Origin of the sequence: Streptomyces sp. NPDC058086 (assembly GCF_042885015.1) — a bacterium.
In the GTDB taxonomy this organism is placed as follows: domain Bacteria; phylum Actinomycetota; class Actinomycetes; order Streptomycetales; family Streptomycetaceae; genus Streptomyces.
In genome coordinates this window covers 1-84,360 of the sequence record NZ_JBHVST010000050.1, presented here as the reverse complement: position 1 = coordinate 84,360, position 84,360 = coordinate 1, and the positions used below count along the sequence as shown (strand labels likewise).

Below are 84,360 nucleotides of genomic sequence, written 5' to 3'. Positions count from 1 at the left end.
TGTCGGTCCTGCCTCACAGCCCGCCGAGCGTCGTCCTCCGGGTGGGGGCCGGAGTTCACCTTCCCGCCCGCGCGCACCCCCCGCCCAGGTGCCTATGACCGGTGACCGGCGTCAGTCCGTGCCGGACTCCATCGCGGCGCGGTCCAGCATCGTCTCCTCGTCCGTGGCCTCGCCCCGCGAGGCGATCACCTCGGCGCCGCCCTCGTCCATGGCGCCGATCAGACCGGTCGAGGCCGCCTGCGCGGCGCCGATCGGCGTCGGGTGGTCGCCGCCGACCAGGCCCAGGCCCGCGTACTGCTCGAGACGGGCACGGGAGTCGGCGATGTCCAGGTTCCGCATCGTGAGCTGGCCGATGCGGTCCACCGGACCGAACGCCGAGTCCTCGGTCCGCTCCATGGAGAGCTTGTCCGGGTGGTAGCTGAGTGCCGGGCCCCGGGTGTCGAGGACCGAGTAGTCCTCGCCGCGCCGCAGCCGCATGGTCACCTCGCCGGTGATCGCCGCGCCGACCCAGCGCTGCAGCGACTCGCGCACCATCAGCGCCTGCGGGTCCAGCCAGCGGCCCTCGTAGAGCAGCCGGCCCAGGCGCCGACCCTCGTTGTGGTACGCGGCCACGGTGTCCTCGTTGTGGATCGCGTTGACCAGACGCTCGTAGGCGATGTGCAGCAGCGCCATGCCGGGCGCCTCGTAGATGCCGCGGCTCTTGGCCTCGATGATCCGGTTCTCGATCTGGTCGGACATGCCGAGGCCGTGCCGGCCGCCGATCGCGTTGGCCTCCATGACGAGGTCGACCGGGGAACCGAACTCCTTGCCGTTGATGGTGACCGGACGGCCCTGGTCGAAGCCGACCGTCACGTCCTCCGTGGCGATCTCCACCGACGGGTCCCAGAACCGCACGCCCATGATCGGGTCGACCGTCTCGATACCGGTGTCGAGGTGCTCCAGGGTCTTGGCCTCGTGCGTGGCGCCCCAGATGTTGGCGTCCGTGGAGTACGCCTTCTCCGTCGAGTCCCGGTACGGCAGCCCGTGCGCGAGCAGCCACTCCGACATCTCCTTGCGGCCGCCGAGCTCCGTGACGAAGTCCGCGTCCAGCCAGGGCTTGTAGATCCGCAGGTGCGGGTTGGCGAGCAGCCCGTACCGGTAGAACCGCTCGATGTCGTTGCCCTTGAACGTGGAGCCGTCGCCCCAGATCTGCACCCCGTCCTCCAGCATGGCCCGCACCAGCAGCGTGCCTGTCACGGCACGCCCCAGCGGCGTGGTGTTGAAGTACGGACGCCCGCCCGACCTGATGTGGAACGCGCCGCAGGCGAGCGCGGCCAGCCCTTCCTCGACCAGCGCGGCACGGCAGTCGACGAGCCTGGTGATCTCGGCGCCGTACGCGGTGGCACGGCCGGGTACGGACGCGATGTCGGGCTCGTCGTACTGACCGATGTCGGCGGTGTACGTGCACGGGACGGCGCCCTTGTCACGCATCCAGGCGACGGCGACCGAAGTGTCGAGCCCGCCGGAGAAGGCAATGCCGACGCGCTCGCCGGTGGGGAGGGAAGTGAGGACCTTGGACATGGCAAGATTATGCAATATAGCGCATGACCATGCAAGGCGCACTGGGTCATCGAGAAGTGACCGAGACCACAAAGAAAACGATGTCGTTTCGATAGCGCCGGAGCTACGCTGATGGCACCGAGGTGAACGAAACCGTTTCGTTCACAGGGAGTGCGGTGGCGGACACCTGCCCACGCCGGCAGTCGCCCCCACCCTCACGAAGGGCACCCGTCATGACCTCCGTACTCGTCGTCCACAGCCAGTCCCTGCACCGTCTCGGTCTACACATGCTCCTGGCGGCCGAGCCCGACCTGACCGTCGTCGGCGAGGCGACGACTGGCGCCGAGGCGGTCCGCATGAGCGCCGCGCTGGGGCCCGACGTCGTCGTGATGGGCAACCACGTAGCCGATCCGAACGGCGTCGAGGCCATCCGCCGCATCACCCGGCCCCTCACCACGCTTCCGGCGCCCGAGCCCGTCCGAGCCGGCGGGCACCCCCCGCGCGTACTGGTCCTGACCCCCAGCAGCCACGAGGGGTACGCCTACGTGGCACTGCGCGCCGGAGCCGGTGGATTCCTCCCCCAGGACGCCACCCCCGACGAACTGACCGCGGCCGTCCGTATCGTGGCCGCCGGAGACGCCGTCACCACTCCCAGCGTCACCCGCGCGCTCATCGACGCCGTCCGCCAGGAGCGCCCGGCCCGCACCACCGAGCAGGAAACAGGGCTCGACATGCTCACCGAGCGGGAACGCGACGTCCTCACCGCCGTCGCCTCCGGCTGGTCCAACGCCGAGATCGCCGCGCGGCTGTCCATCGCGCCGACCACCGTCAAGTCACACGTCAGCCACATCCTCGCCAAGATCGGTGCCCGCGCCCGTGTGCAGGCGGTGGCCTTCGCCTATGAGTCGGGCCTCGTGCGACCGGCCGCCTGACGCCGGCGTGCGCCGCAGGTCCGCCGACTACGCGAGCAGATCCGCGTCGCGGGGCCACTCCACGTAAGCCACGCCTCCCCCTCGCGCGCCGCGCCCCCGGCCATGGCCGCCGCGACCCCAAAACCCCTGTCAGACGCGCTCCGTGGTGGTGCCACGTAGAACGAGGCGTGGGGCCAGTACGACCTCGCGGGACTCGGTGCGGCCCTCGTCCAGGCGCTCGACGGCGGCGACCACCGCATGCCGAGCCTGTTCACGGGCGTTCTGGCTGACCGTGGTCAGATTGAAACAGCTCAGGCGCGAGAGGGCGTCGTCGTCGTAGCCGACCACGGACACCTCGCCCGGGACGGCGACACCCGCACGGGACAGAGCCGCCAGGACGCCGATGGCGGACTGGTCGTTGAACGCGACGATGGCGGTGGGGAGTGCGGCGCCGTCGAGCAGTTGGCGGGCCGCACGTTCGCCGGCCGCCTCGGTGTTGTCGCCGCGCAGGACCCCGATGTGCGCGTCCAGGCCATGACGGCGCATGGCGCCACGGTAGCCGCGGCGACGGTCGGTGGCGATGACACCCTTGCCGCCGTCGACGTACGTGATCGCACGGTGGCCGAGTTCCACCAGGTGATCGACCACCTGGCCGACCCCGTCGTCGTCGGCCGAGCGGACGACATCGAGTTCGGCGTCCGAGATCCGGCGACCGACGGCGATGACGGGAGCCTTACGGTCCAGCGCGGCGAGTGCGTCGCCGGAGGCGGCCGGGCCGAGCAGGATCAGAGCCTCGCTGCGGAAGGCCAGCAGCGTCTCGACGGCGGTGTGTTCGTCGCGGGTGCGGGTCTGGGTGCTGAGGACGAGGTCGTAGCCGACCTCCTCGGCGGCCGTGTGGAGGTGCTCGACCAGTTCCGCGTGGAAGGGGCTGTGGATGTCGACCATGACGCCGAGCAGCCGGGTGCGTCTGCTGGCCAGCAGACTGGCGGTGCGATCCACCTGGTAACCGAGTTCGGCGGCGGCTTTCAGGACGCGCTGCCGGGTGCGCTCACTGGGGCCGGGTACACCACGCAGCACCAGGGAGACGGACGCGGTGGACACGCCCACGCGGGCGGCCACGTCCTCCAGCCGGGGGCGTTTGCCCGCGCCGTCCCTGCGACTCGCGGAAGCGACATCGTCCACTTGCGCCTCCCGGCAGATCTCCTCGGGCAACAGCCTTGACACGTCCACGAAACGAGTCGATAGTACCAGAACTTAAAGCGCTTTAAATTGTCCTGATGTACCGACGAAGTCAGCTCGGACCGCTACGGTTCCCGGCATTCCGAGACCGGCCACGTCGCCGTCCTGCAGACCGAGTTCCCCCGAGCCACCGCACCGTCTCGACCCCGAGACGGTCATCGCACCCAAGGGCCACCGACTCCACCGGGTCGAGGGCCTGCGTCCGGCTGCCAACAGCTTCCGGGCACCCCACCCGCTGCCGAGACCCGCTGCACCCGATTCAGCCAGGTCTCTCTTCCGCACCGAGCCCCGACCGAGGCCACCGCGAGCTCCCCGGCCCCATCCAGCAGCCGCGGATCCACAGCCCACTGCCCATCACCCCCTCTCACTTGCACAGCGAGGTGCACGAACCATGAGCCAGACATCCCTTCCCCGTCCCCGCAGAATCGCCCCCGTCGTGGCGGTGGCCGCGGCCGCCGCTCTCACCCTCGCCGGCTGTTCCAGCAGCTCCGGCGGGAAGAAGTCCGAGGAGAGCGGGGCGGCGGTGTCGGCCGGCAAGGCCTACACCCCCCGTATGACGATCGCCATGGTCACCCACGCACCCTCCGGCGACACCTTCTGGGACACCATCCGCAAGGGCGCCGAGGCCGCGGCCGCCAAGGACAACGTCAAGCTCATCTACTCCAACGACGAGACCGCCGCCGACCAGGCCAACCTCGTGCAGAACGCGATCGACCAGAAGGTCGACGGCATCGCGGTCACCCTCGCCAAGCCCGACGCCATGAAGGCCGTGGTCGCCAAGGCCGAGGCGGCCGGCATCCCGGTCGTCGGCTTCAACGCCGGTCTGTCCGAATGGAAGAAGCAGGGCCTGCTGTCGTTCTTCGGTCAGGACGAGTCCGTCTCCGGCCAGGCGCTCGGCACCAAGCTCAACGGCACCGGCGCCAAGCACGCCCTGTGCGTCGTGCAGGCCCAGGGTGACGTCAACCTGGAACAGCGCTGCGCCGGTGTGAAGAAGACCTTCAGCGGCAAGACGGAGACCCTGTATGTCAACGGCACCGACATGCCGTCCGTGAAGTCGACGATCACCGCCAAGCTCACGCAGGACAAGACCATCGACGAGGTCGTCACGCTCGGTGCCCCGTTCGCGCTGACGGCCGCGCAGGCTACCTCCGAGGCCGGCAGCAAGGCGAAGGTCGCGACCTTCGACCTCAACAAGGACCTCATCTCCGCCATCGAGAAGGGCAGCATCCAGTTCGCGGTCGACCAGCAGCCCTACCTCCAGGGCTACCTGGCCGTCGACTCGCTGTGGCTCTACAAGACGAACGGCAACTACAGCGGCGGCGGCGAGCAGCCGATCCTGACCGGCCCGGCCTTCGTCGACAAGTCCAACGTCGACACCGTCGCCACCTTCGCCGCGAAGGGCACCCGGTGAAGACCATGACCCAGCAGGCCGAGCCGGCGGTGACCACACCGCCGGCCCCCGGCCCCAAGGAGACCGGCGGCCGGACCGCCCAGCGCCCGCCGGCGCTACGACTGCTCGCCCGCCCCGAGGTCGGCGTACTCCTCGGCGCCGCCGCCGTACTCGTGTTCTCCCTGAGCGGGTCGCCCCGGGCGTCCTCGCCCGCACCGCCAACAACGAGATCCCGTTCGGGCACGTAAAGGCCCCACGCGCAGGGCGGACATGACGCGGCGGCATCCCGGTGCACAAGGCAGTCCGCCAACCTCCACCCACCTCCGGGCCCCTGCCGCTGGACCGACGACGTCCCGCCCCAACGCTCCACCGTCTCCCTGTGACCGGAAGGCACACTCCCGTGAAGATCGCCCTCGACCCCTACATGATCCGCAACATTCCGCTCCTCGAACTGCCCGCCGTGGTCGCCGAGTTGGGCTACGAATGGATCGAACTCTCCCCCCGGGAGGACTTCATCCCCTTCTTCCGGCACCCGCGCGTCGACGACGCGACCGTACGGAAGTTCCGCAAGGCGCTGGACTCGGCGGGCGTCGGCATCTCCTCCGTCCTGCCCCTGTTCCGCTGGTCGGGACCGGACGAGGATGCCCGGCAGGCCGCCGTCCGCTACTGGAAGCGCGCCATCCGGATCACCGCCGACCTCGGCGTGGACAGCATGATCTCCGAGCTCAACGGCCGGCCCGAGGATCCGGACCGCAGCGAGGCCCAGTTCTGGAAGTCGATGGACGACCTGCTGCCGCTCCTGGAGCAGGAGGGCATCCGCCTCACCCTGGAGCCGCACCCCGACGACTTCATCGAGAACGGCCGCGACGCGATCAACCTGATCCGCGGCATCAACCACCCGAACGTCAGCTTCCTGTACTGCGCCCCGCACACCTTCCACATCGGCAACGACGCCCCCGGCATCATCAAGTACGCCGGCGACCTGCTCACCCACGTCCACCTCGCCGACGCCCTGGACCACACCGCGTCCTCCGGCAACCGCTACATCCTCAACCCGCCCGGCACGTCGGCCCGGATCCACCAGCACCTCGACATCGGACAGGGCGAGGTCGACTTCGACGAACTCTTCCGCGAACTGCGCGCGAACGGCTTCGACGGCACCCTCACGGCCTGCGTCTTCGCCTGGGAAGAACGCGCCAAGGAATCCTCCGTCTTCATGCGGAAGAAGATCGACGAATACCTGACCACCTGGTCCTGACGGACCACGGCCGCCCCGGCACGGACGTCCCCGGCGCGGGCTGACATTCCTTCCTTGTGAACCTTCCTTGAGAGAGGCACCCCCATGACCACGTCCGCCAAACCCCTCTCCGTCGCGGTGATCGGTGCCGGCATGGCAGGCCGCAGCCACGCCGCCGGCTACCGCAACGTCAACACGGTCTTCGGTGCCGGTCTGCCGCCGGTCCGGCTGGCCGCGATCGCCGATGCCAACGTCGAACTCGGCGAGGACGCCGCCCGCCGCTACGGCTTCGAGAAGGCACTCCCGAGCTGGGAGGCCGTCGCCGAGGACCCGACGATCGACGCCGTCAGCATCGTCGTCGGCAACGCGCTGCACCGGCCGATCGCCGAGGCACTGGTCGCCGCGGGCAAGCACGTGCTGTGCGAGAAGCCGCTTGCGGGGTCGTTGGAAGATGCCCGCGCCATGGCCGAGTTGGAGCGCTCCGCCGATGTGGTGACCGCCGTCGGGTACACCTTCCGCCGCTCCCCCGCCATCGCCGCGATCCGCGAGCATGTCCGGCGTGGCGAGCTGGGTGACCCGACCCTCTTCAGCGGCCGCTACTGGTGCGACTACGCGACCGACCCGAACGGGCCTCTGAGCTGGCGGTTCAAGGGCGGCCTCGGTTCCGGTGCGCTCGGGGACATCGGCTCGCACGTCATCGACGCCGCCGAGTACGTCGCGGGGCCCATCGCCTCGGTCTCCGGTGCCTGGCTGTCGACGCAGATCCCCAAGCGGCCGCTGCCGCTGGGCGCGGTCGTGGGGCACAACGCGGCTCCCGTCTCCGACGAGTTCGGTGAGGTCGAGAACGAGGACACCGCGTCCTTCACCGCCCGCTTCGAGTCCGGTCTCGTCGGCACCTTCTCGGTGACACGCACCGGCTTCGGCCTGCCCAACGGGCTCGCCTTCGACATCCTGGGCGTCGGTGGCCGGGCCGCGTTCGACCAGCACCGGCCCGCCGAGTACCTCTTCGACGACGCCCAGCCCGAGGCTCGTACCCGAGGCGCGCGCCAGATCATCGCCGGCCCGCAGCTGCCGTACTTCGCGGGCGGGGTCCCGATGGAGGCGCCGGGTGTGGGTGCCAGCAACGCCGACAACTTCACCTACCAGGCCCGGGCCTTCCTCGACCAGGTCGCGGGCGTCGCCGAGCCGCTGCCGGCCTGCGCCACGTTCGCCGACGCGCTGCGGACCATGGAGATCATCCGGGCTGTCGTCGAATCCTCCCTGGGCGGTGGCGCCGCCGTCACGGTTCCGCCCGCCGCCTGACCCCCCACACGCATCCAAGGAGCACGTACATGGCCCTCAAGCTCGGCGCCTACACCGCCTGTCTGCACGACCGGTCCCTCACCGAGGCCCTCGACATCCTCAAGGAGAACGGCCTGACCTCCGTGGAGGTCAACACCGGCGGCTTCATTCCGTCCCCGCACTGCCCGGTCGACCTGCTGCTGTCCTCGGCCACCGCGCGCGAGGAGTACCTGGCGGCCTTCGCCGACCGCGGGATGGAGCTGACCGGCCTCAACTGCAACGGCAACCCGCTCAACCCGCTCCCCGGCGTCGGTCCGAAGCACGCCGACGACCTGCGCCGCACCATCCGCCTCGCCGGCCTGCTCGACGTGAAGCACGTGGTGACCATGTCCGGCACACCGGGCTCCGACCCCGACGCCAAGTACCCGTCCTGGGTCGTCAACCCCTGGGACGGCGTCTACATGGACGTCCTGGACTACCAGTGGGGCGTGGCCGTCGAGTTCTGGAAGGAGATCGACGCGCTGGCCCGGGAGAACGACGTCCGGGTCGCCATCGAGATGCACCCGCACAATCTGGTGTTCTCCCCGGTCACCCTGAAGCGGCTCGTCGACGAGACCGGCGCGAGGAACATGGGCGCGGAGATGGACCCCTCGCACCTGATGTGGCAGGGCATGGACGTCGTCGCCTGCATCAAGTGGCTGGGCCCGCTGGTGTTCCACGCCGCGGCCAAGGACGCGACGCTCTGCCCCGGCGCCGACATCCGTGGCATGCTGGACACCTCGTTCACCCGCGTGCCCGCCCACGCGCCGGGCAAGGTGCCCACCGGCTACGGTTTCTGGTGCAACGCCTGGCCCAAGAACCCGGCGTGGAAGTTCGTCGCCGTCGGCGTCGGACACGACGTCGCCTACTGGACCGAGTTCCTGCGCGCCCTCGCCGAGATCGACCCGGACATGGCCGTGAACATCGAACACGAGGACGCCGCCTACTCCCAGACCGAGGGACTGGCTCTGGCCGCCAAGAACCTGCACAGCGCCGCGACCACGCTGTAACTCCGCCCCGCCGCATGGCCCCGTGCCCACCGAATGGGCTCGGGGCCATCGACTGCCGCGGCTCACCCGGTCAGCTGCGAGCCAGGCTCACCAGGAACTCAGTCTCCAGGTCGTGCCGCCGGTCACAGATCCTGGGGACCGCGATGAGGACGGCGAGGGCCCGGCACCAGCCCAGGACACGATCGGGAGACAGCCCAGGAACCAGTACCGACAGCTCTTCGATCCTCCGCTCCAGCTCCGCCCGCTCCACGACTCCCTCCAACACCCAGTCCACCGTGTCGAAGTCGGGATCGCCCCATGCGGGACGTGGGTCGATCGCCACCATGCCCGCGCCGGGACCGGACAGCACGTTGGCCGGATGAAGATCGCCATGCACAAGTCCTACGGGACCACTGGTGGCCAGTTCCAGAGCCGCCGTTCGGGCTCGACCGAGCACGGCCGAGTCGAACAGTCCGTTCCCCCCGGCCCCGGCCAACCTGCGGCTGGTCAAGTCGAAGAGGAATCCGATCCGTTGTGACAACGGCCGCAACACCGAACGCTGCGCCGGTGCGGGTGAAGGGGTCCGCAGATCCCGAAGCAGCTTGGCGACCTCGGGCAGCCGCCATGCGAGCTCCCTCACCGGCATTCCCGGCTCCACGCTCTCCAGCAGCAAGGCTCCCTCACCAATGTCCTGCGCCAACAGGGTCACAACCGACGGTGTCCCCGCCCAGGCCCGCAGAGCTTCCGCTTCCTCGGTGGCGATCACGGGGTCCGGCGTGAGCTTCAGCCACGCAGGGCTGCCTTCCTCGCGCCGCAGGCACCGGAAGACCCGCGATGTGCCTCCCCCACCCGCCCCCACAAGCTCCAGATCCCAGCGAGCGACGAACCGACCGACCACGACCGGCAAGTCATCACACCAGCCAAGCACCTCGGGCCCGAACCGAACGACGAGCCGATCGCGGACCTCCGGTCCGACAAGGGTCAAATCCCTCAACACATCCCCCGCAAGCGATCGATCCCCTCCCTCGAATCGAGAATAGGCTCCGGTCGGTCAGCGATGAGACACGGGGGCGGCGGCCGAGCGTGATGTCACCGTCCGCCGAGCGTCACCTTGGCGGCCTTCGTCCACCCCAGGTCGACCAACTGCACGTTTCCGCCCGTGCAACGGCCACGGGTCGACCTTTCGTACGTGGAGCCGTATCGGTAAGTGCCGTTGCCCTGCGCGTTCGCCGCGGGCTGCGTGAAGTAGGCGACCGACCGGGGCACCTTGTCGCAGTGGACGGCGGTGCCGAAGTACTCGCTGAAGTTGGACGGGACGCCGAGCAGGGTCTGGTTGCGCGGCACCCGGAGACTTCCGATGGCGGTGTCGACGCCTGTCTTCATGTTCCGGATCCACGCGCCCCACCACTGCCCACCCGCGTCCGCGTCCAGGCGCCACACCCGGAGCCGGTAGTCGGTCTGCCGGTCGATGGCATAGGCGAGCCGGCAGCTGATCCCCGTTCCCTCGCCGCCGAACGGCCCGCAGCTCCCCCTACTGGCGTTGGCGTTCCAGAGCGAGAAGATCGCCGTCTCACCGGTCGTGTGATTGAAGCGCGTCCCGTCGGTCTGCAGGCCCATGTACCCGCCGTTGCCCGGTGTGGCCGTGAAGTCCCACATCATGGCCCAGTACGAGTGGTTCGCCTTCTGTGTGATCTGCACCCGCTGGTCGATGTTCCAGAACCCGTTGGCGCCGTGGAAGTTCCATATCGCGTACTCGTTGGCGTCCTGGTGTTGCGCCGCCAGTGCCGGCGCCGTGCTCAGCATGAGCACCGCGCAGACGGCCGCGACGAATCCCAGAACCCCGCGCGCCCGAGAGCGCCGACCCCGTGGACGTGCCGTTCCGCTGTCGATCGTCCCCACCCCCCTGTTCACGCCGACCGCCCCCGCGTCGGCTGTCCGGACCCGGTGGTGGTCGTGCACCACCACGCTAGGCGAACGGGCATAGGAGGCAAAAGGGGCGTGAGGGGAAGTAATGGCACGCTGCCCGAGTGCTCCGTCACGCCCCCTCTACGACGTCCACGCGCCGCACCCGCGAGTACTCGTCCGCGTCCTTCCAGCGCGGTCGCGTCGGTCCTACTCCTGGTAGGGAAGTACTTCGCGTACGTTTCCGGAGTGGTCCCGGGCGACCAGGACGGCCGTGACAGGGCCGCGCTCCGGCAGGTCGGTGAGGTCGGGTCCGGCGATGAGGAACGTCCCTCCGGCGCACCTCCCCCAGCTCAAGCAGGCCCTGCGCGAGCACCCCACCGTCGCGGCCGCCCGTCTGCTGGGGGAACTCGGCCCGTCCGGCACGGATGCCGAGACCGCCCACCTGCTCGCCACCGTGGACCCCACGGCGCGGCACGGCGTCCACGCGGAGGCCGCCGTTTCCAGGGCCCTGATCACCGGGGATGCCGAACCGGCCGTCGAGGCCCTGCGCGACCTGCTGCACACGCAGTCCCCGCCCGGCATCCTCCCGGCCGTCGGACGGCTCGGCCCGCTCGGTGCGCCACTCGCCCCGGAGGTCGCCGCGGTGCTGCACGACCCACGGGAATACGGCCGTTCGCAGGCCGCCGACGCCTACTGGCGCATCACCGGCAACCCGCGGCCCGTGCTCCCCCTCCTTCTCGCATGGGCCGCGCCCACCACCACCTACGCCTCGAACGACAGCGCCTGGTACGGCCGCCGTGCTGCGCCACCTCCCCACGTCGCGTCACTTGGAAGGACGACGACGAGCTGCGCCGAATCGCCCGCACCCTCCTCGACGAGCCGATGCGATCCTGAAGCGACTCACCGACATCGCCCGTCGGCTTTCACGCCCGTGCCGGTTTGCGGGCCAGTTCGTAGGCGAAGCCGACTGTCTCGGTGAGGCGGTCGTCGGCCGTGTGCCTGCTGAGTTCGGCGGTGAGGTCGGCGTCGAACGCGGCGGCGTGGTCCGCGAGCACCGGCGGCGGCAGGAACGATGTCGACCGGATGTGCCCGGCGAGTTCACGGATCGTCCAGTGGTGTTCGACCGAGAACTCGTGGCGTCCGGCGGGCTCGAACCCGGCACGGGACAACACGTCGTGGTCAGGGTCCCGCTGCCTCGCCTGGTCCCAGCCGGGCGGAACGCGTCCGGCCGCGCCGAGGGCGTTCTGCCATTTTCGCAGCACGCCGGCAAGCGCCCGCTGCCAGTCCTGGGAGCCCGCCCAGGGGGAGGTCGACCAGCACAGTGCAAGGCAGCCACCGGGCCTGAGCCAGGTGTGGGCGCGCCCGGCGGTCGGAGCGCGGCGGAGCCGGTGGAAGGCATTGCCGATGACGATCAACTCGAAGCTGTCCGGCCCGGCGGGCAGCTCCTCGGCGCCGACGGTGACCGTACGAATGTGGGCCGCGCCGACGGCGATCGTCTTGACGCGGACCACTTCGGTCATGCCGGGTTCGGCGTCCACACACCACACGTCCGTGAACGAGTCGCGCAGCGGGAAGGCGAGTTGGCCGGTGCCGCATGCCAGGTCGAGCAGGCGCCCGCGCCCCGAGGGGGCTGTCCTGCGCACGAGATCTGCGATCATCACGTCGGGGTAGGGAAGCCGGAACCGGTCGTAGTATCCGGCCGTACCGCGGTACAGATCAGGTTCGAACCTCACCTCACCGTCCATGCGACCACCATCGCACGGGGCAGCCCGCTCCGGAGTGGGAAGCGGGCACGGCCCGGGTTTTCGGAACCGGTGGTGGCCCGGCCGCAGTGTGTCAGGTGGTGGCCACGAGGAGATCCTCTCCGCTCGACGGGCGAAGGCCGTCGGTCCGATCGGCGAAGTAGCGTTCGGCCAGGGCGGTTCCCGACACGTGGTGGACGTCCTTGAAGCCGGCGTCACGGGCCAGCGCCAGCATCTCCTGCGGGGCGTAGAAGCTGATGAACGGCGTTCCGGCCGCTTGCGCCTGTGGTTTGGTCGCCTCGAGTGCGGGGCGGTCGGCGTCATCGACGAGTTCGGCCGGCAGCATGAACGTCATGGCGAGCGTCGAGCCGCGGGCGAGACCGGCGAGCCGACGCAGGGTCGCCGCGGTGGCGTCTTTGGTGAGGTACATGGTGACGCCGGTGCAGGCGACGACCGTCGGCCGGCCGGGATCGAAGCCTGCGTCGGACAGCTGCTCCCACCAGTCCGCACCCGCCTCGAAGTCGACCGGCACCAGTCGCAGCCGGTCGGGGATCCCGTAGCCGAGCTCGATCAGGCGTCGGCGCTTCCAGGCCTGGGTGCCCGGCTGGTCGATCTCGAACACCCTCAGTCGGGCGGCGATCTCGGGCCTGCGCTGGGCGAAGGTGTCGAGTCCGGCGCCCAGCACGACGTACTGGGCGACGCCGTGGCCGACCTGCTCGGCCACCAGGTCCTCGATGAAACGGGCTCGGGCCACAATGGCCCCCCGGAACCCGCTGGTGCCCCGCGGGTCCATGTCCAGGCGGCGCTCCCATCCCTCGTCAGGTGCCGCCAGTCGCAGTCCGATCTCGTCCTCGATCACGTGGGGCGGCGAGTCGACCCGCACGTGCATCGCCCGCCAGAGGGCGACGCGCACCGCGGTGCTGTCCGGCACCTCGCTCTGCTCGTCTGCCACGATGGCTCTCTCCTTGCGGTCAGTCTCTTGGTCAACGCCCCTTCAACGATCCGACATGACCATCGACACGCCGGGGCGTCAGTAGCCGAAGCTCGTCGTGTAGGCGCACTCGGTGTAGAGGTAGCCGGACCTCAGCTTGGCCGTGTCCGAGGCCGGGGACTTCCCGGTTCCGCCCCGGGCCTTGTGCACGAAGTACGTGGTACCGGCGGGCAGTTGGATCGTCCGTTGCGGGTAGTTCTTCCCGCTGTCGTTGCACGGTGTGAAGCCCCGCACCAGCGTGCTGGCGAGGGAGTAGGAAGTGCAGCTCCCGCAAGCCTTGAGAGGGAAGCTTCCCGTCACCGGCCCCGTGTACATCACGGTGATGTCGTCGGGGCTGTCGTTCTTGACGGTGACGGTGATACTGCCGCCGGATGCCGTCGTGGGCAGTCTCTTGCCCGCGGCAGGCACCGTCTGGGCGATTTCCGCCGCGATGGCGATCTTCTGGGCGCGGGCCCGGTTCGTGTGGTGCGGATTGTTCTTGACGAACTCGTTCATCGTGGTGACGGCCTCGTCGAAGCGCCCGTCCTTGTACTCGTCCACTCCGCAGGCGTACGTGCCCGAATCCGCGGTCTTGTCGGCCCGGTCGGCGTCCTTGCCGAGGTCCGCGGCCACGCCCGCCTCTTCTCCGGGCAGCGCGCGGACCTGGGTACCCAGGCTGTTGAGGTGCTGGACGGCCGTGCAGGGATCGCCGCCACCCACCTGTTTCACGGCCTTGTCGACCGCCGTTTTGACCGCCGGCTCCACCTTCGCGGCCGACGCGGACCGCGGGAACGTGGTCAGGAGATCGCTGAAATGCGTGGTCCAGCCCGCCTCGCCACCGCTCAGCGACTTCGACGCGCACTCGTAGAGCGAGGTCGCCAGCCGATCGTCGGGCCAGGTGGACAGTGCTCCGAGTTCCCGCTTGCCCATGGTCCTCGGTACGGTGCGCAGGTACTTCAAGGGCGCTATGGCGTCGCAGTAGTTCTTCTGGTCGTAGGGCGCGCCGACTGTGGCGTAGTACGTCTTGAGCCGGTCGGGGACCCGGGCGGCCGCGCGCGAGCCTGGATGGTCGCTGCGCAGGCCCCGATAGACCGCCAGTGACCGGCGGTAGTCGGCCTCCGCCGTTGCGAACGGCTGCTTGCCGGCAGTCTGGACAAGCTTGTCCGCCCGCTCCAGCCGGTCCATGAGCATCGCCTCGGTGGCGTCGTCACGCGCGCCGTCGTACAGGGCGACGCCTCCGGTCGGCACGGCCAGGAGTACGACCCCGAGCGCGATCGCGAGCCAGGCGCGCGGCGGCCACACCAGACGGGTCCGCAGACCCACGACCGCACCATGGACGGCGGCGAGACCGAGGAAGACCAGATAGGCGACGACGGCTCCGCCGGGGACGCCGTCCGGGTCCGCGGGGAGGGCCACCAGGAGCAGAATCGCGGTCGCGACCCAGCACAGCGCCATGAGTCCCCACCGGCGCACCAGCGCATAGCCGAGGCCCAGTCCGCACAGGTTCAGCAGCGCCACCGCGGCCGCTCGCAGCCCGTCGGCCGGAGCGGGCGGCGGTGCGGTCGGCATCGGCGGTACGACGAATCCGGCGCGCGGGCCGTTGTTGTCCCAGGACATGACGGCTCCCCCAGTCAATCACGCCCGAAGTTCTATGACTTGTCAGCGTACGTTCAATCGTTCGATCGCGACAGAGGGTGCGCCGCGGCAGCGAACAGGTGGGCGATCACCTGTCCGATCATTACTAACATTTGATTGATCAGCCCAGACTGATAAACCTACTGTTAGTACTTGTGAAGGCGGACATAGAAGCAGGCATCGATCACGCCCACGGCCCGGGCGACACCGTCCGGCTCGCCTCCGAGCTTCGCCTCGCCGTGGGCCGCATGACCCGGCGACTGCGCCAGGCCCACGCCGTGGGGGACGTGTCCCTCTCCGGCGTTTCGGTACTCGCGCGGCTCGCCGCCGACGGCCCCAGCTCCCCGGGATCCCTCGCCGACCTGGAACGCGTACGGCCTCAGGCGATGGCCAGCACGCTCGCCGTTCTCGAACAGCGCGGGCTCGTCGGTCGTGGCCCCGACGCGGCGGACGGGCGACGGATCATCGTGGCGATCACCGCGGAGGGACGGGCCATGCTGGCGGAGCGGCGCTCCGAGTCCGTACACCGGCTCTCGGCCGTCCTCGACGAGTTCACCCCGGAGGAGCGCGGGACACTCGCGTCGGCCCTGCCCCTCCTCGACCGACTGGCGGAACGGCTGTGACCGCGCCCACCTCGCGCTGGACGCGTCGGAAGGACACCCCCGCGGGCCCCGGCTACAAGTGGGTCGCTCTGTCCAACACGACGCTCGGTGTACTGATCGCCACGATGGACGCCTCCATCGTGATCATCTCGCTGCCCGCGATCTTCCGCGGGATCGGGCTCGACCCGCTCGCGCCCGGCAACATCGGCTATCTGCTCTGGATGATCCTGGGCTATCTGCTCGTGTCGGCCGTACTCGTCGTCGTCCTCGGCCGACTCGGCGACATGTACGGCCGGGTCAAGATCTACAACCTCGGTTTCCTCATCTTCGCCTGTGCCTCCGTCGCACTGTCCCTCGACCCCTTCCGGGCCGGCGCCGGCGCGATGTGGCTGATCCTCTGGCGCATCGTTCAGGCATTCGGCGGCTCCATGCTCACCGCCAACTCGGCCGCGATCCTCACCGACGCCTTCCCCACCCGGCAGCGCGGCATGGCTCTCGGCATCAACCAGATCACCGCGCTCGCCGGTCAGTTCCTCGGCCTCCTCGCCGGCGGCCTGCTCGCCGCCGTCGACTGGCGCGCGGTGTTCTGGGTGAGTGTGCCGATCAGCATCACCGGCACCGTCTGGTCGTACCTGAGCCTGCGCGAAACCGCGGCGGGGCGCCCCGGCCGCATCGACTGGCTGGGCAACATCACCTTCGCCGCGGGCGCCGGAATCCTGCTGGCCGGCATCACCTACGGCATCCAGCCCTACGGCTCCCACGCCACCGGCTGGGCAAATCCGTGGGTGCTCAGCGGCCTGATCGGCGGCGGCGTCCTGCTGCTGCTCTTCTGCTACGTCGAGTCGCGCGTCACCGACCCCATGTTCACCCTGGCCCTGTTCAAGATACGGGCGTTCGCGGCGGGCAACCTGGCGGCACTGCTGACCGCGATCGCCCGCGGCGGACTGCAGTTCATGCTCATCATCTGGCTGCAGGGCATCTGGCTGCCCCTGCACGGCTACGCGTACGAGGACACCCCGTTGTGGGCGGGCATCTTCATGCTGCCGCTGACGCTCGGCTTCCTGATCGCGGGGCCCCTGTCGGGTTACCTGTCGGACCGGTTCGGCGCCCGCATGTTCTCGACGGCCGGCCTGGTCGTCGTCGCGGTTTCCTTCCTCGGGCTGCTCGCCCTGCCCGTCGACTTCGACTACGGGCTCTTCGCGGCGCTGCTCCTGCTCAACGGGCTGGGCCAGGGCATGTTCTCCGCGCCGAACACGTCCTCGATCATGGGCAGCGTGCCGCCCGAGTACCGGGGCGTCGCCTCGGGCATGCGCTCCACGTTCCAGAACTCGGGCACCGCCCTGTCCATCGGTGTGTTCTTCTCCCTGATGGTCTCCGGACTGGCCTCATCCCTGCCCGCGGCGCTCAGCAGCGGACTCCAGGCGCACGGCGTACCGGTCGGCTCCGCCGAGCATGCCGCGTCGCTGCCCCCGGTGAGCACGCTGTTCGCCACGTTCCTCGGCAACAACCCCATCGAGCACCTGCTCGGATCCGGCGGATCCCTCACCCACCTCACCGCGGCCCAACACGCCACCCTGACCGGTCACACCTTCTTCCCGCAACTGGTCTCCGGCCCGTTCCACCACGGACTGGCCATCGTCTTCAGCGTCGCCGCGGGCATGGCGCTGGTGTCCGCCCTCGCCTCTGCCCTACGCGGCGGGCCCCGTCCCTCTCAGGACAACCCCCCGCAGAGCCGACCGCCCGCTGCCGCCAGCCCGCCTCAGGCCGCACAGCGCCGGAACAACGCACCCTCGTAACGCTCTCAACCGGCGATCTCAACGCTGAGTCGGGAGCCCAGTTCCTCGAAACCCAGCACGACGGCAACACACCGGGAGGCGGCAGGCCGCCGCTCGACGCCGGCGACGGGCAGCGGGGCGCACAGCTCGCGGATCGCCTCCGCTCCCTCGACCGAACCCGCCCGATCACCCTGGGCGGCGGCTCGACCTTCACCGCGGACGATCCGTTCCCGCGACGATCCACCAGGACACGAAGTTCGTGAACGACCACACGTGGGCTGTGGGGAACTGGGTCCGGGCCGCCTGGGACCATCTCGGAGAGTCCGGGATCGGCAAGACTCCGATGACCCCCGAGGGGCGACAGCCCGGTGGAGATGCTGGTGGAGCGTCCGACGCTGCCGGGGACCGAGCAAGTGGCCGTCCGGTGGGGCCACTTCGACGAGCCGACGAGCTGTACCTGGGACGTCGAGCCCGGCCGCCCGATGACGGTTCATGTCCACGCGCCGGGCGACAGTATGCGGCCGCTGCTCAACGATGCCGGGGTCCCGGGCGGCGCCGCGACTCCCGAGCGTGCCATGGCCACGTTCACCGTGCCTTACGCCCCCGGCGAGTCGACGACGGTCGCCGGCCGCGACGGCGAGGAGATCGGCCGAACGACGCTCGTGACGGCGGGCGCTCCGGCCGCCTGCGGCTCGTTTCGGACGTCGCGGTTCTCACCACGAGCCGCGACGACCTCGCGCACGTGCTCCTCGAAGTGACCGACAGCCACGGCCGTCTCGTCCCTGACGCGACGCTCGAGGTGACGTTCCGGGCCGACGACGCCGGTGAGCTCGCCACCGTTGCCGCATACCGGAGGGGGCAGCGCCACCAACGCCGGGCTCACCGCCGCTCGTTCGGAGGACTCTCCCTGCGTGGTGTCGCCGCTCTGTCTCCGAATCCCCGCGAAATTGTCCGTGATCGGTAACGGACGCATCCTCCGGCGGCCCATCACCGTCCTCACCGGTGCACGAGATCCACAAGGACGACGAGGAGTGGGGCGGACATGTCGCGGCATGGGGGACGGGGTTGGCACGGGCGGGTTCTCGCGGCGGCGATCGGGGTGACGGCGGCGGCTGCCGCCACCTCGATGTGGACCGCGCAGGCCAATCCCGTCGAGGGGCAGCACACACCCGCCGGCAGCTCGGCACACTCCGGCGCGTCGAACGCGGGGTCCAAGGCTCCCGGCGGGAAGCCGGTGTCGGTGGACATCGCCCATGCCTCGGACCGCGGGGCCCGCGGTGTCAACATCACCATCGACGACGGACCGGACCCCACGTGGACGCCGCAGGTCCTCCAAGTCCTGCGGGACAACGGCGTCAAGGCCACCTTCTGCATGGTGGGCACCCAGGCCCAGGCCCATCCGGACCTGGTCAAGGCGGTGGTCGCCGCCGGGCACCGGCTGTGCGACCACACCGTCTCGCACGACACCACCATGGACACCAAGTCCGAGGCCTACCAGTCCCAGCAGATCCTGGACGCCCAACGCATGATCACCCAGGCCTCCGGAGGTGTCCGGCCGCTGTACTACCGTGCCCCGGGCGGCGCCTTCACCCCCTACAGCCGCCACCTCGCCGCCTCCCACGGCATGCGACCGCTCGGCTGGAACGTCGACTCCAAGGACTTCGAACACCCCGGCACGGGCGCCATCGTCGCCACCGTCAAGAGCGAGATCTCCAACGGCCCGACCGTCCTCTTCCACGACGCCGGCGGGGACCGCTCCCAGACCGTGGCCGCCCTGCGCGAGGTCCTGCCCTGGCTGAAGCAGCAGGGCTACTCCTTCGGCTTTCCCGTGCGCTGAGCGCCCGTCACTAGTCGTCCAAGCGGATGAGTCCGGCCTTTTCGCAGGCGGGCCGGAGCTCGGCGGTACAGATCTGGTCGACGCTGTACATGCCGTCCTTGACGAGTGTCGGCTTGATCCTGTCCACCGTCACCGCCGTCGGAGTGAGCAGGACGGAGGGGATGTGCCTCGTGGTGGGGCTGTTGGTCGTCGTCGTGGCGATCTTGCGAAGGTCCTCTCCGCGTCCCAGGGCGACGGCCATGCCGACGGCCGCGACGGCCTCCGCCTTGAAGGGCTTGTACACCGTCATGTACTGCTCGCCCCTGACGATGCGCTGCACGGCGTCGAGGTCGGCGTCCTGGCCGGTGACGGGAGGAAGCTCCCTGACCCGGGCGCTCTTGAGAGCGGAGATGACGCCTGCGGCTATGGCGTCGTTGGCCGCCAGGACACCGTCGATCCGGTCCGGGCCCAGGGCCGCCATCGCGGCGGACATGTTGGCGTGAGCGCTGTCCGTGCTCCAGCCCTGGGTGTCGTACGACCTGCCGATCTTCACCTTGCCGGAGACGACGGACAGTGCGCCGCCGCGGAACCACGCCGCGTTGGGGCTGGTCGGATCACCGTTCATCATGACGACGTTTCCGCCGTTCGCCTTGTCGCCCATGGCCTTCAGCAGCGCCTCGCCCTGGAGCCTGCCGACCTGCGCGCCGTCGAAACTGACATAGCCCGAGATCGGGCCTTCGGCGAGCCGGTCGTAGGCGACGACCGGGACACCCGCCTCGTGCGCTTCCTGGATCGAGGAGCGCAGCGCCCTGGTGTCGGTGGCGTCGAGGATCAGGACCCGGACCCCTTTGGTGATCATGGAGCTCATCTGTTGCCGCTGCCTCATCGCGTCGTTCTGGGCGTTGGCGTACTCCAAGGTGCAGTGGGGGCACAGTTGCTTCAGCCGCTTCTCGATCAGCGGCCTGTCGGACCGCTCCCAGCGGGGGACGGTCCGGCTCGGGAGCAGCAGGCCGACGGTGAAGCCGTCCTTGCCCGTCTCGTCTTCTTCTTCGCAGGCGGCCACGGACGTCGTCATGAATCCCGCGACGAGCGCCGCGACGACGTGCCATGTACGGGTCCTCATAGCAGGCTCCCTCGCTCCGTCCGGGGCCCTGAGTCCACGCGAGCCTGCTCGCTTCGCGGCACGACGAGCTCGCTCCACACCTGCTTGCCGCCGGCCACCGGCACGGAGCCGAAGGACTCCGACATCGCTTCGACGAGCAGCAGACCTCGGCCGCCGGTCGCGTCCCAGTCCACGATCACCGGCTTGGCGGGGGCACGCGGCGAGGTGTCGCTGACGCTGACCCGCACCCGGTCTCCGCGGAGCATCAGGTCGACGCGGACCGGGCCCTGAGTGTGCATGAGGCCGTTGGTGACCAGTTCCGACACGACCAGCAATGCCGCGTCGGTCACTTCTTCGACCTTCCACCGACGCAGCGCGCGTGCGGTGAAACGGCGTGCGTGCATGACGGCGTCGGGCAGCCGCCACACCGCCCACCCGGCCCGTATCGGTCGGGTCTTCATGCCGTCGTAGCGCAGCAGCAACAGCGCCACGTCGTCCTCACGAGGGTCGAGTTCGCCGAGCAGTGCGTCGGCCATTTCCCCCGGATCCGCAGGATCAGCCGCAGCGAGCGCGGTGCGAGTCCTGTTCATGCCCTCGTCCAGGGGCAGGTCGACGGCCTCGACCAGGCCGTCGGTGACCATGGCGATCACCGTGCCGGGAGCCAGCGCGCAGGTGGTCATGGGGAACTCCGCGTCCGCGAGGATGCCCAGCGGGAGTCCGCCGGCGACCTGTACCTCCTCGGTCCTGCCGTCGGGATGGCGCACCAGCGGTGCGAGGTGCCCGGCCCGTACGAACAGGGCGTTGCCCTCCTCCATGTCCAACTCGGCATAGCAGCAGGTGGCGAACAGATCGGTCTCCATACCGACGAGGAGCCGGTTGGCGTGCGAGACGACCACGTCGGGCGGATGGCCCTCCACGGCGTACGCCCTGATCGCGGTACGCATCTGGCCCATGATCGTCGCGGCTCCGGCGCTGTGTCCCTGCACGTCGCCGATGACCAGCGCCACCCGGTCCTCGGAGAGGGCTATGACGTCGTACCAGTCACCGCCCACCTGCAACCCCCGTCTGGCGGGCAGATAGCGGGCGACGGCCGTCCCGCCGGGCAGCTCGGGCAGGCGCCTGGGCAGGAGACTGCGCTGCAGCATCGTCGCGAGCTCCTGTTCGGCGTCGTGTGCGCGCGCACGCTTGAGGGCCTGTCCCACCAGTGCCGCGGTGGCGGTCAGCAGGAACCGCTCCTCGGGGACGAACTCGTGCGGCTGGTCCCAGCCGACCAGGCACACGCCGGCGACCCAGCCCTTGGCGGGGAGCGGCAGGACGGCCAGACCTCCGGCGCCGATGCCCGCGAGTCCCGGTTCGAGGGCCGTGCCGGCGGACCACAGATCCATACGTCCGTCCCGCAGGGCCATCTGAAGGGTGGGCAGGGCGCTGACCGGTGCGTCGGGCCACTCCGAGCGCCACTCGGAACGCCACCACTCCGGCCAGGCGGCGGGCTCGGGCGGATCGAGCACGGTGACCGCGAGCCGGTCGTCCTGCAACTCGGCGAGCGCCACCCGGTCGGCGCCGAGCGGCTCACCCAGGGCGGTGACCACCACCCGGCTGACGTCACGGACCGTTACGGCATCGTCGAGTGCGGCGTTCAACCACTGGATCCTGGACACGTCGTCGGCGCTCTGCCGCAGGACCGAGGTCGCCATCACCATGCCCAGTACCTGCTCCGGCCGGTCGTCGAAGCCTGCCACCACCTGGCAGCTCAGGCTCAGCCAGCGCATTTCACCGGTCGGACGGCGGACACGGAACTCCAGCTCCCGCCGGCCGACCGTCTGGGTGTCGGGCTCCAGGACCGACATCAGCGCGTGCATGTCCTCCGGGAGGGTGTGCGCGAGGAGGGTGTCCGCCTTGCCGTCGAAGTCGTCGGGTGTGATGCCGGCCAGTTCGAGCATCGTCTCGTCCGCCTCGATCAGGCCGGTGTCCGGCGTGATGACGAAGGAGCCGACGCACAGACTCCGCAGGGCCGGACTCAGCAGCGGCGACGGAACGGGTCGGCCGGTTCCCGTCCGGAGCACGGCGACGACCGCGTCGGCGTACTGCTCCAGGAAGCGCCGTTGTTCGGCCTCGAAACCGTCCGTCGAAGCCCCCACGACGACGAGGCAGCCCAGCCGCCCGCCCTTCGTCCCCAGCGGGAGCGCGGCGAGAGACACCTCCGGTCGCGGGGGCGTGGGCCCGCCCGTCGCGTAGGAGGCGAGTGCCGCGGGAGTCAGCCACAGTGGCCGGCCGGCGCGGAACGCATGCGCCGCCGGTGAGTCACCGGACAACGGCAAACGCTCCGGCAGCCCGTACTCGGAACGGGCGCGTCCGGCCGTTTCCACCAGCCGAAGCTCCTGTTTCCCGGCACCGGGCAGATAGACCGCTGTCAGCGCCACGCCCGCGAACGTCAGGGCCCGCTCGCTCGTGACCGCCGTCGGCACCGGAGGCGGTGAACCGGTGTCCGCGGCGTCGGCCTCGCGTGCCCGTGGCTCCGAGACCCCGGCCCGGGCACGGCCGTCATGAGGCATGTCGGCGACCTACCTCCCGTCGATGCGTCAGGTGCCGACGGATGGAAATCAGGCACCCGCACACCAGAATCGTATATGGGTATCAAATGGACATATCTATGCCGCGGCGCACGTCGTCGGCCGGAGTCGCTGCGTTCGCAGATCACCTCGGCCGGTGTCACACTTACGACGTGGTTGTCTTGCCACGAGGCGGGTCATGACGCTCCGCGACCACCTACCTGGTTCGACGGGATCGGCGCCGTCGGGCCGCGTCACACGAGGCCCGTACCGCCCCGCCGTCCCGCGCAGGAGCCCTTGACGCCACCCCGCGCTGCCCGCGCGCCGTTCGGTGAAGAACAAGCGCGAGGTGAAGGACAGGGAGGTCCCTCGCATGAAGGCCTGCATCCGGGGCGCGGCCGTCGTCATGACCGCGATCTCGACGGCCGTCGCTCTCACGGCCTGCGGGCACGGCGCCGGGAACAGCTCCGGCGGTGGCGACGCCCTGACGATCGGTCTGCTGCTGCCGGACGAGACCACGTCCCGTTGGGAGACACAGGACACGCCACTGCTCGCGAAGAAGATCACGGAGCTGTGCCACGACTGCACGGTCGAGCACGTCAATGCCAAGGGCGATGTGGCCACCCAGCAGGAACAGATGGACTCGATGATCACCAGGGGGGTCGATGCCATCGTGCTCGTGGCCGTCGACGCCAAATCGCTCGGCGTCGCGGTCAAGAAGGCCCATGCGGCAGGTATCCCGGTCATCGCCTACGACCGTCTCGCCGAGGGCCCGATCTCGGGTTATGTCTCCTTCGACGGCGAGGAGGTCGGCAGGCTCCAGGGCAGGGCACTGCTGAAGGCGATGAGCACCAAGGCGCGCACCGGCGCGATCGTCATGATGAACGGCGATCCCAGTGACCCCAACGCGGTGGCGTTCAAGAAGGGCGCGCTGTCCGTGCTCAACGGGAAGGCGAAGATCGGCAAGGCGTACGACATCCTCCAGTGGAGGCCGGAGACCGCGAACCTCGACATGTCAGGCGCCATCTCCGCGCTCGGCGCCTCCACCATCCACGGGGTCTACGCCGCCAACGACAGCCTCGCCGCCGGCAGCATCTCCGCACTCAAGGCGAACAAGGTCGCCCCGCTGCCTCCCGTCACCGGGCAGGACGCCGAACTGGGAGCCCTGCGGCGCATTGTCGGCGGCGATCAGTACATGACCGTCTACAAACCCTTCGCACCCGAGGCCTCGGCCGCCGCCGCCATGGCCGTGTCCGCGGCCCGCCATGAAAGCCTCGACCGGGTCGCCACGGGCAAGGTGAAGACCCGCGACGGGAGGACGGTTCCCGCCGTCATGCTCACCCCCGTGTCCGTGACCGCCGACAACATCAAGAACACCCTGGTGAAGGACGGCGTCTACACGATCCGGCAGATCTGCACCCCCCAACTCGCGGCCGCATGCGCCAAGGCGGGGCTCACCTGACAGGCAGATTCCGAGCAGGTCCGGGCCCCGGGAAGGAGATGGTCACCGTGCCGACTCCCCCCTTGCTGGCGCTGCGCGGCGTGTGCAAGCGCTACGGCGTCGTCGAGGTCCTCACCGACATCGAACTGGAGATCCACGCAGGGCAGGTCGTCGCTCTTCTGGGGGACAACGGGGCCGGCAAGTCCACCCTGGTGAATGTCATCTCCGGCGTCGCCCCCGCCGACAAGGGCACCATCGAGTGGGAAGGCCGGACGGTCCCCATCAAGCGCCCCCACGACGCCCGGGACCTCGGTATCGCCACCGTCTACCAGGACCTCGCGCTGTGCGGGAACCTCGATGTCGTCGGCAATCTCTTCCTCGGGCGCGAGATCCGCAGGTTCGGGTTCCTCGACGAGGTGGAGATGGAGCGCCGTACCAGGCACCTGCTGGAACGCCTGACCAGAGGTGTCCCCGATCTACGGGTCCCCACCGTCTCACTCTCCAATGGCCAGCGGCAGACGGTCGCCATCGCCCGCTCGCTCCTCGGCAACCCGCGGGTCCTCCTCCTGGACGAACCGACCGCGGCTCTGGGATTCGAGCAGACGCGCGAAGTCCTCGACCTCGTCGACCAGCTGCGCGACCGCGGCCTGGGAGTACTGCTCATCAGTCACAACCTGGGCGACGTCAAAGCTCTCGCGGACCGGGCCGCCGTGCTGCGGCTCGGTCGCAACAACGGCTTCTTCGACGTGAACACCGCATCTCAGGAACAGATCATCTCCTCCGTCACCGGCGCCACGGAGAACGTGCCCCACCGGATGGCCTCCCACGAGTCGGGGTGGTGAAAGGGATGCGCAGGACGGAGGACGACGCTCGGGCCGAACCCACCGCACCCGACGCCGAGGCCCCGGGGCCCCGCCGCGGGCAGGCCTACGTCCGTGCCATCGGCCGTGTCGTCGATCGCTGGATCGTCGCCTCCCGGCGCAGGCTGAGCGCCGGCGAACTGGGCTCGCTGCCCGTCGTCCTCGTCCTCGCCGCGGTCTGGATCACCTTCCAGTCCCTGAACCAGAGCTTCCTCTCGCCCCGGAACCTGTCCAATCTCAGCGTGGACATCGCGGGCACCGGTCTCATCGCGGTCGGCATCGTCTTCGTTCTGCTGATCGGTGAACTCGACCTGTCGGTCGGCTCGATCAGTGGTCTCGCGGCGGCCGTCTTCGCCGTTCTCAACGTGAACAACGGCGTGCCCGAATGGCTTGCCGCCATCATCGGGGTGCTCACGGGTACCGCGGCGGGAACCGTCCAGGGCTTCTCCTTCGCGAGAACCCGGGTGCCGGCGTTCGTCGTCACACTCGCGGGGCTGCTCACCTGGAACGGCTTCATGTTGTACATCCTCGGGACCAGCGGCACCGTCAACCTCGACGAGAACGGGCTCGTCGCCAAGCTGACCAGCTACTACTTCACCAATGACGCCGCCGCCTACGGCCTGGCGGCGATCGCCGTGGCCATGGTCTTCCTCGTGTGCCACCAGGACAGGCGGCGCCGCAAGGCCGTCGGCATGCCCTACCGCTCGCTCCGGGGAATCGTGGCACGCACAGGAGTACTCGCGGTGATCGCGTTCACCGGCGCGTATCTGCTCAACCGCTTCCAGGGCCTGCCGCTCGCCCTCCTGATCTTCCTCGTCGTGGTGGCCGGCCTGGACATCGTGTTGCGCCGCACGCACTACGGACGGCAGATCTACGCACTCGGCGGCAGCGTCGAGGCAGCCCGTCGCGCCAGCCTCAGCGTGACGCGGGTGCAGACCGCGGTGCTGGCGATCTCGGGCACCATGGCCGCGATCGGCGGTCTGTTCCTGGCCTCGCGCATCACCTCGGTGAGCCAGAGTTCCGGCTCGGGCGTCCTGCTGCTCAACGCCATCGCGGCGGCCGTCATCGGAGGCACCAGCCTGTTCGGAGGACGCGGCACGACCTGGTCGGCCGCGCTCGGCATGCTGATCATCCAGTCGATCGCCTCGGGCATGGCGCTCACGGACACCCCCGCCGCCGTCCAGTTCATCATCACGGGCGGGGTGCTCTTCGCCGCGGTGCTCATCGACTCACTGTCGCGCCGCTCACAGAAGGCACACGGGCGGGCTTGACGGGTGTGACCTGGGATCAACGTGGCAGGTTTGACCGCGAGCTACGAGGCTGCTGTGAATTCGTGCGGCGTTTGAACGCTACCGGGCTCGCCTGCGTATGGGACGGGGGATTTCCATGCCTGGCCTGCCACGGGACGTAGGAGTACACACGTGAGACGCAACACGCGCAGACGCCCCATGGGGGCACAGCGTGCGACTTTTGCCGCAGCCGCTCTGATATTGGGCGGAGGAGGGCTGGTAGCGGTCAATGTCTACGCTTCAGCGACCGAGAGCGGCTCGGGGGGTGAACCCGGTCAGGCGAACCCGAGCAACCAGACCTGGTCGGGAGCCGCCACGATCGACTGTCCGGACGTGGGCAGCAAACTCGCCGAGGTGCCACAGCAGGCGAGGGCGGACGTCGACAAGGAACTCGCGCTCCTCGACCAGCAGATCTCCGAGGCGTACGCACGAATGACCTCGGAGCAGCAGGCCCAGGCACAGGACGCGAACTTCGCCCAGAACGCGATCCTCGGTCCGCTGAAGGAGAAGCGGGGCGCGGTCATCGACCGCATCAAGACCGCCTTCAAGAACGCGGGCGCCGAAGCACCGAACTCGCTCGACGCTCTGGCCACCTGCACCGCGGTCCCCGCGAACCAGTCCCCGAACAACACCGGTGGCCAGAACGGCAACGGTCAGCAGCAGAACGACAACGGCGGCCAGAACGGCGGGCAACAGAACGGCGGCCAGCAGGGCGGCGGCGCGAGCACCGTCAGCGGTCCCGTCGCAGCGGACTTCGTGGACATCACCAAGGTCCAGCCGAACGTGCCGCAGAAGCCGGGCAGCGGCGGCAACGCCTCGACCGGCACGTTCACCAGCGCGTGCGGTGTGAACGCCAACAAGAAGTTCAACACCGACAACGTGATCGTCGCCCCCGGTGTCACCAACGGCGCCCACCACCTGCACGACTACGTCGGCAACCAGTCGAACGACGCGTTCGCCACGAACGGCGATCTCGCCAAGGCCGCGACCACGTGCCAGAACCAGGGCGACAAGTCCACGTACTACTGGCCGGTGCTCCGAGTGCAGGACGGTACGCAGGAGTTCGACGCCGACAAGAACGGCGGCGGCCTGGAGGGCAACGTCGGGAAGGTCCTGCAGGCCAAGCAGGCGCAGATCGAGTTCATCGGCAACCCGCAGAGCAAGGTCGTCGAAATGCCGACGTTCCTGCGCATCATCACGGGCGATGCGAAGGCGTTCACCAACGGCCCCGCGAACGCCAACGCCCATTGGAGCTGCACCGGCTTCGAGGACAAGGTGCAGCTGACGGACAAGTACCCGATCTGTCCCCAGGGCAGCAGCGTGGTGCGGTCGTTCGCCTTCCAGAGCTGCTGGGACGGTCAGAACATCGACAGCGCCAACCACCGCACGCACGTCGCCTTCGCCGACGCCAACGGCAACTGCGCGGGCGGCTTCAAGGCGATCCCGCAGCTGACGATGCGCCTGGTCTACGACGTTCCGGCGCCGACCCTCGAGAACGGCCAGGTGAAGAACCCGTACGCCGTGGACGGGTTCCCGGAGCAGGTGCACAAGGCGATCACCGACCACGACGACTTCATCAACGTCTTCGACGCATCCCTCATGCGGGAGATGGTGGACTGCATCAACGCCGGGCGACAGTGCGGCGACGGTGCCGGCGGAGGGGCCGGCGGCGGTGGCGGTGCTGGAGGCGGCACCGGCGGCGGTACCGGTACGGGTGAGCCGTCGCAGGGCGAGCCGTCACCGAGTCCTGACGCCTCGTCCGGCGGCAACGACGCGACGGCCTCCGCCACCCCCACGGATACGCAGACCGCGCAGCCCCCGGCCAGTACGCCGGTCACCACCGAACCGACACACGGCGGCCAGACCACCGGCACCGGCACCGGCACCGGCCACACTGTCGTCGTGCCCAAGGCGGACACGTCACCCTCGGCCGCGGCGAGCGACACGGCCGCCGCGCCGCAGGGCGGCGCGCACGAGCACCACGGCAGCGAAGCGACCCACCGCGCGCAGACGCCGGCCGCCGGCACGGACGCCCCGTCCACACAGGCGACAGCGCAGGACACGTCGCAGGCAGGTTCACAGTCGCAGTCTCAGTCGCAGACCGAACCGCAGGCGGTCACCGGTGATCTGGCCGACACCGGCACGAACCTCTGGCCGGCCGCGGGCGGAGGGGTTCTCGTGATCGCGGGCCTGGTGCTCCTGCGCCGCATCCGGCGCAGCTCCGTGTAACAACACCCCCGGGCCGCACACACCGCGCCGCCCGTACCCGCACGCCGCGGGTACGGGCGGCGCGGTGTTCGGCGTTCCCGGCCACCTGCTGACGGGCACTCCGGCTCGCTGTCGCCATCGCCCGGGAATCACCTGGACCTCGGCGGTTCGATCCACCCCAGCGACCGCTCGACCGCGCGCTGCCAGTCTCCGTATTCCAGGTCCCGCCGCTCGGGGTCCATGTCCGGCAGCCACTGGGCGGCCCGGTGCCAGTTACGGCGCAGCACTTCCAGGTCCGGCCAGTAGCCGGAGGCGAGCCCCGCGGCGTAGGCGGCGCCGAGGGAGACCGTCTCGGCGACCATGGGCCGCACCACGGGCACATCGAGCACATCGGCCACGAACTGCATGAGCAGGTTGTCCGCTGTCATGCCGCCGTCCACCTTGAGCTCCTTCAGCGCGACCGAGAAGTCGGCGTTCATGGCGTCGACGACCTCGCGCGTCTGCCAGCCGGTGGCCTCCAGGACGGCTCGGGCCAGGTGTCCCTTGGTGATGTAGGAGGTGAGACCGACGATGACACCGCGTGCGTCGCTGCGCCAGTGAGGTGCGAAGAGACCCGAGAACGCGGGAACGATGTAGCAGCCGCCGTTGTCCTCGACCGTCCGCGCGAGTGTCTCGATCTCCGGCGCGCTGCTGATCAGTCCCAGACGGTCACGGAACCACTGGACCAGTGAGCCGGTGACGGCTATCGATCCTTCCAGGGCATAGACCGGGGGCTGGTCCCCGATCTTGTAGGCGACGGTCGTGAGGAGTCCGTGCCGGGACCGCACGAGATCGGTACCGGTGTTGAGCAGCAGAAAGCTGCCCGTTCCGTACGTGCACTTCGCCTCACCCGGTGTGAAGCAGGTCTGGCCGAACAGGGCGGCCTGCTGATCACCGAGGGCTGCCGTGATGCGGACACCCGGGAGGACCGTGCGGGCGTCCCCGTAGCCCTCGGCCGAGGACCGGATCTCGGGCAGCATGGGGCGGGGCACCCCGAAGAACTCCAGAAGCTCCTCGTCCCAGGTGAGCGCGCGGATGTTCATCAGCATGGTGCGGCTGGCGTTGGTGACGTCGGTGATGTGCAGGCCACCGTCCGCGCCCCCGGTGAGGTTCCAGATCAGCCAGCTCTCCATCGTGCCGAACAGCACCTCGCCGTCCCTGGCGCGCTGGTCCAGTCCGTTCACATGGTCGAGCAGCCAGCGGATCCGCGGTGCCGAGAAGTAGGTAGAGGGGGGCAGGCCGCAACGCTCGAGGAAGAATTCGTCCCCGGGCTGGTTTCTCAGGTCCTCCACGAGCGGTGCCGTACGCGTGTCCTGCCAGACGATCGCCCTGCCCAGCGGGGCGCCCGTCCGCCGGTCCCACAGCACCGTCGTCTCGCGCTGATTGGCGATACCGATGGCAGCGACCTCTCCCGCACCGACACCGGCGTCGGAGAGCGCCTCGGGCATGATGCGCCGCAGATTGCGCCAGATCTCGACGGCGTCGTGCTCGACCCAGCCGGGCCTGGGGAAGTGCTGCTGATGCTCCCGCTGGACGACCGACACCAGCCGCCCGTGGTGGTCGAACAGAATGCATCGGGTGGAATTGGTGCCCTGATCGATGGACATCACATACCGTTCAACCATGATCGGGTCTGCCTTCCGATGTGTCGAGGAGGCGGGGTCTTACTAGCGTGCTGCTCCCAGATCTCTGGAGATCGCCCGTGCGGCCTCGCGGAGCAGGGTGATCAGGTTCGGCCGGGGACGGCTGTGGCTGTCGCAGATCCTCTCGACCGGGCCGGAAAGGCCGACGGCGCCCACGACAAGGCCGCCGTGCCCCCGGATCGGCGAGGCGATACCGGCTTCCCCCATGCTCATTTCCTGGATCTCCGCGGCCCAGCCGACTTCCCGGACCTCGGCGAGCGCCCGGGTGAGCTTCTCCGGTACGACCAGGGTGTGCCGGGTGTAGGCCTCCAGCCCGGCTTCCGAAGCCGACTCGAGGGACGCGGTCCCGTACGCCAGCAGCACCTTGCCCAGTGAGGAGGCGTGCAGAGGCAGCAGCGAACCCACGTCAAGGGTCTGGAGGGTGTCGTCCGGCCGGAACACGTGGTGGATCACGAGGACCTGGCCCTCGAAGGGGGTGCCCAGGCGGACCGCTTCCCCGCTGCGGGCGGCCAGGGCATCGGTCCAGTTGATGGAGCGCGACCGCAGCTCATTGACGTCGAGGTAGCTGGTGCCGAGGTGCAGCAGCGCCGCACCGAGCTGGTATTTTCCGGTCGACGCGTCCTGCTCCACGAAATCCACGTGCTGGAGGGTGCGCAGAATGCCGTGCGCCGTGCCCTTCGCCAGTCCGAGCGAGGCCGCCACCTCGCCGAGCCCGAGTCGACGGGGCCCACCAGCGAGCAGACGCAAGATCGCCGCCGCCCGTTCGATCGACTGGACTGGGCCGGCCATGAGCCGAGCCTAGTACCGCCACGGAGGGTTCGCTTTACGTGCAGGCCGACGCCGGTTCACCACCGGGTGAAGGTGAGCGTTCGGTAATGGCGACCGCCGTTCATTGACCGGGCTCTCTTCGCTTCCTAACGTTCACTGAGGCCCGGCAACGCGCGCTGAGGCTCGGCAACCCGCCGACAGCGCTCCGGAGGAGAAGACATGGCGGCACAGCTCAATACGATGCTTCGGGAGGCGGTCGAGCACGTCGGTCCGCTGCCGCACGTCGCCGAGGTCGTCTCGGCCGCACGCCGGCGTGTGAAGGCAGTCCTCGCCGACTGGAACGTGTCCTGCGAGACCGCCGAGGACTGCCTCCTGGTGGTCTCGGAGCTGCTCACCAACGCGATCGTCCACGCCCTGCCCCCGGCGGAGCTGCGGCTGTCCTGGGTACGGGCCGAAGGGCTCAGCACTCTGCGCGTCGAAGTCACCGACGCGGGATCCGCGCTTCCAGCCGGACAGTCGCCCCCGGGAATCGATCCGGACGAGCACGGCCGCGGCCAGGAGATCGTCCACGCGCTGGCGACTCGGCACGGCATACGTGTCCACTCCGGCGGGATCACCCGGTGGGCCGATCTGATCGGAGCGTGAGAACGTACATCTCGCTGGCGAGAATGCGTGTCTCACTCCTTGTGAAATGACCTCCGTCGGCCAGTCAGCCGTGTCGGCGCAGGTCGTGGAAGAAGTCCTCGATGACGTGGAGCTGCCCGGAGCGGGCCGTCTCGTCGTAGACGTATTTGCCGACGGCGAGGTCGAGCACTCCGAGCCCGAAGGGTGAGAACACCAGCGGGCGGTCGATGGGCGGTGTCACTCGGCCGGTCATGACGTCGGCGAGTGTTCCGTGCAGGAAGTCACGGTTGCCGGTGAGCTGCTCGGCCAGATGCGGGGACGTGTCGGCCTTGAGGCAGTGGTCGACGTCGTCGACGATGTTGGCCGAGGCAAGGATGATCTCGGGTGCGAGGTCACGCAGGGACACATGCAGGACCAGGGGGTTGTGGTCGAACCAGGCCGGGTCGCTGATGTGCGGCTCCCCCGCGATGGTGGCGAAGACGACGAGGTCGCTGGAGCGGATGACTGCCTCGGCACTCTCGTGCACGATGACCTGTCCCGGGGTGCCGCTGCGTTGGACGTGGTCGCGGAAACCGGCGGCGCTGTCGCCGGACAGGTCGTGGACGCCGATCTCCTCGAAGGACCATCCCAGGGCGGTCAGGAAGGTGTGGATGTAGCGGGCGATCAGGCCCGTCCCGAAGAACCCGATGCGGGTGGGGCGCGGCCGGTTGCGGGTGAGGTGGTCGGCAGCCAGGGCCGCGGACGCGGCGGTTCTGGTGGCGCTGATGATGGAGCTTTCCAGGCAGGCGAAGGGATAACCCGTGTCGTGGTCGTTGAGGATCAGGACCGCGGAGGCCCTGGGGATGCCGGCCTGGACGTTGTCCGGAAAGCTGGAGATCCATTTGAGACCGTCCACCCTTGCCGGTCCGCCGATCGAGGCGGGCAGCGCGATGATCCGGGCGGAGGGGCGGTCGGGGAAGCGCAGGAAGTAGGACGGGGGGTTGACCGACTCTCCGGCGGCGTGCAGGTGATAGGTGGCCTCGACGAGGTCCACGATCTGCTTCTCCCGGTCCTGAAGGGCGTCCTGGACCTGGGCGCCGGAGATCACTGCGAACGTCGGCACGAGGTGCGGCTGGGACATGACGGGCTCCAGTGCGAGGGAACGGACAGTGGTCATACGTCACTCACCTCGCCGGTCGGCGGCCACGCGGCCCGGCGCAGCGGCTCGGCCATGGCGACGAGGACCTCCCGTGGTCCCTGGAAGGCCTCTCTGCTGTGCGCGGTGCGCACGTTGTCGACGAGCATGAGGTCACCGGCCTGCCACGGCTCGCGGGCGGTGTGGGCGGTGTAGGTGTCGTTGAGAAGGCGGACGATGTCCGGGCCGATGGGGTCGCCGCCTCCGAAGCGGGTGTTGAACGGCAGTCCTTCGGCGCCGTAGACGTCGATGAGGTACTCGCGGATCTCGGGTTCGATCGTCCATTCGTTGAGAAAGGCGATCTGGTTGAACCAGCAACGTCGGCCGGTGACCGGGTGGGTCGTCACGGCGGGGCGGCGCTGCCGGGTACGCAGGCCCCCGTCGGGTTGCCAGGCGAATTCGATGGCGTGGGTACGGCAGTGGTCCTCCACGGCGGTGCGGTCGTCGGTGCCGAAGGCCTCGGCGTAGGGGGCGCCGATTTCGTCGTTGTAGGTGCGGGTGAGCAGCCAGCCCTCCTGTTCGAAGCGGCGCACCAGCTCGGTGGGCAGTGCGTCGAGGACGGCGGACGCGTCGGCTACGGCGGTGGCTCCGCCGGTGGCGGGTGCGGCCAGGCAGGCGAACAGCATGAGGCCGGGGGGCCGGAGGGTGTAGCTGAGTTCGTGGTGCATGCACATCGGCTGGTTCGGCGGCCATGCCGAGGAGGAGTACACGCCTGGGGTGTAGGTCCGGCGTGGGGCGAAGGCCTCCATGTCGGTCATCAGGGCCGGAGCCAGGCCATGGAGGACGGCGCAGGCCTGGTCCGCGTCACGCAGCCGCAGGCCGCGGACGAGGACCGCGCCGTGTTCGGTGGCGAGGGTGCGCAGCGCCTGCCGGTGTTCGGCGGCCCAGGCCGGGGCCTCGTCGGCAGTGTCGGTGTGCAGGATCGGGGGCTTGCCGGGGTGCAGGTCCACCTCGAGGAGGGACGACGGGGTCGCGTACGGCATGGTGCTGTTCCTTTCGATGTCGGTCAGACGGAGGTCAGTGGTGGGGTCGCGTGGCGTTGGGGTCCGTTGTCGACCAGAGCGGCGAGGTCGGTGAGGACCGGGTGCGCGGTGACGTCCTTGAGGGACACCGCGCGGTCCAGGGCGATGGCGAGCTTCACCGCCGAGAGGGAGGTGCCGCCGCGGTCGAAGAAGTGGTCGCGGCGTCCGATCCGGTCCTGCGGGACGCCGAGGACCTTCGCCCAGGCGGCCGCCAGGCGCTGCTCGGTCGGGGTGGCCGGCGGCTGATGGTCGTCGTCGGTGGTCGTGGCGGGTTCTTCGGCGAGTGCCGCCAGTGCCTTCTTGTCGATCTTGCTGTTGGCGGTCAGCGGCAGGCTTTCGCGCCAGTGGAAGGCCGCGGGGATCATGTAGGCGGGCAGTGAGGCACCCAGCCGGTCGGTGAGGGTCCCGGTGTCGAGGGGCTTCGGGCCGGAGTAGAAGGCGACCAGGTGCTTGCTCCGGTCGGCGCGTTCGACCGTCACCACCGCGCCGTCGCGGACACCGGGGAGACGGAGCAGGGTGTTCTCGATCTCGCCGATCTCGATCCGGAACCCGCGGATCTTGACCTGGGCGTCGCGGCGGCCGAGGAACTCCAGCTTTCCCGAAGGGTGCCAGCGGCCGTGGTCGCCGCCGAGGTAGAGCCGTGTGCCTTCGCGGTGCGGATCGACGAGGTAGGCCGCCCGGGTGAGTTCGGGGTCGTTGATGTAACCGCGGCCGACGCAGATGCCGGAGAACGCGATCACGCCCGGGGCGCCCAGGGGCACCGGAGTGAGGTGTTCGTCGACGACGTAGACGCGCACGTTGTTGACCGCGCGGCCGAGCAGGATGCGGTCCGGTGCCCGGTCCATGACCTCGTGGTTGGTGTCGTCCGAGGTCTCGGTGAGCCCGTAGGCGTTGACCAGCTTGATCCGGGGCTGGGCGGCGAACCATCGCTCGGCGAGCTCCTTCTTCAGCGCCTCGCCGGTGACCGACACGTACCGCAGGTCGGGCAGCGTACGGGGGCGCTGTTCGAGTTCCGTCAGGACGGCTTCGAGATAGGAGGGCACGACCTGGAGGACGGTGACCTCGCCGTCGGTGAGGGTGTCGAGGAAGCGGGGTACGTCGAGGATGACGTCCTGTGCGACCAGGAGGGTCCGCCCGCCGACCAGCAGCGCGCAGACCAACTGCCACAGGGAGATGTCGAAGCACTGGGGCGCGGTCTGGGCGACCACGTGTCCCTCACCGACCTGGAGGTCGTCGATCTTGGCGTAGAGGTGGTTGAGCATGCCCGCGTGCTCACACATCGCGCCCTTGGGCTCACCGGTGGAGCCGGAGGTGAAGTAGATGTAGGCGAGTTGGTCGGACGTGACCGGGATGCCGAGATCACCTTCGGGGTGGTCTTCCGCGTAGGCCGTGTCGACGAGGAGCCTCTCGGTCCCGGGAAGGGAGTCGAGGGCCTGGTCGAGCGTGGTGGTGCTGCCGGGTTCGGTCAGCACCAGCGTGCATGCGGCGCGGGAGAGGGTGGCGGCGATGCGTGCGGCCGGGAAGTGCGGCTCGATGGGGAGGTAGGCGCCTCCGGCCTTGAAGACCGCGATGACGGCGGCCAGCCAGTCCAGGTTGCGTTCGGTCACCACCGCGACGACGCCTTCGCGGCCGAGCCCACGGGCTACGAGGGCGCGGGCGAGCCGGTTGGCCCGGGCGTTGAGCTCCCCGTAGGTCCACTGCCGGTCGGCGTGCACCGCGGCGACGGCGTCCGGATGCTTCCGCACCCGGTCCTCAAACAGCTCATGCATCCGCGCGTCGGGCAATTCCCGGTCCGGTCCGGCCAGTTGGTCGAGCTGGAACCGAAGCTCCTCGGCGGACAGCAGGCTCTGGCGTGTGTGCTCGGCATCGGGGTCGGCGGTGATCAGCGCGAGCGCGGTCAGGTGGTAGCCGGCGATACGGGCGGCGCTGTCGGCGTCGAGCGCGTCGGTGCGGTAGCGCAGCCGCAGTACGAGCCGCCCGTCGTCGTGACGGACGCCCACTCGCAGTGCGGTGCCCTCGGTGAGGTCTCCGTCGATCGCGTCGGGGTCGAGGACGGTCTCGAACAACGGCCCGGTCAGGCCCAGTTCGCCCTGCAGAGCGTCGATGTCCTCGGCCGGGACGTCCTGGTGTGCCAGCAGTTCGGTGGCGGCCTGGTGGGTGTGGTGCAACAGCTCGCGCCAGGAGGCGGGTGCGGTGGTGAGCCGGCACGGGAGCGGGCTGCCGCCCCGGGCGACGTAGCCCGTGGTGATCTCCCGCTCTCCGGACAGTGCGGCGAGCACCTTGGCGTGCGCGGTCAGCAGGAGCGAAGGCAGTGGTACCGCCAGCTCCGCCGTCAGTCGGCGCAGCCCCGTCACGGTGCCGAAGGGGACCGGCGTCTGGTACTCCCCCACGCCGGGCACCGGCTGAAGGGTCCAGCGTGGGGCGGGGGTGAAGCCGCCGGCTGTCAGTACGCCGCGCCAGTACTCGCGGCCGGTCCGGGTGGGACTCACATGCGTTGCCATCGGGTCTTTCCTCTGCTTGTCGGCGGTGTCAGTGGCCGAGGGCCGGGGCTGCCTGGGTGGCGTGTTGTCGCTGACCGGATTCGACCTGGGTTTTGTGGTCCGGCATCTCCCGGGCCGGGTTGCCTCCCCACTGGGCGTGCGAGGGGATTTCCTCGCCCTTCATGAGGAAGGAGTCGGGAGCCAGCGCGGCGCCGTCCGCGATCGTCACGCCGTAGTGCACGAAGGCGCCGACCCCGAGGGTGCAGCCGCTGCCGAGGACACTGCGGTCGGACTTGAAGGCGCCGTCCTCCTGCGAGTGGCACTGGACCACGGTCCCCGCGTTCAGCGTGCTGTCGTCGCCGACGGTGACGAGGGTGCGCTCCGGGAAGAAGCAGCCGTCGTCGAAGACCCGCTTGCCGATCCGGGCCCCCAGCAGCCGCCAGATCACGTTCTTGAACGGGGTGCCGTCGAAGGCCTGGATGTAGTGGACCGAGGCCATCTTCCAGAAGCGTTCGTGGCGCCAGAAGGAGGATTCGTAGATCGAGCAGTACAGCGGCTTCTGGGCCTTGAATCCGGTGGAGGCCCGCTCGACGAGCGCGAAGTGCACGACGGTGTACGTGAGGGTGAGGACACTGGCCAGGGCGATCGCCAGGGCGCCGAACGAGGGGTAGAGGTCGACCGCGCCCATGGTGATGAGGGTGATCACGAAGAGGTGGATCAGCCGCGCGAGCAGGTACAGGCCGGCGGTCGCCGCATTGTGCTTGTTCTTGGCGGCCAGGCGGCGGCGCAGTTCGTCGCCGGTCTCGAGGTGGTTGAACCGGTTGTCGCGCATCACCGTGCGCGGGATCTCGAAGCTGGGTGAGCCCAGCAGGCCCACGCCTTCGCGTACGGGTCCGTCGATGGGGACCATGACCTTCGTCGCGAGCAGGCAGTTGTCTCCGGTCCTGCCCTGCGCGGGGTAGGCGATGCGGTTTCCGAGGAAGCTGTGCGGCCCGATCGACGTGCGGGACACGCAAAAGGACGTGCTGGAGAAGTCGGCGTTCATGATGGACAGTCCGTCGGCGATCATGGTGCCGGTGCCGACCGAGCTCAGGTACGGGTTCTCGTGCTGCACTTCGGTGCCGAAGTTCGACCCGGTCTGCTCGACGCGGGACAGGTCGTATCCGAGGTAGCGCAGGTAGTGGACGATGCCGGAGCTGTCGCCGAAGAGCGTGGTGAGGGACTTTCTGTTGGTCATCACCGCGATCGCCCGCTGGATGCCGTAGTGGAAGCCGTACAGCGGATAGACCTTGCCGGGTTCGATGGCCCGGCTCAGGAGACGCGGCACGGTACCCACGACGAGGAGGCCGGCCAGCAGGGATCCGAAGAGGACGATCACGGAGGCGATCAGGGCATCGACGTAGAACGCCGGGCTGGCCATCGGCTGCGGGTTCAGGAGTGTCTGAAGCTGCGGGAGACCGGCGAGCAGGGCACTGACGCCGCCCATCGCCAGCGGCAGGTACACCGCCAGCAGGCTCAGCAGCTGAACAGCGCCGTACGCGGTCCTTTTGGCGGTCGGGCAGTCGGCGGGGCCGACCCTCCGGTAGTCCACCTCGGTCGGCTGCGCCGGAGAGCCGTGTCGGCGTTCGCCGGCGGGCACCACCTGGCCGGTGTGCAGGGAGGAGGCGTGGCCCAGCTGGGCGCCGTCGCCCATCGAGGTCTCGATGTCGAGGACCGTGTGCTCGCTGACGAGCACGTCGCTGCCGAGGGTGACCGGGCCGGTCTGGATCACGCCGGCGTGGGCGCGGTAGCAGGACAGCAGCACGTCCTTACGGATGATCGTGCCCTCGCCGACGGTGAGCAGGTCGGTGCAGACCGGGATCGTGTGGGAGAGGATCGTGACGCCCTTGCCGATCCGTGCGCCGAGCGCCCTGAGGTAGAGCACGTAGAGCGGTGAACCGGCGAACAGACGCACGGGGCTGGTGCGGATCAGCGTCTTGACGACCCAGAACCGCAGATAGGCCATGCCCCACAGGGGGAACTCCCCGGACCGCCAGCGGCCGACGAGCGTCCACTTGGCCACGATCGGGAGGGCGCACAGGCCGAGGAAGCCCGCGCCGGCGAGCAGGACGGACCGCAGGTAGAGGTCGAACAGGCCTGATCCCGCGGAGATCCACTGCCGGCCTTGCTCGACTGCCAGGGCGACAAGGCAGGAATAGCCCAGGAAGATCAGGAACTGCAGCACTCCACAGACGATGTAGCGCCGTGTACGAACCGCCGCCGGCGCCTCGGCCCGCGCCGTCCGCTCGGCCGATGCCCGTACGTCGGTCGGTGTCCGCGCCGGTGACGGCGCCTCCACGGACGGGGACGGAACGGGGGCGGGCGCGGCCTCGACGAGCGCGGTGGCCAGGCTCCGGATGGTGGGGTGCCGATAGATGTCCTTCATCGACACCGCCGGCAGGTCCCCCCGCTTCCTGACCCGCGCGCAGAACTGGGCCATCACCAAGGAGTCGGCACCCAGGTCGTTGAAGAAGTGGCTGTCGGCCGGCACCTGCTCGACGCGCACGACGCCGGCCAGCACATCGGCCAGCAGCCTTTCGGTGTCGGTCGCCGAACCGGCGTCCCCGCCCGCATGGAGCGGTGGGATGTCAGCCGGTTCGGCCGTCAAGACCTCCACGGATTTCTCTAGCACGTGAGCTCCTCGATGACATTTCATTCAGCGTCGGTCGGTACGGACGGATTCGTGATGTCCGCGCCTCTCCAGTAGGCCCGGCCGGGAGCTTCGTGTCCTGCCCCTGCATTTCGGGGCTTGACGAAGCGCATCGGTCTTGATAGTCCGGCCATTTTGCCCGTCGTCGCCCCGTGATCCCTGGCTTTCCGTGCGCGTCGCGCAGGCTTACGACCACCTCTCACAGGCACCCGTTCGATCCGCGGGGAATCACCCGGGAATTGCGCTGAACGGCCCCGGCTCACCAGGTCACGGGTGCTTTCACACGAAGAGAGCGCGTGTCAAGTCCCGAATTTCGGTGGCATGACAAGGCTGCCCGGATTCGGGCGTACTGGAGGCGTTCCGGCGACTCGCAACTCACCGATCCGAATTCCTCTCCGGGCCGTACCCGGACGGATCAGCGGCAGGAAGACCGGAAGGCGATCCCCACCCCCGCAGTGAAGGAGACGACCATGCCCGTCATATCCGTCCCCCAGGACTTCAACGAGGACGACCTCTTCGTCGACCTTGAGGGAATCTTCGGGCACCCGCTGTTCCTCAAGTGCGAGGGCTTCAATTTCGCCGGTTCGATCAAACTCAAGGCCGCCACCGAAATGGTCGAGGCCGCCGAACGCGACGGCCTGCTGACGGCGGGCTCGGTTCTGGTCGAGTCGTCCTCCGGCAACCTGGGCGTGGCCCTGAGCATGATCGCGGCCGCCAAGGGCTACCAGTTCCTGTGCGTGACCGACTCCCGCTGCAACCTGGCGACCCGGCTGATGATGGAGGCCCTGGGAGGCCAGGTCCGCGTCATCACCGAACCCGACCCCGTAGGCGGCTTCCTCGGCGCGCGCATCGACCACGTCCGCGCGCTGTGCGCCTCCGACGACCGCTATGTGTGGCTCAACCAGTACACCAACCCCAATAACGGCATGGCCCACTACCGCAGGACGGCACCAGCCATCGCCCGGCAGTTCCCGGAACTGGACGTGCTGTTCGTCGGGGCCGGCACCACCGGGACCCTGATGGGCTGCGCGCGCTACTTCCGCGAGTGGCACCGCCCGGTGCGCATCGTGGCCGTGGACAGCGTGGGTTCCGTGACGTTCGGGGGTGAGGCCGGCCGGCGGATGATTCCCGGCCTGGGCGCCAGCAGACGCCCGCCGATGCTGGACGAGTCCTATGTGGACGACGTGGTACGCGTGGCGGAGACCGACACGATCGGGGCCTGTCACCGGCTGGCCGGCCGCGGGTTTCTGTTCGGAGGGTCCACCGGCACGGTGGTCAGCGGCGCGATGGACTGGCTGGCCCGGCACGAGGGGCGGGAGTTGACCGCGGTGGCCATCGCCCCGGATCTGGGTGAGCGGTATCTGGAGACCATCTACCAGACCAACTGGGTGCAGGATCTGTACGGCGAGGACGCCGTCGACTCCCCGGCGCTGACCAGCGCGTCCCAGGCGGCCTGACCCCGTGTCCGTTCAGCGCCCCGCATCCAGGGGAACAACACTGACGACGAGTCAGGGGCAGGACCGCTTGGTGTTGTTCTCGGCGGTGGTGCGCGCGGTTTCGGCGAAGTCGGCGAATCGACCGGCCAAGGCGGCGAGGGCCTCGGGCCTGAGCCGGTAGTAGACGAACCGGCCGCACGGCTCCGTCTCCACGATCCCGGACTCGCGCAGCACCTTCAGGTGGTTGGAGAGGTTGGTCTGCTTGGCGCCCGTCTCCTCGATCAGGTGCGTGGTGCAGAGCGTCTCCCGGGCCAGGAGGGTCACGATCCGGAGCCTGAGCGGGTCGGCCAAGACCCGCATCAGATCGGCATCGGCTGACGTCAGCATGGACTGATACTGTCACATCACTCGAGGCTGATACGAGTTCCGGCCGGCGCCGACCAGCGTTCACGCCCTCCGGGTCCGCACTCACCGCCGTACGACCCGTTGACCGCGAAAGAAGTACCGATGTCTGCCACTCCGCTCGCCTCCGTGCTGTTCGTCTGTGTGCACAACGCCGGGCGTTCGCAGATGGCAGCCGGCTTCCTTTCGCATCTCGCGGGCGACCGGATCGAGGTCCGCTCGGCCGGCTCGATCCCGGGCGAGCAGGTCAACCCGGCCGCGGTCGAGGCCATGCGGGAGGTCGGCGTCGACATCGCCGGCCGGCAGCCGAGGCTCCTCACCACCGAGGCCGTCCAGGCGTCCGATTACGTGATCACCATGGGCTGCGGCGACGCCTGCCCGGTCTTCCCCGGCAAGAAGTACCTCGACTGGGCCCTGGAGGACCCGGCAGGCAAGGGTGTGGAGTCCGTGCGCCCCATCCGGGACGAGATCAAGGCCCGCGTCGAGAAGCTGATCAGCGAGATCGCTTCCCGGCAGGAGACGTGAGGCCGTCGGTCCTCCCTCCAGGTTCGCGTCCACCGAAGCTCCGTCTCATTCGAGCGGGACGTAGGGTTCACGGTTGGTGAGGGAACGTGCACACAGTGGACCGGAAGTCCCATCGCGTCGGGTGACGGGGCCGTCGGACGATGGGGAGACGCAGTCGATCCGTTCCGGCATGGAGGAAACGAGACCAGGGGAGGCGATGGGATGCGGCAGGCCGGTGTACTCGACGTCGGGTGCCACAGCGCTCTGCTCACGGTGGTGCGATCGCGGCCGGGCCATGTGATGGAGCCGGTGTTCTCCCACAAGGTGCGGCTGCGACTGCACGAGACGCTCGACCGCAAGGGGCGACTCGACGACGCCGGGGTGGAGAGCGTCGAGCGCGCCGTCGCCCAGGCGATCGCCTCCGACCCCCGACTGCGCGGCACCGACATGTTCGCGTTCGCCACCTCGGTCATCCGGGACGCACCCAACCGCGACGAGGTCATCAGGCGCGTGGCACGCAGAACCGGCACCCAACTGAGCGTGCTGGACGGCGAAGAGGAAGCGCGGCTTGCCTACGTGGCCGCCCGCCAGTGGGTCGGCCCGGCGGCCGGCCGGCTGCTGGTCCTGGACGTCGGTGGCGGCACCGTGGAGATCGCCTCGGGTACCGGAGACCAGCCGCACAGCGTCCACTCCCTGCCCTTGGGCGCCCGCAGAATCACCCGGGACTGGCTGCCCGGCGGCATCGCCCCGTCCAAGCAGGGTCTCACCGAGATCCGTCGGTATCTGCGTCGAAAGCTGGAAGCCGTCCCCGACCTGCCGCGGGCGGAGCCGGGCACCCGCGTGCTGGCCTGCTCCAAGACCTTCGAGCAGCTCGCCCGGCTCGCCGCCGCCCGGGGCAAGGCACAACGCTCACAACGGAAGCTGGCCCTGCCCCAGTTGCGTGCCTCCGTCCCGGTGCTGGCCGCCGCGAATCCGGCGCGCCGCGCCAAGCTCCCGGGCATCTCCCGGCACCGCGCCGAGCAGTCCCTGGCCGGAGCCCTGGTCGCCGAGGCCCTCATGGAGGCCTGCGAGGCCAAGGCGGTCGAGGTCTGCCCCTGGTCGACCCGTGAAGGCCTGCTGCTCGAGCACCTCGCCGCCCTCCACGACACACCCGGTGGCCCGGAGTCTCACCGGCCTGGACGGACAGAGAAGTCGGACATGGGGGTGGGCGAATGACGAGCCGAGTGATGCTGATCTCACCCGCGATCAGTGCGTCGCTGCGGGAGGCGCGCTTCGACGACGGATGCCCGCTCGACGCGACCGGCACCGCGCGTGCGCGTTCGGCCGCGGGCTCTCTTCCGGCAGCACAGCGGGTACTCGTCTCCCCCACTTCGCGATGCCGGGAGACCGCGTCGGCGTTGGGGTTCGACGGCGCTGTCGAGACCGCGCCGGCCGGGTTCGACGTGGGCGGTTGGCGGGGCCGTACGCTGGCCGACGTCAGCGCCGACGCCCCGGACGCCGTCGCTCTCTGGCTGGCGGACCCGACGGCCGCACCGCACGGGGGCGAGTCGGTGCACGAGTTGTGCGAGCGGGTCGCGGCCTGGCTGGACGAGGCCGCGCGGTTCTCGGGCCGGACCGTCGCCGTGGTGGAGCCGGAAATCGTACGTGCCGCGGCCGTTCGGGCGCTCGGAGCACCGGATTCGGCGTTCTGGCGGATCGACGTACCGCCGCTGACCGCCACCGAGTTCAGCGGTCGCGCCGGACGCTGGAACGCGACGTTCGGGCGACCGCTCGGTCACGCCGAGGGCAGCGCTACTCACTGAGCGGGCGCAGGCCACCGACGCCTGCGCCCGACAGCGGACTCCCCGGGCGGTCACCCGCGCGTCGATGACGACGTGGTGCGGCGAGACGGGCGTACCGGCCCCGCGTGCCCGGCGGTCGCCTCGCCGAGCGTGAGATCAGATCACGGGGACAGGATAGCGGCGGACACGCGCGGCGTCGCCGCCGAGAGCGGCGGCGAGGATGGCGGCGGCCGTCTCGTGCGGGGTGCCGAGGGCGACCCCACCGGCCTGTTCCAGGCGGTCGTACTGCTCGTCGGTGAGGACGAGGTCCAGCGCGGTGAGGTACTCGCCCAGCTGCTCGGTGGTGCGCGGGCCGATGACCGGGATCAGAGCGGTCGACGCCCGGGCGGCGCGAGCCCGCAGCCACGCCACCGACACCTGGGCCGCGCTCGTCCCGGACTCCTCGGCGACGGCGAGGACGCCGTCGAGGAGGGCGGTCGTGTGTTCATTGTCCTCGACGTGCACACCGGCGCCCCACCTGCTCAGGCGGCCCTCCCCGCTGAGCGGGACTCCGCGCGTTCCTCCAGCAGCTCGTGGACCACTCCGCGGCGAGCCGGAGCATGGCCGTCGCCCTGAAGGCGGTCATGGACCTCGGTTCGCCGGTGTTCGCGCAGGCCCGCGCCTCCATGATCGAGACGATCGGCCGGCTCATGACCGCCGCGGTCGCGACCGGCGCGATCCGCTCGGACGTCACCCCCGGAAACCGTCTTCCGGGCCATGGGCGGCATCTGCGCCTCGCACGACCAGCCCGGCTGGGAGGCCGGCGCACAAGCCGTGGTACGCCTCCTGTTCGACGGCCTCCGCCACACCGCCACCGCCCCGCTCTGAACCCTTCCGACCGCACCGGCCGCTCGTACGGGGTCTCCCGCTCAGTCACCCTCTGGGGGCGGCCCGAGCCCGGCGGGCCCTGCGAGCGGCGTCTCGGCCCAGGTCAGCGCCTCGGACGGCCGGCCGGGCAATCCTCCGGGGACCAATAGGGGGACGCGCACGGTCCTGGGTCCACCGGCCCCGTTCCGGGGACCATCGCGCGCTCGCACCACCCGCACAGCAGGCTCGCGTCGGCGCCGACCGCCTTGATACGTCCCACAGCGTCCACGGCCGCCTCGAACCATGTGTCCTCGACGACCACCACCGGGATGGATTCCAGTAGCCGCGCGCTCCGCCACGCGCTCAGACCCGTGATCGACCGAACCGCCTGGACGACGTCCATCCTCCGGCCGCCGGTCCCGGTCAGCACAACGCTGAACTCCGGCTGCTCCACCGTTCCCCCACCTCCCAACCCACCGGAACTCGGATCGCTTCAGCTGGACTCGCGGACGATCAGTCGGCACGGAACGGTGTGCACCCCCGGTGCCGGGTCGGCGTCGATGGCTTCGAGGAGTCGCAGCGCGGCGATCCGGCCGATCTCGGTGAGGTCCATGTCGATCGTGGTGAGGGGTGGCCTGCTGGCCAGGGCCATGGTGTCCCAGTTGTCGTAGCCGACGACCGCGATGTCACCGGGCACGTTGACGCTCCGCTCGCGCAGCGCGTCCGCCACGCCCCGGGCGATCTGGTCGTTGCCGCAGAAGAAGGCGTCCGTGTCCGGTGCCGTGCGCAGGACCGCGTCGGCGGCGCGGCGCCCCCACGCCTCGCTCCACTCCCCGTGGTGCACCCGTCCCGTCGCGAGTCCTAGGGAGGCCCGCTCCAGGTGCTCGATCGCGTGCCGGGCCCGGTCGCGGGCGGCCGCGTGGTGTTCCGGGCCGGTGATGTGAGCAATGCGCGTACGACCCGTGGCCAGCAGGTGTTCGACGGCCAGTACGGCCCCGCCCCGATCGTCGGAGACCACCGAGGTGTCGGCCGGGTCGGTGGACGGCGAGAGCGCGTAGACGATGGGGACGGCCTCGATGCCGTCCAGGGGCGGACGGGGGTCCGTACGGCGGCCGGTGACGATGATGCCGTCCACCCGGCGGTCCATGAGGTTGCGCAAGTGATGCTGTTCCCGGATCGCGTCGCCGCGGGTGTCGCACAGCAGGACGGAGATCTTGCCGGCTCCGAGCGCGTCCTCGGCGCCGAGCAGTACGGGGGTGCTGAAGCGGCCGATGCCGTCGGTCGTCATCAGCCCGACCGTCCAGCTCCGCCCGGTGTGCAGGCTCTGCGCGTGCTGGTTGGGCCGGAACCCGAGTGCGTCGACGGCGTCAAGAACCCGCTGGCGGGTTTCGGGACGCATCCGCCCGCCGCCGTTCAGGGCCTTCGACGCCGTACCCACACTGACGCCCGCCAGGGCGGCGACGTCGGCGAGCTTCGCCGGGCCGGCGGAGCGGGAACCTGGAGCAACGGTCACGAGCAAACCTTTTCCTGGGCGGCAACGACCCGTCCATCGTCGCAGCCTCCCAGGGGTGAGTGCCAGCCGCCGGGCAATAGAAAAATCTCTTGCCGTGACCCTTGACCCGGCTACCCCGCTGCCCTCTACTTCTCGGCAGGAAAAACGGTTGCTCAAACGAGTTCCAAGGACCTCCTGCCTCTCGAGCACGGGGGGCCGTCGCGCCCTGCCCCGCAGCCCGGTCCCCTTCCGCCACCAGCTCTCGGAGAACCATGCCGCGCACAGACTCCGCCCTGTCCTCCCCCACCGACGTCTCGGCTTCCACCGAACAGGGCGCTGCCCCAGTGGGCCCGGTCCGGCTCGGCCCGGACACCCCCGCCGCGCTGCGTCCCGCCGCCGCGGAGGTACGCACCGGCTTCTGGCACGCCCGCCGCGAGGTCAACGCGCACACCTCGATCCCGCAGGGCCCCGCTCTGCTGGAGTCCGCGGGAAACCTGCACAACCTGCGCCTGGCGGCCGGCACGGCCCAGGGCGCGTTCCAGGGCGGTTACCCCTTCGTCGACACCGACGTCTACAAGTGGCTGGAAGCCGCCTCCTGGCAGCTCGCCCAGAGCGTGCCGTCGGCCGACGGCGAGGAGAACAGCGCCGACCTGCGTGAGCTCGCCGCCGAAGTGGAGCGGATCATCGCCCTGGTCGCCGACGCCCAGCAGTCCGACGGCTACCTCAACACCTGGTTCCAGGTCCGCAAGAACGGCGAGCGCTACCAGGACCTGCGCTGGGGGCACGAGCTGTACTGCGCGGGCCATCTGATCCAGGCGGCGGTGGCCCATCACCGTGCGACCGGTCGCGACGAACTCCTCGTCGTGGCACGACGGTTCGCCGACCACATCGACTCCGTCTTCGGCCTTCCCGGCAGCGGCAGGCCGATCGACGGCATCGACGGCCACCCGGAGGTGGAGACCGCCCTCGTAGAGCTGTACCGGGAGACCGGCGAGCGGCGCTACCTGGATCTCGCCGGCTACTTCGTCGACCGTTACGGCCACGGCCTGCTCGGCGGCGAGGCGTACTGCCAGGACCGCGTGCCGTTGCGCGAGGCGGTCACCGTCGAGGGGCACGCCGTGCGCCAGTTGTATCTGCTGGCCGGTGCGACGGACCTGGCCACGGAGACGGGCGACGCCGAACTGCGCTCCGCCACCGAGCGGTTGTGGCGGGCCATGACCACGGCCAAGACCCATCTGACCGGTGGTCTCGGGGCGCACCACGACGAGGAGGACTTCGGCGACCCGTTCGAGCTGCCCAACGAGCGTGCCTACTGCGAGACCTGCGCCGCCATCGCCTCGATCCAGTGGAGCTGGCGCATGGCCCTGCTCACCGGCGAGGCCCGCTACAGCGACCTGATCGAGCGCACTCTCTACAACGGATTCCTCGCCGGTGTCTCGCTGGACGGCGAAAGCTGGCTGTACGTCAATCCCCTCCAGGTCCGCGACGGCCACACGGACCCCGGTGGCGACCAGTCGGCCCGCCGTACCCGCTGGTTCCGCTGCGCCTGCTGCCCTCCGAACGCGATGCGGCTGCTGGCCGGACTTGAGCACTACCTCTCCTCGACCGACGCCGAGGGGCAGGGCCTGCAGATCCACCAGTACGTCACCGGCCGCTACCGCGGTGACCTCGGCGGGACGCCCGTCACCGTGGCCGCCGAGACCGACTACCCCTGGCACGGCGCGGTGTCCCTGACCGTCGAGGAGACCCCGCGGGAGCGGCCCTGGACGCTGTCCCTGCGCATCCCGCAGTGGTGCCACGACTACCGCGTGCGGTGCGGCGACCGGACGTACGACCAGGACGACGCCCCCGTCACCGACGGCTGGCTGCGCCTGGAGCGCACCTGGGCGCCGGGCGACCGGGTCGTCGTCGAACTCGGCCTGGAGCCCCGCCTCACCGCGGCCGACCCGCGGGTGGACGCGGTCCGCGGCTGTGTGGCCATCGAGCGGGGCCCGCTCGTGTACTGCCTGGAGCAGGTGGACCACCCCGGGGGCGGTCTGGACGACGTCGTCATCGACACCGCGCACCCGCTCGCCGTGAAGCAGCGGCCGGATCTGCTCGGCGGTGTCTCCACCGTCGTCGCCACGGGGCATCGGCGCCCGGTCCCGGATGTCGGCTGGTGGCCCTACCGGTCCGCCGACGCCGCCCCTGGCAGCGCGCCCTCGGGAGAACCCGTCGAGCTCACCGCGATCCCCTACTACGCCTGGGCCAACCGGCAGGACGGCAGCATGCGCGTCTGGCTTCCCACCTCCTGACACCTGCCGACCTCCGCAGCCTCCTCCCGGCACCGGCGCACACCCCGTCACCCCGCACGACCACTCATGACAACGAGGTCACCGCAATGCGAAACACCCGCAGAACTCTCCTCGCCGCCTGTGTCGCCGTCGGCACCCTCGCCTCCGTCACGGCCTGCGGGGGCGGCGGTTCGGGTTCCTCCGACTCCACCGGCAAGTCGGCGACGTACACCTTCTGGGACCCGTACCCGCAGTTCGACGCCTCCTCGGACTGGGGCAAGCGCGTCGCCCAGTGCGGTACCGCGGCGGGCGTCAAGATCAAGCGCACCGGCTACGACACCACCGACCTGGGCAACAAGGCGCTGCTGGCCGCTCAGCAGGGCAACGCGCCCGACGTGATGCTCGTGGACAACCCGGTCGTCTCCACACTGGTCGAGGCGGGGATCCTCAACAAGACGAGCGACCTCGGTCTGGACACGTCCGCGATCCAGAAGAACATCATCGGCGCGGGCACCATCGACGGCGCCTCCTACGGTGTACCGATCGGCGCCAACACGCTGGCCCTCTACTACAACAAGAAAGTCCTCACCGCCGCCCACGTCGACCCCGCTTCCATCAAGGACTGGGCGTCACTCACGGCCGCCCTGAAGAAGGTCAAGTCGGCCGGGAAGAAGGGCATCACCTTCTCGGCGATCGGCACGGAGGAGGGCAGCTTCCAGTTCCTGCCGTGGTTCTGGGGCGCGGGCGGCGACCTCACCCACCTCGACTCGCCGAAGAGCGTGGCCGCGCTGTCGCTGTGGAAGCAGTGGGTCGACAAGGGACTGGCGCCCAAGGACGTCCTGAACAACACCCAGACCACCAGCTGGCAGGAGTTCGCCACCGGCGACTACGCCTTCGGTGAGAACGGCACCTGGCAGCTCGCCAACGCGGAGAAGGCCGGCTTCCCGTACGGGGTCGTCAGCATCCCCGGACAGAACGGCGGTTCGGCGCCGGTGCCGACCGGCGGCGAGTTCGTCACCGTGCCCGTACAGCAGGACACCGCGCGCTACGACATCAGCAAGAAGATCGTCTCCTGTCTGACCAGCTCGGAGAGCCTGCTGGCCAGCGACACCGCCCTGACGTACGTGGCGCCCACCGCGGCGGTACAGGCCCAGCAGGTCAAGGCGAACCCGAAGCTCAAGCCGTGGGTGGAGGCCGTGGCCGCCGCGCGTGGCCGTACCAGCGGCGGACTGGGCACCAAGTACCCCACCATCTCGCAGCCGATGTGGACCGCCGTACAGGCGGCCCTGTCCGGTGGCAAGAGCCCCGAGGCCGCTCTCGACGCCGCGCAGACGGCGGCCGGCAAGAGCAAGGGCTGACGCGGCCGGCCGGCAGGAGGGCTGACAGCGCGCGGCACCGCAGGCCGCGTCCCGGACACCGCCACCCGCATCCAGGAGTTCGCATGACCATCGCCCGAGTCGACCGCCGTCCCAAGCGGTCCCCGGCCGCGCCGGGAGCGGCGGGCGGCGCCGACCGGCGTGACGTGCCGCCACGCCGTCGGCGAGGCAGGGACCGGCTGACCGCGCTGGGCTTTCTCGCCCCGCTCGTCGCCTACCTCGCCGCCTTCTATCTCTATCCGCTCTACCGCAACCTCGATCTGAGCCTGCGTGACTACACGGTCCGCTCGTTCGTGGCGGGCGACGCGCCGTTCTCGGGCTGGGACAACTTCTCCCAGGTGCTGAACGACCCGACCTTCGGGCCCGCGCTGCGCAACACGATGGTGTTCACCTTCGTGTCGATCGCGCTCCAGTACGCGGCCGGGCTGGCGCTCGCGGTCTTCTTCAACCGGCACTTCCGTCTCGCCACCACCCTGCGGGCGCTGTTCCTCATCCCGTGGCTGCTGCCGCTGATCGTGTCGGCGTCGACCTGGTCCTGGATGCTGAACAGCGAGTCGGGCGTGGTCAACTACGCCCTGCACCTCGTCGGTGTCCCGCCCGTCGACTGGCTGACCTCGCCGCACTGGGCGCTCGCCTCGGTCGTCATCGCCAACGTCTGGATCGGTATCCCGTTCAACCTCGTCATCCTCTACAGCGGCCTGCAGAACATCCCCGGGGAGCTGTACGAGGCCGCCTCGCTGGACGGGGCGAGCGGCCGGCAGCAGTTCTGGCGCATCACCTTTCCCCTGCTGCGGCCGGTCTCCGCGATCACGCTGCTGCTCGGACTGGTCTACACGCTCAAGGTGTTCGACCTGATCTGGATCATGACCAAGGGAGGTCCCGGCGACTCCTCGTCGACGCTGGCGACCTGGTCGTACCAGCTCGCGTTCGGCACCCTGCTCCCGCACTTCGGCCCCGGTGCCGCCGTCGGCAACATCCTCATCGTCATCGCCCTCGTCTTCGGCCTGCTGTACATCCGCGTCCAGAGGAGGCAGGAAGCGTGAAGTCGCGTACGAGCTCGCGCCGTTACACCGCTGTCGGACTCCTGCTGACCGGGATCATGCTGTTCCCGGTGTACTGGATGCTGAACGTGTCCCTCACCCCGCAGCAGGACATGCGCAAGTCCCCGCCCGACCTGCTCCCGCTGCACCCCACGTTCGAGGGCTACCGGGCCGTGCTGCACGACCAGATGCCCTACCTCGGCACCAGTCTGCTCATCGGCCTCGGTACGGTCGCCGCCACCCTCGTCCTCGCCGCACCGGCCGGCTACTCACTGGCGAAACTCCGCCCCCGCGGCGGCGGCATCATGGGCCTCGCCCTCCTCGTCGCCCAGATGATCCCCGGCATCGTCATGGCGATGGGCTTCTACGGGATCTTCCTCAACCTCGGCCTGCTGAACTCCTGGTGGGGCCTGATCATCGCGGACTCCACCATCGCCGTGCCCTTCGGCGTCATGATCTTCACGGCGTTCATGTCGGGCATCCCCGACGAGCTCACCGCCGCCGCCCGCATCGACGGCGCGGGTACCTGGCGCACCTTCTGGTCCGTCGTCCTGCCGGTGAGCCGCAACGCCCTGGTCACCGTCTCGCTGTTCAGCTTCCTGTGGGCCTGGTCCGACTTCGTCTTCGCCAACACCCTCGACGGCGGCGGCGATCTTCGCCCGATCACCCTCGGCATCTACCGCTACATCGGCAACAACAACCAGGAATGGAACGCGATCACGGCCACCGCCGTCGTCGCGTCCGTACCCGCCGCCGTCCTGCTCGTCCTCGCGCAGCGGTACGTGGCCGCCGGGGTCACCGCGGGCGCGGTCAAGGACTGACCTGGACGTCAGCCACCCATCCACCTCCTCATCCGTCAGGAGAGCCGCCACCCATGCCTGTTCCGAGATCTCGACCACGCACGCCCAGAAGGCCGTTCGACCGCACGGCCGCCGCCGTCCTGGCGACGGCCCTGGCCGCCGCCGCGACCGCCCTCACCGGCACGCCCGCCCAGGCGGCCCCCACCGCGTCCACGACCCTGGTCGTGAACGCCGCCCAGACCCTGCGGTCCGTCACCCATGTCGCCACGGGCAGCCTCTACGGTCTCGCCGACGCGAGCACCCCGGCCGACAGCCTCGTCCAGCCGCTGAAGCCGAACACCTTCGTCCAGATGGCACCCGGCGGCCACCAGTTGCCCAACGGTGAGCCAAGCCCCGCCGGCGACTCCCTGGTCGTCGCCCCCAAGGCCGCCAGGGCCGGTGCGAAGGTCGTCGTCCGGATGCCCGACTGGTACCCCGACTTCCCCTACAAGTGGGTGAGCTGGAGCGACTGGCTGTCCGCCGTCGACACCCAGGTCGCCTCGGTCAAGTCCTCCGGCGCCGGGAACATCAGCGCGTACGAGCTGTGGAACGAGCCCGACTGGACCTGGGACACCACCAACGCCGGTGCCTTCGACGCGGGTTGGGCACGCACGTACAAGGAGGTACGCGCCAAGGACGCCGCCACTCCCATCCAGGGTCCCAGCCACTCGGCGTGGAACCAGAGCTGGATGAGCCAGTTCCTCACCGACGCCAAGGCCAGTGGCACCGTCCCGGACGTCATCGCCTGGCACGAGCTCCAGGGCAGCAAGGACATCGCCGCGCACGTCTCCGCGTACCGCTCCCTGGAGAGCAGCCTCGGCATCAGCCCGCGGCCGATCTCCATCGAGGAGTACGCGACACCGAGCGAGATGGCGATACCCGGCGCCCTCGTCGGCTACGCCGCCAAGTTCGAGCGCGCGGGCGTCCACGACGCGGAACTCGCCTTCTGGAACCACTACGGAACCCTTGGCGACACCCTCACCGACACCGGCGGATCACCCAACGGCTCCTACTGGCTCTACAAGTGGTACGGCGACATGTCCGGGAACATGCTCACCACCACTCCCCCGGCGCAGACCGGCATCGACGGCGCCGCCTCGCTCACCGGTGACGGCCGGCAGATCAGCGTGATCTTCGGCGGAGGCACCGGTTCGACGGCCGTCACCGTGAACGGACTCGGCTCCCTGTCCGCCTTCGGCGGCACGGTGCACGTCAAGCTGGAGTACACCCCGTCCAAGGGCCGCACCACAGCCGTCTCCGCCCCGTACACCATCTCCGAGAGCGACTATCCGGTCAGCAACGGCTCCCTCACCGTCCCCGTCGCGATGAACGCGTCCGACGGCTACCACCTCGTCGTCACGCCCAGCGGTACGTCCGCCTCGCTCGCCGGGCGCTATCAGATCGCCAACAAGAACAGCGGGCTCGCGCTGGACACACAGAGCGCGGGCACCGCACAGGGCACCGCCGTCGTCCAGGCCGCGTCGACCACCGGCACCGACCAGAACTGGACGCTGGTGTCGGCGGGTTCGGGCCTCTACAAGATCGTGAACCAGGCCAGTGGTCTGCTGCTCGGCATCAACGGCATGAGCACCGCTGCCGGCGGTACGGCCCTGATCTGGGGCGACAACGGCACCAGCGACCACCTCTGGCAGCTGATCCCCGCCGACAACGGCTACTACAAGATCGCCAACTACAACAGCGGCCTCCTGCTCGGCGTCACCGACATGAGCACCTCGTCCGGCGCCCAAGTCCTCCAGTGGGACGACAACGGCACCGCCGACCATCTGTGGAAACTCACCTCGCGCTGAGTGCCCGGCCGGACGCTCCCGCGCCTGCCGCCCACCGCGGGCGCGGGAGCGTTCGGCGTCGGCTCGGCGTCGGCGTCGTCGCACACCTGGACGAATATCATGAAATGGTAAATCCAAAGGTCCCGAACGGGGCCGTGCACCGCTTGTCGGCGTGGTCTCGTTTTCCGGGTGCGAAGGCTGTGATGCCGACGATGAGCCTTTCCCGAATGGCACGCCGCACCCGCCTCGGTGTGCTCGCGCCTTGCTGTGCCCTCTTGATCGCGAGCTGCTCGGTCGCTTCAGGCCCGGCAGCCACCACAGCGCTCTCGGACGCGTCGCCCGGCACCACGAACGCAACCAGTTCCGCTTCCGAGCGGTCGGCGCTGAAGCCCATCGATCCGGCCGCATTCCGGTCGGCCGTGGATGCCGCCGCCAGGAAATTGCTCGTCCCCGGGGCGATGGTCCTGCTGCGCACCCCGCAGGGCACGTACGAGGCGAAGGTCGGCGCCACCGGTCTGGCCGGCCACACGCCGCCCGACGCGGGCACGCATTTCCGGATCGCCTCCAACACCAAGACCATGACATCGGCGCTGATCATGCTGCTCGCCCAGGACGGCAGGCTTCACCTCGGCGACCCGGTGTCCGCCTATGTCCCGGACGTACCAGGCGGTAAGCACATCACCATCGCGGACCTGCTGAAAATGCGCAGCGGGCTCTACGACTACACGAACGCGCCCGAGTTGGCGGCGACTCTGGACGCCGACCCGGCAAAGGCCTGGACACCGCAAGAGGTACTGGCCATCGCGTTCCGGCACCCACCGGAGTTCCCGCCCGACGCCTCCTACGAATACTGCAACACCAACTACGCGCTGCTGGGCCTGATAGCCGAGAAGGCGGGCGGACGCCCGCTGGCCCAGCAGTTCCAGGACCGGCTGTTCGGCCCGCTGGGGCTGCGGCAGACCTCGCTCCCCGCCGCCGACGACGCCTCCATGCCGGACCGCTTCTCGCACGGCTACATGTACGGGGGATCGTCCTACGCCCTGGTCGACAAGCCGTATCCGCCCGAGCTGCAGGCCGCCGCGCGGACCGGGAAACTCCCGCCCGTCGACTACACCCACCAGAACCCCTCGTACGCCACTGCCGCCATCTCCACGGCGGACGACCTGTCCACATGGATCCGGGCGCTGGTCTCGGGCAAGGTCCTGAACTCCACGTACCAGCGGGAATGGCTCCACAGCCTGCGACCCGAGGACCCCAAGGCTCCCGACGGACAGCAGTACGGCTACGGCATCGCCTACCAGCGGTTCGGCCCGAACGCCGCGATGTACTACCACGGCGGCGAGCTTCCGGGCTTCAACTCGTTCATCGGCCACGACCCGGACAACGACGTCACGCTCGCCATATGGACGAACCTGACCCTGTCGCCGGACGGCAGGACCACGGCGATCGCCTTGCTGCCCACCGTTCTCGACGAGATCTACGCGGGACTGTCGCTGCCACCCGCACCGGCCCCCACCACCACGCGGTGATCTTCACATGAGACGCTTGCTTAAGTCAATCAATCTGGATTATGGTTGAGTGAGTTAAGCAAACCTGCGCGCTCGACGGAGGCACGTCCATGTCCGACGCCCTTGCCCGACCCACCGACGCCGAGGGCTCCGCCCCGCCGAGGTCGACCGCCGTGGTCGCGGTTCTGGCCTTCGCCGGCATCGTGGTCTCGCTGATGCAGACCCTGGTCATCCCTATCGTTCCGGAGCTGCCGAAGCTCCTCGGCGCCTCGGCGTCGAACACCGCATGGGCGGTCACCGCCACCCTCCTCGCCGCCGCCGTCGCCACCCCGGTCGTCGGGCGCCTCGGGGACATGTTCGGCAAACGCCGCATGCTCCTGATCAGCATCGTCCTGCTGATCTCCGGCTCGGTGGTCTGCGCGCTCAGCGACTCCCTCGTCCCGATGATCGCCGGGCGCGCCCTCCAGGGCCTGGCCGCCGCCGTGGTCCCGCTCGGTATCAGCATCATGCGTGACGTACTGCCTTCGGAGCGGCTCGCCGGCTCGACCGCGCTCATGAGCGCCTCCCTCGGCGTCGGCGGCGCCCTCGGCCTGCCCTCCGCCGCCTTCATCGCCGACAACTTCGACTGGCACATTCTGTTCTGGACCTCGGCCGCGCTCGGCGCCGTCGCCCTCGCGCTCGTCCTGGTCCTCGTGCCCGAGTCCAAGGTCCGCACCGGGGGGCGCTTCGACCTGATCGGCTCCGTCGGCATGGCGGTCGGCCTGGTCTCCTTGCTGCTGGCCGTCTCCAAGGGCGCCGACTGGGGCTGGGGCAGCGCCACCACCCTCGGTCTGCTCGCCGTCGCGGTCGTCGTCCTGCTGACGTGGGGTGTCTACGAGCTGCGCATCGCCAAGCCGCTGGTCGACCTGCGCACCACCGCCCGTCGCCAGGTGCTGTTCACCAACCTCGCCTCGGTGGCCTTCGGCTTCTCGATGTTCGCCATGTCCCTGGTCCTGCCGCAGCTCCTCCAGCTCCCCGAGCAGACCGGCTACGGCCTCGGCAAGTCCATGATGACCGTCGGCCTGGTCCTCGCCCCGCAAGGTCTGGTGATGATGGCGATGGCGCCGCTGTCCGCCGCCATCACCAAGGCCAAGGGTCCCAAGGCCACCCTGATGCTCGGCGCCGTCATCGTCGCCGCGGGCTACGGCCTCAACATCGTGCTGATGTCCGAGGTCTGGCACCTCGTCCTGGTCTCCTGCATCATCGGCGGCGGCGTCGGGTTCGCCTACGGCGCCATGCCCGCCCTCATCATGGGCGCCGTGCCCGCCTCCGAGACGGCCGCCGCCAACAGCCTCAACACCCTGATGCGGTCCATCGGTACGTCGTTCGCCAGCGCCATCGCCGGTGTCGTCCTGGCGCAGATGACCACCAATCTCGGCACCACCGCCCTGCCCTCGGAGAACGGCTTCAAGGTGGTCATGGCCATCGGCGCCGGTGCCGCCCTCCTCGCCCTCACCCTCGCCGCCTTCCTCCCCCGCCAGCGGCCGGCGGGCCCGGCGGCGCCGGTGGCCGGCGGGTCGGCCGAGCGGCCCGCGGAGGTCTCCGGGACGAAGTCGTAAGGGTCACAGAGGGTCACAGACGCGGGGTACGGGCCGACCGTACCCCGTCGGCAGGGGCCCAAGGCGGTCGTCGCCCCGCTCCCGGGGGCGGCGACCGCCTTGGCGCTTCGATCGACCCGGAACCCTCTGCACCCGCGTGGCACGGATCGGCGTGCCGACCGGCACAGGCGTTCGCCGGGTGTCCGACCGGGGTTGCCGGCGTCGCCGGACCGGTCCCCTCGGCCCCTCCTACGGACTGAGGGTGGCGTTGCGTGTGCGTGCGTGCGCGGCGGTGGCCGTCGTACCGCACCCCGTCCAGTGGCCCTGGCTCCCGACGCTCCGAACGCGACGCGGGTCCCCGCGCGTGTCACAGTCCATCGGCCATCCCGTGGCCCGAAGGTGTCCCGTCCACCGTCAGATAGAGGGTGACCCAGCGTCCGACCAGGCGTTCACACCTTGACACGGCATTGCAGCGACCGACGCCCATCACCAGATCGAACGGCAATTCGACACGCATACTTACCGGCTCCTCGGGGAACACGCGTCGACGACAACCACCCCAAACATGCCCAGTTCAACACCCCAGTCCCCCAGCGAGCACCTCTCCTTGACCAACACAGGCGGTCCCATCGTGAGCAAGTCTTCCTTCGCCGAGCCGGAGCAATCCGAATCGCCGGTCCGATCGAAGACTCACCACCGCGAGGTGACCCATCCCGGTCCACTGCCCTCCCTCACCGGTCTGCGCTGGGTGGCGGCCCTTCTCGTCTTCTGCCTGCACACCCGCAATCTGGGCTACTTCAACGGGCAGGCCCGTCACTTCGCCGACTGGGGCTTCGGGGCGGGCTCCACCGGGGTCTCCTTCTTCTTTCTGCTCTCCGGCTTCGTCCTCGGCTGGTCCGCGCGGTCCGACGACCGCCCCACGGCCTTCTGGCGCCGGCGCTTCGCCCGTCTCTACCCCGTCCACCTGGTCACGGCCTGTATCGCGGTGTTCGTCATGGGCATGGGCAAGCCGGCCGGCAGCGCGGCGAATCTGCTTCTCGTCCACTCCTGGTGGCACCCGTGGTGGCAGACACTCGACCCCGTCAGCTGGTCCCTCGCGTGCGAGGCGTTCTTCTACGCGACCTTCCCCGCGTTCGCCCTGCTGCTGCGGCACGCCGGGGCCCTCACCGCGACCGCGCTCGCCGGCGCGAGCGTCCTGACCGTGCTCATCCTGACCCGGGCGGACCTGTACCTGGGTGTCGGCCGCACCCTGTATTCCTTCCCCGCCGCCCGGCTGCCCGAGTTCGTCCTCGGAGTCGCCGTGGCCCGCCTCGTACTCCTCGGCCGCTGGCGCGGACCCGGCCTGGAGGCGTCGGTGGCCCTGACGATCATCGGCTACTTCCTGGTCTCCCAGGTCGGCGGATCGTACGCCTGCGTCGCCTGCACCTTGGTCGGTTTCACCTGTCTGATCCCCGCGGCCGCCCTCGCCGACGTACGCGGCCTTCCCAGCTTGTGGCGACATCCGGCCCTCGTCCGACTGGGTGAACTCTCCTTCGCCTTCTACATGGTCCACCTGCTCGTGCTGCGCGCGGGGCAGCACCTGTTCAAACCGTCGCCGATCGGCGCGCTCACCGCCTTCGCGGTGTCCCTGGCACTCGCCTGGCTCCTCTACGAGTACGTGGAGGTACCCGCCCGGCGATGGCTTCTGCGGCCCTTCATGAGATCCCTGCGACGCACCCTGGTGTCGCGTTGATCAGGCGGGGCCGTCCCACAGGACATGCAGGGTGGGCGGCTTGCGGAAGACCAGCCCGTGCGGAGTGGCCGGGTGAGCCGGGTCGAGGCGCAGGGCGGGGAGACGTTCGAGCAGGCGCTGAAGGGCGATACGGGTCTCCAGTCGGGCGAGGTGCGCGGCGAGGCAGTAGTGCGGGCCGTGCGCGAAGGCCAGCTGGAGACGCGCGTTCTCGCGGCGGACGTCGAACCGATCGGGATCGGGGAAGACGGCCGGATCGCGGTTGGCGCCCGCCAGGGAGACGGTGACCAGTTCACCCCGGCGGATCGTGGCCGGGCCGAGGACGGTGTCACGGGTGGCGTACCGGTCCACGACCGCCGCTCCGGGTTCGAGGCGCAGCGATTCCTCGATCGCGCCGTCCAGCAGGTCGACGTCGTCGCGGACAAGGGCGAGTTGGCTGGGGTGTCGCAGCAGGTGCAGCAGCGCGTTGGTGATCATCGCCTCGGTGGTCTCTATCCCTCCGAACATCAGCACCGCGGCGTTGGACGCCACTTCTGGCAGCGCCAGCCGCTCGGCGGCGGCGCCCAGGAGCGAAGTCGCGCCCCCATCGGCGACGGTGGCTTCGACAGCGGCCCGTAGCCGCGCGTACGCCTCGGCGCCCGCGGGTGCCGCCTCGTGTCCGGCGGTGATGTCCGAGACCGACCGCACGATGGAGTCGTACCAGGAGAGCACCGTGTCCGCGGTGGTGCCGACCAGTCCGAGCGCCTCGGTCACGACGGCGACGGCGAGCGGGCCGGCGAAGGCACGTCGCAGTTCGACGGCGCCCGCCGGTTCCAGCGCGGTGATGAGCCGGTCGGTCTCCCGCTCGATGAACGAGGCGAAGCCGTCGCGTACTTCCCTGGGCCGGAAGGGAGCGGAGAAGGGCTCACGGTGGCGTGCGTGCTCGTCACCGTCCAGGGACAGCATGCTCGGGCCGACGACCTGTGCGGTGGAGAACCGGGGGTCGTCGACGGTGAAGGTCACGGGGTCCCGCATCACGCTCAGCGCGAGATCGCGACGGGTCACCAGCCAGCCGTCCAGCTCGGGCAGCCAGGAAACGGGCTCATGCGCACGGAGCCGGGCCAGTCGCGGATGCGGATCCGCGGCGAGTTCGGCGAGCGTGGTCGCGGCACCGAGCGGGAAGGAGCCGACGGCGCTCATCGCAAGCCTTGGCCGGGCACGGGGAATTGGATCACAGCCAAGGCTAACAATCGTGCTGAAGGCGAGGCCGATGGGGGCGCGATAATTTACCGAGGCCAGTCAAGGGAATCCGGTGTGAATCCGGAGCTGACGCGCAGCGGTAAGGGTGACGGGCCGGGGCAACACGAAGCCACTGGACGGCGGTCTTACGTGACCGGAGTCCGGGAAGGCGCCTCGTCCGGGCGATCCCGAGTCCGAAGAGCTGCTGGCGGACCGTACGAACGGGCCCCGCGCCTGGGCCCTCGGCGCCAGAGGATGTCCCGTGCCCGTTGCGCGCCCAGCCCGCCGCTGTGCCCTGCTCCTGTCCGGGGCCCTGTTGCTGACCGCTTGTGGCGGCGGCTCGTCCGCCGACGGGAGCAAGTCGCCGAAATCCACCGCTGCGGTGTCGCTCGACAACTGCGGCCGGAAGGTCGCGATCGCCTCCGCGCCGAAGCGGGCCGCGCTCGGTGCCGACCGTGTCTCCCGCACCGTCGCCGGGCGGCTGATCCTGGGCGGCGTCGATCTGACGTCCCTTCCTGGATCCATCACGGGTCTGCTCGGCCCCAACGGCTCCGGCAAGTCCACCCTGCTGCGTCTGCTCGCAGGTGTCCTCACTCCCGCCTCCGGCGTCGTCACCCTCGACGGGCATCCGCTCGGCGACCTCGGCCGCCGGGCCGTCGCCCGGCGCGTCGCCGTCGTCGAACAGCAGGTCGACACCCTGGACGACCTGACCGTGCTCGACGTCGTACGTCTTGGCCGCATCCCTCACCGACGCGCCTGGTCGCCCTCGACTCCGGCCGATGAGAGGGCCGTTCGCACCGCGCTGGAGCGTACGGACCTGACCGACAAGGCCGACCGCTCCTGGCACACGCTCTCGGGCGGCGAACGCCGGCGCGTCCAGATCGCCCGCGCGCTCGCCCAGGAACCACGCGAACTCCTTCTCGACGAACCCACCAACCACCTCGACATCCAGCAGCAGCTCGACCTGCTGGCCCTGATCGCGGAACTTCGCGTCACCAGCGTTGCCGCCCTGCACGACCTCAACCTCGCGGCCATGTACTGCGACCGGATCGTCGTCCTCGGGCAGGGCCGGGTCGTCGCCTGCGGCACCCCGGCGAAGACGCTCACCGAGGCCCTGATCGCCGACGTCTACGGCGTACGAGCCACCGTCACGGTCACGAGCGAAGGCACGGGCGACCGCCCCCACGTACGGTTTCCGGGAACACTCCCCGGCCGCTGAGACCATCAGGGCAGCGCAGGTCGTCCTCCTCGCTCCACGGCACCCGGCACTGTCCGCGATCCATGTGATGCCGTAGTACGAACACGGCCTGTTGATCAAGACCACCCCTGGGAGGTCAAGGTCACAGCCGCGTCCTCTGCTGCTCACCTGCGGATCTGGCCTAACATCCGAGCATGACGGTCCTGCCTGACGACGGGCTCTCGCTGGCCGCCGAGTTCCCTGACGCGACCCATGAGCAGTGGCAACGCCTGGTTGAAGGCGTCCTGCGAAAGTCGGGCAAGGAAGTCTCGGGCGCAGCAGCGGAAGACGCCCTGTCCACCACGCTGGAGGACGGGCTTCGCGCCCGGCCCCTGTACACCGCGGACGACTCCGCGCCCGATCCCGGCCTGCCCGGTTTCGCTCCCTTCGTACGGGGCGGGCGCCCCGAGGGCAACACCCTCGGCGGCTGGGACGTACGCCAGCAGCACACGGCCGCCGACGGGGCGGCAGTCCTCGCGGACCTGGAGAACGGCGTCACCTCGCTCTGGCTGGTCGCCGGTGCGGGCGGCATCGCGGTGTCCTCGCTCGACCGCGTCCTCGACGGCGTCTATCTCGATCTGGCGCCCGTCGTCCTCGACGCGGGACGTGAAGTCGAGCCCGCCGCACGCGAGTTGCTACGGCTCTACCAGGAGCGCGGGGTCGCCAAGGAGGCGGCGCGCGGCAACCTGGGAGCCGACCCGCTGGGCCACGAGGCCCGTACCGGAGACGGCGGGTTCGACTTCGCGCCCGTCGCCGCTCTCGCGGGGCTGTGCGCCGAGGAGTACCCGGGGCTGCGGGCGCTGACCGTGGACGCGCTGCCGTACCACGAGGCCGGCGGCTCGGCCGCGCAGGAGCTGGGCGCCTCGCTGGCGACCGGTGTCGCCTATCTGCGGCAGTTGACCGAGGCCGGGCTGAGTGTCGAACAGTCCTGTGGGCAGCTGGAGTTCCGGTACGCGGCCACCGCCGACCAGTTCCTGACCATCGCCAAGTTGCGGGCGGCGCGCCGGCTCTGGGCGCGGGTGACCGAGGTCTGCGGGGCCCCGGCCGGGCAGGTGCAGCACGCGGTGACCTCGCCGGTGATGATGTCCCGCCGCGACCCGTGGGTGAACATGCTGCGCACGACGGTCGCCACGCTGGCCGCCGGGGTGGGCGGCGCCGACGCCGTCACCGTGCTGCCCTTCGACCACGCGCTCGGCCTGCCGGACGCGTTCGCCCGGCGGATCGCCCGCAACACCTCGACGATCCTGGTCGAGGAGTCACATCTGTCCCGGGTGATCGATCCGGCGGGCGGCTCCTGGTACGTGGAGCGGCTCACGGACGAACTCGCCCACGCGGGCTGGGAGTTCTTCCAGCGGATCGAGGGGGAGGGTGGCCAGGCGGCGGCCCTGCGCTCCGGCCGGCTCGGCCAGGACCTCGCCCACACCTGGGAGGCGCGCAGCGCGAAGCTCGCCAAGCGGCGCGAACCCGTCACCGGGGTCAGCGAGTTCCCGAACCTCGCCGAGCGCCTCGTAGAACGCGCAGCCGCCCCCGTTCCGCCGTCCGGCGGGCTGCCGCGGGTGCGGCGCGACGAGGCGTTCGAAGCGCTGCGGGCCCGCTCCGACGCCCACCTGGCGGCGACCGGTTCCCGGCCGCGGATCTTCCTGGCCGCCCTCGGCCCGGCCGCCGCGCACACCGCCCGCCTCACCTTCGCCTCGAACCTGTTCCAGGCGGGTGGCATCGAGCCCGTCACCGAGGGCGCCTTCGAGGACAGCGGTGCCACCGAGGTCTGTCTGTGCTCCAGCGACACGCTGTACGAGGAGCGGGCCGCGGAGGTCGCCGGGGCGCTGAAGGCGACGGGCGCCGGGCATGTGTTCCTCGCGGGCCGTCCCGGGCAGTATCCGGATGTCGATGCCTATGTCTTCGCGGGGTGCGACGCCGTCGCCGTGCTCTCCGCCACCCTCGACCGTATGGGAGTGTCCTGATGGCAGCGATGGGAATCCCCGACTTCTCCGGGATCGGGCTGGGGGTCCCGAAGGCCGACGGCGGGAGCGACGAGTGGCGCGGCGCCGTCAAGAAGGCCACGGGCGGGGCCGATCTCCTGTGGGAGACCCCGGAGGGCATCGCGGTCGAGCCGCTGTACACCGGGCAGGACCTGGAGGGCCTGGACTTCCTCGGCACCTACCCGGGCATCGCCCCGTATCTGCGCGGCCCGTACCCGACGATGTACGTCAACCAGCCCTGGACGATCCGTCAGTACGCGGGCTTCTCCACGGCCGAGGAGTCCAACGCCTTCTACCGGCGGAATCTCGCGGCCGGACAGAAGGGCCTGTCCGTCGCCTTCGACCTGCCCACCCACCGCGGCTACGACAGCGACCACCCGCGGGTGACCGGTGACGTCGGCATGGCGGGCGTGGCGATCGACTCGATCTACGACATGCGGCAGCTCTTCGACGGCATCCCGCTGGACAAGATGACCGTGTCGATGACGATGAACGGCGCCGTGCTGCCGGTGCTCGCGCTTTACATCGTGGCGGCGGAGGAACAAGGCGTACCGCCCGAGAAGTTGGCCGGGACCATCCAGAACGACATCCTCAAGGAGTTCATGGTCCGCAACACCTACATCTATCCGCCGAAGCCGTCGATGCGGATCATCTCCGACATCTTCGCCTTCACCTCGCAGCGGATGCCGCGCTACAACTCCATCTCCATCTCCGGCTACCACATCCAGGAGGCTGGTGCGACGGCCGACCTGGAGCTGGCGTACACGCTGGCCGACGGGGTGGAGTACATCCGGGCGGGACGGGCGGCGGGGATGGACGTGGACGCGTTCGCGCCCCGGCTCTCCTTCTTCTGGGCGATCGGCATGAACTTCTTCATGGAGATCGCCAAGATGCGGGCCGCCCGGCTGCTGTGGGCGAAGCTGGTCAGGCAGTTCGACCCGCAGAACGCCAAGTCCCTTTCCCTGCGCACCCATTCGCAGACCTCCGGCTGGTCACTGACCGCGCAGGACGTGTTCAACAACGTGACGCGTACGTGTGTGGAGGCGATGGCGGCGACGCAGGGCCACACCCAGTCGCTGCACACCAACGCCCTCGACGAGGCGCTCGCCCTGCCCACCGACTTCTCGGCGCGCATCGCCCGCAACACACAGCTCCTCATCCAGCAGGAGTCGGGCACGACCCGGGCGATCGACCCGTGGGGCGGCAGCGCGTACGTCGAGAAGCTGACGTACGACCTCGCGCGCCGGGCCTGGCAGCACATCGAGGAGGTCGAGGCGGCGGGCGGCATGGCGCAGGCCATCGACGCCGGTATCCCGAAGCTGAGGGTGGAGGAGGCCGCGGCCCGCACCCAGGCCCGGATCGACTCAGGACGCCAGCCGGTCATCGGCGTGAACAAGTACCGGGTGGAGACCGACGAGCAGATCGACGTCCTCAAGGTCGACAACTCCTCCGTACGCACCCAGCAGATCGAGAAGCTGCGGCGGCTGCGCGCGGAGCGCGACGAACAGGTCTGCCAGGACGCGCTGCACGCCCTGACGCGGGCCGCCGAAGGAACCGGCAATCTCCTGGAGTTGGCGGTGAACGCGGCCCGCGCGAAGGCCACCGTCGGTGAGATCTCCGACGCGCTGGAGAAGGTGTACGGGCGGCATTCGAGCCAGATCCGTACGATCTCGGGTGTGTACCGCACCGAAGCCGGCGAGTCGCCGTCCGTCGAACGCACCCGCACCCTGGTGTCCTCCTTCGAGGAGGCCGAGGGCCGTCGGCCCCGCATCCTGGTCGCCAAGATGGGCCAGGACGGGCACGACCGCGGCCAGAAGGTGATCGCCACCGCCTTCGCCGACCTCGGCTTCGACGTCGACGTCGGCCCGCTGTTCCAGACCCCGGGCGAGGTGGCACGCCAGGCCGTCGAGGCGGACGTGCACATCGTCGGGGTGTCCTCGCTGGCCGCCGGACACCTCACCCTCGTACCGGCGTTGAAGGAGCAGCTCGCGGAGGAGGGCCGGGAGGACATCATGATCGTGGTCGGCGGGGTGATTCCGCCGCAGGACGTGCCCACGCTCCTGGAGATGGGTGCGGCGGCCGTCTTCCCGCCCGGGACGGTGATCCCGGACGCGGCGTACGACCTGGTGCAGCGGCTGTCCGCCGACCTCGGCCACGACCTCTGACCCCCATGGCGATCGACCTCGGCACCTATGTGAAGGGCGTACTCGACGGGAAGCGGGCGCTGGTGGCACGCGCCATCACGCTCGTGGAGTCGACGAAGCCCCAACACCGCGCTCTGGCACAGGAGTTGCTGACCGAGCTGCTGCCGCACAGTGGGAAGGCGCGGCGGATCGGGATCAGCGGCGTACCCGGTGTGGGCAAGTCGACGTTCATCGACGCGTTCGGCACGCTGCTCACCTCGCTCGGGTACCGGGTCGCGGTGCTTGCCGTCGACCCGTCCTCCAGCCGGACCGGCGGTTCGATCCTGGGCGACAAGACGCGCATGGAACGCCTGGCCGTCGACCCGGCGGCCTTCGTACGCCCCTCCCCCACCGCGGGCACGCTCGGCGGGGTCGCCAAGGCGACCCGCGAGTCGATCGTGGTGATGGAGGCGGCCGGCTACGACGTGGTCCTGGTGGAAACGGTCGGCGTCGGCCAGTCCGAGACCGCCGTCGCGAACATGGTCGACTCCTTCCTGCTCCTGACTCTGGCCCGCACCGGCGACCAACTGCAGGGCATCAAGAAGGGCGTCCTGGAACTGGCGGACGTCATCGCGGTCAACAAGGCGGACGGACCGCACGAGCGGGACGCCCGGGGCGCGGCACGGGAGCTGGCGGGCGCGCTGCGGCTGATGCATCCCGCCGACGCCGCCTGGACCCCGCCGGTACTGAGCTGCAGCGCCCGTGAGTCGACCGGCCTGGACACGGTCTGGGAGCGCCTCGAACAGCACCGCACGCTCCTCGCCTCCACCGGCCGCCTCGCCGCCAAGCGCCGCGACCAGCAGGTGGACTGGACGTGGACGATGGTCCGCGACGAACTCCTCGGCCGCCTGCACGCCGACACGGCCGTACGCGCCCTCGCCCCGGGCCTCGAACAGCAGGTGCGGGACGGGGAGTTGACGGCCACGCTGGCCGCCGAGCGCATCCTGCGGGTGTTCGGCGGCGAGCGCGGCTGAACCGTGGGCGAGGGCGCATCGGGTGATGCCGTGAGCCCTGTACGCGCCCCTGCGTGCTGGGGGAAAATGCGCCATGTCGACGGTCATATGGCTGAGGTAGTGCGTACTCGGCCGCCCATTCCCCCGAAAGCAGGTCGGCTGCCGTGCTCTTGCGTCTGCCCACGTCCGTTTCCGAAGCACAGGACTGCATGGCCGAGGGGGCGGTGCCCATAGGGGGCGCGACCCTGGTGTGGGCCACCTGGCAGCGGGACGGCTTCCCCGAGCAGGCGATGTCGCTGCGCGACCTGCCGGAGGCCAATGTGATCGGCCGCGAGACGCTGGGCGGGGCCGTGATACTGAACCGGATCGACGACCGCGTGCCCGAAGCACTGCGCCGGGCGGCCGCCACCGTGGGAACCGGAGCCGTGCGCCGGACGGCCACCGTCGGCGGCAACATCGTCGGGAGCACCCTGCGCTGCCTGCTGCCCGCCGCACTCGTCCTGGAAGCCCGCGCGGTGGTCCTGGAACCGGACAGCGTCTACGAGACCGACCTGTCCGAGGTACTGGCCAAGGGCCACCTGCTGCTCGGCCTCCGCTGGCGCGCTCCGATCACCAGCGCGTATCGCAAGGCGGCCGGCGAAGCGGGGGGTCCACCGCCGCTGGTCGTGGCCGCCGCTCTGCACGGCGCCGACACCGGAGGAACGCGCCTGCGAGTAGCCGTCCGCGACGGGTACGACGTACTCACCGAGATGATCGAGTACGACGCCGGTTCCGACGTGGACACCGACGTCGAACAGGTCCTCGACGACCTGCGTCGCACGGCCGTCGGCGCGCTGCACTCCACAGCCTGGGACGCGGTCCACGAACTGGTCACCGACCTCTTGTCCCGTCCCACCGGCAGTTGAGGGCCCTCCCGAACACCGACAGCACGGTCCTGGCGCTGCCGCCGTCGGCCCGAGGTCACCCGTCGGGCAGGATGGGCGCCATGACCGAGATCCACACGCCCCGCCTCCTCCTCCGCCGCTGGTCCGACGACGACCTCGTGCCGATGGCGGACATCAATGCCGACCCCCGCGTCATGCACTGGATCGACGACGGCTCCGTTTGCGACCTGGACGACACGGCAGAGGCCATCGAACAGTGGGAAGAGGAATGGGACGAGGAGGGATTCGGCCTCTTCGCCGTCGAACTGCTGGCCTCCGGCGAACTGGCCGGCTTCGTGGGCCTGTCCGTGCCCGAGTTCCTGCCGGAGGTACTGCCCGCCGTCGCCATCAGCTGGCGGCTCGGCTCACCGTTCTGGGGTCAGGGGTACGCCTCCGAAGCCGCCCATGCCACGTTGGAGTTCGCTCTCCAGGACCGTGGCCTCGACCGCGTCATCAGCATCACCCGAGCGGGGGACGACGCGTCCGAGAACGTCATCCGCAAGCTCGGTATGACGCTGGAGCGCGAGACGACGCACCCGGTGTACGGCCATCCACTGTTCGTTCACGCCATCGATCTCACCGAGTTCCAGGCCTGAACCCGCCGAGTCGTCGATTCCCGCGGTTCATGCCCTGGTGCGGTCCGGCGCGGCCGGCGGTGCGACGAGCACCTGGGTGAGCGGGATCCGGGCCAGCAGGATCGCGCCGTACAGGATCAGGGCGGCCCCGACGGCCTCGGGGATCAGCCACCAGCCGGTGCGCACCCGCTCCGCGTACAAGGTGACGCCCAGGACGAGGCTGACCAGGGCGTCACCAAGCGTGAGGGCGGGTTGGGAGGCCACGAGGGGCCCTGACTGGACGGCGTTCTGCAGGAGGAACAGCGCGCACACGCCGGTGGCGGCGAAGGCGTAGGTCTGCCAGGCCAGGAAGAACCCGGTGGCACCGCCCGTCTCCCAGGCGTGCGTGGCGTCCTTGATCAGGGCCGCGGTGAGTGCGTAGCCGATGGCCGCCGAGGCGCCGAAACAGGCCGCGCGTGCGCGTCCGGCGGGGAGCCGCAGCGCGACACCGACGGCTGCCACGATGACGCCGACGCAGCACACGATGGCCAGGATCCACCCGCCCGTGCTGGGCCGGTCGGTCCCGACCGAGGGGGCGGCCGCGGCCAGCACGGTACCCAGCCCGACGGCGATGCACACCACGGCGATCCAACCGCGCCGGGTCACCCGCCGCCGTAGCACCAGACCGCCGATGAGCAGCGCGAACGGTAGTTCCAGGACGAAGATCGGCTGTACGACGGACAGTGCGCCGTTGACCAGCGCCAGCGCCTGGAAGCATGCCGCGGCCATGACCGCGGCCATCCCGCCCAGCCACACCGGCCGGTGCAGCAGCTCGATGAGCAGCCTGGCGTGGAAACCCTCGGACAACGGCACGTCCTGTGCCGCGCGGCGCTGGAGGACAGTGGCGGTCGCGTTGCTGACCGCGGCCAGCACCGCGAAGACGACGGAGAACACCAACGCCACCGGCTCGCCCCTCCTCCTCTCCCGCTCCTCCCACGGGCACCAACCGAGGCGCACGCGTCATTCCCATGCTCCCGCGGCACCACGGAGTCCGCCCCTCGGCACACCCATGTACCGATGCCCGGACCTCGGACAAGGCCGTCGCCGCCGGCGCCGGTGACCAGTCCGACCCGTGGGCCAGACATCTCGCTCACGCCGACCGGCGACGCCCTGCCGTGCCATGGCCGCCATGGCCGCCATGGGCTCGACGCGGTCCGCCCCGCGGCCGGAAATCACGGGTTGGCCGAGAAGGTCGCAGCCGCACGAACGGTCGGCACGGTCCCGCCGTCTCCGGCGCGGGTGGTACTGGCCAATAGCGCTCCGTCACCTTGTGAAACCGTACGGTGGCGAAGGACCGCCCGGGCCGTCCGGCCGCACCTTCGGTGTCATGGGCGGATGCGGGTGATCGCGTTGCGTGATGGGCCGATCACATCAGTTTCACGAGACGTACACTTCCGGCCGACTGCCCCTCCAGGCGTGCCAGTTGGGGCAGACGGTGCGCTCGCGGTCTGCCTAGCCTCCCGGGCCATGCGATCCACTCTGATGAGACGCCTCGGTCTCACCGCCGTCTTCGCCCTTGTCCTCGCCGTCTTCGGTCTGGCCCCCAGCGCGAGCGCGGCCGACCCGGCTCCGGCCGACCTGACGTTCACGACCGACAGCGCCACCACCCACCCGGGCGGCACGGTGAACCTGTCGATGACGATCACCAACAACAGGACGTACGACGTCTGGTTCATCTACCAGACGATCGACCCCACGTGGCTGACCACGCAGCGCCCCGACCTGAAGTACAGCTTCACCGGTTGCAGTCTGACCACAGCCGCCGGCAGCGCCCCCTGTTCCGGTACCGGCCCCGCCAACCTCGGCGCCAACTACGGCGCGACCATCCCGCCCGGTCAGAGCCGGACCGTCACCCTGACGCTGCAGATCGCCGCCGACTCCGGCTGCAACGGCAACATCGGCTTCTACTCGTACTTCTACGCCGAGTTCAGCGACAGCGCCAACTCCAACGGTGGTCCGGTCTACACACCCGGGACCCGCGTGCTCTGCTCCTGACGGCAGACCGGTGACCACGTCGGATCGAGCTCCGGTACGGGGCATCCGCGGGGCCACCTGGTCCCCGGTGGCGGACGGTTCGCGCTGCGCGCGGGTCGGCCGCCACCGGCATGTCGGGGTCCGGGCGACTCAATTCCGGCCCGGACACGTGAAGTTCACCTGGTCTGGACCGGTGGCGCCGCAACGCGACGGACTCCCTCGCTCCGTATCCGCTCCGGCGCAGGTCACGACCAGCCCACGGGGCCCATGGGGCAGTCTCGCTCCACACTCCGCGGCGATCGACGGATCGGCGTTCCGGACACCTTGATGACCGATTGGACGCCTGCGCTTTTCCGTCACGTTTCGCAGCATGACCACGAAAGCTACACACAGACACCACTATGTGACGCAACGGATGCGTCGGCGACCGGCACCTGAGGGGGGCGGCGGCGTCGCGCAAGGGGGTGCGTCCGCTCCGAAGGAGCTGTACTCACCCCTGCCCGGGGAGGGGACTTCGCCGCATGCCGCGGACCAAGCGGACCATACGCAGAACCGCGCTCACCGTGGGCGCGCTCATCGCCTCGCTCGGCCTGCCGGCCGGCACGGCCCGCGCCGACGACACCACACCCCGGATCGATCTGCGGGTGCTGGTCGTGAGCGACAGGGGCCCGTCGACCGATGCCATCGCCGCCGAACTGGACGCCGCGGGCACGCCGTACACCGAAGTCGACCTCCAGCAGTCCGGAAGGTCCGTGATCGACGCCGGCTTCCTGGCGGACACGGTGGGCGGTCGTCCGCGCGCCAAGTTCCAGGCCGTCGTCCTGCCCAACGACAACCCGTTCCCGGCGGGCTCCGCCGAGATGGCGGCACTGGCCGCGTACGAGCAGACGTACGCGATCCCACAGGTGGACGCGTACACCTACGCGCGTCCGGAGGCCGGGCTCAAGTACCCCGTCAGCGGCGGCTACTCCGGCAGCGTCGACGGTGTGCAGGCCCAGGTCACGGCGGCCGGCGAGGCCGGCCCTTTCGGCTATCTGGACGGCACCGTGCCGTTCGAGGACAACTCCCCCACGGTCGGGGAGAGTTACGCCTATCTGTCGACGCCCGCCGCCGGGGCCGACTTCACCCCGTACGTCGACGCGCCGATACCGGGGCAGTCGACGCGGGGTTCCTTGGTGGGCGAGTACCGGCACGACGGACGGCGCGAGCTCGTCGTCACGTTCGTCTACAACCAGTACCAGCAGCAGTTCCGGCTGCTGGCCCGCGGCATCGTGGAGTGGATGACCGGGGGCGTGCACCTCGGCGCCTCGCGCAACTACTTCGCCGTGCACGTCGACGACGTCTTCGCCGCCGACGACCGCTGGGACACCCAGCTCAACTGCACGCCCGGCGACATCGACTGCCCTCAGGGCGAGGGCGTGACCAACCCGATCCGCATGACCCCGGCGGACGTCGACCAAGCCGCCGCCTGGGAAAGCAGCCGGAACTTCACCCTCGACCTCGCCTTCAACGGCGCGGGCAGCGTGGACCAGCGTACGGACAACAACGGGGTCGACCTGCTGGCCGACAAGCTGATCGCCGACCGCGACAAGTTCCGCTGGATCAACCACACCTACACGCACGCCTTCCTCGGCTGCGAGCAGGACACCACCGTGGTGCCCTGGAAGTGCGCCACCAACACCGACGGCAGCACCAAGTGGGTCGGCCGCACCACCATCTCCGACGAGATCGCCACCAACCGCGCCTGGGGGCAGGCGGCCGGACTGCCCCTGGACACCAGCGAGTTGATCACCGGTGAGCACTCGGGGCTCAAGGTGCTGCCGCAGCAGCCCGACGACAATCCCAACCTGACGCCCGCGCTCACCGACAACGGCGTCACCTGGCTCGGCTCGGACAACTCCCGCGAGCCCGACCAGCGTCAGGTCGGTCCCGCCACGACCGTCCCCCGCTACCCGATGAACGTCTTCTACAACGCGGGCCGGGCGGCCGAGCAGGTCGACGAGTACAACTGGATCTACACCAGCCGCGCCCAGGGCGGCAGCGGCATCTGCGAGGACCACCCCGACACCTCCACCTGCCTGTCGGCGCCGCTGGACACCAGCACGGGCTACGCCGACCACATCGTGCCGCTGGAGACGAGGATCGACCTCGGACACGTCCTCTCCAACGACCCCAAGCCGCACTTCATCCACCAGTCGAACCTGGCCGAGGACCGCATCGCGTACCCGGTACTCGACGGCGTCCTGGGCGGGTACGACGCGCTGTTCGCGGACAACACCCCCGTGGTGAACCTGCGGATGAAGGACATCGGCACCGAGTTGCAGCGGCGCGCCGCCTGGAAGACCGCGGTCTCCGCCGGTCGGATCACCGCCTACCGCATCGGCGAAACGGTGACCGTCCAGGCGCCCAGCGGCGTCGCGGTGACGGCCACCATGCCCACGGGCACCACCAACGGCACCGCCGCCTTCGGCTCCGCGTACGCCGGTGAGGTGTCCGGCTGGACCGCGTCGGCGGGCGCACCGCTCGCGCTCGCCCTGCCGTCGAGCACCCCGTCGCTGTCCGCGACCGTCGACGTGTCACAGAAGGCGGCGGCGACCCGTACCGCTCCGCGCACCCGGGTACCGGCCGGTGCGACCCGGCAGGTGCCCTACACCCCGGACAACTGAACGGCGCACCGACAGACGGTCCCGGCCGCACCACCGGCGGCCGGGACCGGCACGACCACCCCATAACTCGGCCGTGGAGCACATCGATGCACGTTCCCCACGGCGCGCGACGCCCCAAGTCAACGCGCGTCACTCTGCTCACCGAAGGTACCTATCCGCACAGTCATGGCGGCGTCAGCGTCTGGTGCGACCAGCTCGTCGGCGGCATGCCCGACATCGACTTCGACGTCGTCGCCGTGACCGGTACGGGACGCGAACCGATCGTGTGGGACATCCCCCCGCACGTCTCGCGCGTCGTCGCGGTCCCCATGTGGGGGCCCGCGCCCGAAGGCCGGCCGCCCCGCGGTCGTCGGCGCAATCAACTCGCCACCGCATACGAGCGGTTCCTCACCGCCCTGCTCGATCCCTGTGCGGAGGACAGGTTCGGCACCGCCCTGTACGAGATGGCGCGGGCCGCCGCAGACGGCATGCTGAGTCCCTTCCTTCGCGGGGACCGGGCGATCGGCATCCTGACCGCCGTCTGGAACCGGCCCGGACTGGCCGTGCGCGAGGCACGGCCGACGCTGCACGATGCGCTCACCGCCACCGCCCTGCTGGAACACGCGCTGCGTCCGCTGGCCGCACCGCTGCCGGAGGACGGAGTGGCCCACGCGGTCAGCGGCGGCGTCGCCGCACTGCCGGGCCTGGCCGCGCTCGAACGGCACGGCGTGCCCCTGCTGCTGACCGAACACGGCGTCTATCTGCGTGAGCGCTACCTCGGCTACCGCACCGCCCCCTACCGCTGGCCGGTGAAGGCCGTCGTACTGGGCTTCTTCCGGCTGCTGGCCGAGGAGACCTACCGGCGGGCAGCCCTGATCACGCCGGGCAACCGCTACAACCGGCTGTGGGAGGAACAGGGCGGCGCCGACCCCAAGTCGATCCGCACCGTCTACAACGGCGTGGACCCCGCCGCTTTCCCGCCGGCCGGTCCCGAGCCGACCGAGCCCACCCTCAGCTGGGCCGGCCGCGTCGACCCGATCAAGGACCTGGAGACCCTCATCCGCGCCTTCGCCCTCGCCCGGGCCCAACTCCCCTCCCTGAGGCTGCGGTTGTTCGGTGGAACGCCGCGCGGCGGCGAGGCGTACCGGGAGCGCTGCGAGGCGTTGGCCGCCGAACTCGGCCACGCGGACGCGGTCACGTTCGAGGGCCGCGTCGAGGACATCAAGGACGCCTACGCCGCGGGCAACGTCGTGATGCTCTCCAGCATCAGCGAAGGCTTCCCCTTCACCCTGATCGAGGCCATGTCCTGCGGACGGGCGACCGTCTCCACGGACGTGGGCGGGGTACGGGAGGCCGTCGGCGACACGGGTCTCGTCGTACCCCCGCGCGATCCCGCCGCGATGGCCTCGGCGGCGCTAGAACTGCTGGGTGCTCCCGACCGCCGCCGTGCGATGGGCGAGGCGGCGCGGCTGCGCGTGATCGAGCAGTTCACCCTGCGCCAGACCGTCGACACCTTCCGCTCGATCTACCTGGAGCTGTCGGCGCTCGGCCGGATCACACCGCGCGAGCCGTGGACCGCCGACCGGGCCACGGCCGACGCCGAACTCGCGGCGGTGGGCGCACAGTCGGGGAGCATGGCCGGATGAGCGGGCCGATAGAGCTCGTACCCGGCGGGCCGGAGCAGGACACGCTGGCCCTCCGGCTCGCCGACGACCGCACGCTCGCCCTGCGCCTGCCGGATCACGGCCCGGACCGGGACGCGGTCGACCGGCTCGCCGCGGAGCTGGCCGACCGCATCGGGCCCGCCGTCCATCCGTACGAGGTAGCGGCGTTGCTGGAATCGGAGGGGCTGACCGCCGAGGTCATCCAGGAGCGGTACGGGCATCCCCATCTCTTCTCGCTCGCCGCCACCCTGTTCGAACGGGTGCCGCGCACCTTCCCCGAGCCCGCGAAGCCGGCCGACCCGTGGCGCCCGGACCATGTGCGATGCGCGTTGCGCGGGGCGCTGTTCGCGCTGCCGGGACTGGCCTACCTGCTCACAGGGCGACTCTGGCACGCCGACCGGCACGCCCACGTCCTCATCGTGGCCGGGCTGGTCTCCTGGGCCTGGGGCCAGGCGCTGGGGCACCGGGCCTATCTGCGGATGACCACCGGGCGGCGGGAGGCCGGCCGCACGCTTCTCAAGGGCGCGCCCCTGGGCGCCGCGGTGGCCACGGCCGCCGGGGCTCTGGTCGCCGGACCCGATCCGGCGGCCCTGGTCGCGGCCGCGCAGTCGGCGTACCTCGCGGCGGCCGGCGTGCTGCTGGTGCTGGGCCGGGAACGGCTGCTGCTGGCCGCGCTCACCCCGTTGATCGCCGGGGCGGCGGTCCTGCCGTGGTGGGAGCCGGGCACCGTGCTGCGGGCCGGACTGCCGCTGCTGGCGCTGATCGGTACGGTCGCCGCGGCCGGCTGGGCCCTGCGGAGCACCCTCGCGGCCGTACCCGTCCCGGACGGCACCCGGCCCCGGCTGCTGCGCTCGCTGCCGTACGGCCTGTTCGGCCTGGCCGCCGGGGCGATGGTGCTGCTGGAGGGCCGCCGGGAGCCGTACGCCGTGATCGTGCTGACCGTGAGCATGGGACCGGCCGAGTGGCTGCTGTACCGCTACCGGGGCATGTCGGTGGCAGCGCTGCGGGCGACGGCCACCCCGGCCGCGTTCCTGCTGCGTTCGGCCGGCGTGCTCGCCCTCTGTCTGTTCGCCTACCTGCTGCCGCTGCTGCCCGCGGCCCTGCTCACCGATGCCGAGCCGACCCCGCTGCTGCTGCTCGCGGCGACCCTGTGGACCGCGCTGCTGCTCCAGGCGTTCGGGGTGGCCTGGACGCCCGCCGGGGTGTGCCTCGCGGCCGCGGGCGGGGCCGCGGCCGTCACCGTGTTCCATCTCCCACCGGGCGCGGGGGTGCTGTCGCTGTGCTGCGGCGCCGCCGCGCTGTGTCTCGCGGCGTGCGCGCTACGGCTGCTCGGGCGGCCCGCGCCGCATGCCTGACCTCCGGACCACCACCGCACGACACCGGCCCCCGGGCCGCGCCCGACGCACTGACATCACACGCGCAACCGACCGGAAGGACCACGCGTTGACCTCCGCACCGCTCGCCGCCGTCACCGGAGCCGAGGGTTTCATCGGCTCACACCTCACCGAGGCGCTGGTCGCCTCGGGACACCGGGTGAGGGCCATGGCGCAGTACAACTCCTTCGCCTCCTACGGCTGGCTGGAGACCCTGCCCACCGACGTCCTCGACCAGGTGGAGATCGTCCTCGGCGACGTCCGGGACCCCGGCTCGGTCCGGGGCCTCCTCGAAGGCGCCGACTGCGCCTACCACTTGGCCGCCCTCATCGCGATCCCGTACTCGTACCAGGCACCGCACAGCTACGTGGACACCAATGTCACCGGCACGCTCAACGTGCTGGAGGCGGTGCGCGCCCTCGGCACACCCCGGCTGGTGCACACCTCCACGAGCGAGACCTACGGCACGGCGCAGACCGTGCCGATCACCGAGGACCACCCGATCAACACCCAGTCCCCGTACGCCGCTTCGAAGGCGGGCGGGGACCGGCTCGCCGACAGCTACCACGCGAGCTTCGACACCCCGGTGGTGACCCTGCGCCCGTTCAACACCTTCGGGCCGCGCCAGTCGATGCGCGCGGTGATCCCCAGCGTCATCGGGCAGGTGGCGGCCGGCGCGCACACCATCACCCTCGGCGATCTGCGTCCCACCCGGGACTTCACCTACGTGAAGGACACCGCGCAGGCGTTCCTCGCGGTGGGCACCGCGCCCGCCGAGCGGGTGGTCGGCCGCACCTTCAACGCCGGAACCGGGGGCGAGATCTCCGTCGGTGACCTGGTCACGCTGATCGGCAAGGTGATGGACACGGCCATCGACGTGCGCGAGGACGCGCAGCGCATGCGGCCCGCGAACTCCGAGGTCATGCGGCTGGTCGCCGACGCGACCCGGCTCGGCGAGGCGACCGGCTGGAGTCCCGGCCACGACCTGGAGCAAGGGCTCGCGCACACGGTGGAGTTCTTCCGTGACCCGGCCAACCTCGCCCGGTACAAGACCGGCATCTACAACATCTGACCCTGTCCGGCACGTCCACGAAGGAGGAGCCCCTATGCACGCAGTGATCCTGGCGGGAGGCAAGGGCGTCCGGCTGCGGCCCTACACCACCGCGCTGCCCAAGCCGCTCGTGCCCATCGGCGACCAGCACGCCATCCTGGAGATCGTGCTGCGCCAGCTCGCCACCGCGGGCTTCACCCACTGCACGCTTGCCATCGGCCACCTCGGCGAGATCATCCGCGCCTACGTCGGCGACGGCTCCCAGTGGGGCATGGCCATCGACTACGCCACCGAGGAGAGCCCCTTGGGCACCATGGGGCCGCTGCTCACCATGCGCGAGCGCCTGCCCGAGTCGTTCCTCGTGATGAACGGAGACGTCCTCACCGACCTCGACTACGCCGACATCCTGAAGCAGCACCGGGCCTCGGCCGCCCCGCTGACGATCGCGACCTACGCGCGCAAGGTGCACATAGACTTCGGCGTGCTGACCACCGACCGGAGCAAGGTCGTCGCGTTCACCGAGAAACCGAGCATGGACTACCGCGTCTCCATGGGCGTCTACGGGCTGTCCAGGTCGACCCTCGACGGCTACACGCCCGGGCTGCCGCTGGGCTTCGACGAACTGGTGCTCGATCTGCTCAGGGCACAGAACCCGCCGCACGCGTACGACTTCGACGGGTACTGGCTCGACATCGGCCGCCCCGACGACTACGACCGGGCCAACGCCGAGTTCACCACCCGCAAGTCGATGCTGCTCAAGGGAGCCTGACCACCGTATGCGCATTCTCGTCCTCGGCTTCACCGGGTATCTGGGCGGTCACGTCGTCGAGCACCTGCGCGCCCTGCCGGGCGCCCGGGTGTTCGGCGGCGGTCGCTCGCCCGACGCGGAGCTGGACATCGACCTGGCCACCGCCCGTAGGGACGGGCTGGCGAAGACCCTGGAGTCGGCGGCGCCCGATGCCGTGATCAACTGCGCGGGCTCGACCGACGGGGACGCCGTGACCCTCGCGGAGGTCAACTCCCGTGGCCCCGCCGTCCTGTGCGCGGCGCTGCGGAAGGCGGCGCCCTCGGCACGCCTCGTCCAGCTGGGCTCGGCCGCCGAGTACGGCCCCGGCACCCCGGACACCAGGGTGACCGAGACGTCGGCCACCCGTCCCGTCACCCCCTATGGCGCCACCAAACTCGCCGGGACGGTCGCCGTGACGACCTCCGGTCTCGACGCGGTGGTCCTGCGCGTCGGCAACCCGGTGGGGCCCGGCGCCCCGCCCACCGGGCTGCCCGGCCGGATCGCCGGGCTGCTGCGCGCGGCCGGCCCGGACGCGGACGCGGTGATCCGGCTGGGCGACCTGTCGGCGTACCGCGACTTCGTGGACGTACGAGATGTGGCGCGGGCGGCGGTGCTCGCGGCCACGTCGCCCGGGCCCCTGCCGCGCGTCCTCAACATCGGGGGCGGACGTGCCGTCCCGGTGCGCGAGCTCGTACGGACGCTGGCCCACACCGCCGGGTTCCGGGGGCGGATCGAGGAGGACGGCGGCGGCTCGGCGCGCTCGGGGGCCGTGTCGTGGCAGTGCTCCGACATCGCCGCCGCCGGCGACAGCCTCGACTGGCGGCCGTCGTACGCCCTGGAGGAGTCGCTGGCCGCGCTCTGGGCGGCGACGTCCCTCCGGCCGGAAGGCGGCCGGGCGCCGTGAGCCTGCTCATTCCGCTGTACGTCCACCCGGCCGAGGACCCGGGCGCCTGGCACCGGCTGATCACGTCCGCGTCCTGTACGTACGCGGTGGTGATCAATCCCGCGAACGGTCCGGGCCCGGGCCCCGACCCGGCGTTCACCGCGGCGGCCGGAGCACTGCGGGCGGCCGGCGCCCGCCTGCTCGGCTATGTGGACACCGACTACGGTGCGCGTTCCACGGCCGAGGTCGCGCAGGACGTCGTACGGCACCGGGAGTGGTACGGGGCCGACGGCTGCTTCCTGGACCGGGTGACCTCGGACCCGGCCGAACTGCCCGCCTGCCGAAGGCTGGTGCGGGCAGTACGCCGGCTGGGCACCACGACCGTCGTGCTCAACCCCGGGGTGCACCCGGCGCCGGGGTACGCGCGCGTCGCCGACCTGACGGTGACCTTCGAGGGGCACTGGACGACCTATGTGTCGGCATTCAGCAGACCGGCGTGGACCGCGCGGCACCCGCCCGAGCGGTTCTGCCATCTCGTCTACGGTGTGCCCGAGGCGCTCGTACCGCTCGCCGTGCGCACCGCGCGCGAACGCGGCGCGGCGGTCTGCGGTCCCGTGACGGGAGAACCTCCAAATCCCTGGGCGCAGTTGACGCCCGCGCTGAGCGAGGCCGACTGAGCCCGGGGTCGCCGCGGACGCCGGGAAGGACGCGCGGGCGTCGGCACGTGCCATGCTGGAACCGCTGATCATGGCGGAGAGCGAGGCAGAACAACAGCGTGAGGACAGCGACACGGCCGGGCCGGACGAGGATCTGGGACCGATTCGCGGCATCGGACCCCGGGCTGCTGCGGCTCATGGCCGGGCTGCGGACGGTGGGGGCCATCGCGCTCACGCTCGCCGTGCTGGCGCTGGTCGGGGCCGGTAAGACTCACTTGGTGGCCGGTTCCATCGCGGCCATGGCCGCGACCTTCGCCATCAAGGAGAAGCAGCGGCGCCAACAGGCGGTCACGCTCGCGCTCGGGCTGGTCGTGGCACTCGCCGCGATGTCGCTGGGGGCGCTGCTCAGCACCCATGTGGTCGCGGGTGACCTCTTCTTCCTGGCGCTGATCTTCGCCGCCGTGTACAGCCGCCGCTTCGGTGATCGCGGAACGGCGCTGGGTCTCATCGGGTTCCAGGTCTACTTCGTGTCGCTGTTCGTCAGGGCCGGCGTCCCCGGTCTGCCGGGGCTGTGCGGGACGCTGGTCGTCGCGTTCGTGTGCAGCGCGCTGGTGCGTTTCGTCGTCGTTCCGGAGACGCCCGAGCGTGTGCTGCGTCGGTTGCGCGCGGCCTTCCGGGCCCGTCTGGCGCAACTGGTGTCCGCCCAGATCGAGTTGCTGGACGCCGGCCCGGACCGGGTGGAGAAGGCTCTGGAGGAGGTCAGGCGGCACACCGCCCGGCTCCACGAGAGCGCGATGATGATCCAGGGGCGGCTGGAGGAGGGGACCAGCGACCGCGCCACCGCCGCGCTCGTGCAGCGGCGTATCGCCGACGCCGAGATCGCCGCCGAGCGGCTCGGGGTGCTCATCCTGACCGCCCGCAGCGCGGAACGCGCCGACACGCTCACCCTGCATCTGCCGAATGCGCCCGTGCCCGCGGCGAGCGACCGGCTCCGGGCGCAGGACGACACCACCGCCATCCTGCGCCGTGATCTCGAAGCACTGCGTCTTCTCGTCCTGCGCCCGGTCGCCGAGGACCGCGGCACCGGGATGGCCCACGTGCGCAACCGGCTGCTCGGTTACCGCGACGAGGAGAACCTGCCGCGCGCCTCGGCGGCCGTCCAGGACGTCTTCCGCGGGATCGGGGAGACGGGGCGTTCCGTCCTGGGACTGCGGCTCGCCCTCGACGGGCCGCAGGACGAGTCCGACGACACACCGTCGACGACCCGTTCCCGTGAGGAGTTGGACGCGGAGGACGTCGCCATCGCCGGGTCGGAGGAGGCCGAGGAGGACGCGCACGACCCCACGGGGTGGAAGCGTCCGACGACCCGTACCGCGGTCCAGGTGTCGGTGGGTTCGGCCCTGGCCATCGTCGGTGGGGAGTTCCTCTCCAGTCAGCGCTGGTACTGGGCCGTGCTGACCTGCTGGGTGGTCTTCCTGAACACGGCGTCCACGGGAGAGATCCTGGTCAAGGGGTACCGGCGGCTGCTCGGCACCGTCCTCGGTGTCGTCGCCGGTGCCCTGCTGGCGAGTCTGGTCGGCTCCCACACCTGGACCGCGTTCGCCCTGGTGCTGCTGTTCATCTTCGCGATGTTCTTCACCGCGCCGCTGTCGTACGCCCTGATGTCCTTCTTCGTCACGGCGATGCTGGGCCTGCTGTACACGCTGCTCAACACCTACAGCACCGGGGTGCTCGTCCTTCGTATCGAGGAAACGGCCCTCGGCGCCACCTGTGGTGTCATCGCGGCCGCCCTGGTGCTGCCGGTGAACACGGACCGCCGTACCGACGAGCTGCTGGCCACGGTCCTGAAGCGGCTCGGGGAGGTCACCGGTGCGGCGGTCGACCAGCTGAGCGGCGGCCCGGCGATCGAGTTGCTGGACAAGGCGCGGGATCTCGACACGGCCCTGGACGATCTGCGGTCCTCCACGCAGCCGTTGACCCATCCGATCACCCCGCTGCGAGCCCGCCGGCAGACCGCGCGCTATCTCGTGGCGCTCCTGGAGACGTGCGCGTACCACGCGCGTTCCCTGGCGGCGACGGCCGAGCTGCTGCCCTACAGCAAGACCGTCGCGGCGGATCCCCGGCTCAAGGGGGCCGGCCGGCGCATCGCGCACAACATCGACGTCCTGGTCGCACGCGTCGAGGACGACGACACCGAAGGCGTGGCCGAGACCGGCCCCAGCCTCGCGTCCATGCTGGAGACGGGCCGGCCGGGCCTTCCCCGGCACGACCGCGTGACCGACCGGGTCCTGCGGCATCTGCAGCGCCTGGACGAAGGCGTGATCGGCCTCGCCCGCCCCCTCGGAGTACCGGTCTCGACCTCCACGGACACGGCGTCCCGGGGACCCGCCGCCTAGGGCCTGTCCGGTCGATCACGGCGGAGACGCGGCGCCGCTGCTTCCCTCCACCGTGATCGACCGGACAGGCCCTGGCTGGTGCCGGTGGTCATGACGTCGGGAGCCTTGGCGGTCACGACTTCAGAAATGCCGCCAGGCCCTCGAGCATCCGTTCCACGTCGTCCTCGTCGTTGTACGGCGACAGTCCGAGGCGCAGGCCCCCGGTGTCGCCCAGGCCGAGGTGGCGCGATGCCTCCAGCGCGTAGAAGGTTCCCGCGGGCGCGTGCACGCTCCGCGCCGCCAGGAAGCGGTAGGCGTCGTCCGTGTCGCGGTCGTCGAAGGTCAGGAGCAGGGTGGGGGTGCGGTCGGCGGCCCGGGAGCGGATCGTGACGCCCGCCAGTGCGGCCAGGCCGTTCTCCATCCGGTCCCGCAGCGCTCGCTCGTGCCGCTCGATCGACGCGAACGCGGACCGCAGCCGGGCGCGCCGGTCGTCCGCAGGACCGGTCCCGAGACCGGCGAGCAGGTCGACGGCGGCGCGGGTGCCGGCGAGGAGCTCATAGGGCAGCGTCCCGAGCTCGAAACGCTCCGGGACCGCGTCGGTGGAGGGCAGCAGCTTGTCGGGACGCAGCGTCTCCAGGAGGGCTGGAGCGGCGGCGAGCACGCCATGGTGCGGGCCGAGGAACTTGTACGGCGAGCAGACGAAGAAGTCGGCGCCGAGCCGTGCGAGGTCCACGAACGTGTGCGCCGTGTAGTGCACGCCGTCGACGTAGAGCAGTGCGTCCGTGCGGTGGACCAGGCGGGCGATCTCCGCGACGTCGGGGCGCGTGCCGATCAGGTTGGAGGCGGCGGTGACGGCGACCAGCCGGGTGCGCTCGGTGAGCAGCTCGCCCACGGCCGCGGGCGGGAGTTCGCCGGTGCCCGGATCGAAGTCGGCCCATCGCACTCGGACGCCGGTCCGCTCCGCGGCCTGGACCCAGGGGCGGATGTTGGCATCGTGGTCGAGACGGCTCACCACGATCTCGTCGCCGGGGGTCCAGTCCTTCGCCAGCGTCCGGGAGAAGTCGTACGTGAGTTGGGTGGCGCTGCGGCCGAAGACGACTCCGGAGGGGTACCCGCCCAACAGGTCGGCCATGGTCTGCCGGAACTCCGTGACGAGAGCCTCCGCGTTCGCCTCTCCCGCCGTCACGCTCCCCCGGTTCGACAGCGGGCGGGTGAGCGCGTCGGCGATCGCCGCGCCGACCGGCGCCGGCGTCTGTGTGCCGCCCGGACCGTCGAAGTACGCGATGCCGGTCCGCAGGGCGGGGATCTGGGCGCGCAACGCGCCGACGTCGTAGGTCACTCGGGCTCCTTGGGGTGCGATGTCGTCAGCTCGGGAACGACGACGTCAGGCGTCGGACTTCAGAACAGCAATTACCCTGCTCTCCGCGCCGCATTCGACGGACCGGCGCGGTGCGGCGCGGTGCCCACCCCAGATGTCAGCGCCTGCGACTTCGGGTCGCCCAGCCGCCGCCGACGCCGGAGACGTGCAGGGCCAGCAGGGCCAGCCCTATGAGCATGACGTTGGTCGAGGTGAAGACGTCGTTCGTCGAGAGGTCCGCGGCATTGATCAAGAATGCGATGAACAGCACGATCGCCGCAACGATTCCGAGCATGAGTTTCTCCTCTTCTCTTCCGAAGTGGTGGTGGAGCCCGAGTGCCCCCGGGAATCCTGTCGACACAACTTCGCGTATCGGTGCGACCACGGAACGGGAGCCGCTCTCCGTGTACCGCTCGCGCGAGCGGAATCCCTGTACACAAGTCCGGCCGACCCGGACGGGGCCGAACCGCGGGTCCTGCCGTCATCATTGAGCCCACCACCCGGGCCGCGCGTGCTGATCAGTCTGCTGCTGTCGCCGCACACGCCCCACCGGCCCGCAGCTCATCGAAAGCAGACTGCAATGGCACAGACCCTGGCCGCATCGGCCTGTTCCCCCGTCGGAGCCGCTTCGTGATCGCGGCCCGTGTCCCGGGCCTGATCCTGCCCCTGGTCTATCTCTGCGGGCTCGTCGTGGTCCTGCTCTGGTACTGGCGGCACCGCGGCGAGTAGAGCGGGTACGGCGAGCAGCGAGGGGCACGGCCGGCCCCCGGGTGGAGCGACCGCGGTCATGTCCGGGCGAGGTAGCTGCGTACGGTCGTGCCGTTCTCGGCGGTGTGGAGGCGTACGAGGTCGGACAGGAAGTGGACGAGGAGCAGCCCCCGGCCGCCGAGTTGGTCCGGGCGCACCGGGCGGCGGCCGGCCAGGGGGTCGGTCAGGTGTCCCTCGTCACGCACCTCGCAGACGATCTGCTCGCTCTCGGCCCAGATCCGCAGCGTCCCCGAACCGCCTCCGTGCACCACGCTGTTGGTCGTCAACTCCGCGACGACGAGGTTCAGATCCTGCAACCGGGACGGCGCCATCCCCCGCTCCCGTGCCTCGCGCAGCGCGAAGTCGCGTGCCGTGGGCAGCAGTCGGGCGGCGAAGCGGACCGTGGCCGCTCCCGGCGGGTACGGCAAGGTCTCGTTGTAGCGCGCGAGGACGCGTTCGGGATCGTAGGCGTGGCTGACGCCCGGCCGCCCGTCGCTGATCACCACGGGGTGCGTGGCGTGTGCGTCGGCGATCACGTCGTCGGAGAGGGTTCGGGCGTCGTACGGGCACAGGATGGTCGCGTCACGTCCGCGGAACGCGGCGTTGATGAGGGCTTCGTGCTGGACGCAGGCCGGGTACTCGAGCGGTGTACGGCCGTACCAGATCGGCTCCCCGATGATGCGCACCGGGCGTCCGGGGTGGGCGTCGGCGAACGATCGCAGGACGGTGGGAATGATCCGGCCGGGGTTCCGGCCGGCCTGTGTCATGTCGATCCAGCGGACCTCGTCGGCGGCCGGTCCGAGTTCCGCCTTGAGCAGCGCCAGTCGAGACGGAGGTGCCGCCACCGCCACGGGCCGGCCGGTGGCGAGGCCCTCGGACACGAACGGCAACGTCCCGTCCGCGTACTCCTGGTCGGAGCGGTACAGGAGCGCGGGGTGCGCGAACGGCTCCGCCCGGTCTCGGGCGAGGGGCGACCGCGCTCCGTTTTCTCCCTGCTCCATGCCCACTGGCTCACCTCGGATCCCACTTTAGGCGGCGGCGGTTGCCGTCGGTGTGCATCCGGCAGAGGGCTTCGGCGAGAAGTAGTCCTGGACCCACGTCCGGCGGCCGCGGAACTGACGCGTTCCGCAGGTTTCGGGCGTTGGACGGCATGACCGGCTTGAGACGGGGCAGACGGGCTCTGTCTTCAATTCCTTCGAACGATTTGGGGTGGACCGCATGGCAGCCGTGACGGCAGCGAAGGCAACCAACACGGCACAGCAGGCAGGGACGGCACAGGAGGAGGCACTCCCCCTGATCGACGAGCCGCTGAAGATCAGCCCGAAGGACGCGCGCGAGCTGTCGCGTCAGTTCTTCGACCGGCTGGCCGTGCTGGAAGAAGGCACGCACGACTACCAGTACGCGCGCAACACGCTCATAGAGATGAACCTCTCCCTCGTGCGGTACGCGGCGGCTCGCTTCCGCAGCCGCAGCCAGGACGAGATGGAGGACATCGTCCAGGTCGGCACCATCGGGCTCATCAAGGCGATCGACCGCTTCGAGCTGACCCGCGAGGTCGAGTTCACCTCCTTCGCGGTTCCGTACATCGTCGGCGAGATCAAGCGCTTCTTCCGCGACACCAGCTGGGCCGTGCACGTACCCCGCCGTCTTCAGGAGGCGCGGATCGAGCTCGCCAAGGCGACGGACGAACTGCGCACCCGCCTCGGCCGCACCCCGACCACGCGTGAGCTGGCCGCGCTGATGTGTCTGTCCGAGGAGGAGGTCATCGAGGCGCGCAAGGCCTCCAACGGCTACAACTCCTCGTCTCTCGACGCCGCGCTCACGGCCGACGACGGCGCGGACGGGGACACCGTTCTCGCGGACTTCATCGGCGAGGACGATCCCTCGCTCGAACTCGTCGAGGACTTCCAGTCCCTGGCTCCGCTGATCGCCGAACTGGACGAACGTCAGCGCCGGATCATCCACATGCGCTTCGTCGAGGAGCGCACCCAGGCCCAGATCGGTGAGGAGCTCGGCATCTCGCAGATGCACGTCTCGCGTCTGATCACCCGCATCATCAGGCGTCTTCGCACCGGGCTGCTCGACCCCGCGGTCGCCTGACGTACCCGCCTTGGGTGGCGTTCGTCCGGGGCGCCGCGGGACGGTCCCGCCCGAATTCGGGCGGGACCGTCCTGTGCGTCACCGGGCCAAAGT

General features: G+C 70.2%; 69 protein-coding genes, 2 pseudogenes and 1 riboswitch. Of the genes and pseudogenes, 46 read left to right on the top strand and 25 right to left on the bottom strand.

What is annotated here, in order from left to right; all coding sequences use genetic code 11:
• Positions 1–111 precede the first annotated feature (111 nt).
• Positions 112–1,560: an argininosuccinate synthase gene (argG, locus tag ACFVWD_RS32340; RefSeq protein ID WP_389601234.1), complete on the bottom strand. Its 1,449-nt coding sequence runs from the start codon at positions 1,558–1,560 to the stop codon at positions 112–114.
• Positions 1,561–1,772: 212 nt separating this feature from the next.
• Between argG and ACFVWD_RS32335 the strand changes: the two genes are divergently transcribed.
• A complete protein-coding gene (locus ACFVWD_RS32335) occupies positions 1,773–2,471 on the top strand; it encodes a LuxR C-terminal-related transcriptional regulator (RefSeq protein ID WP_389601232.1) in 699 nt (232 codons plus the stop codon).
• Between the two features lie 129 nt (positions 2,472–2,600).
• Here the strand turns inward: ACFVWD_RS32335 and ACFVWD_RS32330 are convergent, their stop codons facing one another.
• On the bottom strand, positions 2,601–3,632 hold the full coding sequence (locus ACFVWD_RS32330; protein WP_389601231.1) for a LacI family DNA-binding transcriptional regulator: 1,032 nt from the start codon (positions 3,630–3,632) through the stop codon (positions 2,601–2,603).
• Between the two features lie 448 nt (positions 3,633–4,080).
• Here ACFVWD_RS32330 and ACFVWD_RS32325 point away from each other — a divergent pair, with 448 nt between their 5' ends.
• The 5 genes and pseudogenes from ACFVWD_RS32325 to ACFVWD_RS32305 all read left to right on the top strand — a co-directional run bounded on the left by ACFVWD_RS32325 (position 4,081) and on the right by ACFVWD_RS32305 (position 8,646).
• Positions 4,081–5,100, top strand: coding sequence for a sugar ABC transporter substrate-binding protein (locus tag ACFVWD_RS32325; protein WP_389601229.1), 1,020 nt, complete (start codon positions 4,081–4,083; stop codon positions 5,098–5,100).
• A 5-nt stretch (positions 5,101–5,105) separates the two neighbouring features.
• A pseudogene (locus tag ACFVWD_RS32320) lies at positions 5,106–5,276 on the top strand (ABC transporter permease); the annotation flags it as partial.
• A gap of 203 nt (positions 5,277–5,479) precedes the next feature.
• Positions 5,480–6,337: a sugar phosphate isomerase/epimerase family protein gene (locus ACFVWD_RS32315; protein ID WP_389601245.1), complete on the top strand. Its 858-nt coding sequence runs from the start codon at positions 5,480–5,482 to the stop codon at positions 6,335–6,337.
• 84 nt (positions 6,338–6,421) lie between these two features.
• On the top strand, positions 6,422–7,618 hold the full coding sequence (locus tag ACFVWD_RS32310) for a Gfo/Idh/MocA family protein (protein WP_389601227.1): 1,197 nt from the start codon (positions 6,422–6,424) through the stop codon (positions 7,616–7,618).
• Between the two features lie 29 nt (positions 7,619–7,647).
• Positions 7,648–8,646 carry a sugar phosphate isomerase/epimerase family protein gene (locus ACFVWD_RS32305; protein WP_389601226.1) on the top strand — a complete coding sequence of 333 codons (999 nt, stop codon included), beginning with the start codon at positions 7,648–7,650 and terminating at the stop codon, positions 8,644–8,646.
• A 70-nt stretch (positions 8,647–8,716) separates the two neighbouring features.
• Here ACFVWD_RS32305 and ACFVWD_RS32300 read toward each other — a convergent pair whose 3' ends face one another.
• Together ACFVWD_RS32300 and ACFVWD_RS32295 are read right to left on the bottom strand one after the other, a co-directional pair.
• Entirely contained in the window at positions 8,717–9,484 is a 768-nt protein-coding gene (locus ACFVWD_RS32300; RefSeq protein WP_389601244.1) for an aminoglycoside phosphotransferase family protein, read from the bottom strand.
• A gap of 230 nt (positions 9,485–9,714) precedes the next feature.
• Positions 9,715–10,428 (bottom strand): DUF3472 domain-containing protein, encoded by a 714-nt coding sequence (locus ACFVWD_RS32295; RefSeq protein WP_389601224.1) that lies wholly within the window; start codon positions 10,426–10,428, stop codon positions 9,715–9,717.
• Between the two features lie 418 nt (positions 10,429–10,846).
• Here ACFVWD_RS32295 and ACFVWD_RS32290 point away from each other — a divergent pair, with 418 nt between their 5' ends.
• On the top strand, positions 10,847–11,509 hold the full coding sequence (locus ACFVWD_RS32290; protein WP_389601222.1) for a HEAT repeat domain-containing protein: 663 nt from the start codon (positions 10,847–10,849) through the stop codon (positions 11,507–11,509).
• Here ACFVWD_RS32290 and ACFVWD_RS32285 read toward each other — a convergent pair.
• The 3 genes from ACFVWD_RS32285 to ACFVWD_RS32275 form a co-directional block, all read right to left on the bottom strand.
• Positions 11,454–12,263, bottom strand: a complete 810-nt coding sequence (locus ACFVWD_RS32285) for a class I SAM-dependent DNA methyltransferase (RefSeq protein WP_389601220.1) — start codon at positions 12,261–12,263, stop codon at positions 11,454–11,456. The two genes, ACFVWD_RS32290 and ACFVWD_RS32285, sit on opposite strands and share 56 nt — an antisense overlap.
• A gap of 103 nt (positions 12,264–12,366) precedes the next feature.
• On the bottom strand, positions 12,367–13,224 hold the full coding sequence (locus ACFVWD_RS32280; protein ID WP_389601219.1) for a class I SAM-dependent methyltransferase: 858 nt from the start codon (positions 13,222–13,224) through the stop codon (positions 12,367–12,369).
• A 78-nt stretch (positions 13,225–13,302) separates the two neighbouring features.
• The gene (locus ACFVWD_RS32275; RefSeq protein ID WP_389601217.1) at positions 13,303–14,859 is read right to left on the bottom strand and encodes a hypothetical protein; all 1,557 of its coding nucleotides are present in this window, start codon (positions 14,857–14,859) and stop codon (positions 13,303–13,305) included.
• Between the two features lie 173 nt (positions 14,860–15,032).
• Between ACFVWD_RS32275 and ACFVWD_RS32270 the strand changes: the two genes are divergently transcribed.
• The 5 genes from ACFVWD_RS32270 to ACFVWD_RS32250 all read left to right on the top strand — a co-directional run bounded on the left by ACFVWD_RS32270 (position 15,033) and on the right by ACFVWD_RS32250 (position 19,091).
• On the top strand, positions 15,033–15,500 hold the full coding sequence (locus ACFVWD_RS32270) for a MarR family winged helix-turn-helix transcriptional regulator (RefSeq protein ID WP_389601216.1): 468 nt from the start codon (positions 15,033–15,035) through the stop codon (positions 15,498–15,500).
• Entirely contained in the window at positions 15,497–17,275 is a 1,779-nt protein-coding gene (locus ACFVWD_RS32265) for an MFS transporter (protein ID WP_389601214.1), read from the top strand. Before ACFVWD_RS32270 ends, ACFVWD_RS32265 begins: the two co-directional genes overlap by 4 nt.
• 359 nt (positions 17,276–17,634) lie before the next feature.
• Positions 17,635–18,012, top strand: a complete 378-nt coding sequence (locus tag ACFVWD_RS32260) for a hypothetical protein (RefSeq protein WP_389601212.1) — start codon at positions 17,635–17,637, stop codon at positions 18,010–18,012.
• Positions 17,997–18,218 carry a hypothetical protein gene (locus ACFVWD_RS32255; RefSeq protein WP_389601211.1) on the top strand — a complete coding sequence of 74 codons (222 nt, stop codon included), beginning with the start codon at positions 17,997–17,999 and terminating at the stop codon, positions 18,216–18,218. Before ACFVWD_RS32260 ends, ACFVWD_RS32255 begins: the two co-directional genes overlap by 16 nt.
• A 78-nt stretch (positions 18,219–18,296) precedes the next feature.
• Complete coding sequence (locus ACFVWD_RS32250; protein ID WP_389601209.1) at positions 18,297–19,091, top strand: polysaccharide deacetylase family protein; 795 nt, start codon at positions 18,297–18,299, stop codon at positions 19,089–19,091.
• A 10-nt stretch (positions 19,092–19,101) separates the two neighbouring features.
• Here the strand turns inward: ACFVWD_RS32250 and ACFVWD_RS32245 are convergent, their stop codons facing one another.
• The gene (locus tag ACFVWD_RS32245; RefSeq protein WP_389601207.1) at positions 19,102–20,193 is read right to left on the bottom strand and encodes a sugar ABC transporter substrate-binding protein; all 1,092 of its coding nucleotides are present in this window, start codon (positions 20,191–20,193) and stop codon (positions 19,102–19,104) included.
• A complete protein-coding gene (locus tag ACFVWD_RS32240; protein WP_389601205.1) occupies positions 20,190–22,724 on the bottom strand; it encodes a SpoIIE family protein phosphatase in 2,535 nt (844 codons plus the stop codon). The genes ACFVWD_RS32245 and ACFVWD_RS32240 overlap by 4 nt, the downstream gene beginning before the upstream one ends.
• A gap of 370 nt (positions 22,725–23,094) precedes the next feature.
• On the opposite strand from ACFVWD_RS32240, the gene ACFVWD_RS32235 reads away from it, so the two are divergent.
• The 4 genes from ACFVWD_RS32235 (at position 23,095) to ACFVWD_RS32220 (ending at position 28,540) form a co-directional block, all read left to right on the top strand.
• A complete protein-coding gene (locus ACFVWD_RS32235; protein ID WP_389601203.1) occupies positions 23,095–24,183 on the top strand; it encodes a substrate-binding domain-containing protein in 1,089 nt (362 codons plus the stop codon).
• 38 nt (positions 24,184–24,221) lie between these two features.
• Entirely contained in the window at positions 24,222–25,004 is a 783-nt protein-coding gene (locus ACFVWD_RS32230) for an ATP-binding cassette domain-containing protein (RefSeq protein ID WP_389601200.1), read from the top strand.
• Positions 25,005–25,009: 5 nt separating this feature from the next.
• Entirely contained in the window at positions 25,010–26,293 is a 1,284-nt protein-coding gene (locus ACFVWD_RS32225) for a sugar ABC transporter permease (protein WP_389601198.1), read from the top strand.
• Positions 26,294–26,470: 177 nt separating this feature from the next.
• The gene (locus ACFVWD_RS32220; RefSeq protein WP_389601242.1) at positions 26,471–28,540 is read left to right on the top strand and encodes a DUF1996 domain-containing protein; all 2,070 of its coding nucleotides are present in this window, start codon (positions 26,471–26,473) and stop codon (positions 28,538–28,540) included.
• Between the two features lie 128 nt (positions 28,541–28,668).
• On the opposite strand, the gene glpK is transcribed toward ACFVWD_RS32220, so the two are convergent.
• Both glpK and ACFVWD_RS32210 read right to left on the bottom strand, forming a co-directional pair.
• Positions 28,669–30,183: a glycerol kinase GlpK gene (glpK, locus tag ACFVWD_RS32215; RefSeq protein ID WP_389601196.1), complete on the bottom strand. Its 1,515-nt coding sequence runs from the start codon at positions 30,181–30,183 to the stop codon at positions 28,669–28,671.
• Positions 30,184–30,225: 42 nt separating this feature from the next.
• Positions 30,226–30,990, bottom strand: coding sequence for an IclR family transcriptional regulator (locus ACFVWD_RS32210; protein ID WP_389601194.1), 765 nt, complete (start codon positions 30,988–30,990; stop codon positions 30,226–30,228).
• 198 nt (positions 30,991–31,188) lie between these two features.
• Here ACFVWD_RS32210 and ACFVWD_RS32205 point away from each other — a divergent pair, with 198 nt between their 5' ends.
• A complete protein-coding gene (locus ACFVWD_RS32205) occupies positions 31,189–31,614 on the top strand; it encodes an ATP-binding protein (protein ID WP_389601192.1) in 426 nt (141 codons plus the stop codon).
• A 64-nt stretch (positions 31,615–31,678) separates the two neighbouring features.
• Here ACFVWD_RS32205 and sbnB read toward each other — a convergent pair whose 3' ends face one another.
• The 4 genes from sbnB to ACFVWD_RS32185 are packed head-to-tail and all read right to left on the bottom strand — an operon-like array spanning position 31,679 to position 38,964.
• The gene (sbnB, locus tag ACFVWD_RS32200) at positions 31,679–32,749 is read right to left on the bottom strand and encodes a 2,3-diaminopropionate biosynthesis protein SbnB (RefSeq protein WP_389601190.1); all 1,071 of its coding nucleotides are present in this window, start codon (positions 32,747–32,749) and stop codon (positions 31,679–31,681) included.
• Positions 32,746–33,750, bottom strand: a complete 1,005-nt coding sequence (locus tag ACFVWD_RS32195; RefSeq protein WP_389601189.1) for a TauD/TfdA family dioxygenase — start codon at positions 33,748–33,750, stop codon at positions 32,746–32,748. The genes sbnB and ACFVWD_RS32195 overlap by 4 nt, the downstream gene beginning before the upstream one ends.
• A gap of 23 nt (positions 33,751–33,773) precedes the next feature.
• Complete coding sequence (locus ACFVWD_RS32190) at positions 33,774–36,290, bottom strand: amino acid adenylation domain-containing protein (protein WP_389601188.1); 2,517 nt, start codon at positions 36,288–36,290, stop codon at positions 33,774–33,776.
• A 28-nt stretch (positions 36,291–36,318) separates the two neighbouring features.
• Positions 36,319–38,964 (bottom strand): Pls/PosA family non-ribosomal peptide synthetase, encoded by a 2,646-nt coding sequence (locus ACFVWD_RS32185; RefSeq protein WP_389601187.1) that lies wholly within the window; start codon positions 38,962–38,964, stop codon positions 36,319–36,321.
• Positions 38,965–39,428: 464 nt separating this feature from the next.
• Here ACFVWD_RS32185 and sbnA point away from each other — a divergent pair, with 464 nt between their 5' ends.
• Complete coding sequence (gene sbnA, locus ACFVWD_RS32180; protein ID WP_389601185.1) at positions 39,429–40,415, top strand: 2,3-diaminopropionate biosynthesis protein SbnA; 987 nt, start codon at positions 39,429–39,431, stop codon at positions 40,413–40,415.
• A gap of 51 nt (positions 40,416–40,466) precedes the next feature.
• Here the strand turns inward: sbnA and ACFVWD_RS32175 are convergent, their stop codons facing one another.
• Entirely contained in the window at positions 40,467–40,781 is a 315-nt protein-coding gene (locus tag ACFVWD_RS32175; RefSeq protein WP_075029483.1) for a helix-turn-helix transcriptional regulator, read from the bottom strand.
• A 120-nt stretch (positions 40,782–40,901) separates the two neighbouring features.
• Here ACFVWD_RS32175 and ACFVWD_RS32170 point away from each other — a divergent pair, with 120 nt between their 5' ends.
• From ACFVWD_RS32170 to ACFVWD_RS32160, 3 genes are all read left to right on the top strand, one after another.
• A complete protein-coding gene (locus ACFVWD_RS32170) occupies positions 40,902–41,321 on the top strand; it encodes an arsenate reductase ArsC (protein WP_389601184.1) in 420 nt (139 codons plus the stop codon).
• A 201-nt stretch (positions 41,322–41,522) separates the two neighbouring features.
• Complete coding sequence (locus ACFVWD_RS32165) at positions 41,523–42,515, top strand: Ppx/GppA phosphatase family protein (RefSeq protein WP_389601182.1); 993 nt, start codon at positions 41,523–41,525, stop codon at positions 42,513–42,515.
• A complete protein-coding gene (locus ACFVWD_RS32160) occupies positions 42,512–43,102 on the top strand; it encodes a histidine phosphatase family protein (RefSeq protein ID WP_389601180.1) in 591 nt (196 codons plus the stop codon). Before ACFVWD_RS32165 ends, ACFVWD_RS32160 begins: the two co-directional genes overlap by 4 nt.
• A 135-nt stretch (positions 43,103–43,237) precedes the next feature.
• On the opposite strand, the gene ACFVWD_RS32155 is transcribed toward ACFVWD_RS32160, so the two are convergent.
• The gene (locus ACFVWD_RS32155) at positions 43,238–43,585 is read right to left on the bottom strand and encodes an aldo/keto reductase (protein WP_389601178.1); all 348 of its coding nucleotides are present in this window, start codon (positions 43,583–43,585) and stop codon (positions 43,238–43,240) included.
• 56 nt (positions 43,586–43,641) lie between these two features.
• On the opposite strand from ACFVWD_RS32155, the pseudogene ACFVWD_RS32150 reads away from it, so the two are divergent.
• A pseudogene (locus tag ACFVWD_RS32150) lies at positions 43,642–43,809 on the top strand (TetR/AcrR family transcriptional regulator); the annotation flags it as partial.
• Between the two features lie 242 nt (positions 43,810–44,051).
• Here ACFVWD_RS32150 and ACFVWD_RS32145 read toward each other — a convergent pair.
• On the bottom strand, positions 44,052–44,357 hold the full coding sequence (locus tag ACFVWD_RS32145; protein WP_389601240.1) for a ribosomal protein L7/L12: 306 nt from the start codon (positions 44,355–44,357) through the stop codon (positions 44,052–44,054).
• A gap of 63 nt (positions 44,358–44,420) precedes the next feature.
• A complete protein-coding gene (locus ACFVWD_RS32140) occupies positions 44,421–45,440 on the bottom strand; it encodes a LacI family DNA-binding transcriptional regulator (protein ID WP_389601176.1) in 1,020 nt (339 codons plus the stop codon).
• 251 nt (positions 45,441–45,691) lie between these two features.
• Between ACFVWD_RS32140 and ACFVWD_RS32135 the strand changes: the two genes are divergently transcribed.
• From ACFVWD_RS32135 to ACFVWD_RS32105, 7 genes are all read left to right on the top strand, one after another.
• Positions 45,692–47,713: a glycoside hydrolase family 127 protein gene (locus ACFVWD_RS32135; RefSeq protein WP_389601174.1), complete on the top strand. Its 2,022-nt coding sequence runs from the start codon at positions 45,692–45,694 to the stop codon at positions 47,711–47,713.
• An 86-nt stretch (positions 47,714–47,799) separates the two neighbouring features.
• Positions 47,800–49,050 carry an extracellular solute-binding protein gene (locus ACFVWD_RS32130; protein ID WP_389601172.1) on the top strand — a complete coding sequence of 417 codons (1,251 nt, stop codon included), beginning with the start codon at positions 47,800–47,802 and terminating at the stop codon, positions 49,048–49,050.
• 83 nt (positions 49,051–49,133) lie between these two features.
• Entirely contained in the window at positions 49,134–50,111 is a 978-nt protein-coding gene (locus tag ACFVWD_RS32125) for a carbohydrate ABC transporter permease (RefSeq protein ID WP_389601170.1), read from the top strand.
• Complete coding sequence (locus ACFVWD_RS32120) at positions 50,108–50,929, top strand: carbohydrate ABC transporter permease (protein WP_389601169.1); 822 nt, start codon at positions 50,108–50,110, stop codon at positions 50,927–50,929. Before ACFVWD_RS32125 ends, ACFVWD_RS32120 begins: the two co-directional genes overlap by 4 nt.
• Before the next feature lie 53 nt (positions 50,930–50,982).
• Positions 50,983–52,755, top strand: a complete 1,773-nt coding sequence (locus tag ACFVWD_RS32115; RefSeq protein ID WP_389601168.1) for an RICIN domain-containing protein — start codon at positions 50,983–50,985, stop codon at positions 52,753–52,755.
• Between the two features lie 191 nt (positions 52,756–52,946).
• The gene (locus ACFVWD_RS32110; protein ID WP_389601166.1) at positions 52,947–54,263 is read left to right on the top strand and encodes a serine hydrolase domain-containing protein; all 1,317 of its coding nucleotides are present in this window, start codon (positions 52,947–52,949) and stop codon (positions 54,261–54,263) included.
• Positions 54,264–54,352: 89 nt separating this feature from the next.
• On the top strand, positions 54,353–55,840 hold the full coding sequence (locus ACFVWD_RS32105; RefSeq protein WP_389601164.1) for an MFS transporter: 1,488 nt from the start codon (positions 54,353–54,355) through the stop codon (positions 55,838–55,840).
• Between the two features lie 346 nt (positions 55,841–56,186).
• On the opposite strand, the gene ACFVWD_RS32100 is transcribed toward ACFVWD_RS32105, so the two are convergent.
• A complete protein-coding gene (locus ACFVWD_RS32100; protein ID WP_168505094.1) occupies positions 56,187–56,336 on the bottom strand; it encodes a hypothetical protein in 150 nt (49 codons plus the stop codon).
• A gap of 114 nt (positions 56,337–56,450) precedes the next feature.
• Here ACFVWD_RS32100 and ACFVWD_RS32095 point away from each other — a divergent pair, with 114 nt between their 5' ends.
• Positions 56,451–57,551, top strand: coding sequence for an acyltransferase family protein (locus tag ACFVWD_RS32095; protein WP_389601162.1), 1,101 nt, complete (start codon positions 56,451–56,453; stop codon positions 57,549–57,551).
• On the opposite strand, the gene ACFVWD_RS32090 is transcribed toward ACFVWD_RS32095, so the two are convergent.
• Positions 57,552–58,727 (bottom strand): cytochrome P450, encoded by a 1,176-nt coding sequence (locus ACFVWD_RS32090; RefSeq protein ID WP_389601160.1) that lies wholly within the window; start codon positions 58,725–58,727, stop codon positions 57,552–57,554.
• 79 nt (positions 58,728–58,806) lie between these two features.
• Positions 58,807–58,991, top strand: a riboswitch (cobalamin riboswitch).
• A gap of 190 nt (positions 58,992–59,181) precedes the next feature.
• On the opposite strand from ACFVWD_RS32090, the gene ACFVWD_RS32085 reads away from it, so the two are divergent.
• From ACFVWD_RS32085 to ACFVWD_RS32060, 6 genes are all read left to right on the top strand, one after another.
• Positions 59,182–59,985 carry an ABC transporter ATP-binding protein gene (locus ACFVWD_RS32085; RefSeq protein WP_389601238.1) on the top strand — a complete coding sequence of 268 codons (804 nt, stop codon included), beginning with the start codon at positions 59,182–59,184 and terminating at the stop codon, positions 59,983–59,985.
• Between the two features lie 173 nt (positions 59,986–60,158).
• Complete coding sequence (locus tag ACFVWD_RS32080; protein WP_389601158.1) at positions 60,159–61,964, top strand: methylmalonyl-CoA mutase family protein; 1,806 nt, start codon at positions 60,159–60,161, stop codon at positions 61,962–61,964.
• Between the two features lie 8 nt (positions 61,965–61,972).
• Entirely contained in the window at positions 61,973–64,147 is a 2,175-nt protein-coding gene (gene scpA / locus ACFVWD_RS32075; protein WP_389601236.1) for a methylmalonyl-CoA mutase, read from the top strand.
• A gap of 5 nt (positions 64,148–64,152) precedes the next feature.
• On the top strand, positions 64,153–65,139 hold the full coding sequence (gene meaB, locus ACFVWD_RS32070; protein ID WP_168505106.1) for a methylmalonyl Co-A mutase-associated GTPase MeaB: 987 nt from the start codon (positions 64,153–64,155) through the stop codon (positions 65,137–65,139).
• 143 nt (positions 65,140–65,282) lie between these two features.
• Entirely contained in the window at positions 65,283–66,023 is a 741-nt protein-coding gene (locus ACFVWD_RS32065; protein ID WP_389601157.1) for an FAD binding domain-containing protein, read from the top strand.
• Positions 66,024–66,103: 80 nt separating this feature from the next.
• Positions 66,104–66,637 (top strand): GNAT family N-acetyltransferase, encoded by a 534-nt coding sequence (locus tag ACFVWD_RS32060; RefSeq protein WP_389601155.1) that lies wholly within the window; start codon positions 66,104–66,106, stop codon positions 66,635–66,637.
• A gap of 27 nt (positions 66,638–66,664) precedes the next feature.
• Here ACFVWD_RS32060 and ACFVWD_RS32055 read toward each other — a convergent pair whose 3' ends face one another.
• The gene (locus tag ACFVWD_RS32055) at positions 66,665–67,558 is read right to left on the bottom strand and encodes a DMT family transporter (RefSeq protein ID WP_389601154.1); all 894 of its coding nucleotides are present in this window, start codon (positions 67,556–67,558) and stop codon (positions 66,665–66,667) included.
• 564 nt (positions 67,559–68,122) lie between these two features.
• Here ACFVWD_RS32055 and ACFVWD_RS32050 point away from each other — a divergent pair.
• From ACFVWD_RS32050 to ACFVWD_RS32010, 9 genes are all read left to right on the top strand, one after another.
• A complete protein-coding gene (locus ACFVWD_RS32050; protein WP_389601152.1) occupies positions 68,123–68,650 on the top strand; it encodes a hypothetical protein in 528 nt (175 codons plus the stop codon).
• A gap of 500 nt (positions 68,651–69,150) precedes the next feature.
• A complete protein-coding gene (locus tag ACFVWD_RS32045) occupies positions 69,151–71,295 on the top strand; it encodes a hypothetical protein (RefSeq protein ID WP_389601151.1) in 2,145 nt (714 codons plus the stop codon).
• A gap of 86 nt (positions 71,296–71,381) precedes the next feature.
• On the top strand, positions 71,382–72,920 hold the full coding sequence (gene pelF / locus ACFVWD_RS32040) for a GT4 family glycosyltransferase PelF (RefSeq protein ID WP_389601149.1): 1,539 nt from the start codon (positions 71,382–71,384) through the stop codon (positions 72,918–72,920).
• Entirely contained in the window at positions 72,917–74,293 is a 1,377-nt protein-coding gene (locus tag ACFVWD_RS32035) for a hypothetical protein (protein ID WP_389601147.1), read from the top strand. Before pelF ends, ACFVWD_RS32035 begins: the two co-directional genes overlap by 4 nt.
• Positions 74,294–74,381: 88 nt before the next feature.
• Complete coding sequence (locus ACFVWD_RS32030) at positions 74,382–75,383, top strand: GDP-mannose 4,6-dehydratase (RefSeq protein ID WP_389601145.1); 1,002 nt, start codon at positions 74,382–74,384, stop codon at positions 75,381–75,383.
• Positions 75,384–75,417: 34 nt separating this feature from the next.
• The gene (locus ACFVWD_RS32025) at positions 75,418–76,131 is read left to right on the top strand and encodes an NDP-sugar synthase (RefSeq protein ID WP_389601143.1); all 714 of its coding nucleotides are present in this window, start codon (positions 75,418–75,420) and stop codon (positions 76,129–76,131) included.
• A 7-nt stretch (positions 76,132–76,138) separates the two neighbouring features.
• Positions 76,139–77,053 carry an NAD-dependent epimerase/dehydratase family protein gene (locus tag ACFVWD_RS32020; RefSeq protein ID WP_389601141.1) on the top strand — a complete coding sequence of 305 codons (915 nt, stop codon included), beginning with the start codon at positions 76,139–76,141 and terminating at the stop codon, positions 77,051–77,053.
• Positions 77,050–77,709, top strand: a complete 660-nt coding sequence (locus tag ACFVWD_RS32015; protein ID WP_389601139.1) for a spherulation-specific family 4 protein — start codon at positions 77,050–77,052, stop codon at positions 77,707–77,709. Before ACFVWD_RS32020 ends, ACFVWD_RS32015 begins: the two co-directional genes overlap by 4 nt.
• Before the next feature lie 98 nt (positions 77,710–77,807).
• Positions 77,808–80,084, top strand: a complete 2,277-nt coding sequence (locus ACFVWD_RS32010; RefSeq protein WP_389601137.1) for an FUSC family protein — start codon at positions 77,808–77,810, stop codon at positions 80,082–80,084.
• Between the two features lie 112 nt (positions 80,085–80,196).
• Here ACFVWD_RS32010 and ACFVWD_RS32005 read toward each other — a convergent pair whose 3' ends face one another.
• The 3 genes from ACFVWD_RS32005 to ACFVWD_RS31995 form a co-directional block, all read right to left on the bottom strand.
• The gene (locus ACFVWD_RS32005; protein ID WP_389601135.1) at positions 80,197–81,402 is read right to left on the bottom strand and encodes a cysteine desulfurase-like protein; all 1,206 of its coding nucleotides are present in this window, start codon (positions 81,400–81,402) and stop codon (positions 80,197–80,199) included.
• Positions 81,403–81,538: 136 nt separating this feature from the next.
• Positions 81,539–81,715 (bottom strand): hypothetical protein, encoded by a 177-nt coding sequence (locus ACFVWD_RS32000; protein ID WP_168487631.1) that lies wholly within the window; start codon positions 81,713–81,715, stop codon positions 81,539–81,541.
• 490 nt (positions 81,716–82,205) lie between these two features.
• On the bottom strand, positions 82,206–83,168 hold the full coding sequence (locus ACFVWD_RS31995) for an anti-sigma factor RsbA family regulatory protein (RefSeq protein WP_389601133.1): 963 nt from the start codon (positions 83,166–83,168) through the stop codon (positions 82,206–82,208).
• A gap of 217 nt (positions 83,169–83,385) precedes the next feature.
• Here ACFVWD_RS31995 and ACFVWD_RS31990 point away from each other — a divergent pair, with 217 nt between their 5' ends.
• Positions 83,386–84,267 (top strand): RNA polymerase sigma factor SigF, encoded by an 882-nt coding sequence (locus tag ACFVWD_RS31990; RefSeq protein ID WP_389601131.1) that lies wholly within the window; start codon positions 83,386–83,388, stop codon positions 84,265–84,267.
• The last annotated feature ends 93 nt before the right edge of the window (positions 84,268–84,360 follow it).

Bases quoted from the DNA above. Each gene is read 5' to 3' on its own strand.
- argG (WP_389601234.1), bottom strand. From the start codon at position 1,560: ATGTCCAAGGTCCTCACTTCCCTCCCCACCGGCGAGCGCGTCGGCATT.
- ACFVWD_RS32335 (WP_389601232.1), top strand. From the start codon at position 1,773: ATGACCTCCGTACTCGTCGTCCACAGCCAGTCCCTGCACCGTCTCGGT.
- ACFVWD_RS32325 (WP_389601229.1), top strand. From the start codon at position 4,081: ATGAGCCAGACATCCCTTCCCCGTCCCCGCAGAATCGCCCCCGTCGTG.
- ACFVWD_RS32310 (WP_389601227.1), top strand. From the start codon at position 6,422: ATGACCACGTCCGCCAAACCCCTCTCCGTCGCGGTGATCGGTGCCGGC.
- ACFVWD_RS32305 (WP_389601226.1), top strand. From the start codon at position 7,648: ATGGCCCTCAAGCTCGGCGCCTACACCGCCTGTCTGCACGACCGGTCC.
- ACFVWD_RS32295 (WP_389601224.1), bottom strand. From the start codon at position 10,428: ATGCTGAGCACGGCGCCGGCACTGGCGGCGCAACACCAGGACGCCAAC.
- ACFVWD_RS32290 (WP_389601222.1), top strand. From the start codon at position 10,847: ATGAGGAACGTCCCTCCGGCGCACCTCCCCCAGCTCAAGCAGGCCCTG.
- ACFVWD_RS32275 (WP_389601217.1), bottom strand. From the start codon at position 14,859: ATGTCCTGGGACAACAACGGCCCGCGCGCCGGATTCGTCGTACCGCCG.
- ACFVWD_RS32250 (WP_389601209.1), top strand. From the start codon at position 18,297: ATGTCGCGGCATGGGGGACGGGGTTGGCACGGGCGGGTTCTCGCGGCG.
- ACFVWD_RS32245 (WP_389601207.1), bottom strand. From the start codon at position 20,193: ATGAGGACCCGTACATGGCACGTCGTCGCGGCGCTCGTCGCGGGATTC.
- ACFVWD_RS32240 (WP_389601205.1), bottom strand. From the start codon at position 22,724: ATGCCTCATGACGGCCGTGCCCGGGCCGGGGTCTCGGAGCCACGGGCA.
- ACFVWD_RS32235 (WP_389601203.1), top strand. From the start codon at position 23,095: ATGAAGGCCTGCATCCGGGGCGCGGCCGTCGTCATGACCGCGATCTCG.
- ACFVWD_RS32230 (WP_389601200.1), top strand. From the start codon at position 24,222: ATGGTCACCGTGCCGACTCCCCCCTTGCTGGCGCTGCGCGGCGTGTGC.
- ACFVWD_RS32225 (WP_389601198.1), top strand. From the start codon at position 25,010: ATGCGCAGGACGGAGGACGACGCTCGGGCCGAACCCACCGCACCCGAC.
- ACFVWD_RS32220 (WP_389601242.1), top strand. From the start codon at position 26,471: ATGGGGGCACAGCGTGCGACTTTTGCCGCAGCCGCTCTGATATTGGGC.
- glpK (WP_389601196.1), bottom strand. From the start codon at position 30,183: ATGGTTGAACGGTATGTGATGTCCATCGATCAGGGCACCAATTCCACC.
- ACFVWD_RS32210 (WP_389601194.1), bottom strand. From the start codon at position 30,990: ATGGCCGGCCCAGTCCAGTCGATCGAACGGGCGGCGGCGATCTTGCGT.
- ACFVWD_RS32205 (WP_389601192.1), top strand. From the start codon at position 31,189: ATGGCGGCACAGCTCAATACGATGCTTCGGGAGGCGGTCGAGCACGTC.
- sbnB (WP_389601190.1), bottom strand. From the start codon at position 32,749: ATGACCACTGTCCGTTCCCTCGCACTGGAGCCCGTCATGTCCCAGCCG.
- ACFVWD_RS32195 (WP_389601189.1), bottom strand. From the start codon at position 33,750: ATGCCGTACGCGACCCCGTCGTCCCTCCTCGAGGTGGACCTGCACCCC.
- ACFVWD_RS32190 (WP_389601188.1), bottom strand. From the start codon at position 36,290: ATGGCAACGCATGTGAGTCCCACCCGGACCGGCCGCGAGTACTGGCGC.
- ACFVWD_RS32185 (WP_389601187.1), bottom strand. From the start codon at position 38,964: ATGAAATGTCATCGAGGAGCTCACGTGCTAGAGAAATCCGTGGAGGTC.
- sbnA (WP_389601185.1), top strand. From the start codon at position 39,429: ATGCCCGTCATATCCGTCCCCCAGGACTTCAACGAGGACGACCTCTTC.
- ACFVWD_RS32175 (WP_075029483.1), bottom strand. From the start codon at position 40,781: ATGCTGACGTCAGCCGATGCCGATCTGATGCGGGTCTTGGCCGACCCG.
- ACFVWD_RS32170 (WP_389601184.1), top strand. From the start codon at position 40,902: ATGTCTGCCACTCCGCTCGCCTCCGTGCTGTTCGTCTGTGTGCACAAC.
- ACFVWD_RS32165 (WP_389601182.1), top strand. From the start codon at position 41,523: ATGCGGCAGGCCGGTGTACTCGACGTCGGGTGCCACAGCGCTCTGCTC.
- ACFVWD_RS32160 (WP_389601180.1), top strand. From the start codon at position 42,512: ATGACGAGCCGAGTGATGCTGATCTCACCCGCGATCAGTGCGTCGCTG.
- ACFVWD_RS32135 (WP_389601174.1), top strand. From the start codon at position 45,692: ATGCCGCGCACAGACTCCGCCCTGTCCTCCCCCACCGACGTCTCGGCT.
- ACFVWD_RS32130 (WP_389601172.1), top strand. From the start codon at position 47,800: ATGCGAAACACCCGCAGAACTCTCCTCGCCGCCTGTGTCGCCGTCGGC.
- ACFVWD_RS32125 (WP_389601170.1), top strand. From the start codon at position 49,134: ATGACCATCGCCCGAGTCGACCGCCGTCCCAAGCGGTCCCCGGCCGCG.
- ACFVWD_RS32115 (WP_389601168.1), top strand. From the start codon at position 50,983: ATGCCTGTTCCGAGATCTCGACCACGCACGCCCAGAAGGCCGTTCGAC.
- ACFVWD_RS32110 (WP_389601166.1), top strand. From the start codon at position 52,947: ATGAGCCTTTCCCGAATGGCACGCCGCACCCGCCTCGGTGTGCTCGCG.
- ACFVWD_RS32105 (WP_389601164.1), top strand. From the start codon at position 54,353: ATGTCCGACGCCCTTGCCCGACCCACCGACGCCGAGGGCTCCGCCCCG.
- ACFVWD_RS32100 (WP_168505094.1), bottom strand. From the start codon at position 56,336: ATGCGTGTCGAATTGCCGTTCGATCTGGTGATGGGCGTCGGTCGCTGC.
- ACFVWD_RS32090 (WP_389601160.1), bottom strand. From the start codon at position 58,727: ATGAGCGCCGTCGGCTCCTTCCCGCTCGGTGCCGCGACCACGCTCGCC.
- ACFVWD_RS32080 (WP_389601158.1), top strand. From the start codon at position 60,159: ATGACGGTCCTGCCTGACGACGGGCTCTCGCTGGCCGCCGAGTTCCCT.
- scpA (WP_389601236.1), top strand. From the start codon at position 61,973: ATGGGAATCCCCGACTTCTCCGGGATCGGGCTGGGGGTCCCGAAGGCC.
- meaB (WP_168505106.1), top strand. From the start codon at position 64,153: ATGGCGATCGACCTCGGCACCTATGTGAAGGGCGTACTCGACGGGAAG.
- ACFVWD_RS32060 (WP_389601155.1), top strand. From the start codon at position 66,104: ATGACCGAGATCCACACGCCCCGCCTCCTCCTCCGCCGCTGGTCCGAC.
- ACFVWD_RS32050 (WP_389601152.1), top strand. From the start codon at position 68,123: ATGCGATCCACTCTGATGAGACGCCTCGGTCTCACCGCCGTCTTCGCC.
- ACFVWD_RS32045 (WP_389601151.1), top strand. From the start codon at position 69,151: ATGCCGCGGACCAAGCGGACCATACGCAGAACCGCGCTCACCGTGGGC.
- pelF (WP_389601149.1), top strand. From the start codon at position 71,382: ATGCACGTTCCCCACGGCGCGCGACGCCCCAAGTCAACGCGCGTCACT.
- ACFVWD_RS32035 (WP_389601147.1), top strand. From the start codon at position 72,917: ATGAGCGGGCCGATAGAGCTCGTACCCGGCGGGCCGGAGCAGGACACG.
- ACFVWD_RS32025 (WP_389601143.1), top strand. From the start codon at position 75,418: ATGCACGCAGTGATCCTGGCGGGAGGCAAGGGCGTCCGGCTGCGGCCC.
- ACFVWD_RS32020 (WP_389601141.1), top strand. From the start codon at position 76,139: ATGCGCATTCTCGTCCTCGGCTTCACCGGGTATCTGGGCGGTCACGTC.
- ACFVWD_RS32000 (WP_168487631.1), bottom strand. From the start codon at position 81,715: ATGCTCGGAATCGTTGCGGCGATCGTGCTGTTCATCGCATTCTTGATC.
- ACFVWD_RS31995 (WP_389601133.1), bottom strand. From the start codon at position 83,168: ATGGAGCAGGGAGAAAACGGAGCGCGGTCGCCCCTCGCCCGAGACCGG.
- ACFVWD_RS31990 (WP_389601131.1), top strand. From the start codon at position 83,386: ATGGCAGCCGTGACGGCAGCGAAGGCAACCAACACGGCACAGCAGGCA.